Raw genomic sequence first — 113,580 nt, forward strand, 5'->3', positions numbered from 1 at the left:
GGCCATGAAAGGCGTTTTCGAAGGCGACCACCGCTTGCCGCCCCGTCGCGCGGCGCGCCACCTTGATGGCGTTTTCCACCGCTTCCGCGCCCGTCGTCTGCAACATGGCCTTCTTGGGCCAATTGCCCGGCACCAGGTCGATCAGCGCTTCGGCCAATTCGATGTATTCCGGGTACATGACGATGTTGAAGCAGGTGTGCAGATAGCGTTCGGCCTGCGCCTGGACCGCCGCGACCACCTCGGGATGGGCATGCCCCACGTTCAGGGTGCCGATGCCGCCGGCGAAGTCGATGAAGGTATTGCCGTCCAGGTCCGTCAGCGTCGCGCCCCCGGCGCGTTGCGCAAAGACTGGCGGGCCGTTGGCCACGCCCAGCGCCACGGCGGCATTGCGCCGCTGCAGATAGGCCTGGCAATGCGGGCCAGGAAGTTGAGATAACTGCACGGCGTCTTTCATTGCCCTGGGCTCCTTGGATGCGTGGGTAAGCCGACGAAGTGAGGCCACTATATTCTTGTGCGTTTTATTGTGTCAACGATGATTTACAATTTAGCATTCTTGATTGTGCACAATCTTGAGTTCAAAATAATGATATGCTTTGCCGCGAGTCAATCCAGGTGCCTACATGCCCACTAAACGCGCCAATCCCCCCTCGGACGCCGTCACGACTGAACAGCGCAAGGCGGCCTCGACCCACGAAGTCATTCTTGACCTGCGCGAACGCATCGCCTCGCAAGCCTTGCTGCCGGGTACCCGCGTACCCGAAGAGGATCTGGCGCGCGCCTACGACATTCCGCGCGCCAAGGCGCGCGAGGTGCTGGCCACGCTGGAAGACCGCGCGCTGGTGGAACGGGTGCCCAACAAAGGCGCGGTCGTCGCGCTGGTAGACATGGAGACCACGTACCGCCTCTACCAGGTGCGCGAGGCGCTGGACGGGCTGGCCGTGCGGCTGGCGATCGCCAATGCGACGCCCGCCGATTGGGAAGCCATGCAGGCCCTGCTGGGCGAGCCCTTCGAACAAAGCCTGAAAAATGGCGACATCGAAGCCCACGTGGCCGCCATCGAACAATTCCGCAATCACGTCAAAAACCTGGCGGGCAACCCCGTCCTCAGCGACATGATTGAACGCATCTACGACCGCACGCGCGTGTCGATGCGCCGGGTGGCGTTGCTGCCTGGCCGTTCAGAGATGGGAATCAAGCAGTACCGCGCCCTGCTGGACGCGATGGTGCGCGGCGATGCCGACGAAGCCGAGCGCTGCGTGCGCGAATTGAACGCCAGCGCCCGCGAATATATCGAGCGCTACAAGAACTACGTCATCTGAGCGGTGACGTGATCGGCGGCGTGGCGGGCCGGGCCAGCCCCGGCTAGCGGCCCCGCCGCGTCTGCGGACCTCAGGGCGAGGCCGGCGTGTCGTAATTATTCAGCCGCACACCCGACACGCCGCCCACGTTGGGGGCTGCCGACGGTGCTGCGGTTGCAGGTGCCGACGCTGCGGCCGGCGCAGGCTGCGCCTGGGGCGTTGCCACCGGGGCAGCGGCTTGTTCGGGCGCCGGCGCCGTTTCCGCGCCCTCGGGCGCCGGGTTGGCGGCGCGGCGGGCGCGCTTGGCGTCGTCCGCCTTCGCCACCATTGCCGTCAGTTCCGTCGCCAGCGACGCCGACTTGCCATTGCGGGCCCAGTCGGCCGCGCTTTGCCCTGTCAGGTCGCGCGTCGTCACATCGGCGCCCGCTTTCAGCAGCAGATCCACCATTTCCTTGCTGCCGCCCAGCGCCGCCATCATCAGCGGCGTCTCGCCGCCTGGCGCCGGGGCATTGACCATGGCCTTCTTGGACAACAGCAGGCGCGCCATTTCCATCTGCCCCTTGGAAGCCGCGTAGTGCAACGGCGTCCAACCCAGGCGGTTGACTTCGGCTCCACGCGCGATCAGCTTTTTCGCCCGCTCGGTCTGGCCGGCAATCGCCAGATACATCAGCGGCGTCTCGCCCGCCGGATTCTCGGCATTCACGTCTGTGCGCTTGTCTGCGGCGATCACGTCGAACACCTTCCAGGCGCCATCGACCACCGCGCGCATCAACGCAGGCTGGCCGTTCTTGTATCGCACATTGGGATCGGAGCCGTGAGCCAGCAGATCTTTGACGTCGTCGGGATAGTCATTGGCGACATAGACCCACCAGTCGCCCGGGTTGGCGGCGTGCGCCAGCGGCGCGGCCAATCCGACGGCAAGCGCCAGCAGCGCTCCCCGGCAATGCGACAACAGGACGTGACGGGCGGTCGATACGTGGGCGGTCATGGCTATCCTAGAAATCACATTAAATAATTGGGTTTAACTTATTTATTTATCTTATTGAAAAGACGGAAGAAATTATCCGTAGAGGCCTTCGCCACTTCCGCTACCGTGATGCCCCGCAGATCGGCGATCTTCTCGGCCACGTGGATCACCTTGGACGGATCGTTGAGCTTGCCGCGATACGGCACGGGCGCCAGATACGGCGAATCCGTTTCGATCAGCAGGCGGTCCAGCGGCACCTTGGCAGCGACTTCATGCACGATCTGGGCATTCTTGAACGTGACGATGCCCGACAGCGAAATATAGAAATTCTGGTCCAGCGCGGCCTGGGCCACTTCCCAGGTTTCGGTGAAACAGTGCATCACCCCGCCCACTTCAGCCGCCTTTTCTTCCTTCAGCATGCGCACGGTGTCCTCAGCGGACGAACGCGTGTGCACGATCAGCGGCAGGCCCGTATCGCGCGCGGCGCGGATATGGCGGCGAAAGCGTTCGCGCTGCCAATCCAGCGGCTCGGACAAACGGTAGTAATCCAGGCCCGTCTCGCCAATGGCGACCACCTTGGGATGCTGGGACAAACGCGCCAGCTCTTCGGGCGAGGGATCGGGGGTGTCTTCGTAATCGGGATGCACGCCCACCGATGCCCACAGGTTGGGCTGCGGTTCGACCAGCGACATCAGCCCCGGCCATTCGGGCATGTTGACGCTGACCACCAGCGCGTGGCTGACCTGGTTGGCGGCCATGCGCTCAAGAATGGCCGGCAGATCGGCGGCCAGTTCAGGAAAATTCAGATGACAGTGCGAATCGACGTACATGATGTGACTACATAAAGTGATTGCGGCGCTTGGCCTGCGACAGGCAAAACGCCGCTGAATCAGAGACTTACGCCTGGCAGGATAGCACCACGCGTTGCAGGGTGGCGTGCGCGAACAGCTTGGCGTTCAGGGGGTGGGTGGCCAGCGCCCGCTGCCGCGTCAGCCAGCGCGCCGCCTCGGCCACGCGGGCCGTGTTCATGCGCGCGGCCACCTGGGCTACGCCAGCTGCCAAGGCTGGAAAGTAGCGCACGGGCGCGCCGGCGCTGGCCAGCATCAGATCCGTGTACAGGCGCTGCAAGGCGTCGATCCACTCGGTGGCGGGCACTTTTTCCAGCGTTTCCGCCATCGTGCCCACATCGGGCGCCTGCCCTTGCGCCAAGGGGTTGATCAGCTGCGACAGCCACGGCGGGCAAGGCGTGTCGCCCGCCTGCGCCAGCCGCAACGCGGCCAATGGCGCGCCCCCGGCGGCGGCCAGCCATTCGCGCGCGGGCTCCACGTTTTGTGCGCGCAGCCACTGCAACGCGGTATCCGGGTCCGGCGCGGGCAGCGGCAAACGGCGGCAGCGTGACACCAGCGTGGGCAACAGGCGGTCGGGCGCGTCCGCCACCAGCAGGAAAACGGTATGCGGCGGGGGTTCTTCCAGCACCTTGAGCAAGGCGTTGGACGACACCACGTTCAGCGCGTGTGCCGGGTAAAGCAGCGCCACGCGCCATCCGCCCCGATGCGTGGCGGTGTTGAACCAGGATTCCAGCGCGCGGATCTGGTCGATGCGGATTTCCTTGGACGGCGCGCGTTTGGCCGCGCCGGAGGCGGGTTCCGCGTCGTCGGCGGCCTCGGCGGCGTCCGCCCCCTCTTCTACCGCGATGGCTTCGGGGCGGATCCGGCGCAGGTCGGGATGGTTACCGCTGGCGAACCAGGCGCAGGCCGCGCAATGCCCGCACGCCAGGCCGTTATCGGGCGTTTCGCAGAGCAGGCTGGCGGCGGCGGCAATCGCAAAATCCAGTTTGCCGATGCCGGCCAGCCCGTGCACCAGCCAGGCGTGCGCGAAGCGGTCGCGGTTGCCCAGCCAGGCACGCGCCGTTTCCATCTGCCAGGGCAGGAACTGGGGCGCGCTCATGACGCGTCGACCAGCAGCGCCCGCAAGCCGGCTTCGAGTTCCGTGCGGATCTGGGCGATGGATTGGGTGGAATCAATGATGTGGATGCGGCCCGGATCGGCCTTGGCCCGTGCGTGGTACGCGGTCCGGGTGCGTTCGAAGAAGGCGGCGCCTTCGCGCTCGAAGCGGTCGGGCTCGCGGGCGTCGGCAAGGCGGGCGCGCGCCACTTCCAGCGGCACGTCGAACAGCCAGGTGCGGTCGGGCTGCCCCGCGTGCATCCAGCGTTCAAGCACTGCCACCCTTTCCGCGCCCAGCTCGCGCCCGCCGCCCTGATATGCGTAGGTCGCATCGGTGTAGCGGTCGCACACGACCCAGGCGCCGCGCGCCAGGGCGGGCTCGATCACCTGCCGCACGTGTTCGCAGCGGGCCGCGAACATCAGCAGGGTTTCGGTATCCAGGCCCATCTGATCGGTCAGCACCAGCGCGCGCAGCTTTTCGCCCAGGGGCGTGCCGCCGGGTTCGCGGGTGGACACCACTTCGCGTCCGTTGCTGCGCAGGAAGTCCGCGATCCAGTCGGTATGCGTGCTTTTGCCGGCACCGTCCACGCCCTCAAGCGTAATGAAGCGTCCGCGTGAGGTCATTGGTCTTGTCCTTGTGGGGTGTCAGGTTCGGAATCCGGGTCTGCATCGGTCGTCACGCCGGGCGCGGTGACCGGCGCGGTGGCGGCCGGTGTAGCGGGTGTAGCGGGCGTCGGGGCGGGCGCGGGGCGCGCACTCTGGCCCAGGATGTAGCGCGACACGTTGCGATTATGCCCAGAGAGATTCTCGGCGAATTCGCTGGTGCCATTGCCGCGCGACACGAAGAACAGGTATTTGTGTTGTTCGGGCTGCACGGCCGCCAGCAGCGCCGCGCGCCCCGCCGCCGCGATGGGCGTGGGCGGCAAGCCGGGCCGCGTGTACGTGTTCCAGGGCGTGTCGGTTTGCAGGTCGCGCTTGCGGATGCGGCCTTGGTAGTTTTCACCCATGCCGTAGATCACGGTGGGGTCCGTTTGCAGCAGCATGCCGATCTTCAAGCGGTTCGTGAACACACCAGACACGCGACGGCGATCCGGCCCGTGCCCCGTTTCCTTTTCGATGATGGACGCCAGCACCAGCGCTTCGTAAGGCGTTGCGACGGGCAGGTCGGCCTGGCGCTTGGCCCAGGTGTCTTGCAGGATGCGCTGGCCTTCCTGATAGGCGCGGCGCAGCAGGTCGTAGTCGGTGCTGCCCGGCGTGAATATGTAGGTGTCCGGGAAGAACAGCCCTTCGGGATGCTTGATGTCGGAACCCAGGCGCTCCATCAGTTCTTCGTCGCTGACGTCGCCCAGCGTCTGCTTGACGTCGGGATTCTCGCGCAGCGCCTGGCGGATCTGGCGGAACGTCCAGCCCTCAAGAAAGGTGATCTGGCGCTGGGTCATATCGCCGCGCGCCATGCGTTCCAGCAGCTTCCACGGCGTATCGCCATTGATGGCCTGATATCCGCCAGCCTTGAGCAGCTTGTCCTGTTCGGACAGGCGCGCCATCCAGACGAACCCGGGCTCCCAGATGGGCACGCCAACCGCGTTCAGCGCGCGCGCGACGGTGCGCGGGCTGCTGCCCGGATCCACCACGAAATCGATCCTGTCCGCCGACAGATGCATAGGCCGATGCATCCAGCTCCAGGCGGCGCCCACCGCAGCGGCGGCGGCGATCACGATAAGCAGGAATGACCACAAGACGTAAAAACGGAGTCGCTTCTTCATAAGTCCCAGAAGTTTAATGGATCAGGCCGACCTGTCGCTGCAAAACGGGGGCCAGGGTACACGGCTCGGCCCTTTGCGCGGCGTGGGCAAGGGCCATACAGGGGATGAAGGCGGCTATCATCTGCACTTTGATGACGTGACCACACCGCCGCCATGCACGCTTTCTATTCTTCGATTCCTGTCCGCGCCGAAGGTTGCGCGCCATGCGCGCCGCTGGACGACTTTCTGGTGTTCAGCGCATCCGGCGCGGATGCTCTCACCTTTCTGCACGGCCAACTGACACAAGACGTCACCGGCCTGCCCGCCGACGCCGCCCGCCTGGCCGGCTATTGCACGGCCAAAGGCCGCCTGCTGGCGACCCTGGTCATGTGGCGCGCCGCCCCTGGCGCTGACGACGCCCCCCAACTGTATGGACTGGTCCGCCGGGACCTTTCCGAAGCGCTGCTCAAGCGCCTGTCCATGTTCGTGTTGCGCGCCAAGGTCAAGCTTGCCGCTACCGGCCTGAACGTGGCCGGCGTGCAAGCCTCCGCTCAAGAAGCCGCTGCGCTGGAAGCCGTCACCGGCGCCCTGCCACGCACGCCCTGGCAGCGCGTGGACCTGCCGTCTGGCACCTGGATCGCCGCGCCGTCGGCCGATGCCCGGCTGCGCTGGTGGTGGGTCGCGTCCGACGAGCAACTGCAACAGTCTTCCGCGTTGGCCGGCGTGCTCAGTCTTGCGCCCGCCGCCCATTGGCAGGTCGCCGATCTGGCGGCCGGGATCCCCTGGATCGCCACGGCCACCCAGGACGTTTTCATCCCGCAGACGGTCAACCTGGAACTGGTCGAGGGCGTGAGCTTCACCAAGGGCTGTTATCCGGGCCAGGAAGTGGTGGCGCGCAGCCACTACCGGGGCACGGTCAAGCGCCGCATGGCGTACGGCACGGTCGAGCAGCCCGGCGAACAAGGCGCGGCGCTGGCCGGCGTGGACGTGTTCGACGCCACGCAGCCGAGCGAACCGATCGGCCGTGTCGTGGATGCCGCCAGCGAGGCGGGCGTCGCCTCGGTGCTGTTTGAAACCACGCTCGCCGCCTTGCCCGAAGGCGATCTGCGATTGGGCGCGGTGGACGGCCCGCGCATCGCCGTCGCGCCGCTGCCCTACTCCATCACACCTTAAGCACCCTGCGGCGTGGCGTCAGACCGCCACGCCGAACAGCGCGCCCACGCCGGCCGTCGCCGCCATGGCCAACGCGCCCAACACCGTCACGCGCAGCGCGGCGGGCCCCTTCGGCGCTCCGCCCGCATGCGCGGCCAGCGCACCCAGTGCGGCCAGGCAAACCACCGACGCGCCAATCACCCATCCAATCAACTGCGGTCCGGGCACGGCCACGGCCACAGCCAGGGGCAGCGCCGCGCCGCCCGCAAACGACGCGGCGGACGCCACGGCGGCCTGCACCGGCCGCGCGCGGTTGTGGACGGAAATACCCAGTTCGTCACGCGCGTGCGCATCCAGCGCGTCATGGCGAGTCAGCTGTTGCGCCACCTGCGTGGCAAGCTGCCGCGTCAAGCCCCGGTCCACGTAGATATCGATCAGTTCGGCAAGCTCTTCTTCCGAGTTGCCCTTGAGCGACCGCTGCTCCATCCGCAGGTCCGCCGCTTCGGTGTCGGCCTGCGAGCGCACGGACACATACTCACCGGCCGCCATCGACAAGGCCCCGGCCACCAGCCCGGCCAGGCCCGAGGTCAGGATGGCCCCATGCGTGGCCTGTGCGGCGGCCACACCGGTGATCAGGCTGGCCGTGGAAACGATGCCATCGTTGGCGCCCAACACGGCGGCGCGCAGCCAGTTGCTACGAAAAATTCGATGATGTTCTTTTGCAGGCATTGCCCGATACCCATGCAACGCGTGATAAACGCGCCACGCGCCCGACCTTTCAAGAGGCCGGCCACGCAGCGCGCCGGATTCATCGCGGCGTCACGCGCACCGCGGTGAGCAAGCCTATCACGCAAAGTGTGGCTTGCTCACCTTCATAAGCATGCACTTCCACCTGGCAGATCGACAGGCGCTTGCCCGGCTTGACGACGCGGCCGCTGGCCACGTAGCGATCTCCCTTGGCCGGGGCCAGGAAGTTCATCTTGAATTCCGAGGTCAGCACGTCTTCGCCCGGGCCAAAAAGCGTGTAGGCGGCGTAACCGCCCGCGCTGTCGGCGATCGTGGTGGAAATGCCGGCATGCAGAAAGCCGTTCTGCTGGCAGAGGTCGGCCCGATAAGGCAGCCCGATGTCCACCCTGCCCGGCTCCACCACATCGAGCCGGGCGCCCAGCAGCCGCATGACGGTCTGCTGGTCAAAGCTGGCCTTGACCCGGCCAGCGGGGTCGGCCAACGCCTGTTGCGCGGCCATGTCAGTCTTGCTCGCGCTTGACCAGGTTCACGATGCTGGAGAAATCCAGCTTGCCGGAGCCACCCGCGCTATGCAGCGAATACAGGTTGCGCGCAAGCTCACCCAGCGGGATGGAGGCCCGGGCGGACAGCGCGGCCTCGGCGGCCAGGCCCAGGTCCTTGAGCATCAGGTCCACGCCAAAACCACCGGCATAGCCCTTGGACGCGGGCGCGTGGTCCATCACGCCCGGCCACGGGTTGTAGAGTTCGGTCGCCCAGTTGCGGCCCGAGCTCTTGGCGATGATGTCCGACAGCACCTTCGGGTCCAGGCCGTTGGCCACGCCCAGCGCCAGCGCTTCGGACGTGCCGGCCATCAGGATGCCCAACAGCATGTTGTTGCAGATCTTGGCCACCTGGCCGGCGCCCGCCGGGCCGGCGTGAAAGATGTTCTTGCCCATTTTTTCCAGCACGGGCCGGGCGCGTTCCAGCGCGGCGGCCTGGCCGCCCACGATGAACGTCAGCGTGCCCGCCGCCGCGCCGCCCGTGCCGCCCGAGACCGGCGCATCGATCATGGCGATGCCACGCACCTCGGCCGCCTGCGCCACCTTGCGCGCGGAATCCGGCGCGATGGTGCTGCATTCGATGACCAGCGCGCTGGACGAGATATGGCCCAGCAGGTCCTGGTCCAGGTACAGCCCTTCAACGTGCTTGCTGGCCGGCAGCATGGACACGACCACGTCCGCGCCCTTGACCGCCTCTGCCGCCGACGCCGCGGCGCGCGCGCCCGCATCGGTCAACAGCTTGACCGCCGCCGGAACCAGATCGAAAACCGTAAGGCTGTGGCCGGCCTTGACCAGATTCAATGCCATGGGCGCGCCCATGTTGCCCAAACCGATAAACGCGATACTGCTCATGATGTCTTGTCTCCTGGTGCTATTGCTTTAGGTATGGATTCATCGTGACCTGCATGACGGATCTGGCTTGCCGTTGAAACAGCGCCGGCTCGCACGAGCGAGCCGGCCGAGGCGTCAGCGCCCTTCCTGCCCCAGGTCGGCCAACGGATGCGGCTCGCCCTCGGGCCAGGGTTCCTCGAAAAACTTCTGGACCCAGGTGTCGCTTGCGACATCGATCACCGCGGGGTTCCAGCGCGGCTTCTTGTCCTTGTCGATCAACAAGGCGCGGATGCCCTCGGCGAAGTCGCCGTGGGCCGTACACGCCAGCGCCGCGATGTATTCCGCGCGGAACACGTCGTCCAATGAACGCAGGCGCGTGCGCTGCTGCAAGGCGAAGGCCAGCCGGACCGACCCGGGCGAGCCCGCCAACATGGTGGTTGCCGCGCGCGCCAGCCACGGGTCGGCGTGGTCTTTCAGCAGCGCCAGCTCTTCGTAGATCTCGTCCAGGCGATTGCCGTTGCACAGGTTGTTGATCAGGAAGGAATGCTGGCGCAGATGGCCGGGTTCGAGCGGCGTTTGCGGCTCCAGTGCAGTCAGCGCGCGGCGCAGCAGGCCGTCATTGATCGAGCGCGGCGCCATGGCCTCTTCCGAGGCACCGGCCGGTTTGCCTGCCCAGGGCTGCTCTTCCAGCGACGCCAGCAGGCGTGGCCAATCTTCGTGATTCAGTCGGAAGTCGGCCAAGCCCGCGAAGAACGCGTCGGCCGTATTCATCTGCGCGCCGGTCAGCGCCAGGAACAGGCCGATGCGGCCCGGCATGCGGTTCAGCAGCCAGCTGCCGCCCACGTCCGGAAACAGGCCGATCGACACTTCCGGCATCGCCAGCCTCGAACTTTCGCTGACCACGCGATGGCTCGCGCCCATCATCAGGCCGATGCCGCCGCCCATGACGATGCCGTGGCCCCAGCACAAAACGGGCTTCGGATAGGTGTGGATGCGGTAGTCCAGCCGGTATTCGTGCTCGAAGAAGCGGCGCGCGTACGCGTTGCTCCAGCCGCTCTTGCCCGTGTTCTCGCGCATGCTGCGGTACAGGCCGTGCAGGTCGCCGCCTGCACAGAACGCTTTTTCGCCCGCGCCTTGCAAGACCACCAGGGCCACGCCCGGATCGCGCGCCCACTCGTCAAGGCGAGCCGCCAGCAGGTCCACCATTTCCAGCGACAAGCCGTTCAAGGTCTGCGGCGCATTCAGCGTCGCAATCCCGAACCGCATTCCATTGGCCGCGCTTCTTTCTTCGAACAACACCGGTGCATTCATCTTATGTCGGCTCCTTTTTCCAACAATTGGCGGGCAATGATCACGCGCATGATCTCGTTGGTGCCCTCCAGAATCTGATGAACGCGAGTATCGCGCACCAGACGCTCCAAGGGATAGTCCTTCAAGTATCCGTAACCGCCGTGAATCTGTTGCGCGTCCAGGCAGATCTGGAACCCCATATCGGTGGCGAAGCGCTTGGCCATGGCGCAATAGGTGGCCGCGTCCGGCGCGCCGGCGTCCAGCTTGCAGGCAGCCAGGCGCACCATCTGGCGCGAAGCCACCAGATGGGTGGCCATGTCGGCCAGCTTGAATTGCAATGCCTGGAATTCCGCCAGCCGGCGGTTGAACTGCCGACGCTCGTCCATGTAACGGCGGGCGGCGTCCAGCGCACCTTGCGCCGCACCGACCGAGCACGTGCCGATATTGATGCGGCCGCCGTCCAGCCCCTTCATGGCGATCTTGAACCCTTCGCCCTCGACGCCAAGCAGGTTGACGGCGGGCACCCGCACGTTTTCGAACGTGATCGGGCGCGTGGACTGGCTGTTCCAGCCCATTTTTTCTTCCTTGCGGCCATAGCTGATGCCCGGGCTGTCGGCGGGCACGGCGAACGCGCTGATGCCGCCCGCCCCCTCGCCGCCCGTGCGCGCCATGACCACCAGCAGGTCCGTATCGCCCGCGCCCGAAATGAAGGCTTTGGCGCCATTGAGCACGTAGTCGTCGCCCTGGCGCTGCGCCCGCGTCGTGAGCGAGGCGGCGTCAGAACCCGCGCCCGGTTCGGTCAGGCAGTACGACGCCAATTTCTGGCCGCTGGCCAGCAGCGGCCCCCACGCCTCGCGCAGGGCGGGCTGGCCCCATTGGCCGACCATCCAGGTGGCCATATTGTGAATAGTGAGGAAAGCGGTGGTCGAGGGATCGACCGCCGCCATTTCCTCGAACACCAGCGTGGCGTCCAGGCGCGGCAGGCCCAGGCCGCCGATCTCTTCGCTGGCGTAGATCGCGCAGAAACCCATTTCGCCGGCGCGGGCGAACGCTACGCGCGGAAAGATGCCTTCGGCGTCCCAGCGCGCGGCGTGAGGGGCCAGTTCGCCCTCGGCGTAGTCGCGGGCGGCCTGCGCAAACGCGCGCTGCTCGTCGGTCAGTTCCAAGTCCACAGCCTGTCTCCTGATGTAGTCGGTGTTGTCTGTTGGCGTTGCGGGTCGTCTCGTGAACGCCCGCCCGTCGCGGTTGGCATGACGGATTCTGGCATGACGTTAACGTAAACGTAAATATGAAACCGCGTTTATGTTACGCCGGATGCCGGTCGGGATTTTGTCTTGTTGGTGACAATGTCCGGCGCCGCCGCCGTGGCCAGAAGGACTGCTTAGAGCAAGCCGGCCGGACGCACGCGGCCGTTCCTGGCCGTCTTCGCGCGACGATGCTCGGCGCGCCGACGGCGCGATTCCTTGGGATCGAAGCTCAGGCCACGGTAGATTTCAACGCGGTCCCCCTCGGCCAGCCGGGATTGCGGCTCGGCGGCGCGTCCAAACACGCCCACCCCGCGCTCCCAAGGCTGCACCACCGGGAAAGCCTGCGCGAAACCGCTGGCCGCCAGCGCATCGGCCACCGTCGCGCCAGCGGGCAGGCGCAGTTCGCGCAGCCACACGTGGCCGGGCAAGGCATAACAGACGCTGACGCTCAACTGCGCCGCGCCGGACGGCTCATTCGCCATATTTGGCCTGCGCGCGCTTGGTGAAGGAATCGATGAAGCTGGTGGCGATGCGATTGAAGACGGGCCCCACCACCATTTCCAGCGCGCGATTCGAAAACGCGTATTCCATGGTGAACAGGACCTTGCAGGCATCTTCGGCCAGCGGTTGAAATTCCCAGTGCCCGACCAGGCTGGAGAACGGGCCATCCACCAATTCCAGGTCGATCCGGTCGGGATAGACGTGGGTGTTGCGCGTGGTGAAGCGCTGCTTCATGCCCGCGAAACTGATCAGGATGGAGGCCTGCATGCCGTGTTCGTCGCGGCTTTGCACCTCGGCTCCGCCGCACCACGGCATGAACTCGGGGTACTTCTCCACGTCGGCAACCAGGTCGAACATCTGGGCGGCGCTGTAAGGCACCAGGACGGATCGTTGTACTTTGTGCATCGACTATCGCAAATGGCTAGAATGGCAAGATTTTACCGGCACCGCGCATCATGGGCCTAATGGGCCGATCAACACCATGATCGAGCGCCCGCAACGGCCTTCGGGACTGATAGCCCAATCTGTAGCCTGAATGAAGCCCGAACACCCCCGCCCTGCTGCCCAGGCAAAAAAGACATAATGGGCGAAAAGACGTAATGAGCAAAAAGGCGTTATGAGCATTATCGACAACCGCAAGGCCTCGCACGACTATTTCATCGAAGACCGCTATGAAGCCGGCCTTGTCCTGCAAGGCTGGGAAGTCAAGGCGATCCGCGATGGCCGCGTGCAGTTAAAGGAAAGCTACGTCATCGTACGCGATGGTGAACTTTACCTGCTGGGCATGCACGTCAGCCCGCTGCCCACGGCGTCCACCCACATACATCCCGACGCCATGCGCACGCGCAAGCTGCTGCTCAAGGCCGAAGAAATCAGCAAGCTCATCGGCAAGGTCGAGCAGCGCGGCTACACGCTGGTGCCGCTGAACCTGCACTACAAGAACGGGCGCATCAAGCTGGACTTCGCGCTGGGCCGCGGCAAAAAGCTTTTCGACAAGCGCGACACGGCGCGCGAAAAGGACTGGCAGCGCGAGAAGGAACGCATCATGAAGCACGACACCCGCGCGCCCCGCAAAGACAAAGACGACTGATTCACGCCGCGACCGGCACGGCCAGGCGCTCTGCCTGTTCGGCCGGTCCCACGATGCGGTTGCGCCCCGCCGCCTTCGCGGCATACAGCTTGCGATCGGCGCGCTCGAAGAACACTTGCAGGTTCTCTCCGGGCACCCATTCGGCCACCCCCGCGCTGAACGTATAGGAAATGGTGCTGCCGCCATGCGCACAGGGCGTGCGCCGTACGGAATCGAGCAGCCGCGCCGCCACTTCCATGACCGCGTCCCCGCGCATGTCGGGAAACAACACGCCAAATTCCTCGCCGCCCACGCGGCCGACATGGTCGCCGGTGCGCAAGGTGGCCGTGGCCAGCAAGCCGAAATGGCGCAGCACGGCGTCGCCCGCCACGTGGCCATGGGTATCGTTGATGCGCTTGAAATGGTCCACATCCAGCAGCAGCAAGGTCAGCGGCCGGCGCGTGCGCAGCGCCTGCGCGCAATAGCGCTCGGCCTGCAACCACCACGCCTTGCGCGACATCAGGCCCGTCAGGAAATCGGTGTTCGCCTCTTGCTCACGGTCGGCCAGCATGCGGTCGTGGATGATCATGATGGTGCCCAGCGTCAGGCACGGCATGGTCAGCACGCCGAGCGTCAGAAACGTGATGTTCCACACGCTGGGCTCCAGCATGGTGTGCGGCAAGGTGATGTCCAGCATGTAGACCACCGCCCGCACCAGGCACACCGTGGCGGACAGCAGCGTCACCGCCCACACGAAGCGATAGCTGTAGCGCGAACGATGCGCCGGCATATTGCGCTGGACCGTGACGGCCACGGCCAAGAGGAAGCCCATCTGCAAGAGCGACATCGCAACAATGCGCGGCCCGATCCGCCAGTCGACGTAGGTGTAGACCAGCAGGACCACCAGCGCCACGACGCAAGCGAGCGTCATCAGGTGCTTGGGCACGCTCAGGCCCAACAACCGGCGCACCCCGGAGTAATACGAGAACAGGGCCAGGCCGACGGCCGCGTTGGGCACCACGACCGAGATCAGCCATGGCGCTGAGGTGTTCTGTAGCGCAAACGTAAAAAACGCCAACAGCGTGAGCAAATTGGCGCATATGGTTTCGCGGATGCCGGCCATGCCGCTGCGAGCCAGGGACCCCAGCACGCAGAGCGAAAGCACTCCCGCCAGTGCTGCTATCAAAAGCAAATTAACGGGAGCGATCATGGGCGGCGCGCCGCGAAGCGCGGAATCAGGTGTTGCGCGTGGACTTCACGATGGTCATGGCCGAGGCGATCATCCCGCCCACGTCTGACATGTTGGCCGGCAGGATCAGCGTGTTGCCTTCCTTGGCCACGTTGGCGAACGCTTCGACGTAGCGCTCGGCCACCTTCAGGTTCACCGCTTCCATGCCGCCCGGCTGGCGCACCGCGTCGGCCACTTGCGTGATGGCCTTAGCCGTGGCTTCGGCGATGGCCAGCACGGCGGCGGCCTCGCCTTGCGCCTGGTTGATCTGGGCCTGCTTCTCGCCTTCGGAACGGGCGATGGCGGCTTCGCGTTCGCCCGTGGCGATGTTGATCTGTTCCTGGCGGCGGCCTTCGGAAGCCGCGATCAGCGCGCGCTTTTCACGTTCGGCGGTGATCTGCGCCTGCATCGAACGCAGGATCTCGTTGGGCGGCGTCAAGTCCTTGATCTCGTAGCGCAGCACCTTCACGCCCCAGTTCAGCGCGGCCTCGTCCAGCGACGCGACGATGTTGCTGTTGATCGAGTCGCGCTCTTCGAACGTGCGGTCCAGTTCCATCTTGCCGATGACCGAACGCAGCGTGGTCTGCGCCAGCTGCGTGATGGCCGAGATGTAGTTCGACGAACCATACGATGCGCGCATCGGGTCGGTGACCTGGAAGTACAGCACGCCGTCCACTTGCAGCTGCGTGTTGTCGCGCGTGATGCAAACCTGGCTGGGCACGTCCAGCGGAATTTCCTTGAGCGAATGCTTGTACGACACGCGTTCGATGAACGGGATGACAAAGCCCGCGCCCGGCGACAGGACCCGGTCGAACTTGCCCAGACGCTCGACCACCCAGGCGTGCTGTTGCGGCACGATGGCGATCGACTTGATGACGATCAGGATCGCCAGCGCGACGACGACGAGCAGGACGATAGTGGATGTATCGATCATGATTAGGACCTCTTGTGGAGTTGATGCGGTGGCGCCGGACATGAAGCCCGTGCGCCTGCTGCGGGCCGCGCTGGGCGCGAGCCGGTTTTACCTCGGCGCGGCGGCGGGCTTGAGCACCAGGGTCGAGCCGCGCAATTCGACGATGACGTGTTCACCGGCGTGCGGCGTTTGCCCGGAGGCCAGTTCCGCCTGCCAGTGCGCGCCGCGATACCAGACGCGAGCCGTGCGGTGCTCGGACCACGCTTCCACCGAAACCGTCTGGCCGATATCCAGATTCACATCCGCGTTACGCGCCGAATTGACCTCGCGCTTTTTCAGCACGCGCGTCTTGCGCAGCACCAGCAGGCCCAGAATCAGCACCACGCCGCATGCCACCAATTGCCATTCAAGCCCCATGCCGAACCAGGCAGAAGCGCCGGCCGCCGCCAGCCCCAAGGCCACCAGCAGCAGATAGAAGGTACCCGTCGCCAGTTCCCCGATAAGGGCCAGCGCGGCCAATCCCAGCCAGATCCACATAGTCTTAACGTCGCCTGAAAGGATGATTCGTGAGCGGATTGTACGTATTTCCGGGACGCAACGGGGGCCCCGGCCGCCATCGCGAACGTTTGCGCTGGATTATGATGTGCGCCTGACGCGCCGATCCCACCCGGATTGCCCGCGTCCGCCTTTTCCTAGCACATCCATCCATGACCGCTGCAACATCCCCTGTCCTGCCCGTCCTGATCCTGCATACCGGCGATCCGGAAGACACGCTAAAAAGCCAGTTCGGCGGCTATGCCGAACAACTGACACAGGCGGCAGGGCTGACCGCCGACGCGGTCCGTATCGTCGCCGTGCACGAAGGCCAGCGCCCCGAATCGCCCGCGCATTACCGCGCGGCCCTGATCACCGGTTCGCCCGCCATGGTCACGGACAAGGAACCCTGGAGCGAAGACACCGCCGCCTGGCTGCGCGAGGCCGCCGCCGCCCAATTGCCCATGTTCGGCGTGTGCTACGGCCACCAACTGCTGGCCCACGCGCTGGGCGGCAAGGTGGGCTACAACCCGGCCGGACGCGAAGTCGGTACGCAGACCGTCGAGTTGCTGCCGCCCGCCTCGGGCGACAAGCTGCTGGCCGGCCTGCCCGGCACCTTCCCCGCCCAGATGCTGCATGCCCAGACCGTGTTGCAACCGCCGCCCGGATCGGCCGTGCTGGCGCGTTCGGATCTGGACGAACACCAGATGATCCGGATCGGACGCAACGTGTTCTCCACCCAGTTCCACCCGGAATTCGGCCCCGATTTCATCCGCGCGCACCTGGATCGCTATAGCCGCCGTTACGCCGCCGAAAATTTGGACATTCCCGACCTGACCGCGAACGTGCGCGCAACGCCCGTGGCCGGGGGGCTGCTGCGCCGTTTCCTGGATACCTACGCGCCGGCCTGAGCCGCGCCGCGCAATATCCGGAGTGCGGCGGCCGGCGGGGTTTGAGAACATGGATCCCAAGCGCAACCCATCACGCGCCTACCAGGAGTCATTGATGAGCCCCGCCGCCGCACCCTTGAGCAAACAGCACGCCACCGCCGTCGAACGCGCCTGCCGCGCGCTGGAGGCCGATCAGCCGCCCGACCTCTCCACGCTGGCCGAACAGGCCGGCATGAGCCGCTTTCATTTTCATCGCGTCTTCAAGGCAGCTACCGGCATTACGCCCAAGGCCTACGCCAACGCGCTGCGCGCCGCCCGCGCGCGCCAGCAACTGGAAAGCAGCGCCAGCGTCACCGACGCCATGTATGACGCCGGCTTCAATTCCAGCGGACGCTTCTACGAAGCCGCCCCCGCCATCCTGGGCATGACGCCCACCACGTTTCGCAAAAACGGCGAAGGGCTGGACATCCGCTTCGCCGTCGCGCAGTGTTCGCTGGGCGCGCTGCTGGTGGCCGCCACCCCCACCGGCATCTGCGACATCTCGCTGGATGAAGATCCCGAACAACTGGTGCGCAACCTGCAAGACCGCTTCAAGGCCGCTCGCCTGATCGGCGCGGACGCCGAATTCGAAACCTGGGTGGCCGCCGTGGTGAGCTTCGTCGAAGACCCCTCGCGCGGACTGGACCTGCCTCTGGACGTGCGCGGCACCGCCTTCCAGCGCCGGGTATGGGAAGCGCTGCGCGACATTCCGGTGGGCACCACGACCACGTACACGCAGGTCGCCGAACGCATCGGCCTGCCGCGCGCCGTGCGTGCGGTGGCGCGCGCCTGCGCCACCAACAGCATCGCGCTGGCCATCCCCTGCCATCGTGTCGTGCGTACGGACGGATCGATGGCGGGTTACCGCTGGGGCATCGACCGCAAGCGCGAGCTGATCGCACGCGAATTGAAAGCGGCCTAGTTCCCGCGCGCTGGCCCCAAGAAAAAACCCCGCGTCCCTTCCAGGACGCGGGGTTTTTTATCTGAAACGCCAGCCGATTACTGCTTGGCCAGACGCTGCCAGGTGTCGACAACGGTATCCGGGTTGAGCGACATCGACAGAATGCCCTCGTCCTTGAGCCATTGCGCGAAGTCCGGGTGGTCGCTGGGGCCTTGGCCGCAGATACCGACGTACTTGTTGGCGGCCAGGCAAGCCTTGATCGCACGACGCAGCATGAACTTCACGGCTTCGTCGCGTTCGTCGAAGTCGGCGGCCAGCAGTTCCATGCCGGAATCGCGGTCCAGGCCCAGGGTCAGCTGGGTCATGTCGTTGGAACCGATCGAGAAGCCGTCGAAGTACTGCAGGAATTCGTCGGCCAGGATGGCGTTGGACGGCACTTCGCACATCATGATCAGCTTCAGGCCGTTTTCGCCGCGAGCCAGGCCATGCTTGGCCAGCAGGTTCACGACCTTCTCGGCCTGACCCACGGTGCGCACGAACGGCACCATGATTTCAACGTTGGTCAGGCCCATGTCGTCGCGGACCTTCTTGAGCGCTTCGCATTCCATGCGGAAGCACTCGGCGAAATCCTCGGCGATGTAGCGCGATGCGCCACGGAAGCCCAGCATGGGGTTCTCTTCCTCGGGCTCGTAGCGCGAACCGCCAACCAGCTTGCGGTATTCGTTGGACTTGAAGTCCGACATGCGCACGATGACCGGCTTGGGGTAGAACGCGGCGGCAATCGTCGCGACGCCTTCGGCCATTTTTTCGACGAAGAACGCGCGCGGGCTGGCGTGGCCACGGGCGGCCGATTCAACGGCCTTCTTCAGTTCGCCGTCCACGTTCGGGTAGTCCAGGACTGCCTTCGGGTGGATGCCGATGTTGTTGTTGATGATGAATTCCAGACGCGCCAGGCCCACGCCGCCGTTGGGGATCTGGGCGAAGTCGAACGCCAGTTGCGGGTTGCCCACGTTCATCATGATCTTCAGATCGATGGCGGGCATTTCACCACGGCGCACTTCTTCCACTTCGGTTTCGATCAGGCCGTCATAGATGCGGCCTTCGTCGCCTTCCGCGCAAGACACGGTCACGGCCTGGCCTTCCTTGAGCAGGTCGGTGGCGTTGCCGCAACCCACGACTGCCGGAATGCCGAGTTCGCGCGCGATGATCGCGGCATGGCACGTACGGCCGCCACGGTTCGTCACGATGGCCGAGGCGCGCTTCATCACGGGTTCCCAGTTGGGGTCCGTCATGTCGGTGACCAGCACATCACCCGGCTGAACCTTGTCCATGTCGGAGATGTCGCCCACCACGCGGACCGGGCCTGCGCCGATCTTCTGGCCGATGGCACGGCCGGTGATCAGGACCTGGCCGGTGGCCTTCAGGCGATAGCGCTGCTGCACGTCATTGGCGCCCTGCTGCGACTTCACCGTTTCCGGACGCGCTTGCAGGATGTAGATCTTGCCGTCGACGCCGTCACGGCCCCATTCGATGTCCATCGGACGCTGGTAGTGCTTTTCGATGATGACGGCGTAACGGGCCAGTTCGTTGACCTCGTCGTCGGTCAGCGAGTAGCGGTTGCGCTCGGACACGGGCACGTCAACGGTACGCACGGCGCGGCCTTCCGGACGCTCCGGGTCGAATTCCATCTTGATGAGCTTGGAGCCGATGCGGCGGCCGACGATGGGGAACTTGCCTTGGGCCAGCGTGGGCTTGAAGACATAGAACTCGTCGGGGTTGACCGCGCCTTGCACGACGGTTTCGCCCAGGCCGTAGGACGAGGTGATGAACACGACGTCTTCAAAACCAGATTCGGTGTCGATGGTGAACATGACGCCGGCGCTGCCCTTGTCGGAACGCACCATGCGCTGGATGCCGGCCGACAGTGCCACGTCAGCGTGGGCATAGCCCTTGTGCACGCGATAGGAGATGGCGCGGTCGTTGTACAGCGAGGCGAACACGTGGCGGATCTTGTCCAGCACGTCGTCGATGCCCACGACGTTCAGGAAGGTTTCCTGCTGGCCGGCGAACGAGGCGTCGGGCAGGTCTTCGGCCGTGGCGGAGGAGCGCACGGCAAACGAGCCCTTGCCGTCAGCGTCGAGCTTGGCGAAGGCTTCACGGATCTGCTTTTCGAATTCAGCCGAGAACGGCGCATCGACGATCCATTGGCGGATCTGCGCGCCGGCGGTGGCCAGCTCGCGCACGTCTTCGGGGTTCAGCGTGGTCAGGCGTTCAGCGATGCGCTGATCCAGGCCCGAGGCCTTCAGGAAATCGCGGAAGGCGTCGGCGGTCGTGGCAAAGCCGCCCGGCACGCGGACACCCGCGCCAGACAGCTGGCTGATCATTTCGCCTAGTGATGCGTTCTTGCCTCCTACCGAGTCCACGTCCGTCATGCGGAGCTGCTCGAACAAAACAACATACGACATTGAAGTCACCTTTTACAATGGAATGAAAGCGAGTTAGGTCAAAGCACGAAACAAGCCCGAAACCTGGCTTTTTCAGACGCTGACCAAACTGGCCTTGGACCGCCCTTGGGGTGACTTATAGGGGCCTGATTGTACTCGTTGGAGTACGCTCGGCCATCTGACTGGTTGGAATTTTTTACACATGACATCTACCCCGATCGCACGCACGGTATACATCGTTTCTGACAGTACCGGCATCACTGCCGAGACGTTCAGCCAATCGGTGCTGTCCCAATTCGAAGAGGTGGAATTCAAGCCGGTCCGCCTGCCGTTCGTGGACACCCTGGAAAAAGCCGCCGAAGTCGCCATGCGCATCGACCGCAGCGCCCTGGAAGCCGGTGTGCCCCCCATTGTGTTCAGCACGCTGGTCAACCCCGAGATCCTGGCCCGAGTTCGCCAGGCGAACGGCATTTTCATGGACCTGTTCGGCACCTTCGTCAGCCACATCGAGCAGGCGCTGGGCCTGAAGTCCAGCCATTCCATCGGCCGCTCGCACATGCAGGCCAATTCTGAAAAGTACCGCAATCGTATCGACGCCATCAACTTCAGCCTGGCGCATGACGACGGTCAGTTCGTCAACCAGCTGGATCAGGCCGACGTCATCCTGGTGGGCGTGTCCCGCTGCGGCAAGACGCCCACCAGCCTGTACCTGGCGATGCAATACGCCATCAAGGCCGCCAATTTCCCCCTGACGCCGGACGATTTCGAGCGCGGCACCCTGCCCTCGACCATCGCTCCGCACCGCGCCAAGCTGTTCGGCCTGTCGATCCAACCCGAACGCCTGGCCGAAGTGCGTAACGAACGCCGCCCGAACAGCGGCTATGCCAAGCTTGAGCAGTGCCGTTACGAAGTCGCCGAAGCCGAACGCATGATGCGGCGCGAAGGCATTTCCTGGCTGTCCAGCACCACCAAGTCCATCGAAGAGATCGCGACGACGGTGCTGCAGGAAGTGGGGCTGGATCGGGGCTGAAAAAAAACCTGGGCGCGCTATCGGCGTGCCCAGGTTTTTGGCTCGGTTCAAGCGCTTAGAGAAAGCGCTACAGGAAGGTCTTAGTAGCCGGACATTCTTTCGGGAGTGGCCGCGCCCCAATACCGCAGGCCGCGCATTTCGTTTTCGGCGACTTCCGCAGGGTCGACCAGTTGCATCGACAGCTTGCCGACCGCGCCCGTCGCACCGTACACCTCGGCCATGACGCGCACATATCGCGTCTGGCCCGGGTCCAGCATGAAGCTCACGCCGTCGCCCGTCCAGTACAGGTTGGTCACCACGTAGCTGCCAGCGGGCCGGTCGACGAAAAAGAAACTGCCCGGCTTGTTTCGGCCCACCACTTCATTGTTGACACGCAGCTTCTGCTGCGCGGCCGCCAGATTGGTGGGTTGCGGCTGATAGAAATAGATGCGGCCATTGCCTTGGGCAATCGGCGGCATCTGGCCATGCAGCGCGTCGAACTTTGGGCCTGCGCATCCGGCCAGCAGTACAGCCACGACGGCCCCTGCGACAAGCTTGAACCACGATTTCATTGACGCATCTCCACAGGCAAGGTGACGGGGCGGGCTAGCGGCATGTACGCGCTTTCGCCAGGCAGGTAAAAGCCAAGCAGTTTTCCAGAGGACGCCACCAGATAGGCTTCGCCCTGGCGTCGCGTCTGAATGGTGAACAGACCGCCCATCGAGCGGTAGACGTCACCCTGGGGCAAGGCGCCCACGCGCCGCCACTGCGAGGCGGCCGGCAAGGTCACGCTGCTGTCGTTCGGCAAGGGAGCGATGACCACGCGAGACAATTGGATGGTGTAGACCGGGTCTGCCGCCGCCACGGGCGTCATGCCGACTTTCTGCGTGCTGACCGACATGCAGGCGCTCAAGGCCAGCGCGCAGGCGCCGGCCAATAGCACTGCCCGGCTCGCGCGAACCACGCGGCCTTGCGAATCAAGACCCTTGAAAATGTGAATCGGCGATGCCGCCATAGCCACCCCTTGGGAAACTGAAAGCGTGAAGTATATGAGTGCGACCGAGTTTTACAAAACGTGCAGCCTCAATATCGCAACCGCTCCCGATCCCGCCAACCCGCGCCCCAGTACTTCAGATCAGCAAGCGCTTGGGTCGCCAACTCGGCCGACGGTTCGGGCCGCAGCACTTGCCTGCCCCCTTCGACCGCCACGCGTACGTAGAGGGTCTGCCCTGCTGACAACTCGGCCTTAAGCGCGACGGCATCCGGATTCTTGCGGTCGGTAGCGATGATTACAGTCTGGGTGCCGGCGGGGCGGTCAACAAAAAAGAACCGACCGGGTTTGGATCGGCCCACCTTGCGGCCGTCGACCATGATGGCGGGTTGCGCGGCATCGGCGCCGCTTGAGGCAGCAAGCTGATAAAAATAGATGCGGCCAAAACCCGGCTCAAGCTCGGGAATTCGGGACGACACCTCTGCATAGCGTGGGCCCGCGCACCCCGCCAACAGCAACAGCGCGCCCGTCGCGGCAAGCACCAACCTGAACAATGTCTTCATCATTCCCCCATTTGGAAAGCTGGCAAGGCGGTGACCGAAGCGATGGCCGGTGCCCGCGAAAGGCGCGAGTATAAACGGGGCCGGACTTCCTGGCTCGCTTGCAGCAGGAGGGAAATCGAAGAGTTAGAGGAGCGCGTTCGCCAGCGCTTGCCGCCGCTGCTCAAACAGGCAGATCGCAGCTGCCGCGCCGACATTCAGGGACTCCACCGCCGCCATGTCGTGCGGGATGCAGACCTTGTGGCTCGCCGCATCCAGCAAGACCGGATCGACGCCTTGGCCTTCGTGTCCAAAGACCCAGGCGCAGCGCGCCGGCAGTCGGCCTTCGTACAGATTCCGCGCGCCGTCCAGGGCGGTTGCCACGAGCGGCACGCGCAGTCGCGGCAGCAAGGCGGTCAGATCGATATGTTCGTGTATGGCCAGCGCGAAATGCGCGCCCTGGCCGCTGCGCAGGACCTTGGCCGACCAGGCGGCGGCCGTGCCCGTCGCCAGAAACACCCGCTTCACGCCCGCCGCCGCGCAGGTGCGCAACAGCGTGCCGACGTTGCCGGGGTCTTGGATGCGATCGAACAACACGCAGTTCTCATCCACCTCGACGGGCATTTCCGGCGACGGCGGCGTCACCAGAAAAGCCACGCCCTGCCCGCTTTCCACGCTGGCCAGGGACTGCATGAGACGCGAGTCCAGCGCCAGGCAATGCGCGTCGGGAACGGCGGCGGCAAGCGCCGCGATATCGGGTTGGGAAAGGCGCTCGACGTCGAAGATAGCCTGATCTGGCGCGCCGTGATGCTGCAACCAGGCCTGGCACAGATGCACGCCATCGAGCAGCACGGGCGAACCGCGTTTGCCGGCCGTGCCCGCAAGCTTGGCCAGCGCCTTGACCGCGGGATTGTCGCGGGAACTGATGTGCTTCATGGCGTCAGGCCGAACGCCTTGATCGGGGCGAAGCTGCGGCGGTGTTCGGCGCAAGGGCCGTGTTCACGCAGCATCTGCAAATGCAGCGCGGTGCCGTAGCCCTTGTGTTGGTCGAAGGCGTATTGCGGATACAAGCCGTGCAGCCGCACCAGATCGGCATCGCGCGCGGTCTTGGCCAGGATGGACGCAGCGGAGATCGCCGGCACCAGCGCGTCGCCCTTGATGACCGTCTGCACTGTGCAAGCCAGCTTGGGCGCCTGATTGCCGTCCACCAACGCAAGCTGCGCGGGCACGGACAAGCCCTGCACCGCGCGCTGCATCGCCAGCATGGTGGCGCGCAGGATATTCAAGGTGTCGATTTCCTGCACGCTGGCACTGGCGATGCACCAGGCCAGCGCGTGTTCCTGGATCTCCAGCGCCAAGGCTTCGCGCGTGGCGGCCTTGAGCACCTTGGAATCGGCCAGCCCGTCGATGGGCCGCGCCGGGTTCAGGATCACCGCCGCCGCGTAGACGGCGCCGGCCAGCGGGCCGCGGCCCGCCTCGTCGACGCCGGCCGTCACCAGGGCAGGCTGCGCGGGCGCGGCGAACAGGTCAGGCTGCTCCACCCGCCACCTCCAGAATCGCCTGGGCAGCCAGCGCCGGCGTATCGCGCAGCAATTCCTGGTGCATGGCGGTAAAGCGCGCTTCAACCCGCGCGATCAGCGCATCGTCGGTCAGCGACGCCCAGGTCGCCTCGGCCAGCTTGTCGGGCGTGGCGTCGTCTTGCAGAAGTTCGGGCACCGCGAAATCGCGCAGCAGCACGTTCGGCAGGCCCACCCACGGCAGGTACGGCCGCTGCTGCCCCGACTTCCACGACATGATGCGGCGCATCCAGGGCGACAACACGTACGAAATCACCATGGGACGCTTGTACAGCGCCGTTTCCAGCGTGGCCGTACCGCTGGCGACCAGAACCGCGTTGGCCGCTTCCATGACGGACCAGGCCACCGGCGCCTTGCGATCGCCGCCTGCGCCGTGCAGATCGTCGGCAGTGATGCAGCGCAGGCCGGGCACGGGGTGCTCGGCCAGAATGGCCTGAAATTCAGCGCGCCGCTGGTCATTGACCATCGGCACGACGCATTGCAGGGCCGGATCTTTTTTCATCAGCAACTGCGCGGCCTGCAAAAAGCGCGGCGCAAGCAGGCGGATTTCGGACGAGCGGCTACCCGGCAGAATCGCCAGCACCCGCGCGTTTTGATCGATACCCAGGCTCGCACGCGCTGCTGCACGATCCGGCTCCATGGGAATGGCGCCCGCCAACGGATGACCCACATAGGTCACCGGAATGTTCTCCTTGCGGTAGATCTCTTCCTCGAACGGGAAAAGCACCAGCATGTGAGACACGGATTCGCGGATCTTGTGGATGCGTTCGTAGCGCCAGGCCCAAATGGACGGGCCGACGAAATGCACCGTGGGCGTGCCGGCCAGCCGCAACTGGTGTTCAAGCCGCAGGTTGAAATCGGGAGCATCGATGCCCACGAAGACCTTGGGCGGCTCGGCCAGCCAGCGGCGCTTGACGTCGCGATACGTGGCCAAGAGGCTGGGCAGCCGCTTGAGCGCATCGACATAGCCGAACACGGTCAGCGCGTGCATGGGGTGCCAGGCGTCGAATTCGCGGGCCTGCATCTGCGGGCCGCCGATGCCTTCGCATCGCACGCTGCTGTCGCGCGCTTGCAGACCGGCAATGATCCGACCGGCCAGCAAGTCGCCCGAAGGCTCGCCGGCCACCATGCCGATCCGAGTGTTCATGGACGGATGATGCCGCGCGAGGCGACGTCCAGAAAGTCGAGCAGCGTTTGCAGATGCTCGGCGGCTTCCGGGATTTCCTGCTGGCGCTTGTGCAACTCAGCGCGCGCGGCGTCCAGTTGCAGGCCACGGCGGTAAATGATCTTGTAGGCTTCACGCAGCGCCGAAATCATCACCGGCGTGAAACCGCGCCGCTTCAAGCCTTCGACGTTGATACCGACTGGCCGGCACGGATTGCCCGCCGCCAGGACGAACGGCGGCGAATCCTGCATCAGCGAGCTGTTGCCGCCGGTCATGGTGTGCGCGCCCACCCGCGCGAACTGGTGCACGCCCGTCAGGCCGCCGATGATGGCCCAGTCGCCCACATGGACGTGGCCGCCCAGTTGCACCGAGTTGGCAAGAATGGTGTGGCTGCCGATGTGGCAGTCATGCGCAACGTGCACATAGGCCATGATCCAGTTGTCATTGCCCAGCGTCGTTTCGCCGCCATCTTGCACGGTGCCGGTGTTCAGCGTGACGAATTCGCGCACGGTGTTGCGGTCGCCGATCGTCAGACGTGTCTTTTCGCCCGCGTACTTCTTGTCTTGCGGCATGCCGCCGATCGAGCAGTAGCGGTAGAAGCGGTTGTCGCGCCCGATGGTGGTCACACCATCGACCATGCAATACGGGCCGATTTCGGTGCCCGCGCCGATGGTGACGTCGGGTCCCACCGTTGCGAACGGGCCGATCACGACGCTGGGGTCGATTTTCGCCGCCGGATCGACGACAGCGGTGGGATGGATGTTTCCTGCCATTTACTCTTCCAGGCTGCGAATCGCGCACATCAGCTTGGCGGACGCCACTTCCTGTCCGTCGACCGTCGCGCGCGCGGCGTACTTGCAGATGCTGCGGCTCAGGCGCTCGGCTTCGACTTCGATGCGCAGTTGATCACCCGGCACGACCGGGCGGCGGAAACGCGCGCCATCGACGCCGACCAGGTAGTAAGCGGTCTTGGAGCTGTCGCACTTGAGCCCGCCATTCTCGTCCGTGAACGAGAACAGCGCCGAGGCTTGCGCCATGGCTTCGACGATGAGCACGCCCGGCATCACCGGATGGTGGGGAAAGTGGCCGTTGAAAAACGGTTCATTGATCGAGACATTCTTGATGGCGACGATGGACTTGCCAGGCACCATTTCCACGACGCGATCAATCAGCAGCATCGGATAACGATGCGGCAGCCTCTCCATGATCCCCTTGATGTCGAGTTCCATTTTTCTATGCTTTCCTGCGAGATGAAATTATTTTGGCGCGTGCACGCCAGTGCGGCAATCGCGCGCTCTAGTCTTTTTCCAGCGTGCGCACGCGGCGGCGCAGTTGCGCCAACTGTTGTATCACGGCGGCGTTGCGCTGCCATTCGCCATGCTCGGCATACGGGAACACACCCGTATAACGGCCCGGTTTGTTGATGCTGGAGGTGACCGCCGTGCCACCCGAGATGTGCACGTCGTCGCCCAGGGTCAAGTGGCCCGACAACATCGCCGCGCCACCGATGGTGCAGCGTTCGCCGATGGTGGTGGACCCCGCGATGCCGACGCACGCCGCCACGGCGGTATGCGCGCCGATGCGGACGTTGTGCGCCACCATGATCTGGTTGTCCAGCTTGACGCCGTCCGACACCACGGTGTCGTCCAGTGCGCCCCGGTCGATCGTCGTGTTGGCCCCGATTTCGACGTCATTGCCCACGGACACGCCACCCAGCTGGGGAATCTTGCCCCAAGCGCCCTGCCCCAGCGTCGGGTCCGGCGCAAAGCCAAAACCGTCCGCGCCCAGCACGGCGCCGCTGTGAATGATGGCGCGTTCGCCCACTTTCACGCCTTCGTACAGCGTGACATGCGCATGCAAGCGGCTGCCTGCGCCGATGGATGAACCTGCTCCCACCACGCAACCCGGTCCCAGGATCGAGTCGCGGCCGATGCGAGCGCCCGCCTCGACCACGCAATTGGGGCCGATACGCACACCCTCTTCGAGGACGGCATCGGGCGCAATCACGGCTGACGGATGCGTGGAACCTGGCAACGCGGGCCGACGCGCGGCGTCGAACCATTGCGCCACACGGGCATAAAGCAGATAGGGATGTTTGCAGACGACCAGCGCAAAGGGCGGCCGAGCGGCGCCCTGGGCTTCCAGCGCCTCGGCCACGTCGGCCGAAACGATGACCGCCCCGGCTTGCGTGGTGGTCAGTTGGCTCTGGTAGCGGGGGTTGGCCAGGAAGGTGATTTCCTGGCTACCCGCCGAAGACAGCGTCCCGATGCCGCAGACCTTGAAAGGTTCTGCGCCCCGGGGCGCGCTGATACGCCAGTCCATTCCCTGGGTATTGGCGGCGCTCAACAGTGCTTCAAGAGTCGGCGCGCGAGCAAGATCCAGTAAAACCGGCATGGTGTGACGGGTGCTGCTTACTTGCCCAGGCTCTGAATCACCTTGTCGGTGATGTCGATGCGCGGGTTGACCGTCACTGCGTCCTGGATGATCAGGTCGTAGTTTTCTTGCTCGGCGATGCGCTTGATGGCCTCGTTGGCCTTCGTCACGATGCCCGAGAATTCTTCATTGCGGCGGCGGTTGAAGTCTTCCTGGAATTCACGACGCTTGCGTTGCAGGTCGGTATCCAGATTGGACAGTTCACGCTGGCGCTTGACGCGGTCCGACTCCGACAGAACCGGAGCGTCCTTGTCGAACTTCTCGGCTTGCGAACGCAGGCTGTTGTTCAGACGCTGGAGCTCATCGTCGCGCTTCTTGAATTCGGCTTCGATCTTGCTTTGCGCCGTCTTGGCCGGACCCGATTCACGCAGGATCCGCTCGGTGTTGACGAAGCCGATCTTGGTGTTTTGAGCCTGTGCGGGAATCGCAGCAGCCGAACCGAGAATGAGAGCACCCACCAGGGCAATGGAGCCGCCCAGCTTGCCACGGCGCTTGGCGCGCGGCGTATTCGATGATTTAAGTGCGAAATCAGACATCATGAAAATCTCACCTTCCAGTAAGGCAAAGCCAAAGTGTGTATTGTGCCACTAAACAGCAAGGGAGCCGGGCCAGGGGGCCCCTCCCTTGTTTTCAAGCGTAACGGCGCGCTTAGAAACCAGTACCGATCTGGAACTGGAAGCTCTGCTTGTCGTCGCCCTGCTTGGCGTTGAGCGGACGGGCGTAAGACAGCTGCAACGGCCCCATCGGCGACTGCCACGACAGGCCGATACCCGCCGAGTAACGCCAGCCGCAAGGATCCTCGACCTCGGTGTTGTTACGACCGGCGGTGCAATTCAAACCACTGCCGGCAGCCACCTGGCCCGCGTCGCCGAAGATGAACCAGCGCAGCGTGCGGTCCTTGGTAGCGCCCGGGAACGGCAGATACAACTGCGCGTTGGCCACGATACGGCGCGTACCGCCCAGATAGTCGCCCGTGAGCGTATCGCGCGGGCCCAGCGACGAACCTTCGTAGCCGCGAACGGTGCCGATACCGCCGGCATACACGTTCTTGATGACCGGGTAATCCTTGCTGCCATAGCTGCGGCCCCAATCGACCATGCCGTTCAAGGCCAGCGTGTACGAGCCGCCCAGCGGCACGAAGTACTGCTGCTGGCCCGTCAACATGGTGTATTGCAGGTCGACCGTGGACACGTCGGCCTTCAGGCGCGTATACGAACCCTTGGTCGGCGCCAGTGCGCTGTCACGGGTGTCTTTGGACCAGCCGGTGCTGAAGATGACCGAGTTGGTCGAATCGCCGTACTGATTCACGAAGTCGCGGTAAGCCTGCGGCGAATTCGTGAACAGGTCGATCTGGTTGTGTTCGAAGTTGGCGCCCAGGAAGATCCGGTCGTATTCCGAAATCGGAATGCCGAAGTTCATGCCCAGGCCGATAGCCTTGACGCGGTAGTCGCCGTCGTTGTTGTTCCAGGGCTCGGTCACGCGGTAGTACGCGGACGTGGTGCGGCTGATGCCTTCCTTGGTCCAGTACGGATCGGTGTGCGACAGCACGACCGCGCGGTTCGTCTTGCTGGTGTTCAACTGCAACGTCAGGTTCGTGCCGCTGCCAAAGACGTTGTCTTCGCTGATACCGGCCGACAGAATGGCCTTTTCGGACGAGCCGTAGCCCACGCCCAGGTTGATCATGCCGGTAGGCTTTTCCTTCACGTCGACGTTCACGTCGACCTGGTCGGGCGAACCCGGAACCGGATCGGTCTTGACGTTGACGTCGCTGAAATAGCCCAGGCGATCGACGCGATCGCGCGAGGTCTTGATGTCTTTCGCGTCGTACCAGGCGGCTTCCTGCTGGCGCATTTCGCGGCGCACGACTTCGTCGCGCGTGCGGGTATTGCCGCCGATCTGGATGCGGCGCACGTACACACGGCGGCTCGGGTCGACGTAGAACGTCAGGTCGGCCTCATGCTTGGCGCGGTCCAGCTGCGGGTTCGGGTTGACGTTGGCGAACGCGTAACCCAGCTCACCCAGGTAGTCGGTAATGGCCTTGGCCGAATCGTTGGCCTTGGCGGCCGAGAAGGTCTCGTCCGGCTTGACCTGCACCAGCGCGTTGATTTCCTTGTCCAGGCCCAGCAGGTTGCCGGCCAGCTTCACGCTACGCACCTTGTAGGGCTCGCCTTCGTGGACAGTGATCGTGATGCGGATGTCTTTGCGGTCCGGCGAAATGGTGACCTGGGGCGGCTCGACCTTGAACTCCAGGTAACCCTGGTCCAGGTAGAACGAGCGCAGGCGTTCGAGGTCGCCTTCAAGCTTTTCGCGCGAGTATTTGTCGGTGTCGGTGTACCAGGTCAGCCAACCGGGCGTCGTCAGCTTGAACTCGTCCAGCAGATCGCTTTCCGAGAAGGCCTTGTTGCCGACGAAGCGGATTTCCTGGATGCGGGCGACCGAACCTTCGAACACGTCGAAGCTCACACCCACGCGGTTACGCGGCAGCGGCGTCACGGTGGAGGTGACTTCAACGCCGTACTTGCCCTTGGACAGGTACTGTTGCTTGAGTTCGTATTCCGCGCGCTCAAGCATGGAGCGGTCGAAAATCCGGCCTTCGGCAAATCCGACCTGCCCCAGCGACGTGGTGATCGCCTTGGAGTCGAATTCGCGCATGCCGTTGAAGTTGACGGAGGCAATCGTCGGGCGTTCCTGCACCACGACCACCACGACGTTGTTGTCCGTCTGGATCTGCACGTCGGTGAAAAAGCCCGTGCCATAAAGGCGGCGGATAGCTTCGGTGGCTTCTTCTTCGGTGAACTTCTCGCCCACCTTGACGGGGAGATAACCGAACACGGTGCCGGCGTCAGTCCGTTGAATACCCTCTACGCGGATATCCCGCACGACAAAAGGGTCGAAGGCTTGGGCCATGGCCGGCAGCATTAATGCGGCGATGAGACCCGGCAGTACACCCTTTTTGTGATGAAACATCCGGCGAAAAGACATCCTTGAGTATCCTCGGTCGTGCAAATGGCGGGGGATTTTATGCTAAATCGCGTTTAAGTGAACAAACGCGTGAAATCGTTGAAGAGCGCAAGGCCCATCAGGCCTGCCAATAAACCTATGCCGGCGCGCTGTCCGATATCGATCCACCTCGCTGGCGGCGGGCTACCCCGCACAATTTCGACGAGATAGTACAGCAGATGGCCGCCATCCAGCATAGGAATGGGTAGCAAATTTAGTACGCCCAGGCTGATACTGATCAATGCGATATAGGCGATATACGCAACAATGCCGATTCGGGCAGTCTGGCCGGCGTAGTCGGCGATCGTGACGGGGCCGCTGACATTGCGCCACGACACATCGCCCGTCACCATGCGGCCCATCATGCGCAGCGAGAACCAGGCGGTATCCCAGGTACGGACCGCGCCGCGCCATACGCTTTCGACGAGGCCGTAGCGCACCGTGACCATCGGCACATCGCCGCCCAGTTGCACGCCAAGCCGGCCGATTTCCTGGCCATTGACCATCTCCGCGCGCGGCGTGACGTTCAGCGAAATATTGGCGCCGTCGCGCAGCAGGGTCAGCGTCAGCGGCTTGCCGGCGCTTTGTTGAATCTGTTTGATCACCGAGCCCGTTTCCGGGGTGGGCTGGCCGTCGATGGCCACGATGAGGTCGCCCGTGCGCATGCCGGCGGCTTGCCCTTCGCCGCCGTCGTTCACGGCGCGCACGCCCGGCTTGGGCTGGGCCAGACGGATGCCGGCAGCGGCGAGCGGATCGCCCGCGGACGGATCCATGGCGTTGGGAGGCAGATTGAGTTCGCGTTGCTGGACGGCGCCGGACGGGGTGCGGACTTCGACCTGCGCGCGGCCACCGGTGGACAGGACGTCCATCAGGCGCCAGCGGGCGTCCGACCAGGAGGCGATCTCCTGGCCATCGACAGCCAGGATGCGGTCGCCCGCAAGCAGGCCGGCCTGGGAGGCAGGCGTTTGGGCAGCGGGTTGGGCGATGATGGCTTGCGGCTCGTCCGTGCCCGCCATGTTCAGGCCGGCGTACAGGAAGACCGCAAGAATCAGATTGAAGATGGGGCCGGCCGCGACGATGGCGATGCGCTTGCCGACGGATTTGTTGTTGAACGCGCTGGCGGCCTCGGCCGGGCTGGCCCCGGCGGGCGCGTCGTCCTGCATTTTGACGTAGCCGCCCAGCGGCAAGGCGGAAACGGCCCATTCCGTGCCGTTTTTGTCGGTGCGGCGCAAGATGACCTTGCCAAAGCCCAACGAGAACCGCAGCACCTTCACGCCGCACAAGCGAGCCACCCAATAGTGCCCCAGCTCATGGAACGTGATCAGGGAGCCAAGCGCTACCGCAAAGGCCAGCAGGGTGAAAAGCATCGGGATCGGGATCTAGGGAATCAGAAGCAAGCGGGCCAGCCGTCAGGCCAGCCCAAGGTTACCTGCGAAGATGCGCGCATCGGCATCCAGCGCCAGCACTTCGTCAAGACTGTTGAGGGTAACAGATGCCTGCCCTGCTTGCCACTCCAGGGTGGCCTCGATCACGCGCGAGATCCAGGTATAGGGCAGCCGGCCATCCAGGAATGCCGCCACGGCGACTTCGTTGGCGGCGTTGAGCGCCACGCAAGCACCCTGCCCCGCCCGCAACGCGGCGAAGGACAGCGCCAGGCAGGGAAATCGGGCCAGATCGGGCTTCTCGAAATCCAGGCGGCCAAGCCGGGTCAGGTCCAGCGGACCGACGCCGCTTGCCAGGCGTTCCGGAAAGCCCAGGCCGTAGGCAATCGGCGTGCGCATGTCGGGCTGCCCCAATTGGGCCAGCACCGAGCCGTCGTCGTATTCGACCATCGAATGCACCACGCTTTGCGGATGCACCACGACCTCGATGCGGTCGGCCGGCATGGCGAACAGCCAATGCGCCTCGATCACTTCCAGGCCCTTGTTGAGCATGGTCGCCGAGTCCACCGAGATCTTGCGGCCCATGCTCCAGTTGGGATGGGCGCAGGCTTGCGCGGGCGTCACATCGTGCAGGTCTTCAAGGTCGCGGCCCCGGAACGGGCCGCCAGAGGCTGTCAGCAGCAGGCGGCGCACGCCCGGCGCGGGCGCATCGGGCGCATGGGCCCGCCCGCCATGGGGCAGGCATTGAAAAATTGCGTTGTGTTCGCTGTCGATCGGCAAGAGCTCGGCGCCGTGATCGCGAATGGCCTGCATGAACAGCGAACCGGCCGCAACCAGCGCTTCCTTGTTGGCCAGAAGCACGCGCTTGCCGCTGCGGGCCGCCGCCAGCGCGGCGGGCAAGCCAGCTGCGCCGACGATGGCCGCCATGACCGAATCGCATTCGGGATCCGCCGCCGTGTCCGCCAACGCCTGCGCGCCGACGCGAATCTGCGGCATGGGATCGGCACCCGCCCAGGCAGCCATGAATTGCTTGCGCGCCGCATCATCGGGCACCACCACGACGGCGGCGCGGCTGGCCTGGGCCTGCTCGGCCAGGCGTTCCATCCGGCTGTATGCGGACAGCGCGTAAACCGCCAGACGCTCGGGGTGGCGGGCAATCACATCCAGCGTGCTTTCACCGATCGACCCGGTCGACCCCAGCACGACGACGCGTTGAAAAGCCGTCAAAACAAGACTCCAGACAAAAGTAGCGCAAACGGCGCAACCGGAAGAATCGCATCGATGCGGTCATAAACCCCACCGTGACCCGGCAACAGCGTGCTGGAGTCCTTGCGGCCGGCCCGGCGCTTGAGCAGCGATTCGAACAGGTCGCCCACGATGGACACCACACCGAGCACGGCGGCGATAGGCAGCGCCAGCCAGAAGCTCCAGCGTTCGACCAGCGCATGGCCGAACGATCCCTCCCACAAACTGGACAGGCCGATCCAGACCACGGCGCCCAGCACGCCCGCGATGGCGCCTTCGATGGTCTTGCCCGGGCTGACCCGCGGAGCCAGTTTACGCTTGCCGAACGCCCGGCCGGCAAAATAGGCGGCGATGTCCGCCACCCAGACCAGCGCCAGCAACGACACCACGAATCCCGCGCCGCGCGCGACGAACATCTGCGCCAGCACCGCCCAGGCCGCGAAAGCGGCGGGCACCGAAAACACAGACCAGCCCAGACTGGCGGGCGGCGCGTCGGAGCGGCCGCGAACCACGGCCGTGAAGCCGCCCAGCAGCCAGACGGCCGCCACGGCCGGCACCACATAGCGCAGCACCCAGGCCGGATCGCGCCAACCGGTGCCGCCACCGGCCAACCAGGCCGAAGCCAGCACCAGCATGCCGGCGAACAGCAGCACGGCGACGCCGACGGAAATCAAGGGGGATGGGGGCTGAGGCAAGGTCAGGCGCAGCCATTCCCAGTTGGCGCACGCGGCGGCCAAGGCCAGCAAGGCGACAAACCACCAGGGGTTCGCGCTGATCATCGCGGCGGCCAGAATGGCCAACAGAATGACGGCGGTAACGATACGCTGGCCCAACATATGACGGTCTCCTCGTGTGCTGCTTTGGAAAAACGCGCTTGTCGCCGTCTGCTTACTTTGCGCCGCTTTCGCTGAGTTGCGCGCTGGTGCGGCCGAAGCGGCGTTCGCGGGTGCGATACCAGTCAAATGCCGCTTGCAACTCGGCGGCGCCGAAATCCGGCCAATAGCGGTCCGTGAAGTAGAACTCCGCGTAGGCCATCTGCCAGATCAGGAAATTGGAAATGCGCTGTTCACCGCCAGTGCGGATGAACAGGTCGGGCTCGGGCGCCCAGGACATCGACAGGTGCCGCGCCAGACGCTCTTCGTCGACGCGCTCGGGATGCGCCGCCAAGTCAGGTTCGGCGGCGAGCATTGCCCGGGTGGCTTGCAGGATATCCCAGCGGCCGCCGTAGTTGGCGGCGACCGTCAGGTGCAGGCGGTCGTTGTGGGCAGTGCGCGCCTGCGCGGCCTGGATCAGCTCTTGCAGACGGGGCTCGAACGCGCTCAGGTCGCCAATGACGTGCAAGCGCACGCCCTGCTCGTCGAGCTTGCCGATTTCGCGCTCAAGCGCCTGCACGAACAGGCGCATCAACAGCGACACTTCTTCGGCCGGCCGACGCCAGTTTTCGGAGCTGAACGCGAACAGCGTCAGGTAGCGCACGCCGGCACGGCCGCAGGCTTCGACCACACGGCGCACTGCCTGCACGCCCTTGGCGTGGCCAGCGGTGCGAGGCAGGAGCCGCCGCGTGGCCCAGCGTCCGTTGCCATCCATGATGATGGCCACGTGCTCGGGGATATCGCGAGTGTCGGGTACCGCCTGGGTCGAACTGGTTGCCATGGATGTGGGACTTAAGCGCGGCGTGCCGGGCAATATCGAAAAGACGGAAGAAAAACCTGCGCCGTCGTTCCATTGCTGCGTAAGGGTGCTGCGTAGCAATGGTAAGGACGGCGCATAGGCAAGAATATCCTGACGCCGGGGCGATGCGGCATGACCGCGCGCCCCGAGCCAATCGAGGATTATACGGTCATGATTTCCGCTTCTTTCTGGACGACCATCTTGTCGATGTCCGCAACAGAGCGATCGGTCAGCTTCTGGACGTCGTCCTGCGCACGACGTTCGTCGTCCTCGGAGATTTCCTTGTCCTTGACCAGCTTCTTCAACGCTTCGTTCGCTTCACGGCGCAGGTTGCGCACGGCGATCTTGGCGTCTTCGCCTTCGCTGCGCACGACCTTGGTCAGGTCGCGGCGGCGCTCTTCGGTCAGGGCGGGCATCGGCACGCGGATGGTGTCGCCCATCGAGATGGGGTTCAGACCCAGGTCCGATTCACGGATGGCCTTTTCGATCGGGCCGGCCATGTGCTTTTCGTAGGGCTGCACGCTGATGGTGCGCGCGTCCACGAGGTTGACGTTGGCGACTTGGCCCACCGGTACCGGCGAACCGTAGTACTCGACCTGCACGTGGTCCAGGATGCCGGTGTGGGCGCGGCCCGTCCGGATCTTGCCCAAGTTGATCTTGAGCGTATCAAGCGACTTGGCCATTCTGGCGTCGGCGGACTTGCGGATTTCTGCTGCGCTCATGGAATTTCCTTTTCTTTAAACGTGTACCAACGTGCCTTCGTCTTCGCCGCTGACCACTCGCTTGAGCGCGCCGGACTTATTGATCGAAAACACTTTGATCGGCAGTTTCTGGTCACGGCACAGCGCGAAGGCCGTGGCGTCCATGACTTCCAGACGGCGCACGATCGCTTCATCGAAGCTGATCCGCGCATAGCGCGTAGCGGTGGGATCCTTGTTGGGATCCGCGCTGTAGATGCCGTCCACTTTGGTGGCTTTCAACACGATCTCCGCGCCGATTTCCGCGCCACGCAAGGCGGCGGCGGTGTCGGTCGTGAAGAAGGGGTTGCCCGTACCCGCGGCGAAAATGACGACCTTGCCCTCTTCGAGGTAACGCAAAGCCTTCGGGCGGATGTAGGGTTCGACGACCTGATCGATGTTCAGGGCGGATTGTACGCGGGTGTCGATGCCCTTGTGCTTGAGTGCGTCCTGCAGCGCAAGCGCGTTCATGATGGTGGCCATCATGCCCATGTAGTCGGCGGTGGCGCGGTCCATGCCCTGCGCACCCGGGGCGACGCCACGGAAAATATTACCTCCGCCGATGACGATGGCCAGTTCGACGCCCGTGGCGGCGACTTCGGCGATCTCATCGGTCATGCGGACGATGGTGGAGCGGTTGATGCCAAAAGCATCCTCGCCCATCAGCGCCTCGCCGGAAAGTTTGAGAAGAACCCGTTTGTATGCTCTGCTGCTCATAGGTGATATCCCGAAGAACAATCCGACGAAAGTGTAAGACAAGAATGAGGGGAGCCCCTCAACGCCGCGGGCTTGGCGATGGCTCCAAGGGTGTGCCCTTGGGCGGCCCTGCGGCGAAAAAGGCCGGACTAGAATTTAATCTAGTGCCGGCCTTTAAGCACTACCCCGAGGTCAGGCGGCGCCAGCGGCGGCGGCGGCAACCTCAGCGGCGAAGTCGCTGGTCTTCTTCTCGATACCTTCGCCGACAACGAACAGCACGAACTTGCTGATCGAAGCGCCGTTAGCCTTCAGGTGTTGCTCGACCGTGGCCTTGTCGTTCTTGACGAACGGCTGCGACAGCAGGGTCACTTCCTTCAGGAACTTGGCGACCGAACCTTCAACCATCTTGGCGACGATGTCAGCCGGCTTGCCCGATTCGGCAGCCTTCTGCTCGGCAACCGAGCGCTCGGCGGCGATGTCGGCCGGGTTCACGCCGTCGGCGTTCAGGGCCTTGGGCTTGGTGGCGGCGATGTGCATCGCCAGGTCCTTGCCCACTTCTTCGGCGCCGGTGTATTCCACCAGCACGCCGATCTTGCCACCGTGCACGTAGCTGGCCAGCGCGTTCGGCGTCTCGATGCGCTCGAAGCGGCGGATCGAGATGTTTTCGCCGATCTTGCCGATCAGGGCGGTACGGGTCGTTTCAACGGTGCCTTCGCCGAACGGCAGGGCCGACAGAGCGGCCACGTCGGCCGGGTTCTGCGTGGCGACCAGTTCAGCCAGCTTGTTCACGAAACCGACGAAGTCGTCGTTCTTGGCGACGAAGTCGGTTTCGCAGTTGATTTCGACAACGGCGCCTTGCTTGGCATCGGCGGAGATGAACAGACCGATCAGGCCCTCGGCGGTGACGCGGGCAGCGGCCTTGCTGGCCTTGTTGCCCAGCTTGACGCGCAGGATTTCCTCGGCACGAGCCAGGTCGCCTTCGGCTTCCGTCAAGGCCTTCTTGCACTCCATCATGGGCGCGTCGGTCTTTTCGCGCAGTTCCTTGACCAGGGCAGCGGTAATTTCAGCCATGTTTGCTCCAAATTTTGCTAAGACACGCCCCGGCTCGCCGGGGCAGTGATTGATTCGATGAGACGCCCGCCAGTGGCGGGCCAGGAAGATGGGAGCCCACCTTCGCAGTGCCGGCGAGGCGGGAGCGGATCTGTTTCAAAGCCGCTCCCGACACTAACCGCCGGACATGACAGCCGGCTTAGGCCTGGTTGTCCTGCACTTCGACGAACTCTTCCTGACCTTCACCTTGCTCTTCGACCAGACCGTTCAGGTTCTGTTCGCGGCCTTCCAGCACAGCGTCGGCGATGCCCTTGGCGTACAGCGCGATGGCCTTGGCCGAGTCATCGTTACCCGGGATGACGTAGTCGATGCCGTCCGGCGAGTGGTTGGTGTCAACCACGGCGACGACGGGGATGCCCAGCGTCTTGGCTTCGGCGATGGCGATCTTGTGGTAGCCGACGTCGATGACGAACATGGCGTCAGGCAGACCGTTCATGTCCTTGATGCCGCCGATCGACTTGTTCAGCTTGTCCAGTTCGCGTTGGAACAGCAGGCCTTCCTTCTTGATCATGCGCTCGGCGCCGCCTTCGGCGACGACGACTTCCATGTCCTTCAGGCGCTTGACCGAGGTCTTGACCGTCTTGAAGTTGGTCAGCATGCCGCCGAGCCAGCGGGCGTCGACGAAGGGCATGCCGCAACGGGCGGCTTCGGAAGCGACCAGCTCGCGAGCAGCGCGCTTGGTGCCGACGAACAGGATGTTGCCGCCGCGAGCAGCCAGCTGCTTCACGAACTTGGTGGCTTCCTGGTACTTATCAACCGTCTTTTCCAGGTTGATGATGTGAATCTTGTTACGGTGACCGAAGATGTACGGAGCCATCTTGGGGTTCCAGTAACGGGTTTGGTGACCAAAGTGGACACCCGCTTCCAGCATTTCGCGCATCAAAGACATGTAATTCTCCAAGGGTTGATTTCTTGCGCCGCACCTGCATCAGCCTCTGGCTGACACCCTGGGTGGTACAACGCGCGATTTCCCGCAACACGCGGGATGGACAAAATTTTAACCGGGCCGACCGATCACTGTCGCAATAAAACTACTGCTTCCGCGATAAACCCAGACGACCGACACGACCAGAGCCTTGCACCAAGCACTTGTCCATGCCCTTTTACAGGCATGGCGCCGAACCAGACACTCCAGGAAATTCCTGGAAGTTTCCGGGATTCAGCGCACCCGGACTTGTTTTGTTGGCAGCGAAATCCAGTTCTTCGCAAGCGGGCTTGTCGCCATCCTGCGCATCAGACCATCGGGGCAGCTCTTACAAAAAAACGCCGAGCTTCGAAACAAAGCCTGCGTTTTCAAGAACTTAATCCGACGCCCATACCGAACCTGCATCGCCGCTCAAAAACATGACCGGGCTAACAAGCACGCCGTGCCCCAACTCGGGCAAGATTTCAGCCGCCCCCACCTTCATCAAGCCCCCAACCAGCCCGCCCGCCCCGCCTCGGAACCAGACAGCGCACCCGATTTCGCTCCACAACCTTCGCTTGCGGTGAAACTTCAGGGATTGCCGCCGATCTCACAACGCAGATCGTTCGGGCCAACAAGTGGCCCTCTGAGGTGAACGCAAACACTCCGTCCTACCTTTGCCGGGATCGGCTCTTGCCGTTACCCAGTTATTGCTGTTATCGGTAACAATCCGGCTTAGGGCTTTGCCCCGCCAGCTGCCGCACCGATATCAGCATGCTCCCCAAAATTTTAGGGAAGCCTATAATTCTACTATTCTTTCAAGCAGACATTCAAGCGAGAGATCGTCAAGTTACTCCATGGGCACAATTACCAATCCGGCCGACCTGGCCAAAATGCGCGCCGCCTGCCAGGACGCCGCCAAAGTCCTCGATTTCATCACCCCCTACGTCAAGCCGGGTGTCACGACTGGAGAGCTGGATCGCCTCTGCCTGGAATACCTGACCGATGAACTGAAAGTGAAGTCCGCCACGGTGGGCTACGCCCCGCCCGGCTACCCGCCCTTCACCGGCGCCATCTGCACGTCCGTCAACCACCAGGTGTGCCACGGCATTCCCGGCGACAAGGTGCTCAAGAACGGCGACTCGCTGAACATCGACGTCACCATCATTAAGGATGGCTGGTTTGGCGATACCAGCCGCATGTACGCGGTCGGCGAACAATCCATCCTGTCGCGCCGCCTGACCGAGATCACCTTCGAATGCATGTGGAAGGGTATCCAGCAGGTCAAGAATGGCGCCACCCTGGGCGACGTGGGCAACGCCATCCAGAAGCACGCCGAATCGAACGGGTTCTCGGTGGTGCGCGAATTCTGCGGCCACGGTATCGGCCAGCGTTTCCATGAAGATCCCCAGGTGCTGCATTACGGCAAGCCGGGCACGGGCGTGAAATTGGTGACGGGTATGCTTTTCACGATTGAACCCATGATCAACGCCGGCCGGCGCGAAATCCGCCAGCTTGCCGACGGCTGGACGGTGGTGACGCGCGATCACAGCCTGTCCGCCCAATGGGAACACGCGGTGTGCGTCACCGACACCGGCTACGAAGTGCTGACGCTGTCGCCGGGCATGCCGCCCCCGCCGGCCTTCATCACCGAGCCCATCGTCATCCCCGCCGTCTAAGCTTCCGCCGCCCACCCATGTCCGCCGAATTCCTCAGCTCCCTGCGTGAACGCATCCAGCAATCACGGCGCGCCGCGGTGGCCCAGTTTCGAGAGCACGAGCGCCCGGACACGCTGCTGTCCGAATTGCGCCGCATCGTGGACGCCGCGCTGCGCGATCTGGTCAAGCATTGCCCGCTGCCCCTGGGCGCCACGCTGGCGGCGGTGGGCGGATATGGGCGGGGCGAGCTTTATCCGCATTCCGATGTGGACCTGCTGATCCTGCTGCCGCACGCCCCCACGCGCGAGGAAGAGTCGGCCATTGAACGGCTGGTGGCGTCCCTGTGGGATCTGGGCCTGGAGCCCGGCCATAGCGTGCGCACCATTGAAGACTGCGAGCGCGAGGCCGATGCCGACATCACCGTGGAAACGGCGTTGCTGGAGTCGCGCTGGCTGGCGGGCAGCCGCATCCTGATGCGCAAGTTCGACGCCGCGACCAAGTCCCGGCTGGATCCGCGCGCCTTTTTCCGCGCCAAGCGGGTCGAAATGCAGCAGCGCCATGCGCGCTACCACGACACGCCCTACGCGCTGGAACCGAACTGCAAGGAGTCGCCCGGCGGCCTGCGCGACCTGCAAGTGATCTTGTGGATGGCGCGCGCGGCAGGCTTTGGCGACAGTTGGCGCTCGGTGGCGCAAGCGGGCCTGTTGACCTCGTCCGAAGCGCGCGACCTGCGCAAGGCCGAGCAGGCCTTCAAGCGGCTGCGGATTGAACTGCACCTGCTGTCGAATCGCCGCGAAGACCGAGTGCTGTTCGACCTGCAACCGGCGCTGGCCGAGGTCTACGGCATCCACGCCACCGCCACGCGACGCGGCAGCGAGCTGCTGATGCAGCGCTATTACTGGGCGGCGCGGCTGGTGACGCAGCTGAACGGCATCCTGGTGCAGAACATCGAAGAGCGTCTGTTTCCGCGCCCCGACAGCGACGCGCGCGACATCGACGATGATTTCCGCAACCTGCGCGACCGCCTGGACATCATTCGCGACGACGGTTTCGAACGCAATCCCACGCTGCTGCTGCGCGCCTTCCTGGTGATGCAGCAACACCCCGAGCTGACCGGCATGTCGGCGCGCACGCTGCGCGCCATCTGGCATTCGCGCCATCGCATCGATGCGCAGTTCCGCCGCAACCCGGTCAACCGCAAGCTGTTCCTGCAAATCCTGCAACAGCCGCGCGGCATCGTGCACGAGCTGCGGCGCATGACCATGCTGAACATCCTGCCGCGCTATCTGCCGGTGTTCCGCCGCATCGTCGGCCAGATGCAGCATGACCTATTCCACGCCTATACGGTGGACCAGCACACGCTGGCGGTGGTGCGCAACCTGCGCCGTTTCACCATGCCCGAGCACGCGCAGGAATATCCGCTGGCCAGCCAGTTGATCGCGGGCCTGGACCGGCACTGGTTGCTGTACGTGGCGGCGTTGTTTCACGACATCGCCAAGGGCCGGGGTGGCGACCATTCCGAACTGGGCGCGCGCGAAGTGCGCAAGTTCGCGCAAGACCACGGCATGGATCCCGACGACGCCAAGCTGGTGGAATTCCTGGTGCGCCAGCATCTGCTGATGTCCGCCGTGGCGCAAAAGCGCGACCTGTCCGACCCGGCGGTGGTGCAGGAATTCGCCGCCACGGTCAAAGACGAACGCCATCTGACCGCGCTGTACCTGCTGACCGTGGCCGACATCCGCGGCACCAGCCCCAAAGTCTGGAACGCCTGGAAGGGCAAGCTGCTTGAAGACCTGTACAAGCTGACGCTGGCGGCGCTGGGCGGCGCGCATGCCGACGCGCACACGGTGCTGACCGAACGCAGGGAAGAAGCCGCCCGCCTGACACGCCGTGCCGGACTGCGCGACGACGCACGCGAAGCCTTCTGGAACCAGCTCGACGTGGCCTACTTCCTGCGCCATGACGCGTCCGACATCGCCTGGCACACGCGCCACCTGTACCACCAGGTCGCACCGGCGCAAGCGGTGGTCAGGGCGCGCCCCACCGAGCAGGGCGAAGGCTTGCAGATCATGGTCTACACGCGCGACGCGCCCGATCTGTTCGTCGCCATCTGCGGATATTTCGACGCCAAGAACCTGTCCATTCAGGACGCGCGCATCCACACCACGCGGCACGGCTGGGCGCTGGACAGCTTTATCGTGCTGCTGCCCGAAGGCGCCAGCGACCTGCGCGCGCAGGCCACGCTGGTGGAACACGAACTTGCCGAACGCCTGAAAGACCCCCACGCCGCCGCGCAAGCGCAGCCCAGCCGGGGCGGCTATTACGGCCGGGGCCGGCAATCGCGCGCGTCGCGGGTGTTTCCCGTCATGCCGCAGGCCGAGCTGCAACCCGATGAACGCAGCACGTCCTGGCGCCTGTCGGTCACCGCGACCGACCGCCCCGGCCTCTTGCACGCGCTGGCGCGGGTGTTCGCCCGCCACGAAGTCAACCTGCTCATGGCCAAGATCATGACGCTGGGCGACCGCGTGGAAGACGTTTTCATCGTAGACGGGTCCGCACTGGCCCGCCCCCGCAGCCAGATGCAATTCGAGCGCGACATCCTGGATGCGCTGGCCGGAGACGAGGCGCAACAGCGCGTGGCCTGACGGCGGCGTTCGACCTGGGCGGCGGATTACTCTTCCCGCTGCCCGGACACCGCATCCCGCTCAAATGCGGCGACGCCATCGTCGTCGATACCTGACAGCCGCTCCCGCCCGATAAGCCCCGCGCCGCCCTCCCCGCATTGCGCCCACCCCACCGGCATCGCCAGCCTTACCCAGACCGCATACAATCCGGGTTTTCGGCCCGGCGATGCCCACTCTCATGCAGCTCAACGACTATCTGCGCGTCTTTGGTGGCAGCTTCTTCTTCGCGCTGGCCACGCTGCTCCCCTTCCTGAACCCGCCCGCGATCGCGCCGATCTTCCTGTCGCTGACCGAAGGCGCGTCCTCCGCCACGCGCGTGGTCCTGGCCAAGCGGGTTGCCGTCAACGTCTGCCTGATGCTGGCCGTGGCCATGGTCGCCGGCAACGTGCTGCTCAGTTTCTTTGGCATTTCCCTGTCGATCGTGCGGGTGGGCGGCGGCATGCTGGTGATCGCCAGCGCGTGGCGCCTGGTGAATTCGCCGGATGCGGACACCGAACGCGTGGCCCGCATGGCCGAATCGTTCACGCCCGAAATGGCCAAGGCGCGCGCGTTCTACCCGCTGACCTTTCCGATCAGTTGCGGCCCCGGCTCGATTGCCGCCGCCATCACCGTGGGCGTGTCGCTGCGCGACCAGAACCACGTATTGAGCCTGGTCCGTCTGGGCGGATCGATTCCCGGCATCATCGCCGTGTCGCTGACTCTGTATGTCTGCCTGCGCTTTGCCGCGCAGATGCTGCACCGCCTGGGCGACAACGGCACGGCCGTCTTCATGCGCCTGTCCGCCTTCATCATGTTGTGCCTGGGCGTACAGATCTTCTGGGAAGGCGCGCGCGAACTGATGCTGAGTTTGTTGACGCAAGTGATGCAACCAATTCCGGTTCCCAAAGCCTAAGCGTAGGCCGGACCGCGCACCCGCCTCGATCAACTTCAAACCAAGATAAAAATGACTACCCGCTCTGAACGCCTGCTACGCCTTATTGCCCTGTTTTGCTTTGGCGCCGTAGGCGTGGCCCTGGTTTCCCAGCACGTTTTCGACATGCCGCCCTGCGCCTGGTGCGTGCTGCAACGCCTGATCTACCTGGTCATCGGCGTCGTGGCGCTAATTGGCGGCTTTGGCGGCGGCCGGGCACTGACCCGCATCGCTGGCGCGCTGGCGGCACTGCTGTCGCTGTCGGGCGTCGTGGCCGCCTGGTATCAGTACACCGTTGCCGCCAACATGCTGTCGTGCGACCAGACCTTCGCCGACCGCTTCATGACCGGCATCGGCCTGGAAGGCAACGTGCCGTGGGTCTTCGGCATCTTCGCCACCTGCATGGACGCCAAGGTGCCGTTCCTGGGCATTGAATACGCCCTGTGGAGCCTGGCGCTGTTTGTCGTCCTGTTCTTCATGGCGCTGCCCGTCGTCTTCAGCCGCGCACGCGCCTGAACCCAACACGCCGGGCGCGCGATCCCATCCTGCCGTTGTGATTTCCTTGAAATTCCTGACCGGATACCCGGAACCCCTGCTCGTGCAGGCCCAGACGCTGCTTGATCGCGGCAAGCTGGGCGCTGCCCTGCTCTCGCGCTATCCCGATGGCCCGCACGATGTCCGCACCGACCGTGCGCTGTACCAGTACGTGACCGATCTGAAAAACACCTATCTGCGCAACGGCGATCAGATCAACAAGGTGGCGTACGACAGCAAGATTCATGTGATTCAGCATGCGCTGGGCCAGCACACGTATATCTCGCGGGTGCAGGGCGGGAAGCTACGCGCCAAACACGAGATCCGCGTGGCCACGCTGTTCAAGACCGTGCCCGCGGAGTTCCTGAAGATGATCACCGTGCATGAACTGGCGCACCTGAAAGAGAAGGACCACAACAAGGCCTTCTACAACCTGTGCCTGCGGATGGAACCGCACTACCACCAGTACGAATTCGATCTGCGTTTGTATTTGACGCATCTGGAAGCGACGCGCGAATCCTTATGGGCGCCGCAGAGCTGAGGCCCGGCGCGTAATTGGTCGTACCAATCTGGCATGACTATCTAAAAAAACGAAGAGCCACCAAGCCATTCCTGGGTATCATTGAGCCCGGCGCGTCATCCGCACGCGCCGCAATCATTCGATGATCGACCTATTGGTCGTACCAATTACCCTCCCATGCGCCTGTCCGACCAAGTCGCTGAAAAGCTGTTGTCCCTGATCCAGGCCCAAGACATCCCACCGGGCGGCCGGCTGCCCGCCGAACGTGGCCTGGCACAGAGCCTGGGCGTATCGCGCACCGCCTTGCGCGAGGCCATCCAGAAGCTATCCAGCCATGGCATCCTGACCAGCCGGGTGGGCGCGGGTACATTTCTAGCGGCCGACGCGCGCCCCTGGCCGCAGCAATCCATGTCGCCCTTGGGCGCGCTGATGCAGCAGGATCCGCAGTACCGCTACGACGTATTGGAATCGCGGTATGCGCTGGAAAGCAGCACCGCCAGCTACGCCGCGCAGCGCGCAACCGACGCGGATAAGGCGAAGATCCAGCGCTGCTTCGATCAGATGGTCGAACACCAGCAGCGGGGCAACGCCGAACTGTCGGCGCACGCCGATGCGCAGTTTCATCTGGCAATTGCCGAGGCCTCGCACAACCTGGTGCTGCTGCAGATCATGCGCGGGCTGTTCGATCTGATGCTGTCCACGGTGGCCCAGAACCGTCGCAACATGCTCATCCTGGACAGCCCGGCCTCGCAAGACAAGCTGACGCATCAACATCAGGCCCTGATGCAGAGCATTCTGGATGGCGACCCCGAGCAGGCGCGCGCGGTCATCGGCCAGCATCTGGACTACATCCGCGCCACGCTCATCAAGACGGACGAAGACGCCGCTCGTCACGACCGCTCCACCCGCCTGCCCTCCCCCACGCATCCATGAACCAACATTCTGCCAACGACGCCGCCGCCGCGCTGCTGACCCAATTGCGCGCCGTCGTCGGCAGCGCGCATGTGCTGACGGGCGACTCGGCCACGCGGCGCTTCCGGCGCGGCCATCGCACCGGCGAAGGCCGCGTCCTTGCCGTCGTGCGGCCGGGCACGCTGCTGGAACAATGGCGCGTGCTGCAAGCCGTGGTGCAATCCGGCCGCATCGTCATCATGCAGGCCGCCAACACCGGCTTGACCGGGGGCTCCACGCCGGACGGCGATCAATACGACCGCGAGATCGTCTTGATCAGCACGCTGCGCATACCGGACATCCAGGTGATACGCGACGGGCAGCAGGTGGTTTGCCTGCCGGGCGCCACGCTGGACCGGCTGGAACAAACGCTGGCGCCGCTGGGACGCGAGCCGCATTCGGTGATCGGGTCGTCCTGCATTGGCGCGTCGGTGCTGGGCGGGGTATGCAACAACTCGGGCGGCGCGTTGCTGCGGCGCGGCCCGGCCTATACCGAACTGGCGCTGTACGCGCGCGTGGCCTCGGATGGCTCGCTTGGCCTGGTCAACCATCTGGGCATCGACCTGGGCAAGACTCCCGAAGAGATCCTGACCCGCTTGCAGGCGGGCGATTATGGTCCGCGAGATATCCGCGACGACACGGGCGCGGCGTCCGATCCGCACTACGCGCGGCATGTGCGCCAGATTGACGAGCCCACGCCGGCGCGCTTCAACGCCGACCCCTCGCGCCTGTACGAAGCCTCGGGCTCGGCCGGTCGTGTGTGCCTGTTCGCGGTGCGCCTGGATACGTTCGCGCGCGAAGCCAGCACGGTGTTCTACATCGGCAGCAACCAGCCCGATGACCTGACCGCCGTGCGCCGCCAACTGCTGGCCGAACTTCCGCGCCTGCCCATCGCGGGCGAATACATACACCGCGACGCATTCGACATCGGTGCGCGCTACGGCAAAGACGTGTTTCTGCTGATCGACAAGCTGGGCACGGCGCGCGTGCCGCAGGCATTCGCCATCAAGAGCCGGCTGGACGGCATCGCGGAACGACTGGGCCTGCCAGGCTTGGTCGATCGCGCGATCCAGGCCGCCATGGCCCTGCTGCCCAATCACCTGCCACGCCGGATGCGGCAATATCGCGACCGCTACGAACATCATTTATTGCTGCGGGTGTCGGACGATACTGCCCCGGCGACGCGCGCCTTCCTCTCCCGGCTTTTCGAGGGGCGCGACGATGCGGCTTTCTTTGAATGCGATGCCGACGAAGGGCGCAAGGCGTTTCTGCATCGCTTCGCCATCGCCGGCGCGGCGATACGCTATCGCGATACGCATCGCTCATCGGTCGAAGACATCGTGCCGCTGGATATCGCGCTACGGCGCAATGACCGCGAATGGGTCGAGACGCTGCCCGCAGACATGGAACGCGATATCGTCCACAAGCTTTACTACGGGCATTTCTTCTGCCACGTGTTCCACCAGGATTACATCGTGCGCAAGGGAGTCGATCCGCTGGCGATGGAAAAGCGCATGTGGGGATTGCTGGACGCGCGGCAAGCCGAGTATCCGGCAGAACACAATGTGGGTCACCTGTATGTCGCCAAGCCGGCGCTGGCGGCGTTCTACCGCGAACTGGATCCCACCAATACGTTCAACCCGGGCATCGGGCACACGTCGAAACTGGCGAACTGGGGCGCCTGCTGCGGCCAGCAAAGCCTGCCGGCCGCTTACCGTGGCCAAGAGCTTGGCCACGGCGAGCAGGGGTAGATCAGGCGTCGTTGGCGGCGTAGCCCATGTTGAACTGCAGGCCGCTTGCGCCCTCGTCCTGGCCGGGTTCGGCGCGCGACTGACCCAGGCGGGCCAGGTATTCGGCGGTGATGTCGCCCGTGACGTATTCGCCGTCGAAGCACGAAGCCTCGAAGCGCTGCATCTTGGGGTTCAGGTCACGTACCGACTGCTGCATGTCGGACAGGTCCTGGTAGATCAGCGAATCCGCGCCGATCGCGCGGGCGATTTCCTCGTCGCTGCGGCCGGTGGCGATCAATTCCGATTGCGTGGGCATGTCGATGCCGTACACGTTCGGGAAACGCACCGGAGGCGCGGCGGACGCGAAGTACACCTTGTTGGCGCCGGCGGCGCGCGCCATGTCCACGATTTCGCGGCTGGTGGTGCCACGCACGATGGAGTCATCGACCAGCAGCACGTTCTTGCCCTTGAACTCCATGCCGATGGCATTGAGCTTCTGGCGCACGGACTTACGGCGCACGGCCTGGCCCGGCATGATGAACGTGCGGCCCACGTAGCGGTTCTTGATGAGCCCTTCGCGATAGTCCAGGTTCAGGCGCGCGGCCAGCTGCATGGCGGCGGGACGCGAGGAATCCGGAATCGGCATGACGACGTCGATGTCGCCCAGGCGCATGTTGCGCGCAACCTTGTCGGCCAGGTATTCACCCATGCGCAGGCGGGCGTCGTAAACCGACACGCCGTCGATCAGCGAATCCGGACGCGCAAAGTAAACGTATTCGAAAATGCACGGCACCAGTTGCGGGTTGTCGGCGCATTGACGGCTGACGAAGCGGCCGTCCAGGTCGACGAACACGGCTTCGCCCGGCTCGACGTCGCGCACGAAGACAAAACCGCTGCCTTCCAGCGCCACGGATTCCGAAGCCACCATCCACTCGACGCCTTCGTCGGTTTCCATGCGGCCGATACACAAGGGGCGGATGCCGTTGGGATCGCGGAACGCCAGCAAGCCATAACCGGAAATCTGCGCCACGACGGCGTAGGCGCCACGCACGCGCTTATGCACGGCCGACACGGCGCGGAAGATCGCGTCGTCGTCTAGCGACACACCGTTTGCCGACGATTGCAGTTCGTGCGCCAGCACGTTCAGCAGCACTTCGGAATCGGAGTTGGTGTTGATGTGGCGGCGGTCGACGCGGTACAGCGATTCACGCAGCTCGCGCCAGTTGGTCAGGTTGCCGTTGTGGGCAAACATGATGCCGAACGGGGCGTTGACGTAGAACGGCTGGGCCTCTTCCTCGCTGGCGCTGGAGCCCGCGGTGGGATAGCGGACCTGGCCGACGCCGGACGTACCGGGCAACGAACGCATGTTGCGCGTACGGAAGACGTCGCGCACCAGGCCGTGCGCCTTGTACATATTGAATTGGTTGCCTTGCGATGTCGCGATGCCCGCGGCGTCCTGCCCGCGATGCTGCAACAGCAGCAAGCTGTCATAGAGCAGCTGGTTGACCGGCCCGCGCCCGATGACCCCTACGATTCCACACATGGTGAGATTTCCTGGTTGATTTGAAGCTAATCAATACGGCAGCCATGTCGCCAAAGACGGCGGCAGCCACGTTTTGATATGTTTGACGGCCTCGATGGCCGAATGCGAAAACATGGCGTCCTTCCACCACGGCTCTTGGGGTAGCGGCGTATAGCCGGCAGCGGCGACCAGCGCCAGCACGATCAGCAGACCACGGGCCAGTCCGAACATCGCGCCCAGGCCGTGATCGGCGGGGCTCAGTCCGGTACTGCGGATCAAGGCGGCTAGCGTCATGTTGACCAAACCCACACCGAGCAGCACAAGGATGAACACCACGGCGTATGAGACTCCCATGCGCAGCAGCGTCGTTTCAATATAGGGCTCCAGCCACGTATACACCGTGGGGCCCCACCATATCGCGGCCACGAAGGCCAGCAGATAGGCGACCAGCGACAGCACCTCTTTGAGCAGGCCGCGCACCAGGCCCAGCACAGCCGAGACCGCCAGGATGGCCAGTACGACGAAGTCGAAACCGGTCACTATTGGGCGGCAATAAAACCATTGTCATAGCCCAGGGTGCGTAACCGCGCCTGGGCCGCCTGCGCCGCCTCGCGCGAGGGGAACGGCCCCACGCGCAGACGGTACTGCTGTTTGCCTCCGATGGAGGCCTGTTCGACAAATGCGTTGGTGACGCCCGCCTGATGCAACTTGGCGCGGCGCGATTGGGCGTCTTCCGACGTGGTGTAAGCGGCGATCTGGAGCACGAAATTGCCCTTGGCGGCAGGCTTGGGAGCGGGTGCGGCGGCGGCCGGCGCGGCGCGGCCTTCCAGCAGGGCCAGAGCGCGTGCGCCGTCATCGGAACGCGTATCGGGCTTGGGCTGCGCGGGCTTGGCTTCCGGCTTGGGCTCGGGCTTGGCTTCAGGTTTCGGCTTGGCCTCGGGCTTGGGCGCGACCAGCGGCGGCGTCACCTGCACGGTGGTGGCGGGCGTGGCCGTAGCGGGAGGCGTGGACGTGACGGGAGGCGGGGTCGGAACGGCGGGTTCGACGGACGCAGAACCCGAGGTAGTACCCGGCGTGCCATTGGCGGCGACGGCGGGGTTGGCGGCCTGCGGCTCGCTTACCTGGGGTTGAAAAGGCGTGTTGCGGTCCGGCACGCGGATGGGAATGTTGTCGGCAACCGGCACGGGCTGCGAATCAAGCACCATGGGCAGAATGATGACGGCCGCCAGCACCAGGGCAACGGCGCCCGCCAACCTGCGGCGCGCGCGGCCGCGCAACTGCGCAGCCTGAACCTCGCTAGGCACTGCCGCCCGTTTAGAGGACTGCGCCTGGTCGGCAGGATCTTTGCGATTGAAAAAACCCATGGAAGAGAATCCTTGCGGCGCCTTGCGGCAATATGGCGGCGGGCCGCCATGACCCGTTTTGCCTATGCCTTGCGACCCAGAGCCTGCAAAACCGAGGCCACGGTGAGAAACGACCCAAACACGACGATTCTATCATTCTCGACCGCCCGTTCGCGTGCTGCGGCGAAGGCCTGGGCGGGATCTTCGAAGGCGGCGATGCTGGGGCTTTCGGCCCCCGCGGGCGACGGCGGCAAGGCGGCGGCGACCTTGTCGGCCAGCGCCTGGCCCGACGTGCCGCGCGGCCCCGGCAGGCCGGCGCAATACCAGTGGTCGATGCGCGTGCCCAGCTTGGCGACGACGCCTTCCAGATCCTTGTCGTTCAGCATGCCGAACACCGCGTGGGTGTACGGATGGAAGCCCATGTTGTCCAGGTTCTGCGCCAGCACGGCGGCAGCGTGCGGGTTATGCGCCACGTCCAGGATCACCGAGGGCTGGCCCGGCAGGATCTGGAAGCGGCCCGGCAACGACGCCTGCAACAGACCCAGGCGAACGGCCTGCTGCTGCACCGGCAGCCGGTCGCGCACGGATTCCAGCGCGGCCAGCGCGGCCGAGGCATTGAGCAGCTGATTGGCCCCGCGCAACGCCGGATACGCCAGCGCGCTGCGGCGCTGTTCGCGGCCGCCGTACGCCCACTGCTGGCGGTCGCCGGAATAGTTGTAGTCGCGCCCGAACAGCCAGAGGTCCGCGCCGATTTTCTCGACGTGGTCCAGCAGGGATTGGGGCGGGACCGGGTCGCTGCAAATGGCCGGACGGCCGGGGCGGTAGATGTGGGCTTTTTCGAAACCGATCTTCTCGCGCGTGTCGCCCAGCCAGTCGGTGTGGTCAAGGTCGACGCTGGTGACGATGGAGCAATCGGCGTCGACGATATTGACGGCGTCCAGACGCCCGCCCAGGCCCACTTCCAGCACGATGGCATCCAGCCGCGACTGCGAGAACAGCCGCAGGATGGCCAGCGTGGTGAATTCAAAGTAGGTCAGAGAGACGTCGCCGCGCGCCGCCTCGACCGCCTGGAACTGCGCGATCAGGTCGGCGTCCGACGCGATCTGGCCGTTGACGCGGGCGCGCTCGTTGAAATCGATCAGGTGCGGAGAGGTGTACAGCCCGACCTTGTAGCCCGCCGCCAGCAGGATGGCTTCGAGCATCGCACAGGTGGAGCCCTTGCCGTTCGTGCCGCCGACGACGAACTTCACGCCGGACAGCTCAAGCCCCATGCGCGAGGCCACTTCGCGAACGCGATCCAGGCCCATGTCGATCGCGGTGGCGTGTATGGATTCCAGGTACTGGAGCCATTCGGACAGGGTGGCGGAAGCGGCGGGCGAAGAAGCGGGGGACATGGCGGAGCCGTGAGAGAAAGACAGTCCAGGATTTTAGCAGTCCGTGCCCGGTGTTTTCCCTAATCCCCTAGGGCGCGCCACGGTATCCGGCGTGAAAAAGCGCTTGCCGATGTTTTTCTCATACGTGAAAATGAATTCACGTATGAAAATTTAGACGGACAAACATGACGCAATCCTCAACCCCCCGCTGGCTGGTCCGCGAAGCCGACATCCCCGGCTATCACCCCGCCAATCACACCGGCACTTTGAACCGCCGGCTGATCAGCCCCGACACGGTCGGCGCGCGCGGCGTGGAAGTGCTGCTGGGCACGATCGAAAAAGGCCAAGGCGCGCTGCCTCACGCGCACCCGGGTATCGAACAGGTCTGTTATCTGCTGTCCGGCACCGCGCGCGCGCAGGTCGCCGATGAAACGGCCGACATGGTGGCGGGCGACTGCTGCTACTTCCCGCCCGACATCCCCCACGTATTTACCGTAACCAGCGATCAGCCCGCCAGGCTGCTGGTGATCTACACCCCTCCGTACGAGGAATCCCCCGATCGCGTGATCCGGGACTTTCCGGCGCCACCGCCCGCCGCCTGAACGGCGCGGCACCCAGGCAGCGGACGCAGAGCCGCGCTTGAATTTCCGATAAAAACTGGAGACAACCCATGCACCCCCTACGTCTGTTCGGCGCCGCCCTGCTCGGCGGCGCAGCCTTGATGGCCGCCCCCGTGGCCCAGGCCGCTGACTATCCCAACAAGCCCATCACCCTGATCGTGCCCTTCCCCGCCGGCTCGGGCACCGATGCGGTCGGCCGGATCTTCGGCCAGGAACTGTCCACCATTCTTGGCCAGCAGATCGTGGTCGAGAACAAGCCGGGCGCCAACGCGACCATCGCGGCCAGCTACGTGGCACGCGCCAAGCCGGACGGCTACACGCTGTTCGTCACCACCAACACGTCGCACTCGGCCGCCCCCTGGCTGATGAAGAACGTGCCCTACGACCCTGTGAAGGATTTCACCCCCATCGCGCGCGGCGGCAACCTGCCGTTCATCCTGGTGGTCAATCCCAAGCGCCCGTGGAAGACGGTCGCCGATCTGGTGACGGACGCGAAAAAGAACCCGGGCCGCATCACCTATGCCAGCGGCAACAGCACCGGCATCGTCGCCGGCGCGACGCTGGCCGATCGCGCCAAGATCGACATCCTGCACGTGCCGTACAAGGGCACGCCGCAAGGGCTGACCGATGTCGTGGGCGGCCAGGTCGATTTCATGTTCACGGATCTGGCGTCCGGCCTGCCCTTCGTGCAGTCGGGCCAGTTGCGCGCGTTGGCGGTATCGACGGCCGAACGCAGCAGCATCGTGCCCGAGCTGCCCTCGATGGCCGAGGCGGGCGTGAAAGACTTCGACCTGAATTCCTGGAACGGCTATTTCGGCCCGGCCGGCCTGCCGCCTGAAGTGGTCGCCAAATTGAACGCCGCCATCAACCAGGTCGTGGCCAAGCCCGACGTCAAGAAGCGGCTGGCGGGCCTGGGCTTTGACGCGTTCTCCAGCACGCCGGACGCGTTCGCCACCTTCGTGAGCGAGCAGCGCGACCTGTGGGGCAAGCTGATCAAAGACGCGGGGATCGAACAGCAATGACGCAAGCCACGCCTCACCCGGCGACTGACGCCGCGCCCGCCGGCCCGTTGTCCGGCGTGCGCATCCTGGACCTGAGCTCGGTCGTGATGGGGCCCTACGCCACGCAGATCCTGGCGGACCTGGGCGCCGACGTCATCAAGGTCGAGTCGCCGGCCGGCGACAACATGCGGGCCGTCGGCCCCATGCGCAACCCTGGCATGGGCCATCTGTACCTGCACCTGAACCGCAACAAGCGTTCGATCGTGCTGGACCTGAAAACGCCCGAGGGACGCGAAGCCTGCCTGCAACTGGCCGAGTCCTGCGACGCCCTGCTCTACAACATCCGGCCGCAGGCCATGGCCCGGCTGGGGCTGTCTTATGACGAGGTCGCCGCGCGCAATCCCCGCATCGTCTACCTGGGCGCCTACGGGTTTGGCGAGGCCGGCCCCTATGCCGGCCGGCCCGCCTACGACGACCTGATCCAGGGGCAGACCGGCATCGCCGCGTTGTCCGCCGAGCAAAGCGGCGATGTGCCGCGCTATGCGCCCTTGACCCTGGCGGACCGCGCGGTCGGCTTGCACGTCGGCATCGCCCTGGTGTCGGCGGTGTTGCACGCCAAGGCTACTGGCCACGGCCAGCAGGTCGAAATCCCCATGTTTGAAGGCATGGCCCATCTGGTGCTGGGCGACCATCTGGGCGGCGCCACCTTCGAGCCGCCGATGGGGCCGACGGGCTACGCGCGGCTGCTGGCCCCGCACCGCCGCCCCTATGCCACCGCCGACGGCTACCTGTGCCTGCTGATCTACAACGACAAGCACTGGCGCAACTTCTTCAATCTGATCGGCCAGCCCGAGCTGGGGCAGGACCCGCGCTTTTGCACGCATGGCGCGCGCGCGGCGCATATCAGCGAGGTCTATGCCTTCGTCGCCGATGTGATCCGCACGCGCCCCACCCAGGAATGGCTGGACGCGCTGACACAGGCCGATATCCCGGCTTCGCAGCTGTACACGGTCGACGACCTGCTGCAGGACGAGCACCTGAGCGCGACCGGATTCATCCGCCAGATGGATCACCCCACGGAAGGCCGGATCCGCACCCCCGCGCCGCTGGGGCAATTTCAAGGCACGCCGACTTCCCTGCGCCTGCCCGCGCCCCGGCTGGGCGAACACAGCCGCGAGGTGCTGGCGCAGGCGGGCTACGACGACGCCCGGATCGACGCCCTGGTCGCCCGGGGCATTACCCAGGATGGAAACCACTGATGGACTTTGCTTTCACCCCCGACCAATTGGCGCTGCGCGACGCGGTCTCGCGCATCTGCGACCGCTATCCCGACGAATACTGGCTGGAACGCGACCGCGAAGGCGGTTTTCCCGAGCCCCTGCACGCCGATCTGGCGCGCGACGGCTGGCTGGGCATCGCCATGCCGCAGGAATATGGCGGCGCGGGCCTGGGCATGACCGAAGCGGCGCTGATGATGCAGACCATCGCCGCTTCCGGCGCGGGCTTTACCGGCGCGTCCGCCGTGCACATGAACATCTTCGGGCTGAACCCCGTGGTGGTGTTCGGCAGCGACGAGCAGCGCGCGCGCTGGCTGGAACCGCTGATCGCCGGCCGCGAAAAGGCCTGCTTCGCCGTGACCGAGCCCGACGCCGGCCTGGATACCACCAAGCTGTCGACCCGGGCCGTGCGCCAGGGCGACGAGTACATCGTGCACGGCCGCAAGATCTGGATCTCGACGGCGCAGGTGGCCACCAAGATGCTGCTGCTGGCGCGCACCACCCCGCTGGCGGAAGTGGACAAGCCTACGCAGGGCCTGTCGCTCTTTTATACGGACCTGGACCGCGAAAAGATCGAAGTGCGTGAAATCGAGAAGATGGGGCGCAAGGCCGTGGACTCGAACATGCTGTTCATCGACGGGCTGCGCATCCCGGTGGCCGACCGCATCGGCGAGGAAGGCCGGGGCTTCGAATACATCCTGCACGGCCTGAACCCGGAACGCATCCTGATCGCCGCGGAAGCCGTGGGCATCGGCCGCGCGGCGCTGGATCGCGCGGTGAAATACGCGGGCGAACGAACGGTATTCGGACGCCCCATCGGCCAGAATCAGGGCATTCAGCACCCGCTGGCGCAAGCCTGGATGCAGCTGGAGGCCGCCGACCTCATGGTCTTCAAGGCCGCCAGCCTGTACGACGCCGGCCAGCCTTGCGGTCCGTATGCCAACACGGCCAAATACCTGGCGGCCGAAGCGGGCTACAACGCCTGCCAGACGGCGGTGATGACCTTGGGCGGCATGGGCTACGCCAAGGAATATCACGTGGAACGGCTATTGCGCGAAAGCTTCATCCCGCGCATCGCACCCGTCAGCCCGCAGCTGATCATGTGCTTCATCGCCGAAAAGGTGCTGGGCCTGCCCAAGTCGTATTGACGCGGGCGACGGGCGCCCGCCCCGGGCGCTCAGGCCTGCTGTTCCAGGGCGGTGCAGGCCGCCCGCAGGATGCGCGCATACGCCTCCTGCTGCGGCTCGATCCGGTAGATCGGGCCGCCCACCGAAATCGCGTAATGTTCGCCCGACAGCGTGACGGGCCACGCGATGGCGCCCACGTCGGCGATCGATTCGCCGCTGTTCATGAACCACCCGCGCTGCCGCGAACGCGCAAGATCGTCTTCCAGCGCCTGCGGCGTGACGAGCGTGCGTTCGTTGTAGCGCGTCATCGGCGTGCCTTCCAGGAAGGCCTGGCGCCCCGCCGCATCCATCAGCGACAGCAACGCCTTGCCGAGCGAATTGGCGTGTACGTCCTTGAACTCGCCGGCAACAGGCGCGTATCGGATGGTATGTGGCGAATCCAGCACGTCCAGATACACCACCCGGCTGTCCTGCGTAAGCTTGGCGAACACCACGGTTTCGCGGGTCGCGTCACGCAGTTCAGCCAGGCTGGGATAGACCCGGTCCAGCACCGGATCGGCGCGGGCGATGCGCTGCGCCATGGCAAGCAGTCGGCCCGTGGGGTAGTAACCCTGGCGACGGCCGGTTTCGTACAGATAACCCAGGCCGGTCAGGGTGCGGATCAGCGCCAGGCAGCTGGAGACGGGGACGTCCAGCAGGCGGGCCAGCTCCGACAGTGGCAGCGCGCGTTTCTCGCGGGCAAAGGTTTCGATGATTTCGATGACTCGCAGCGCCGTCTTGACACTCATTGCCCGATCCAAACTGATTAGCACGTGAAACATCAGGCCTCGCCGGGGGCTAAAGTTCCCTGCGAGGGTGCCGTTATCGTAGCTGAGAATTCCCTGAAAACAGCGCGTTCCTCCGAGACGCCCACATCGCCGCTGGAGTGATCATGGCCGTAACCCCCCTAGCCCCCGCTACGTTCGCACCCGCTGCGGTCGTGCCCGCGCCCATCGCCGCCGAACCGGCTGTGAGCGTGACGCCCGCCGCCGCCGCGACGAACAGCGGCGCCTCCGACAGTGCTACGTCGGACCAATCTGATTCGCAGAAGCTGCCTTTGGATAAGGCGCTGGACGAAATCAACGACCAGATGAAGGCGTGGTCGACGCAGCTGCAGTTCGAAATAGACCCGAACGTGCATCAGGTGGTGGTGTCGGTAGTGGACGCGGAATCAGGCGATGTCATCCGCACGATCCCCAGCGAAACCGTGCTGAAGATCGCCAAAATGATCGTGAACATGCAAGGCAATGGCATCAAGACCTCTGCGTGAGTGACCCTTAAAACAGTGTTTTTCATGCAAGTTGGCGCCTGTACGTGAGGGAAACCCCGAATTAGGCCCGCCTTATGCCCTTACCCGGCCAATCGCCGGCACCGTATTTTTGACAGAATCGCATCGCTAGGAAGGAATTTCACATGGCTTCTATTACCAACCTTGGGTCCGTGTCCGGCTTGCCGCTGGAAAAGATCCTGTCGGACCTGCAAGACGCCGAGACGAAAAAGCTGTCGGTCTACACGACCCGTGCCGAAAGCTATCAGACCCGTATCGACGCTTACTCGCAGCTGCAAAGCGCGTTGGAAGCCCTTCAATCGTCGGCCGCCGTGCTCGGCAAGACGGAAACGATGGCTGCCATCAAGGGCAGCGTGACTGGCGGTTCCGCCTTGACGGCCACCGTGGCCGCTGAAGGCGCCGTTGCCGGTCAGTACACCATTGAAGTGAAAAACCTGGCCCGCGCACAAAGCCTGCAATCCTCGGCCGTCGCCGACCGCACCGCCAAGAACGGCGCCACCGGCACGTTTGAAATCGAGCTGTCCGACGGCACCAAGCGCACCGTCGACCTGAAGGACGACACGTCGCTGAACGGTATCGTCAAAGCCATCAATGCCGACGACAAGACCGGCCTGCGCGCCACCGTCATCAACGACGGCAACGGCAACAACTTCCTGATGCTGACCGCGCGCGACACGGGCGAGAAGGCATCGGTCAAGTCCATCACCGTCAATGGCGACCAGTCGCTCAAGGACATCCTGACCTTCAGCACCGATGCCGGCGGCAACACCAGCGGCATGACGGCCACCAAGGGGCAGGACGCCGAAGTCATCATCAACGGCATCACGGTCAAGAGCGGCTCGAACAATATTTCGACCGCCATCGACGGCATCACGCTGAATCTGGCCGAGAAAACCGAGACCGACAAGCCGATCACGCTGAAGCTGGAAGCGGACACCTCCGTGGCCAGCAAGGCAGTGCAGGACTTCGTCACCAAGTACAAGACGCTGCAGACGACCATCAAGAACCTGACGGCGTTCGATTCAAAGGCGGCCACCAACCAGCCGCTGACGGGCGACGGCACGACGCGGTCGATCCAATCGGCCTTGTCCGGCGCGCTGCAATCGGTGCTGGGCGATGGCACGCTGCGCTCGCTGGCGGACCTGGGCATCACCACCGACGCCACCGCGCGTGAATTGAAGCTGGACACCACCAAGCTGACCAAGGCGCTGACCGAAAATCCCGCCGACGTCACCAAGTTGCTGACCGGCGAGAACGGCCTGGCCAAGAATATCGACAAGGCCCTCAAGGACGTCCTGGGTTCGACGGGTTCGCTCAAGACGCGCCAGGACGGCCTGGCCAAGACCATCAGCGCGCTGGATGCGCAAAAGGCACGTGCCAAGGCGTCGAGCGACGCCGAAATCGAACGGATGCGCGCGCAGTTTGTTGCGCTGGACACCTTCTATATGAAGATGCAAAGCACGGGCAACTACCTGACCCAGCAGTTTGAGGCAATGAATAAGTCCAACAAGTAACTTATAGAAGATGCATTAAATGACGTATGCCGCCCGACGGCCCTCAGGGTCTTATTCTGTTCGTTCCTACGCCGATATCGGCCTGGAAACGCAAGTCCTGGGCGCAAGCCCGGAGCGGCTGATCACCCTGCTCTACCTGGGTGCGCGGGCGGCCATCGGGCAGGCGCGCATCCACTTGAACGAAGGCCGGATCGCCGAACGTGGCGCCGCGATCTCGAAAGCCATCAAGATCGTCGATGAAGGCCTGAAGACGGGGCTGAACATGGAGGCGGGCGGCGACATCGCCGCCAACCTCGCCCTGCTCTACGACTACATCATCCGTACCCTGCTGACAGCGAACCTGAAGGCGGACGTCGAGCAGCTGGATATTGCCGACCGGCTGCTGGCCGACCTGGCCGAAGCCTGGCAGACTTCCATCGACCGGCCGGCTGGCGGATTGGAGCCGTAATGGCCCGACCCATGCCCCTAGCCAGCCTGCGAACGCCCGAGATTTCCATGACGTCCCTCACCCAGTCCCTTCCCTCCATCCTGGAAAACTACCAGGAAATTGCGTCCATCACGGGGGAAATGCTGAACGCCGCCAAGGCGGGTGACTGGGATCTGGCCATGGTTCACGGCCAGCAATACTGTGAACGCGTCGAGCTCTTGCGCCAGACCGAACAGAAAGCCCCGCTGGACGACGCGGCTCGCGCCATGAAATACGACCTGCTCGTGCGCATTCTGGAAAACGATGCAGAGACGCGCGACCTGGCCATTCCTCAACTGGCGCGCCTGGGCGAGCTGCTGGGCCGCATGAAGCGCCAGCAGACGCTGCTGTCGGCCTACGGATATCAGGCGCCTGAAGAATGAGCGTCGGTCCCGCCGCACTCGGTAACGTCCTGGTGCAGCGGTTGGACGCCGTGCTTGGCACGACGATGTCCGCCGCGAACGCCAACCAGGTTTCAGGCGCGCGGCCGGATGCCGTCAGCCAACCTGGCGGCCCGGAAAAGCCCGGGTCCTCGGACGCCTCCACCCGCGATCCCCGGCAAGGCATACAAACTGGCGGCGCCCGAGGCGACCGCCAGAATGCCGTCGTGGACGCCAAGACCGCCGCCGCGCTGGCGCTGGCCGCGCGCGGCCTGGTCACCAGCAGCGACACGACCGCCTCGGCTCCGACGACGCTGGGCACCACTGCCCGCACGATCCTCGCCTTGCTGGCCCAGTTCCCCGAAGCCGCGCCCGCCGTCCAGGGGCGAGCGCCGCTATGGAGCGGCAGCGGCGAGGCCGCGCCCGGCCAAGCCCCCGCGCAGGCAACGCCGCAACCCGCCCCGGGCAACGCGGCCGCAGCGCCCGCGCAAACCGCGACCCCACAACCGGGGACCCCGCCTTCCGCTTCCCTCGCGCTCCCGGCTGGCGCGGATGCAGCGGCTGCCGCCAAGACCACGCGCCCCGCAGGCTCGGCCGACGCCCATGCGGCGCGCGGCGCGGACGCGGCGGCGCATGCCTCGCTGGCCGCCGGCGGACCGTCCGCCCGCCTGCTGGGCCAGGCCTTGCGCCAGGCGTTGCAGACCAGCGGCCTGTTCTACGAATCGCACCTGACCGACATGGTGTTCGGCCGGACCAATCCGGACGCGCTGAAAAAAGAGCCGCAGGCCAATCTACCCAAGGACAGCGCGCAGCAGACGGCCAACGCAGCCCGCAGCCGCGCCGAAGCCCCCGCCGCCAACCGCACGGCGGGTGGCGCCGATGCGCCCTCGGGCGCGGGGACGTCCTCGACCCCCGCGCCGAGTACGCCCGTCGCCGGCATCCACCAGGACCTCACCGTGCTGGTCCGCCAACAGCTGGACGTGCTGGCCAACCAATCCCTGACCTGGCAAGGCGAGGCCTGGCCCGGTACGCCGATGGAATGGGAAGTGGAACGCGACCCCTACGGCGGCGATCCCGATTCGGCCACGCCCACCTGGGCCACGCGCCTGAAGCTGGACCTGCCCCGTCTTGGCCTGGTCGACGCCCGGCTGAACCTGGCGGGCGACCAGATCGTGCTGCAACTGGTCGCGCCGCTTGCCGCCGGTGAAATCAATAACGCCTCCGACCAGCTGCGCTCGCGCCTGCTGGCTGCCGGCCTGACCCTGAGCAATCTGGCGGTCAGCGTGACGGACCCGCGCCCAGTCATCCCGACCGACTTCTGATGAGCAACACCCCCTATACCGAGGACGGCGGCCCCAACGCCAACCGCAATGCGGCCGTCGCCATTTCCTACGACGACAAGGACGGCGCCCCGCGCGTCGTCGCCAAGGGCTACGGCCAGCTTGCCGACACCATCGTGCGCGCCGCCGAAGAAAATGGCCTGTATGTGCATGAATCGCGTGAATTGGTCGGCCTGCTCATGCAGGTGGACCTGGATGCACATATTCCTCCCCAACTGTACGTGGCAGTGGCAGAATTGCTGGCTTGGCTCTATCGCCTGGAATCGCGCGAGCTTCCCCAAGCGGCGCCGCCCGCCTGACCTCATTCTCTAAGGACCACCAACGTGTTGGAAGCCAGCGACCCGGAATTCCTGCTGACCCGGCCGGAAGACATGCGCTCCGCTCTGTTCGAGCTGACGCACCCCGACAGCCACATCCTTGTGCGCGACGCCGCCGACCGTGAAATGGCGGTGCTGGTGCTGGGCGCGGACAAACAGACTCGCCAATTCTTCTGGCGACCGCGCGACTACGCGGGCGCTGACTTCGAGCAGTCCGACAGCATGGGGCTGCTCAGTGGCACCACCTTCCATTTCCATGCCACCGCCTATGGCGGCGTACAGATCCGCTTTCGCGTGCAGCGCCCCGAAGTGATCCACTTCGACGACGGCAGCGCGGCGCTGATGTCGCCGTTTCCCGATCGACTGGCCCGCATCCAGCGACGCAAGATGTTCCGCGCCTCGCTGGCCACTGGCGCCGGCCAGTACCAGGCCATCTGGCAGCCCGAGCCCAAGGTCAAGCCCTTGAGCTTCACGGTGCGCGACATCTCGGTTGACGGCGTGGGCCTGCGCGCCGGCCTGGCGGTGCCCGCCCTGCCCGAGCGCGGCACGATCATGGAAGACGTGCAACTCGATTTTGGCGATCTCGGCAAACTCAGCGCCCACCTGGAAGTGCGCAACGTCTACCCGATTTCCGGCCAGCCCATGATCCAGCCGGACAGCCCGGAAGAAGAAGCGCCCCGGCACGTATCCCTGACCGGCGAACCGCCGATGAGCCACGTCGGCGCCGTGTTCCTGAACCTGGATGCACGCCAGGAAAACTGGCTGCAAAAAGTGGTGTGGCGGCTGGAAAAAGGCGCGCAGCGCAACTGAGCGCAAGCCTCGCACAAAAAAAAGGCCTTTCCGATTGAACCGGAAAGGCCTTTTTTCAGATCGACGCCATCACACGGCCATCGACGAGATTTCCTTGTAGGCCGCAACCAGCTTGTTGCGCACCTGCACCGCGGTCTGAAAGCCAAGGCTGGCTTTCTGCATGTCGATGATCACGTCGTTCAGCGAGATGTCCGGCGCGCCCATTTCAAACGCCTTGGCCTGCGCCGACGACGCGTTCTGGGCCGAGGTGACGCGGCGGATCGAGCGTTGCAGCTCGGCGGCGAAACCGTCGGGCTGGCCGACCGATTCCCCGGCGGCCAGATTGCCGGTTTCCGCCTTGCTCACGACGGTGCGCATCTGCTGGAGCATGCTTTCGATGCCGTTCAAGCCTGATACAGCCATTACCTGATTCCTTGCTGGTGGGGCGATTACGCCAATGTTGCCGCAAAGCGTAACGCCGATCGCGCGCGCCCATAGCCGTTAAAAACCGCCAAAAACCCCGACATTTCCCCGAATGCCGAACGTCGGGGCCGGATCTGTCGTGCGCGCCATGACATAGAGGATAAGTAACGCCAAAAACCGGCTGTTTTCATCGATTGGGATTGTCGACCCAAGGGCAATAATCCAGGCTCTCCCCAGACCAGAAGCACGTTGCATGTGTAATCTGCCCTACCCAGACATGAAGTCCTTTTCCTTGCGCCGCGCAGCCAGCGGGAGCCGTCGATGAATCAGCAGGCCACTCTGAGTTCGTCGCTGCTGGCGAAGTTCCCTGTGCTGGAAAAGGTCCGCGCACTGCCCAAGCCTATCTTGCTGGGCGCGGCTGCCGCCGTCGTCGCGCTGATCGTCGCCGCCGTGATGTGGACGAGCGAGCCCAAGTACAAGGTCCTGTTCTCGAACCTGGACGACCGCGACGGCGGCGCCATCGTGACGGCCCTGGGCACCATGAACGTGCCCTACCGCTACAACGAGACAGGCACCGCCCTGCTGGTGCCGGCCGATCGCGTCTATGACGCGCGCCTGCAACTGGCCTCGCAAGGCTTGCCGCGCGGCGGTTCCGTGGGCTTCGAGCTGATGGACAACGCCCGCTTCGGCGCCAGCCAGTTCGCCGAGCAGATCAACTATCAGCGTGGCCTGGAAGGCGAGCTGGCGCGTTCGATCGAAGCCATGCACACCGTGCAACACGCCCGCGTCCACCTGGCCATGCCGCGCCAGTCGCTGTTCGTGCGCGAGCGCCAGGCTCCTACCGCTTCGGTGCTGCTCAATGTGTACCCCGGCCGCAGCATGAGCGATGCGCAAGTGTCGGCGATTTCGTGGCTGGTGGCCTCCAGCGTGCCCGAGCTGACCGCCGAAAACGTGTCGATCGTCGACCAGAACGGCCGCCTGCTGTCGGCGCCGCTGGGCGAAGGCCGTGGCATGGACGCCGACCAGATGCGCTTCGTGCGCGAAATGGAACAGCGCACCGTTGAACGCATCCTGACCATCCTGAATCCGCTGGTGGGCCCGGGCAACGTACACGCCCAGGCCAGCGCCGACGTCGACTTCGCCCGCCGCGAAGAAACGTCCGAGATCTACCGTCCCAACCAGGAACCTGGCCAGGCCGCTGTGCGCAGCCAGCAGACCAGCGATTCCACCCAACGCGGCGTCAACCCCGCCCAGGGCGTGCCCGGCGCGCTGTCCAATCAGGCGCCTCCCAATGCGCAGGCTCCGCTGGCCAATCCCCCAGCGCAACAACCCCCGCGCCCCGGCCAGCCGCCTGCCGCCGCCAACGCGCAGCAGCAGCAACAACAGCAGCAGACCGGCACCCAGGCGGCGACCGCCAACCTGAACGAGCGCCGCGACGCCACCACCAACTATGAAGTGGACCGCACGATCAGCCACATCAAGCAGCCGGTGGGCAACCTGAAGCGCCTGTCCGTTGCCGTGGTCGTGAACTACATCCGCGACAAGGACGGCGAGCCGCAAGCCCTGCCGCCCGAAGAACTGAACAAGCTGACCAACCTGGTCCGCGAAGCCATGGGCTATTCCGAAACGCGTGGCGACTCGCTGAATCTGGTCAACAGCCAGTTCAACGATGGCCCGCCGCCGCTGCCGATGTGGCGCGATCCGGAAATGATTGCCCTGTTCAAGACCATCCTGGCATGGCTCGTGGGTCTGGTGCTGGCCTTCTGGCTGTACCGCAAGATCCGCCGCTCGGTCACCGAGTACCTGTACCCGCCGGTGGATCCTGAAATGGCCGAAGCCGAGCGTCAGGAAGCCGCTCGCGAGGCCCAGGACGCGGCGCGCACCAAGGAACTCAGCCGTTACGAAGACAACCTGGAACGCGCCCGCACGATGGCCAACAAGGATCCGCGCGCCGTCGCGATGGTTCTGCGCACCTGGATGAGCAAAGATGAAAAATGATTCCACTCCGATGGACGGCATGACGCGCAGCGCCGTCCTGATGATGTCGCTGGGCGAGGACGCCGCAGCCGAAGTCTTCAAGTACCTGAGCGCCCGTGAAGTGCAGCAGGTGGGCGCGGCGATGGCCAGCCTGAAGCAGGTCACGCGCAACGACGTGGCCGTGGTGCTGGAAGAATTCCGCCAGGAAGCCGACCAGTTCATGGCCGTCACGCTGGGCTCGGACGATTACATCCGCAGCGTGCTGACCAAGGCGCTGGGCAGCGACCGCGCCGCCGGCCTGATCGAAGACATCCTGGAAGCCGGCGACGGCGGCAGCGGCATCGACGCGCTGAACTGGCTGGACCCGAACACCGTGGCCGAGCTGATCGGCGACGAACACCCGCAGATCATTGCAACGATCCTGGTCCACCTGGAACGCGACCGCGCGGCCGGCGTGCTGGCGTTGCTGACCGACCGCCTGCGCAACGACGTCATGCTGCGCATCGCCACCTTCGGCGGCGTGCAGCCGGCAGCCTTGTCCGAACTGACCGAAGTGCTGAACTCCGTGCTGGCTGGTCAGGGCGCCAAGCGCAGCAAGATGGGCGGCGTGCGCACCGCGGCCGAGATCCTGAACATGATGAATTCCTCGGACGAGGAAACCGTCGTGGCCAGCCTGCGCGAGCGCGACAACGATCTGGCGCAGAAGATCATCGACGAGATGTTCGTGTTCGACAACCTGCTCGACGTCGAAGACCGCGCCATCCAGCTCATCCTCAAGGAAATCGACAACGACACGCTCATGGTCGCGCTCAAGGGCGCCCAGGAAGAGTTGCGCGCCAAGTTCCTGCGCAACATGTCCAGCCGTGCCGCCGAAATGCTGCGCGAGGACCTGGAAGCGCAAGGTCCGATCCGCATGTCGAAGGTGGAAGGCGAGCAGAAGAAGATCCTGCAGATCGCCCGCCGCCTGGCCGAGAGCGGCCAGATCGTGCTGGGCAATTCCGGAGACGACGCGTATGTCTGAAGCGGACAACGGCACGACGACGCTCATCTCGCGCAGCGCCGCATGGCGGCGCTGGCAGATGCTGTCGTTCGACGAGCCGGCGACCGTCGAAGTGGCGCCCGAACCGGAACCCGATCCGGGCCCGGACCCCGCCGTCGTGATGGCGCAGCTGCGTGCCCAGGCCATGGCCGAAGGGCGCGACGAAGGCTACGCGCAAGGCCATGCAGCGGGCGTCGAAGCCGGCCAGCAGGCGGGCCACGAGGCTGGCTATGCCGCAGGCCGCGAAGCCGGTTATGCCGAGGGCCTGGCGCAAGCCCGCGAACAGGGTGCAGAGGAAGCACAACGCCTGCATGCGCTGGTGCAGGCCTGCGCCGCCTCCGTGGGCGCGCTGGAAGAAAAAATGGGCCAGAGCCTGCTGACGCTGGCGCTGGACATCGCGCAGCAGGTCGTGCGCACCACGCTGTCGGAACAACCCGAAACCGTGGCCGCCGCCGTGCGCGACGTGCTGCACATCAATCCGTCCGCGGGCGGCCAGATGCGCTTGTGGGCCAACCCCGAAGACATCGAGCTGATCCGCCTGCATCTGGCGGACGAACTGAAGGAAGGCCACTGGCGCGTGCTGGCCGATGAGTCCATCGCGCGCGGCGGTTGCCGCGCCGAAACGCCGTTTGGCGATATCGACGCCACCTTGCAGACGCGCTGGCGCCGCGTCGCGGCCTCGCTGGGTCGCAACGTGTCCTGGGAGGATCCGGCGTGAACGGCGATCAGGCCCCGGCGCAGACCAGCCACTCCACCCTGCCCGTGGCGTCCGCGTCCACCGTGCCGGTGCTGGACCGCTGGAAGACCCAGCTGGAAATCGGCTCGATCCGCGCGGCCTCCACCGACCCGTGGCTGGTCAGCGGCAAGATCACCCGCGCGACCGGCCTGGTGCTGCACGCCACCGGACTGCGCCTGCCCGTCGGCGCGGCCGCCCGCATCGAAATCGCGCGCGGCCATGACCATTGGGCCGACGCCGAAGTCGTGGGCTTCGACGGCCACACCCTGTACCTGATGCCGCAGGCCGACATTTCCGGCCTGCCGCCCGGCGCGCGCGTCGTGCCCGGCGAACCGCCCGTGCAACGCGCGATTCCGCTGCCGCGCAAGGCGGAACTGAACGGCAACGCCAAGCCGCAACTGGGCCGCCACCTGCCCGTGGGCAACGCCCTGCTGGGCCGCGTGCTCGATGGCGCCGGCCGCCCGCTGGACGGACTGGGTCCGTTGACGGGCGCCGAGCTGGCGCCCTTGTCCGCACAGCCCATCAACCCCTTGTCGCGCGCACCGATCGACACCGTGCTGGACACGGGCGTGCGCGCGATCAATGGCCTGCTGACGGTCGGACGCGGCCAGCGCATGGGCCTGTTCGCCGGCTCCGGCGTGGGTAAATCCGTGCTGCTGGGCATGATGGCGCGCTACACCAAGGCCGACGTCATCGTGGTGGGCCTGATCGGCGAACGGGGCCGCGAAGTCAAGGAATTCATCGAACACAACCTGGGCCCCGAGGGCCTGGCCCGCTCGGTCGTCGTGGCCGCGCCCGCCGACGTGTCGGCGCTGCTGCGCCTGCAAGGCGCGGCCTACGCCACACGGCTGGCCGAACACTTCCGCGATCAGGGGCTGGACGTCCTGCTGATCATGGATTCGCTGACGCGCTACGCCATGGCCCAACGCGAAATCGCGCTGGCCATCGGCGAACCGCCCGCCACCAAGGGCTACCCGCCGTCCGTGTTCGCCAAGCTGCCGATGCTGGTCGAACGCGCCGGCATGGGCGCGCCCGGCCCGTCCGGCAAGGCCGGATCGATCACCGCGTTCTATACAGTGCTGGCCGAGGGCGACGACCAGCAGGATCCGATCGCCGATTCGGCGCGCGCCATCCTGGACGGCCACGTGGTGCTCTCGCGCCATCTGGCCGAAGCCGGGCACTACCCCGCCATCGATATCGAAGCGTCGATCTCGCGCGCCATGACCTCGCTGATCACGCCGCAGCAGTTCGCTATCGTGCGCCGCTTCAAGCAGAACCTGTCGCGCTACCAACGCAACCGCGACCTGATCGCCGTCGGCGCCTACGCGGCCGGCAACGACCCCCAGCTGGACGAAGCCATCGCGCGCTATCCGCGCCTTGAAGCCTTCTTGCAGCAGGACATCGGCGAGAACATCGGCTACGACGAAGCCGTCAACCAGTTGCGCGCCAGTTTCGAGTTAAGGGACACCTATGCCTAGCCAATTGCCCTTGGACATGTTGATCAACCTGGCCAAGGAAAGCACGGACGAAGCCGCGCGCCTCCTGGGCCGCCTCAGCGCCGAACGCACCAACGCCGAGCGCCAGCTGGGCATGTTGAGCGACTACCGCCAGGACTACCTGGAGCGTTTGCAGCAGGCGATGACGACGGGCATGTCGGCCAGCGATTGCCATAACTACCAGCGCTTTATCGGCACCCTGGACGACGCCATCGGCCAGCAGCAGGCCGTGTTGCGCCAGGCGGACGACAACCTGGCCAAGGGCCGCCTGTACTGGCAGCAGGAAAAGCGCAAGCTCAGTTCCTACGACGCCCTGGCGCAGCGCGAAATGCGCGCGCAGGCCGTCGTGGAATCCCGCCGCGAACAACGCGCCAACGACGAATATTCCGCCCGCCTGGTCCAGCGCCAGGCTGGCATGCATTAAGCAATACCTAACAGGAAGCCCCAGATGACCGCTCCCCTGCCCTTGCCCACGGTCTCGCCCGTTGCGCCGACTTCCATCGCCGACGCGATGGGCGCCAAGTCCGCACCCGCGAACAAGAAAGGCCCCAGCTTTTCCGACGTGCTGGCCCAGCAACGCCCGAAGCCGTCCGCCGATTCGCGGCCCGCGAACAACGGCGCGAAGACGCCCGCCAAGAACGCCGGCACGAGCAATGACCCCGCCAGCAAGGCCGAGTCCGCCGCCGCCGGCGCCATCGACGAAGCCGTGAAGACGGCCACGTCGGCCGAAGCCGGCGCATTGGCCGTGGCCGCCGCGCAGCAGCCGGTCGTCGTCCTGCCGCAGCAGACGCTGGACCTGGCCGCGCAGGCCGCCGAACAGGTGCAGCTGGCACGCGGCACGGCCGAATCCGCCGCCGCCGCGATGAGCAACGGCGCGGCCGTCCTGACTGCCGCGCTGACCCCCGCCACCGCGCCCGTCGCTGCGGGCACGCCGGTTGCCGCCACGGCCGCAGAGGCCGACGCCGCCCTGGCGCTTGCCGCGCGCAACGCGCAAGCCGCGCAGCCGGTCCTGACCGCCGCGGTCAAGCCGGGCAATGCCGTGCCCCCGGTTGCCGAAGCCGCGCCTGCCGCCAAGCCCGTCGTCGCCAAGGCGGATGCGCCGCGCCTGGCGCCCGAGATCCCGCTGCCGCGCGTCGCGCGCGACACGCAGCCTGCCGGCGAGCACACCACGACGCTGCCGGCCCACACCGAAGAAGAGCTGACGGCCGCCCTGACCAGCACCGCGCAGCAGTTCCAGGCGCCGCAGCATGGCGCTACGCCGCAGGACAACCTGGCGCAAGCGCTTGCCGCCGCCACTCAGCGCCAGGCCGCGCCCGTCGTGAACCAGGCCGCCATCGCCGCGCCCTCGGTGCCGCTGGTCATGCAGGTCGCCACCCCGGTGGGCGGCACGCACTGGGGCACCGAACTGGGCCAGCAGGTCGTCATGATGAGCACCAACGCGCGTCAAGGCATGCAGACCGCCGAGCTGCGCCTGGACCCGCCCGACCTGGGCCCGCTGCGCGTCAGCCTGAACCTGTCGGACGGCGTGGCCAGCGCCTCGTTCGTGTCGGCCCATGCGTCCGTGCGCCAGGCCATCGAAACCGCCATCCCGCAACTGCAACAGGCCCTGGCGCAAGCCGGCATCTCGCTGGGCCAGACCAGCGTGGGTGAGCAGGCCGCGCAGCAGGAATTCGCGCAGCAACAAGGCAACGGCGGATCGCAGCGCCAGTCGGGCAATGGAGCGGCGCTTGCCGATGCATCGACCGACATCGCCGCGCCCACCGTGACCGTGTCGCGCAACGCCAACGCACTGGTCGACACCTTTGCGTGACAAACACGTCGCCCGCATCCGGCAACGGACGCGGGCGGTGCAGCAATAGCTTGAGATACGCGGCTTTCGCCCTGTTTTTCGCCTCCAAGGCGAGACGCACTTTGGGGCAGAATGCTTTCATCCACTAAGAATCCGTTTTCACCAGCGGCTCAATACGCATCGAAACCGAGATGGCGACTACCAAACCCATAACCGCGCCGTCGGGCGCCAAGAAATCCGGCGGCATCGGCGTTCTTCGCCTCCTGCTGGGCCTTCTGGTCCTGCTCATTGTCGCGGGCGCCAGCGCCGGCGCAACCTGGTTCATCACGCAGCGCATGCAGCAACCGCCCGCTGGCGCTGCCGTGCAGTTGGGCGTGGGCCAGGTGCCTGGCGGCCAGCCCGGTCAAGCCGGCCAACCCGGTCAGCCGGGTCAGCCGGGCCAGGGCCCGCAAGCCACGCCGACCACGTTCGTCGCGCCGCCCGCCGGCCCGATCGCCGTGCCCGCGCCGATCTTCGTGCCGATCGAAGCCTTCACTGTCACGCTGCAAAATGCCGACACCGAACGCATCATGCACGTCGGCCTGACCCTGCGCGTCAGCGACGAGCAGACCCGCACGCGGCTTGAGAAATACATGCCTGAAGTGCGCAGCCGCATCCTGATGGTGCTGTCCTCGCAATCGCCCACCGGCGTGCAGACGCAGCAAGGCAAGACCGACATGGCCAACGCGATCAAGGTCGCGGTCAATCGTCCGTTCTCGCCGTTGCCGGACGGCCAGTATGTCACCGACGTACTGTTCACGGCGTTCGTGGTGCAATAAGCATGGCCTACGAGGCATTTCTTTCGCAGGACGAAGTCGATGCGCTGCTTGCCGGCGTCACCGGCGAGAGCGATAGCAAGTCGGCGGCTGCGAACGCAAACGACGGCGCGCGCGCCTACGACCTGAGCTCGCCCGAGCGCGTCGTGCGCCGCCGGATGCAGACGCTGGAGCTCATCAACGAGCGTTTTGCGCGCCACATGCGCAACGTGCTGTTGAACTTCATGCGCCGCAGCGCCGACATCACCGTCGGCTCGATCAAGATCCAGAAGTACGCGGACTTTGAACGCAACCTGCCCGTGCCCAGCAATCTGAACATGATTCAGATGAAGCCGCTGCGTGGCACGGCGCTGTTCACCTATGACCCGAACCTGGTGTTCCTGGTCATCGACAGCCTGTTCGGCGGCGATGGCCGCTACCACACGCGCGTCGAAGGCCGGGACTTCACTACGACCGAACAGCGCATCATCCGACGCCTGCTCAACCTGACCCTGGAAAGCTACGGCAAGTCCTGGGACCCCGTCTATCCCATCGAATTCGAGTACGTGCGCTCGGAGATGCACACCAAGTTCGCCAGCATCACCGGCAACAATGAAGTGGTGGTCGTCACCTCGTTCCACATCGAATTCGGCGCGACCGGCGGCGACCTGAACATCTGCCTGCCCTATTCCATGATCGAGCCGGTGCGCGATCTGCTGACGCGGCCGCTGCAGGAAACCACGCTGGAAGAAGTTGACCAGCGCTGGTCGCAGCAGTTGTCGCGCCAGGTGCGCAGCGCCGATATCGACGTGGTGGCGGAATTCGCGCGCATCCCGTCGTCGATCCGCGAACTGATGCATTTGAAGGTGGGCGACGTTCTTCCCGTGGACGTGCCCGAAACCATTATTGCCAACGTCGATGGCGTACCGCTGATGGAATGCGGCTACGGCGTCTTCAACGGCCAGTACGCATTGCGCGTACAGAACATGTTTACCTACGATACCGATTCAAACGAGGCCCCCGACCATGACTGACAAGAACGAGCCTGGCTCCGGCTCGTCCCCGGCCGACGACTGGGCCGACGCGCTCGCCGAACAATCCCGCGCCAACCCGCCCACCCAGGCCGATGGCCTGAAGCCGCAGGACGACTGGGCAGCCGCGATGGCTGAACAGACCGCCGCAGCGCCGGCGCCCGCCCCGGCCCCGGCGGCTCCGGCTCCGGCCGCTGCACCCGCAGCACCTGCCGCGCCTGCCGCACAATCGGCAGCGCAGTCGGTGTTCAAGCCCCTGGCTGGCGCCACGGCCGGCTCGGGCACCGACATCGACCTGATCATGGACGTTCCCGTCCAGCTCACGGTCGAACTGGGACGCACCCGCCTGACCATCAAGAACCTGCTCCAGCTGGGCCAGGGTTCCGTGGTCGAGCTCGATGGCCTGGCCGGCGAGCCGATGGACATCTTCGTCAACGGCTACCTGATCGCCCAAGGCGAAGTCGTGGTTGTCGAAGACAAGTACGGCATCCGCCTGACCGACATCATCACCCCGTCCGAGCGGATCAACCGCTTGAACAACCGCCGCTAGCAGTCTGGCGCCATGACTGAATCTGCCCTGCTGCGCGTCATCATCGGCCTGGTGCTGGTGGTGGCCGCCATCCTGGTGTCGGCCTGGCTGGCGCGGCGGGCCGGATTGACCCAGCGCGGCGGCGGCAACCTGCTCAAGCAGGTCGCCAGCCTGCCCGTTGGTGCGCGCCAAAGCATCGTCGTCGTCGAAATCGACAATACCTGGCTGGTGGTGGGCGTCGGCCCGAACCAGCTCACTACGCTGCATACCCTGCCCGCCGGCCAGATGCCGGAGGGTTCGCCCTTGCCCGCCGCGGCCTTCGCGACCAAGCTGGGCCAGGCGCTCAAGCGCCGCTAGCGCGACCCGCGCATCTTTGCGACACCCATGAGCTTTCTCTCCAGCACGACACTCCTGCCTGCCCGTCAGCGCGCCCTGCCCATGCTGGCCGCCGCCGCCGTGCTGGGCCTGGCCTTCTTTCCCGCCGGAGTCGTCGCCCAGGCCACCCTGCCCGCGCTGACCGCAACGCCCGGCCCGAACGGCTCCGAGACGTACTCCCTCAGCATGCAGACCATGCTGCTGATGACCTCGTTGTCGTTCCTGCCGGCCGCCTTGCTGATGATGACGGGCTTTACGCGCATCATCATCGTGCTGGGCCTCTTGCGCAGCGCCATGGGCACGGCGATGTCGCCGCCCAACCACGTGCTGATCGGGCTGGCGCTGTTCCTGACCTTCTATACGATGTCGCCGGTGTTCGACAAGATCTACGCCGACGCCTACAAGCCGCTATCCGAAGGGTCGATCCAGTTCGAAACAGCGGTCGAGCGCGCCGCCGGCCCGCTGCGCACGTTCATGCTGCACCAGACCCGCGAGAACGATCTGTCGCTGTTCGCCAACCTGGCCAAGCAGCCCGCGCTGGAAGACCCTTCGCAAGTGCCGCTGCGCATCCTGGTCCCGGCCTTCATCACCAGCGAATTGAAGACGGCGTTCCAGATCGGCTTCACCATCTTCATCCCGTTCCTCATCATCGACCTGGTCGTGGCCAGCGTGCTGATGGCGCTGGGCATGATGATGGTGCCGCCCGTCACCGTGGCGCTGCCGTTCAAGCTGATGCTGTTCGTGCTGGCCGATGGCTGGAACCTGCTCATGGGCTCGCTCGCCCAGAGCTTCTACCAATAACGCCGGAGCACTCGCCATGACCGCAGAAACCGTCATGACCATGGCCTACCAGGCGATGAAGATCGTCCTGGCGATGGCCGGCCCGCTGTTGCTGGTGGTGCTGGTGGTGGGCCTGGTCATCAGCATCTTCCAGGCCGCCACGCAGATCAACGAAATGACGCTGTCGTTCATTCCGAAACTGCTGGCCATGTGCGGCGTGCTGGTGCTGCTGGGCCCTTGGCTCATCGGCGTCATGGTCGACTACATCCGCCAACTGATCGGCCAGATCCCCATGCTGGTGTCCTGAGCGGCCCGCGCCGCCCGGCCCCGGACGTTTTCCCATGATCGCCTTCACGCTCGAACAGCTCAACGGCTGGATCGGCCAGTTTCTCTGGCCGTTCGTGCGTATTCTGGCGCTGGTCGGCACGGCCCCGCTGTTCTCGGAATCCGCCATTCCCGTCAAGGTCAAGGTGGGCCTGTCGTTCGTGCTGGCCGTCGCGGTCAGCCCCGCGCTGGACCCCATGCCGCCGATCGCGCCCGGTTCCTACGCCGGCCTGTGGATGGTGATGCAACAGGTGCTGATCGGCATCGCCATGGGCTTCACCATGCGGATCGTGTTCGCCGCCGTGCAGACGGCCGGCGAATTCGTCGGCCTGCAAATGGGCCTGTCGTTCGCCTCGTTCTTCGATCCCAGCTCGGGCGCGAACACCGCCGTGCTGTCGCGCCTGTTCAACATGGTCGCGATGCTGACCTTCCTGGCGCTGGACGGCCACCTGCTGGTGCTGGCCGCGCTGGTGCGTTCATTCGACACGCTGCCCGTTGCCGCGATCCAGCTGCATCAGAATGGCTGGGGCGTGGTGGTGGAATGGGGCAAGACCGTGTTCGTGTCGGGCCTGCTGCTTGCCCTGCCTCTCATCTGCGCGCTGCTGACCATCAACCTGGCCATGGGCATCCTGAACCGCGCCGCGCAGCAACTGTCCGTGTTCTCGGTGGGCTTTCCCGTCACGCTCATCATCGGCGTCACCGTGCTGACGGTGGTGCTGCCCCACGCGGGCCCCTTCCTGGAGACGCTGTTCGAATCGGGCCTGGGCGCGATGAGCCGCGTTGTGGACGCGCTGGCGGGACGGTAGCGCAGGTTCGCAGGGTTTGGCGTAGCAGGATTCGCCGCGCCTTTAGGCTGGCCGGCGAGCGAGGTCTACGACGCGCCGCTGGCGGGCATGAACGTCAAACGATGAATATCCGCGTGCAAAAGCACTGGCCCCTCCCGAACGTATCTAAGGGAGGGGCCAGTGTGCGTAACCGAAGCGCGTCGCGTCTATACGACGCTTATGAGTTACCTAGGCGTGGCCCGTCAGGCGGAATACGCGGATCGTCTCGCGCAATGCGCCGGATTGGCTGCCCAACTGCATCACCGCGCCGCCCAGTTCCTGCACCAGCGCGGTATTCTGAACCGTCATCACGTCCATTTGCGACACGGCGCTATCGACCTGCTCGATTCCGCTGGACTGTTCCTGCGAGGCTTGCGAGATCTCGCCGATGATGTCCGTCACGCGATGCACGGCCGCCACGATTTCTTCCATCGTCGCGCCCGCCTGCTCCGCTTGCGCCGAGCCTTCCGATACGCGGTCCACGGAGTCTTCGATCAGGCCCTTGATCTCTTTCGCCGCCTGCGCGCTCTTCTGCGCCAGGCTGCGCACTTCGCCCGCGACCACGGCGAAGCCCTTGCCCGTTTCTCCGGCGCGGGCCGCTTCCACGGCGGCGTTCAGCGCCAGGATGTTGGTCTGGAACGCGATGCCCTCAATGATGCTGACGATGTCCGCAATCTTGCGCGAGCTGGCCGAAATGCCATGCATGGTGTTCACGACCTGGCCCACGGCAACGCCGCCGCGCCGCGCCACGTCCATGCTGCTGGCGGCCAGCTGGTTCGCCTGGCGCGCATTGTCGGCGTTCTGGCGCACCGTGGAAGTCAGCTGCTCCATGCTGGCAGCCGTCTGCTGCAAGGACGACGCCTGGCCTTCCGTGCGGCCGGCCAGTTCCTGGTTGCCGCGCGCGATGTGCACGGCCGCGTGGGTCGTGCCTTCGATACCGCGATAGACGTCCTGCGCAATGCCGATCAGGCTCTTGCGCATCACTTCCAGCGAGAACTTCAGGCTGCCGACTTCATCATCCGATTCGGCGATGATCTGCGTGGTGAGGTTGCCGGCGGCCACCTGGCGCGCCATGTTGGCCGCATCCAGCATCGGTTCCAGCAGGGATTTCGACAGGCTCCAGCCCATGCCGAAGATGGCCAGCACGGCCAGCGCGATCGCACCGCATCCCAGGCCCGCGCCCCAGGTGCTCAGGCTTTCCCAGTTGGCGTTGAGACCATAGGCGCCCGCGCCCACGACGATGGCGGAAGACACTAGCGCGTGGCGGAACATGCGGCTGCGCACGCTGCGTCGAAACGGGAATGCCAGCACGTCCAGGCCGCGCCGCCAGCCGGCGCGCACCGGGCGTCCGCGCTTGATGCGGATACCGCGCGCCGAGCCTTCACGCATGCGCGCGTAGAGTTCTTCGGCCATCTCGATCTGCTCGTCGGAAGGACACACGCGGACCGAGGAATACGCCACCACTTCGTCGTTCTCGACGATGGGCGTGGCGTTGGCCAGCACCCAGTAGTAGCCGCCGTCCTTGCGACGGTTCTTGACCAGGCCCAGCCACGACTCGCCGGCTTGCAGCGTTGCCCACAGATCTTCGTAGGCTTCGGGCGGCATGTCGGGATGGCGCACAAGATTGTGCGGCTTGCCGATCAGTTCTTCGAGCGTAAAGCCGCTGACTTCGACAAAAGCCGGGTTCGCGTAAACGATGCGGCCCTTAGTGTCGGTGCGCGAGATCAGATACTGATCCTCGCGCAGCTTGGTTTCCACATCAGTGATGGGTAGGTTCACGCGCACAGCTAGTCTCCAGTGACATCGATAGAGCAGCGAATGATTAGCAGCGAGCAAACCGGCCTACACGCCCCGGATCCACCTGTCCCCGCCTGGTCTGTATGGAGGGTGCGCCGCGAGCGCCGTCCTCCGCCAAACACTGTTCACCGCCCTTCCCCAAGGCGTTATTTTTATTAACGGTAATTTTTACAAAAACTTAACGTGCTTATGAGTCCGCGCACGCGCACTGCGGCGCGCGGACAGGCAGCATTGCCGCCGGGTGCTGCCCCGGCGGCAATGCCGGGCGATCAACCCTGCGTCAACGTCGGCGACGCGTAGCCGCTCAGTTGATGCGCCGGCACTTCGATCACTTCGCCCGCGTTGATCTTGAACACCGCAACGGCTTCGGCCAGGCGATGCGCCTGATCCTGCAACGAGCCCGCCGCAGCCGCCGCTTCTTCCACCAGCGCCGCGTTCTGCTGCGTCACTTCGTCCATCTGCGAGACCGCGCGGTTGACCTGGTCGATACCGCTGGACTGCTCTTCCGACGCTGCCGAGATCTCGCCCATGATGTCCGTCACGCGCTTGACCGAGGCCACGATCTCTTGCATCGTCGCGCCGGCGCGTTCCACCTGCTGCGAACCCGCGCCAACCTTGTGGACCGAGTCTTCGATCAGGCCCTTGATTTCCTTGGCGGCCTGCGCGCTGCGCTGCGCCAACGAGCGCACTTCGCCTGCCACGACGGCAAAGCCCTTGCCCTGTTCACCGGCACGCGCCGCTTCCACGGCGGCGTTCAGCGCCAGGATGTTGGTCTGGAAAGCAATGCCGTCGATGACGGACACGATTTCCGAGATCTTGCGCGAGCTGGCGGAGATGCCCTGCATCGTGCTCACCACTTCCGACACCGCCGAACCGCCACGCTCGGCCACGTCCGACGCGCTGGCGGCCAACTGGTTGGCCTGGCGCGCGTTGTCGGCGTTCTGCTTCACGGTAGAGGCCAGCTCTTCCATCGAAGCGGCGGTTTCTTCCAGCGAGGCGGCCTGCTCTTCCGTGCGGCTGGACAGGTCCGTGTTGCCCGCCGCGATTTCGCGCGAGCCCACCGTGATCTCGTCCACGCCACGGCGCACCGTCGCCACCGTGCGAGACAGGCTTTCCTGCATGCGCTTGACGGCTGCCATCAACTGGCCGATTTCGTTGTGCGATTTGACTTCCACGCGGCTCGTCAGGTCGCCAGCGGCGATCTTGTCGAAATGCTGGCCGGCTTCCACCAAGGGGCGAACGACGAGACGGCCGAAGAGGACGCGGCAGAACACCATCAACAGCAGGGCCAGGCCCACCGCGACGCCCACGGCAACCATGGCGCGGTTGAAGTTGGCTTCAGCCTGATCGATGGTCGCTTGCTGCTGGTCGCCGATGTACTTGCTGAAGTCGCTGATCGCCTCGATGAAGGCGGCGCTGCGCGGCGTGCCGTATTCGTTGTTCACCATGTAGAACGTCGAATAGTCTTCGCTGCGCAAGGCTTCGACCATCGTGTCCACGCCGTCGTCGATATACGAACGATAGCGGCGCACGAGGTTCATCGACAGCTGACGACCCGTGTCGTCCTGGAGCATGTTTTTCTGGAAGTCCGAGAAGCGGCTGCGCACGCCCGTCAGCAAGTCCGTGGCGCCCTTGAGCGCCGCGGCCGCGTCGCGGGCCGAATTCTCGCCGCTGCCCCAACCCGATTCCTGCAAGTGGCGCGCGGCCACCATCAGGCTGACGCGGGCGCGCAGCATGTCGCTGTTGATCACTTCGACTTGCTTGGCACGCTCGGTCAACGCGTTGACTTCGCGGATGGATTCGTAATTGTGCTGCAAGAAGAATGCGGCCAGGCCGCCAACCGCCGCGATCAGGATCGCGAAGAACGCCATGACCCACAACAGCATCGTACCGACGCGGGCGTCGCGCAACCTCAGCTTGCGTTTCACCTTGGGTGCGCGCGCGGCCTTTTTCTTGCCGCCTTTGCCGGCCTTTGCGCCGGATTCGAGACTCGCTTCCATATTATTTCCCCATCCCTCAGGACCTGCTCTGACCAAATGAAAAACCACCTTGTGGACACGCCCTGTTACATGACGTGTACATTCAAGGCGACGGTCACAGCGGCGCACGCCGCCATGCTCTCTACCGGACTACCTGCACTACTTGCCTTGCGGCGCCAACCCGGCCGGTTCGCCCGGACCAGGTATGTAGATGGTTTGCACCTCGGGTTCCGCCACGGGCTGCGTCCATTCCTGACGCGTGTCAGGCATAGGCGCGGGGCCCAGCAGTTTCTGGCGTTCCCAGGGTTCCAGCAGAATATTGGTGCTGTCGACGAGCCGCACCAGGCGGCCATCCGGGCCGAACTGAAGCAGCGCTTCCTTGCGGCTGTACAGTCCGTCGGCGACAAACGTGATCTTGAAGGACCAGAGGGCCAGCAGCGTGCCGTCGGTCTGTCTGTAAAGCTTGTCAGGCGGCGCGGTGAGCGCGCGCGAGGCTTCTTCCAGCGTCGTCTGGCCAGGAGTCAGCGTGCTCAGTTTGCCCGGATCGAAGTTATGACCCGTGGCTGCACAGGCGCACAGCAACAACGCGATGGCGGCGCCCGCCAGAAGATTTCTATAGCCTCGCATACCCTACCTGTTCGCTGGCTGCGCCAGCATCAAAAAGATTCCCAATCGTCGTCGGACGGCGCGCTGCGGCGGCTCGGCGCGGACGCCGGCTTGGCCTCGCCTGCGGGGGCCGCCGCACGCGGCGCCGGACGGCGCAACGGCCGCGTCGCCGTGGCGCCTTCAGCGCCGACGGCTGCCGGCTTGGAGCGCGCCGCGTGCGTCAAACGCACGGCGGGCGTCGCGCGAGCCGGAGCTTCCGCGGGCGATTCAGACGGAGCCTTCGGCGCGGCGACGCGCGGAGCAGGACGCTGCGCGGGTTGATGCGCGGGTTGCTGCGTCAACTGGCGCGCCGGCACTTCGATCACTTCGCCCGCATGGATCTTGAACACCGCCACGGCCTGGACCAGGCGCTCGGCCTGCTCCTGCAACGAACCGGCGGCAGCGGCGGCTTCTTCCACCAGCGCCGCGTTCTGCTGCGTCACTTCATCCATCTGCGAGACCGCGCGATTGACCTGGTCGATACCGCTGGACTGCTCTTCCGACGCTGCCGAGATCTCGCCCATGATGTCGGTCACGCGTTTGACCGACGCCACGATCTCCTGCATGGTCGCGCCGGCGCGTTCCACCTGCTGCGAACCCGCGCCCACCTTGGACACCGAGTCTTCGATCAAGCCCTTGATTTCCTTGGCGGCCTGCGCGCTGCGCTGCGCCAGCGAGCGCACTTCGCCTGCCACGACCGCAAAGCCCTTGCCCTGTTCGCCCGCGCGCGCCGCTTCCACGGCCGCGTTCAGCGCCAGGATGTTGGTCTGGAACGCGATGCCGTCGATGACGGACACGATTTCCGAGATCTTGCGCGAGCTGGCCGAGATGTCGTGCATGGTGTTGACCACTTCCGACACCGCCGAACCGCCGCGCTCGGCGACATCCGACGCGCTGGCCGCCAGCTGATTGGCCTGGCGCGCGTTGTCGGCGTTCTGCTTGACGGTAGAGGCCAGCTGTTCCATCGACGCGGCCGTTTCCTGCAACGACGCCGCCTGCTGTTCGGTACGGCTGGACAGGTCCGTGTTGCCCGCGGAAATTTCACGCGAGCCCACGTTGATCTCGTCCACGCCTCGACGCACCGCCGAGACGGTGCGCGTCAGGCTTTCCTGCATGCGCTTGACGGCGGCCATCAGATGGCCGATTTCATTGGTGGACGTGGCTTCCACGCGCACGGTCAGATCTCCGCCGGCAATCTTGTCGAAGCTGTCGCTGACGGCGCGCAAGGGGCGCAGGATGACGCGGTTCATGAACAGGAACGCACCCAGCGCCACGGCCAGGATCAGCGCGGCCAGGCCCAGGTACACAAACGTCATCATCGACGCCTGGCTGCGAGCGGCCTGCACTTCGTGTTCGCTGAACGTGTTGATATTGCCTGCAAAATCGCTCAACTGCTTGAAGAATGCCGCGCTGGCGGCGCCTGCCTGGGTATTCTTCAAGCTCAGGTAGGTCGCGGCGTCGCCCTTGTCCAGCGCACCCATCATGGAACGCAACGCGTTCGAGAAGGCGTTGAATGTCGTTATGAGCTCGCCTTCAGCGGCCTGGCCCACGCTCGTCACTTTCGGAACGGCCTTGAAGGCTTCCATTTTCTTGTTGGCGTCGCCGATCAATTGCTGCACGGTGCGCGAGTTCTCGGCAGCACCGTTCGTGTCACCCGTAGCGCGCTGCGCGGCGGCGATGTCCGCGCGGATCGTCGCGCGCAGCATCTGCGTGTAGGCGTCCTTGATCAGATTGCTTTGCTGCACGCTCAGGGAATCCAGAGCGTTGATCGTGACGGCGCTGGCACGCATGCTGTTCCAGCCCAAACCAATTGCAACCAGTGCGGCCAGGGCAACTGCCAACTGAGCGAGCATCAAGCCCGTGCGCACCTTCAGATTGCTGAACATGTTCCAAGAGTTCCGGTAGTCGTCCCGACGGCACGCTGTGGCCGCCGGTCCGTAAAGGGGGGGTACTGTTTTTAATAGACTGCCTGTTCAATGCCCTGACGCGGGATTCGTCAGAAGGACTCCCAATCATCATCCGCGGGCGCGGGTCGACGGCTGGCCGTCGACGCGGCCGAGGGCGCGGCGGGTTTGGCTGCCGCGCTGTCCGCGCGCGAGGCCGGACGACGCAACGGGCGTACCACCGTCGCTGCGGACGCGGCCGGCTTCGGACGCGCCACCTGAGTCTTGCGGGGAGCGGCGGCAGGCGCCGCGGGCGCGGCGGCCGGTTGGGCCTCGGGCTCGTCGTCCTCCTGCTCCGGCGCTGCCGGCTCGGCCACCGCCGCAGCCGGCTTGGCCAGGCGCGCAGCCGATGCGCGCGCAGCGCTCGGCGCCGGGCTGGATGCCTGCGGCGGCGACATGCGTTTCGCGCTCTGCTGGCCGGCGAGCTGGCGCGCCGGCACTTCGATCACTTCACCTGCATTGATCTTGAACACCGCCACGGCTTCCGCCAGGCGTTGGGCCTGTTCCTGCAACGAACCGGCAGCGGCGGCGGCTTCTTCCACCAGCGCGGCGTTCTGCTGCGTCACTTCGTCCATCTGTGAGACGGCGCGGTTGACCTGATCGATACCGCTGGACTGTTCATCCGAGGCGGCCGAGATTTCGCCCATGATGTCCGTCACGCGTTTGACTGAGGACACGATCTCCTGCATGGTCGCGCCGGCGCGTTCCACCTGCTGCGAACCCGCGCCCACCTTGGACACCGAGTCTTCAATCAGGCCCTTGATTTCTTTAGCTGCCTGCGCGCTGCGCTGCGCCAGCGAGCGCACTTCGCCCGCCACGACCGCAAAGCCCTTGCCCTGCTCTCCGGCACGGGCCGCTTCCACGGCGGCGTTCAGCGCCAGGATGTTCGTCTGGAACGCAATGCCGTCAATGACGGACACGATTTCCGAGATCTTGCGCGAGCTGGCCGAAATGCCCTGCATCGTGCTGACCACTTCGGACACCGCTGCACCGCCACGCTCGGCCACGTCCGACGCGCTGGCGGCCAACTGGTTGGCCTGGCGTGCGTTGTCGGCGTTCTGCTTGACGGTGGAAGCCAGTTGCTCCATCGACGCGGCGGTTTCTTCCAGCGAAGCCGCCTGCTGTTCCGTGCGGCTGGACAGATCGGTATTGCCTGCGGAAATTTCACGCGAGCCTACGTTGATCTCTTCCACGCCACGGCGCACGGTCGCCACCGTGCGCGTCAGGCTTTCCTGCATGCGCTTGATGGCGGCGAACAGCGACCCGATTTCGTTGGTGCTGCGCACGTCGATGCGGCCCGTGAAGTCGCCGCCGGAAATCTTGTCGAAGTGCTCGCCCGCCTGATGCAGCGGACGCAACACGGTGCGGTTGATGAAGATCCAGCAACCCAGCGCCAGCGCCAGCGACACCGCCAGCAGCGCAATCGTCACGGTGCGCGAGATGTTGTGGTCGACTTCGGCCCGCGCCACGAGTTCATCGGCGCGGGTATCCACGAACTGCAAGACGCCATACACGGCTTCACGGAAGGCGGTGTTGGCCGCGCCGCCCGCGTCGTTCAGGTCCAGATAGTCCTGGATGGCCAGTTTGGACAATGCGCTGGCCTGGCGCTTGTAGACATCGTCGAATTGCCGATAGGCGGCTTCCAGCTTTTGCACCGCCGCTTCGGAGCCCGGCATGGGCGGCGACTTGCGGAACGCTTCCAGCAGCTGATTGCCTTCCTGCATCAACGCGTCGGCGCGCTTGGCCTGCGAGGAGGCCTGCTCCGTCTTGCCCTGCTGCATGTCCATCAGCGAGTTGGCCAGCAACAAGCGACCGCGCAGGTAGGCGATGTAGGCGCGATTGAGCTGCGTCGCCTGATTGGAATAGATGGCGTTGACCCGTTCCAGCTTTTCATTGCTGGAATTCAGGCCCATCCACGCCACACCGTTCGACGCGAACATGGCGCCCGTGAAGAGCAACAGCACCAGCACGATGCAGGTGCGGACTTTCAAATTGACAAGCATGAATTACCCGAGCGTTAAGCAACGTGAAACGACACAACCCACCCTGAACGCAACCACGGACGCCCCGGTTCATGACCGGTAGCGTCCGAGAATGGCGCCGTAGGCCGGACCTTGAGCGGCACGGCCTGAAAATCTGCCGCTTACTTACCGCGGCTGAACAAACTGGAGCCCTGAATCGTCATGAACGCGGAGGAAGCCGCTTCCAGCGCGACCTTGCGCATGGCAAGCTGGCTGGCGCCGGCGAAATAATCCAGGTCTTCCAGGTCCGACAAGGTCTTGGAATACGTCAGGCCCTTCTTCGTGCCGGTCGCGTCCAGCGCTTCCAGCTCGTTCATCCGGGCGCCGACCGAAGCGGCCACGGTCAAGACGTTGTCGTAGTTGTTCGACAATTTCTTGTTGGCGGTCGCCAATTCGTTGTTCAGCTTGGCCAGGGCGACTTCGTCGCCGGCGATCGGCGAATCCAGCACCTTGATCAGGCTGTCCAGCGTGGTGAACATGTCCAGGTCAGCCGTCTGCACGCTCTGGACGTCGATCACGTCGCCGTTGGCGGGCGTACCCTTGACAACGACCGACACGCCGCCGAAGTCGATGGCCGCGCCCTCGGTGTACGGGGTGGCCGCAGCGGGCGGCGTCGGGGTGACGACGGGCGGGACCGGCGGGTTGGCGTTGGGATCCGTCGTCGTGACGCGATAGCCCATGTTGCCCGTGGCCGGGTCCGCCTCGAACTGAATCTGGAAATTCTTGCCGATGTTGGCCGAGCCCGGCGTCACCGACACGGTGCTGAACTGGGCGGTGCCGGTGTTGGCGTTGGCGGCGGTGCTGACGTAGGCTTGCGAACCCGGGTTGGCGCGGCTGAACACGTCGATACCCAGATCGCTGGTGGACAGCTGGCGCGACTGGTCGACCTGGATCGTGCGCTCGCCGGTGGCGCCGCTGTAGACGATCTTGCCGTTGGTGTCCTGCGAATAAGGCACCACGCCGCCCTGGTAACCAGAGAACAGGTACTGGCCGTTGCCGTCCGTGCTGTTCGCCAGGCCCAGCAGCGCGTCGCGGGCGCTCTTCAATGCGGTCGACAGGGCTTGGCGATCGCTGTCGGCAAAGGTGCCGTTGCCTGCCTGGATGACGCGGGTACGAACGTCCTGCAATGCCGTGGTGATCGAATCCAGCACGTTGCTTTCCTGACCCAGATTGGTCATGGCCGTATCGCGGTTCAGGCCATACGTGCTGTTCATGCTCTTGGTCTGCGCCACGCCGATCGACAACGAGGCCGACAGGGGATCATCCGCGGGCGTCAGGAACTTGCGACCGCTGCCGACCTGTTCGACCAGGCGGTTCATGTCCGATTCCTGAGAGAGAACGCCGCTCAGGCCGTTCGAGTACATCATCGTGGTGCTCAGGCGCATGGTGCGGCTCCGAATTGCTTTGTAGTCATCACAGTAAAGATCGTCTTAGCCACGCAGGCCCAGCAGCGTGTCGAACACGGTGCTTGCCACATCGATGATGCGAGCGCTTGCCTGGTACTGCTCTTGGTAAATCGACAGGCTGACGTACTCTTCGTTCAGGTTCACGCCCGACACCGATTGCTGGGCGGCGGTCGTCTGCTTGATCAGATTGGCCTGCGCGGTGGCGGCCGTCTTCACCTGGGCGGTCTGCACGCCCACGGTGTTCACGACCTGCGCGAACATGTCGGTGGTGCTCATCGTGCCGTGGCCCAAGACCTTGGCGCTTTGCAGTTGCGCCAGCTTCAAGGCGTTCTTGCCGTTGGCGTCGCCGCCGTCGGCGTCGGCTGCGGCGATCTTTTCGGGATCGCTGATCAGCACGTTGATGTCACGCGCGGCATCGCGCGTGGGCGACAGCGACCACTTGTCGCCGGCTTGCGGCGGCGCGTTGATCGTCAGCGTCACGCCCGCCTCGGCGTCCAGGTTCAGCGTTGCGTTGGGCGGCGTGCCGGTCGCGGGGCCGTTGTAGACGCGCGCGCCTTCCGGCATGCGCAGCACCTGGTAGTTGGTGCCGTCGAACGAGATCTCGTAGTCCTTGGCGTTGACGTTGTTCAACGTCGTGAACTGGCCAGTGATCTGCGCGTTGCTCTTGTTGGCGGTGTTGGGCACGCCCGTGGGCGAACCGATGCTGAAGAAATCCGTGCCCGGGTTGCCGTTCTGGTCCAGGCCCTGCTTGTGCTGTTCGTTGAACGACAGCGCCAGGCCCACGGCCATCTGGCCCAGCTGGTTCTGCAAGGTGTCCAGCGAGGTCGCGCGAAATTGCAGCAGGCCGCCCAGGCTGCCGCCCGTGACGTCGCTGTCAGGCATTTCGACGGCAACCGTCTTGCCCGAACCCGCCGGCAAGGTGTAGGCCACGACCGTGCGGCTCGCGTCCTTGGACGAAGGCACCGCTTGCAGCGGGTACAGCGTCGTGCCCGACAACAGCGACTGGCCGCCCTTGGTCAGCGAGATGTTGATCTTGTTGCCCTGCTCGTAGGTCGTGATGCCGACGAGCTGGTTCAGTTCCATCACCGCCTGGTCGCGCTGGTCGAGCAGGTCGTTCGGGGGGCTGCCGTTGGCCTTGCCGGCCGCCAGCGAGATCTGCGTGTTCAGGTCGTCGATACGGCCCAGGTAGCTGTTGACCTGTTCGACCGTGGTGGAGATCTGCGTGTTCAAGCCTTCACGCAGGTTCTGCATTTCGGAGTAAGCCGAGCGGATCTGCGTGGTCAGGCTGTTGGCCTTGCCCAGCAGGTCGGCGCGCGCGGCCGGATCGGCCGGCTTGCTGGCGACCGTGTTCATGCTGGTGAAGAAGTCGGTCAGCCCCGGGGCGATGCCCACGGTGCGATCGGCGAACAGGTTGTTGATCTGCGACACCTGGGCGAATTGCGTCTGCAATTGCGCACCGCTGCCCTGCGCGCCGACCAACTGCTTGTACAAGAAGCTGTCGTAGCTGCGCTCGATCGTGTCAACCTGCACGCCACGGCCGATATAGCCGTTGGCGGTCGCCTGGGCGCCGGCCGTCGAGGTCAGGACGCGCTGACGGTTGTAGCCCACCGTGGTGGCATTGTTGATGTTGTGGCTGGTGGTTGCCAGGCCGGCCTGGGCGGCGTTCAGCCCGCCCAGCGCTGTTTTGTACAAGTTCATGCTGACAATGCCCCGTATGTAACCGCAGCTGATATCTCTGGATACTCCAATAACGGCAGGAGATCGTCCAAATTTAGAGTCCTTCCAACATCTGGCGAGAAATTTCCACGTTATTGGCTGCGCCTCGCAGCTGACCCATGATGCCGATCAGTTTTTGCGCATAGCGCGGGTCGGTCGCGTAGCCTGCGTCCTGGATCTTGCGCGCCGCGTCGATCTCGTTGCGGGCCTGCGTCACGGCTTCGTAGCGTGGGCTGTTGCCGATCAGGCGCGCGTAGTCCGAGAACGATTCTTCGTAGGACGCATAGGCGCGGAAAGGTTGCGTCACCTTTTTGGCGACGCCGCCTTCGTATTCGGTGGTGAGCACGTTGACGACCTTGCCCTTCCAGCTGGAACCGGCCTTGATGCCGAACAGGTTGTAGCTGGTGCTGCCGTCCGGGTGCTTGATCTCGCGCTGGCCCCAGCCCGATTCCAGCGCTGCCTGGCCCATGATGAGCCGGGCCGGCACGCCGCTTTGCTGCGAGGCCAGGTTGGCCGCGCGCGACATCTTCGACACGAAGTCCACCACGTGATCGGGCGCGCCCTCGGCGGCGGCCAAGGCGCGGTCGCTGGCGCGGTTGTTGCGCATGACGTTCAGCAGCGCCGACACTTCGCGCGAACCGCCCGTGCGGAAGTCCAGGTCACCGCCCTGCCCGATCGCGCGCACCGCGTCATCGGACATGTCGGCCGGCTTGCCCTGCTGCATCTGCGCCAGGATGGACTGCGTCAGCCCGATGCCGGGCGAGGCCAGGTGCAGCGCCAGCTGCTCGTCGGCCATGGATTGCAGCATTTGCGTCTGCTGCGAGTCGAACAGCCCTTCCTTGGGCGTGGCCTCGCGCATGCGCTTGACCATCATTTGCAGGAACAAGGCCTCGAACTGCTTGGCCACCTGCTTTTGCTGGTCGGTGCCTTCGGGGTCTTTCTTGACGTCGCGCTTCAGGTCCGACAAGCGGCCCATGTCGAAGACCGAATCCTGTCGGGCAGCGCCGCGCGCCGCGTCTTGAGTGATCGCCATGGCCGTCAGATGATTTCCAGTTCGGCGCGCAGCGCGCCGGCGGTTTTCATGGCCTGCAGGATGGCCAGCAGGTCTTGCGGCGTGGCGCCCAGGGCGTTCAGGCCCTTGACGACGTCAGCCAGGTTGGCGCTGGTGCTCACGCGCTGCAACGAGCCGTTGTCCTGGCGCACTTCGATCTGCGTGTTGGGCACCACCACCGTCTGCCCTTCGGTGAACGGCGTGTCCGGTTGCGAGACCTGGTTCTGACGGTTGATGATGACCGACAGATTGCCGTGCGCCACGGCCGCCTCTTCGATCATGACCGTGCGGTTCATGACGACCGAGCCGGTGCGGGCATTGATGATGACCTTGGCCACCGTGGGCGCGCGCGCCACTTGCAGGTCTTCGACCTGCGACAGGAAGCGCGCCTGCGAGGCCTGCTCCATCGGCGTGCGCACCTGCACCACGCGGCCATCCAGCGCCGTGGCCGTGCCTTGGCCGAACTTGCGGTTCAGCGCCTGCGCCACGTTTTGCGCCGTGCCGAAATCGGTGTTGTTCAGTTCCACATGGATATAACCGTCGCGCGAGAACGTGGTGGGCACGCCGCGTTCGACGATGGCGCCCGCGCTGATGCGGCCGCCGTTCAACTGATTGATCTGCACGCTGGAGCCGCCGGCCGACGCGCCCGCGCCGCCCACCAGGATGTTGCCCTGGGCAATCGCATAGACCTGGCTGTCGGCGCCCTTGAGCGGCGTCATCAGCAAGGTGCCGCCGCGCAGGCTCTTGGCGTTACCCATGGACGAGACCACCACGTCCAGCGTCTGGCCAGGCCGCGCGAAGGCGGGCAAGGTGGTGGTGACCATGACGGCCGCCACGTTCTTCAACTGCATGTTGCTGCCGGCCGGCACGGTGATGCCCAGCTGCGACAGCATGTTGGTCAGGCTCTGCTGGGTGAACGGGGTCTGGCGCACCTGGTCGCCGCTGCCGTCCAGGCCCACGACCAGGCCATAGCCGATCAGCTGGTTGCCGCGCACGCCCTGGATCGAGGCCAGGTCCTTGAGCCGCTCGGCATACGCCGCGCCGGCGCCGGCCGCGAGCCCCACCACCACGCACACGCGGGCGAACAAGGACAGCATGGCGGATATCGGAGTGGGTGTTGTCATAGTCAGAACGGCGATGCGAGCAGGAAGAAGCGTTGCAGCCAGCCCATGGTCTGAACTTCGTCCATGACGCCCTTGCTGCGGTATTCGATGCGGGCGTCGGCCACTTGCGTGGACGACACGGTATTCGTGCCGGTAATCGAGCGCGGATCGACCACCCCGGCGAAGCGAACGTATTCGCTGCCTCGGTTGATTGCGATCTGCTTCTCGCCCGCCACCTGCAGGTTGCCGTTGGACATCACGCCCACGACCGTCGTGGTGATGGTGCCGGTGAAGGCGTTGTTGGCGGTGCTGTCGCCCTTGCCCTGCGCCACGTTGCCGCCTTTGGCGTCGGTGTTCAGGTTGGCGCCCGCCCAGCTGTCCATGAAGGACGGCGCGGCGGCGATGCCCAGCGTGGCCGATCCGGTGCGGTTGGTGTTCGTCGCCACGTTCTTCGAGGCATTGGTGCGCTCGTTCAGGACGATGGTGACGATATCGCCCACGTTGCGCGGCCGACGATCCTCGAACAACGGATAGTTGCCGTACGTGGTGGGCTGATAGATCGAGCCCGTCGGCTGCGCCATCGGCATGGGCGGCGGCGGCGGCGCGGCCGTGGTCGGCCCGGTCACAATGGGCTCGGGCGGAATCATGGCGCAACCGGCCGCCAGCAGAGCCAGCGCCGCAACGAATACCAGACGCAGGACAGACATGGGCATCACAGTTGGGTCAGGCGGGCCAGCATCTCGTCAGAGGTCTTGACGGCCTTGCTGTTCATTTCGTAGGCGCGCTGGGTCGTGATCATGTTGACCAGTTCTTCAGCCACGTTCACGTTCGAGGTTTCGACGTAGTTCTGCATGATCGAGCCTGCGCCATCCACGCCCGGTTGCAGCAGGTTGGCGGGGCCCGAGGCATCCGTTTCCAGATACAGGTTTTCGCCGATGCTTTGCAGGCCTGTGGGGTTGATGAAGGTGGCGATCTGCAATTGGCCGATCTGCACGTTCACGCCGGCGGCGCCCGGCTGCGTCACCGAGACGATGCCGTCCTTGCCGATCGAGATGGACAAGGCGTTGTCCGGCACGTTCATGGGCGGCTGGATGACATAGCCGCTGACCGTGGTCAGCTGGCCGTTCTGGTCGCGTTGCAGCGCGCCGTCGCGGGTATAGCCCTGGGTGCCGTCGGGCAGCTCGACTTGCAGGAAGCCGCGGCCATTGATGGCGATGTCCATTTCGCCGCCCGTGTTGTTCAGGTTGCCGGCGGTGTGGATGCGCTCGGTGGCGGCCACGCGCGCGCCCGTGCCCAATTGCAGGCCGGACGGCAACTGCGTGGCGTCGCCAACCTGGGCGCCCGGCTGGCGCAGCGTCTGGTACATCAGGTCCTGGAACACGGCGCGGCCGCGCTTGAACCCGTTGGTGGAGACGTTGGCCAAGTTGTTCGAGATTACGTCCATGGAGGTCTGTTGACCTTCCAGGCCCGTTTTGGCAATCCACAACGAACGCATCATGATGAAGTACTCCTGGTGCGGCGGACTGGCCGCGCGCGAAATTGGTTTGAATCTGCGACCGGAATCAGCTGACGGACAAAATGCCGTTGGCGCGTTCGGCGTTGCGATCGGACTGCTGGATCACCTGCATCTGCTGCTCGAAACGGCGGGCGTTTTCGATCATGCCCACCATCGCTTTCATCGGATTGGTGTTGCTGCCTTCCAGCACGCCGGACAGCACGCGCAGGCTGGGATCAGCCGGCGCGGGCGGCGCGGGCTGGCCATTGACAGGCGCCAGGCGGAACACGCCGTCGTCGCCATGCACCAGTTGCGCATTGTTCGGGTTGGCCAGCTTGATACGGCCCAGGTTCAGGATGTTGTTCGGGCCGTCGCCAGCACCGATGGCCGTGATCGTGCCGTCGGACGTAATCGTCAGCGCGGCCTGGTCGGGCACATCGATGGGGCCGCCCTGGTCGGACAGCACCGGCTGGCCCAGCGACGTTTGCAGCAGGCCGTTGATGCCGACCTGCAAACTGCCGCCGCGCGTATAGGCTTCGCCTTGCGGCGTCTGCACGGCGATCCAGCCTCTTTCGCTGGACAGCGCCACGTCCAGATCGCGGCCAGTGGTCTGCATGTTGCCCATTTCAAAGCTGTTGCCCGGGGTCGAGGCCACCGTCGAAACACGCGTGGGCAGACTCACTCCGTCCGTCACGGGAACCGAGCGGTACAGCGCGATCTGCTCGCGAAAGCCCGTCGTGTTCACGTTGGCCATGTTGTTCGAAATCGCGGCCTGCTGCTCAGTGATACGCGCCGCGCCATTCATGGCGGTGTAGATGATTCTGTCCATTGCCTATTCCGTCGGTGTCGTCGCAAGCATTACTTCAGGTTCATCAGGACTTGCATGATTTCGTCCTGGGTCTTGATGGTTTGCGAGTTGGCCTGGTAGGTGCGCTGGGCGATGATCATGTTGACCAGCTCCTTGCTCATGTCGACGTTGGATGCTTCCGTCGCCTGACCCACCACGCGGGACATGCCGTTGGTGCCCGGCTGGCCCAGGATCGGCTGGCCCGAAGCGGACGTTTCCGTCCACGCGTTGTTGCCCACCGGTTGCAGGCCTTGCAGGTTCGAGAAGTCGGCTAGCACGATGTTGCCGACCACCTGGGTTTCGCCGTTGGTGTAGCTGGCGACCAGGCTGCCGTCGCCGCCGATGTTGATGCCGCTGAATTCACCGGAGGTGTAGCCGTCGGGCTTGGCAACCAGCTTGTAGTTGCTGCCGTATTGCGTGGTGCCGGTGTAGTTCATGGCGATGCTCAACGGATCGGCGGGCGTCGTGGCGCCACCGGGCTGGGCGAAGCTCAGGGTCACGACCGGGGCGCTGGTCAGCGCGCCGGCCTTGTTGAACGTGAACTGCTGCGCATTGCCCCAGACGCCGCCCGCTTCCGTGGTGGGCGCCATGGCCTGGCCGTCCATCGTGTAGTACACGTCGTACACGCTGTTGCCGGCGGCGTCCGCCGGGCGCTTGACGAAGTACTGCATCACCTGGTGCGAGTTGCCCAGCGAATCGAACACCGTCATGGGCGACGCGTTGGTGTAGCTGTTGGACACCGAGGGATCGAACGGACGGCCGATTTCAGTGACCGCGGCGGTGTAGTTGACGTAGCCCGGAACCTGGGTGATGTCGCCCGCCGTGATGGCGCCCGTGGCGTCAACCGTGACGACGTTCGGCGCGGCGCCGTAGTTGCCGGCAGGCGGCGTGGCGCCCGACCACACCAGCGCGCCCAGCGCATCGCGGGTGAAGGTGTAGGGCGTGCCGCCCAGGGTGACGCTGCCGTCCACGGCCGGAGCCGTGACGGTGTCGGTCGGGTAGACCACCTTGGCGTTGGCGTCCAGGTTGGCGACCGTCGTGCCGGTGGCCGTGGCCTTGGGCGCCACGTTGGCCGTGGGCAATTGCAGTTCGACCGGGTTCGCGCCGATCGCGCCGGCCGGGTAGCCGGTCAGGCGATAGCCTTGCGCGTTCACGATGAAGTTGTTCTTGTCGACCAGGAATTCGCCATTGCGCGAATACATCACCGCGCCGCTTTGGTCGGTCAGGCGGAACATGCCCTTGGCGCCGTCGATGGCGATGTCGTATTCGCCACCGCCGCCCTGCACCGTACCGACGGTGAAGCGCTGGTTGATGGCGGCGACCTTGACACCCAGACCCACGCGCGAGCTGGCGTACACGTCAGCGAACGAGGCGGTGGCCGACTTGAAGCCGACGGTGCCCGAGTTGGCGATGTTGTTGCCGATCACGTCCAGGTTCTGCGCTGCGGCGTTCAAGCCGCTTAGTCCTTGTCCGAAGCCCATGTTTTCTCTCGCTAATTAATGATGAGGAGCCGCCGCCCGTGCGCCGGCATCGATTCAAATCCGCCCGATTCAGGCGCCGATGACCTTGCGCACGTCCAACATGCTGGTCTGGCCTTCCAGGCCCAGGTCCAGACGCAGTCCGTTCGTGGAGTAGGCCACGCTCTTGACCTGGCCGTAGCTCAGGACTTCTGCATTCACCTTCTTGCCGTCGCCGTCCGTGGCCAGCACGGACGCGGTGTACGCACCCGGTTCCAGGGGCACGCCGTTGTCGTTCTTGCCGTCCCAGTCGAGCGTGTACACGCCCGTCTTCTGTTCGCCCATTTCGATCGTGCGCACGACCGCGCCGTTCGCGTCGGCGATGCGGATCTGAACCTTCTGCGCGTCGCTTTGCAGGTCCAGGCCGTAGGGGGTGGCCACGCGCTCGGCGGCGTTGTCGCCGTCCACGCCCAGCTTGATCTTGTTGCCCGGGATCAGGACGCCCTTGCCGATCATCGACACGGCGTTCATCGATTGGGACACGTCGATCTGGCCGCTGATGGCCTGGATGGTGCTCTTCAGGTTGCTGATGCCCTCAACCGTCGCGATCTGCGCCAGTTGCGAGGTCAGCTCGGCGTTTTGCATCGGGTTCAGCGGGTCCTGGTTCTGCAACTGCGTCGTCAGCAGCTTCAGGAACTGATCTTGCAAACCTTGCGAGGTGACGGAATTGTTGGCGTTGGACTGGGCCTGCGCCAAGCCCGCGGCGCTGGTGTTTTGATCGACGGTGGTCATGGATACACTCCGGGCGAAAATTAGGATTGACCGATGGTCAACGTCTTTTGCATCAGGGACTTGGCTGTGTTCAGCACTTCGACGTTCGCCTGGTAGGACCGCGACGCGGCGATCATGTTGACCGTTTCGGCCACCGGATCGACGTTGGGCATGCTGATGTAGCCCTGCGCATCGGCCAGCGGATGCTTGGGGTCATAGATCTGCTTGAGCGGCGACGGATCCTGGATCACGCCGGCAACGCGCACGCCGCCGATCTCCTGGCCCATTGCCTGGCCAGCGGCCGGGTTCACCTGGAACACGACCTGGCGGGCGCGGTACGGCTGGCCATCAGGACCGACGACGCTGTCGGCGTTGGCCAGGTTGCTGGCCGTGACGTTCATGCGCTGCGACTGCGCGCTGAGCGCCGAACCGGCGATATCGAAAATGCTCAACAAGGACATTGCCTGTTGCTCCCTTTATGGATCAATCCTGAATGGCGGTCTGCATGGTCCGGATGCGGCCGGAGATCATCTGCATCGTGCTTTGGTAGTGCAAGGTGTTGTCGGCGAACTGCACGCGCTCGATGTCCATGTCCACCGTGTTGCCGTCCATGCTGGGCTGGTAGGGCAAGCGGAACAGCAGGTCGGTCGGTCCTTGCGAGACCGCCTTGGCCGGGATGTGGCGCGCCGAGGTCAGCGTCAGCGAGGTGTCGGCCAGGCGCTTGGAATCTTCCATGGCGTTCTGCATCGCGGTCTTGAAATCAAAATCGCGGGCCTTGTAGTTCGGCGTGTCGGCGTTGGCGATGTTGGACGACAGCACTTCCTGGCGCTGCGCGCGCAGTCCCAAAGCCTGCTGGTAGAACCGGAAATCTTCGTTAAGCCTGTCTAGCATCGTGGCGCCTTCGTGCGTTGCAATACGGATAGAGCACGGGACATCGGGCACGCCGCTATCCCATTGGATGACGGAATCATAGGGGCCGGCGATGAAACACAATCAGCCAAATAACCCGCCATTTCTCATCCAATTCACGTATTGCCAAGCGCGCCGGACTCTTACAATTCAGTCATCATGAAAATCTCTGCTCGACTTCTCCTCGCGCGCGCAAGCGGCCTGCTAGCCCTGGCCTTGGCAGGCAGCGCAACCGCGCTGGCGCAAGACGCCGCCAGCCAGCCGTCCGAGGCGATCGTGAGCACCGCGCACGACTATCTGGTGGAACAACTGGCCGCCCTGCCCGGCCAGCCATCCGTGACGATCGACCCGCCGCGCGTCGAGCGGCTGGCGCCTTGCGATGCCATGTCCCCGTTTATGCCTTCGGGCATGAAGCTGCGTTCGCGCATGACGGTCGGCGTGCGCTGCAATGCGCCCAAGCCCTGGACCACTTATGTGCAGGCGACGGTCAGCGTGCCCGGGTACTATTACGTCGCTTCGCGCATGATCTCGGCGGGCCAGGCGCTGACGCCGGATGATCTTGCACCGCGCGACGGCGACCTGGTGTCGCTGCCGCCCGGCGCAATCACGGATCCGCAGGCGGTGGTGGGCATGTCGGCCGCCTTCCGCATCAACGCCGGCCAACCGGTGCGGAGCTCGTCGCTGCGCAACGCGCAGTCGGTGATGCGTGGGGCCAACGTCCGCATCAACGCGCGCGGCAATGGATTTGTCGTCAGCAGTGAAGGTCAGGCGCTGGATAATGCGGCGCCCGGGGCCGTGGTGCAGGTTCGCACCGCCAGCGGCCAAGTGGTCAGCGGGGTGGTACGCAACGCGGGCTTGGTGGAAATACAACTGTAGGGTCTGTTACAAATCGCGCCACACCATTGGACAAGCTGCCCTAAAGTTCCTTCCTGCCCTGTCGTTACACAGACATAAGTAGGCGGATCCGTCGCAAACCGACCCAGGACGCCCTGCGGAGAAAACCTTGAAAATCAATTCGACCACCAACCGGCCCCTGTCGGCCGACGCCGTGAGCCAACGTCCGGATTCCGCCGTGGCGCAGGCGTATGGCGCAAGCAACAACGCTTCGGGCTCGAGCAGCTCGCAAGTGGCGTTGAGTTCGGCGTCGCGCAAGATGCTGGCCCTGCAAGACGGTTCGAACGACATCAACGTCGAGCGCGTGGCCGCCATCCGCGCCGCCATCGCTTCCGGCCAGTTGAAGATCGACACCGGTCGCATCGCCGACAGCCTCATCGCCAGCGCGCGCGATCTGCTGAAGTAATCCTTTTCACCGCCCTATCGCCTTCGAAGCCTGACCATGAACCCCGTCGATTCGCTCCAGTCCTGCATGCGTCAGGAAGACGCGCTGATTACCGAGTTTTCAGCCATCCTGGAAGAAGAGACCGAGGTGCTGGTCGGTCCGGGCAATGTCGGCGCGTTGCAGGCGATCACCGAACGCAAGGCCCGCGTGGCCCAGCAGCTGGTTGATCTGAGCGAAACGCGCGACGGCCTGCTGGGCGAAATCGGCCTGCCTGCCGGCCACGCCGGCACCGAGCAGGCCGCCGTGCTGCATCCGCAGCTGTCCGGCATCTGGCAGGCGCTGTTGAGCAAGTCGGCCTCGGCCAATGAAATCAATCTGCGCAATGGCGCACTGATCGACGTGCACCTGCGCTACACCCAGCAATCGCTGGACGCCCTGCGCGACCTCAACGGCGCGCGCGGCAACAACGCCACCTACGACGCCTACGGCCGTGGCACTCGCGGCGCCCCGAGCCGCAAGCCGATCGTCGCCGGCTGAGGCCGGCCCATCGGGCTGGCGTGGCCGCGCCGCTTCCGGCGCGCCACCCCCGGCTTGCAATCAAGCAGCCATTTCCAGCATCGCGAACATTTTCAGGATCGCCACGGGCAGCATGCGGCCCGATAGCTTGCGTTCCGATCCCATGATGCCCGACAGCGGACCGCGCACGACAGCGGCCGACGGCGAGTGCGCCATCTGCCAGCAGGCCGCGCCCAACTGCCCTGCCATCAGCGCCTGACGCGCCAGCGTGTGAGCGCCGTCGACGGAAGGCAGCGCCTGCCAGGCATTGGCCATGTAACGGAAGCCGGCGCGGGCTTCGTCCTGCAACACCAGCCAGCGCGCCACGGTGGCGGCGTCGGCCTGGGAGGCAGGCAGGTTGGTCAGGCCGAACAACTGCGCGGCGATTTCGCCGCTGACCGTATCAATCAAGCGCGCGCAGACCAGCCGCATGGACGTGGTTTCGCCCCGGCCGGGCAAGGTGATTTCCGTGCCCGATGCCCATAGCGCCAACGGCACCGACTTGCCGGCCTGTTCGATGGTCAGGCCGGGCATGTCGCCGGGCTGGCCCACAGGCAGATAGCCCACGCTTTTGCCGACTGCATTCAGATTGGTCGGGCATTCGTCCTGCACGACGCGCATGCCGCCGGCGCAGCGCGCCACCCACGAAGCGCCCTGCCCGTTCAACGATTGCCAGGACGCCGAGGTGCCCGATTCCAGCAGATGCACCAGCGGCAGGCGCGGCAACTGCTCGCCCAGCCAGCGCACACGCGCCTCCAGCGCCTGGCCGGCATCGGCCAGGCCGGTGGCGCCCGGCGCGAACGAGGTCAGCATGCCGTGGGCCAGCGCCAATTGCTGCGCGGGCGCGGCCATGGCCACGCCGCGATCGCTCATCAGCAGCGCGCCCATCAGCACGCCGCCCGGCAAGCCGTCGCCCTTCATGCTGGTCTTGCCGTGCATGGCCAGCAGATGGCGATTGCAGGTGGCCGAGAATTCGCGGCGCACCATGCCCAGCGGCTCGTCGCCCAGCGCGGCCAGGCTGGCGCCCGCACCGTCGCCGACGTAGTCGCGCCAGGACGCGCGCGCCTGCGCGCAGGCCGGATCGCTGTCCAGCATGGCGATCGTGTCGTCCAGATTCTGCGCGGCCGCGATCGAGGCGGGACCGCCTTGCGGGCGCAGGATCGCGGAGGCCAGCAACTGGCGGCGACGCGCCGGATCGACGGCATCGGCCTCGCGTGCCGAGGGGACGAGCGAGGCCAGATCCGCTTCGCTGGGCGTGTACAAGGCGCGGGCGCGTTCGACCATGCCGAAGGCGCGGTCGATCAAGGTGTCGGCGCGCGCCAGTTCCATGTGCTCAGGCACCTTCTGCCCGACCGACATGTAATGGATCGGCAGGCGATGGCGGATGGCCGTGTCCAGCGCCGCGCCCAGGCGAGTGGCTTCGTCCAGCTTGGTGATGATGCAGCCGGCCACGTCCTCGCCCACGCCATTGCGATAGGCATGAGCCACCTCGTCCAGCGTGTCGCCCTGGCTGGCCGCGTTCAGCACCAGCAGGCGGCGCACCGGCTTGCCCGCGTTGCACAGCATCGCGGCCTGCTCGGCCACCAGTCGGTCACGCTGGCTGATGCCGGTGGTGTCGATCAGCACGATCTTGCGGTTACCCAGCTCGGCAAGAATGCGGCGCAGTTCAGCGGCGTCGCGCACGGAATGCGCGGGCACGCCCATCAGGCGGCCATAGATCTGCAATTGTTCAAGCGCGCCGATCCGGAACAGGTCGGTGGTCAGCATCGCCACCTGATCGCGCCCTTCGCGCGCCACGCAACGGGCGGCCAGCTTGGCCAGCGTGGTCGTCTTGCCTACGCCGGTCGGGCCGACCAGCGCATACACGCCGCCCGCCAGGAATTCGTCTTCCGAGGCCACCACCGGCAGGTGCGTGACCAGTTCGTTACGGGCCCACGCCTGCGCGGCGTCGGCGGACAGCCCTGGCGGCAGGCGGTCGACCAGCGCGCGCACCAGCTTCGTGCTGAAACCGGCGTCCAGCAGGCTGCGGAACAGCGCGGCGGCGGCAGCCTCGCGGGTCGTACCGGGACGACCGCCCCAGAGCAGCCCGTCCATGCGGGTTTCCAGCGCGCCGCGCAACGCGCTGATGGCGTCCTGCAAGCCGGCCGTGGTGTCGGGCGGCAGCGAGGGCGGCGCCTGACGCAAGGGCGCGTCGGGCATACGAGCCATCGAAGGCGCGGGCGCGGCGGAAGCATACGCGGCGGGTGCGGCCGGAGCCGATGCGGCGCTGGATGCATACGCAGCCGGCGCAGCGGCAGCGGACGATGCGTGCGAAGCCGATCCGGCCGTGGATGCGTATGCAGCCGGCGTAGCGGCAGCGGACGATGCATGCGAAGCCGATTCGGCCGTGGATGCGTAGGCAGCCGGCGTAGCGGCAGCGGACGATGCATGCGAAGCCGATCCGGCCGTGGATGCGTAGGCAGCCGGCGTAGCGGCAGCGGTAGAAGCCGCCGGCGCATGCGAAACCGGCGCGGCGGGAGTCGACGAAGCGGCCGATGCATACGCCGTCGGCATAGCGGCAACTGACGATGCGGCCGGCGCAGCGGGAATCGCCGTTGCTGCCGGCGCATACGCGGCCGGCGTGGGCGCGGCCGGCATTGCGGGGCGGCTTGGCGGCAAAGGCGGCAGCTGTACACGGGTGGCCGCGCCCGTCAGCGGCGTGGCCGGCTGCTGGGAAAGAGGCTGGGCCGCGCCCTGCTCTATCGGCGGCCGGGCGATGGCTGGCTGCGAATGGGCTGGCTGCGAATGGGCTGGCTGCGAATGGGCCGGCTGCGAGTGGGCCGGCTGCGAGTGGGCCGGCTGCGAATGGGCCGGTTGAGACGACGTGGAATATCCAGACGGGGGCATCGCGCCCGCGCCGGCCGGAGCCACTGGTGCATCGTCTTCCGGCTGGGCCGACGACGCAAATGCGGATTGGTACGCAGCGATCGAACGCGAAGGCGTCGTATAGCCCGTCTGCGGCGCGGCGGGCCTGACGGCCGTAGCGGCGCGCGGATCGGAGGCGGGCACCGATGCCGAGGGATAGGCCGGCGCGAAGCCGGGCATCGGTGCGGCCGGCGCGCGTGCGGGTACGGTTCCCGCTGCGATTCCAGGCGCAACGCCCGGTGTGAATCCGGACGCAAACCCCGGCGCAATCCCGGGCGTGAACCCAGGCGTCGACGCCGGCGCGAACCCGGGCGACGCGCCTGCCCCAAATCCGGGCGCGGGTGCGGATACGGGCGCGCCTGCGTTCGCCGGAACTGGCGCAGCACCCGACGCCGGCGCATGCACCGGCGCTTGCCGCTGCGGCGTGTCGGAAGCGTCGTCCTCGAACGCGCCATCCAGCGTCGCCAGCACTTCCACGCCACCATCCACGCTGCGATTCGACACGATCAACGCATCCGGACCCAGCGCCAGGCGCACCTGGCGCATCACGTCACGGCTGTTGGCGCCCACAAAGCGGCTTATCTTCATTACCCATTACTCCCGCCGATCAGCGCGGTCACGCGGACCATGCGCTCATCCGGTATTTCCGTATTCGACAACACGCCGAGCTGCGGCAGATGGTGCCGCAGGAAGCGCGACAACGGCGCGCGCAAGACCGGCGAAACCAGCAGCACCGGCGCATTGCCCTGCGCTTCCTGGCGTTCGACGGCGGCCTGCGTTTCGCGCAGCAAGGTATCGGCCAGGCCGGGCTCCAGCCCGCCGCTGGTGGTCATCGCCTGCGACAGCACGCGCTCCAGCTTCACGTCCAGGCCAATCACCCGCAACTCGCCTTCGCCGGGGAACCACTGCTGCGTGATCGCGCGGCCCAGCGAACGGCGCGTCAGCATGATCAATTCGTTGATGTCCGGCTGCCCGCCCGTGGCGGCCGCTTGCGCCGCCAGGCGCGGGCCGTGTTCGGACAGCGTGTCGATGATGGTGCGCATGTCGCGGATCGGCACTTCTTCGGACAACAGGCCCTGCAACACCTTCTGCAAGGCGGTCAGAGACAGCGTCTTGGGCACCAGGTCCTCGACCAGCTTGGGCGCATCGCGGCCAATGCGGTCCAGCAGTTGCTGCACTTCCTGGCGGCCCAGCAGGTTGGAACCGTGGCGGTGCATCAGGTGGTTCAGGTGCGTGGCCACCACCGTGCCCGCGTCCACCACCGTGTAGCCAGCCACCTGGGCCTGGTCGCGCAGGCCGCCGTCGATCCACAGCGCCGGCAAACCGAAAGCCGGGTCGGTGGTGGGCGTGCCCTTGATCTGTATGGTCACGCCGCCCGGATCGATCGCCAGCCATTGGCCCGGCATCGCCACGCCGTGGCCCACTTCCACCCCCGACAGCAGGATGCGGTAATCGTTGGGCTTGAGCTCCAGGTTGTCGCGGATGTGCACGACCGGCGGCAAAAAGCCCACGTCCTGCGCGAACTTCTTGCGCAGGCTGCGGATGCGATGCAAAAGCTCGCCGTTCTGCGCGTGGTCCACCAGCGGAATCAGGCGATAGCCCACCTCCAGCCCCAATTGGTCGACCATCGATACGTCGTCCCAACTGGCTTCGGCGGCGGCGGCCTGCGCCTGCGTGATCGCCTGTGGTGGAACCACCTCGGCGGCTTGCGCGGCGGCCTTGCGCCGCTTGTGCAGCGCCCAGCCGCCCCAGCCCAGCGCGCCGGCCAGCGTCAGGAATGCAACGTGCGGCATGTTGGGAATCAGGCCCATGATGCCGATGATGCCCGCCGTCAGGAACAGCACGGCCGGGTTCGAGAACAGCTGGCTGATGATCTGCTGGCCGATGTCCTGGTCGGTGGACACGCGCGAGACGACCACGCCGGCCGCCGTCGAGATGACCAGCGCCGGAATCTGCGCGACCAGGCCGTCACCGATGGTCAGCAGCGTGTACACGCGGCCCGCGTCGCCCATCGACATATCGTGCTGGGCCATACCGACGATCAGGCCGCCGATGACGTTGATCACCATGATCAGCAGGCCGGCGATGGCGTCACCGCGCACGAACTTGCTGGCGCCGTCCATCGAACCGAAGAAGTCGGATTCCTGGGAGACTTCGGCGCGGCGCTTGCGCGCTTCGTCTTCGCCGATCAGGCCGGCGTTCAGGTCGGCGTCGATCGCCATCTGCTTGCCGGGCATCGCGTCCAGGGTGAAGCGCGCGCCCACTTCGGCGATACGGCCCGCACCCTTGGTGATGACGATGAAGTTGATGATGGTCAGGATCACGAACACGATGATGCCGACCGCGAAGTTGCCACCCACCAGGAAGTGGCCGAACGCTTCAATCACCTTGCCCGCGGCGTCCGGACCCGTGTGGCCGTGCAGCAGCACGACGCGGGTCGAGGCCACGTTCAGCGACAGGCGCAGCAAGGTCGCGAACAGCAGCACGGCCGGAAAGGCGGCGAAGTCCAGCGGCTTGCGCGTGAACATGGCCACCAGCAGGATCATCACCGACAGCGCGATGTTGAACGTGAACAGCAGGTCCAGCAGGAACGTGGGCAGGGGCAGCACCATCATGCCCAGCACCATCACGATCAGGATGGGCCCTGCCAGAAGCCGCGCATGGCCGGCCCCGCTATTCTTGAACATGGTGAGCAAAGCGCTCATTCCTCAGACTCCTTGTGCTGCGGGTTTTGCCTGCGGGTCCAGGTCTGCCGGCACGGCCAGTTTGGTCGGGGCCGTCGGTTCGACCCCCCATCCCGACCGCCACGAACGCAGCTGAAAGACCCACGCCAGCACTTCCGCCACGGCGGTATATAGCTCGGCCGGGATTTCTTTACCCAGCTCGACGTGTTGATGCAATGCGCGCGCCAACGGCGGCGCTTCCAATGTGGGAATGCGGTTCTCGGCGGCCAGCTCGCGGATCTTGGCCGCAATCAGGCCGGTGCCTTTGGCGATCACGCGCGGGGCCCCGCTCTTGTCCTCGTCGTACTTGAGCGCCACCGCGTAGTGGGTCGGGTTGGTCACCACGACGTCCGCGCGGGGCACTTCCGACATCATCCGACGCCGCGCCGCCTGGCGCTGCTGCTGCCGGATACGCGCCTTCACGTGCGGATCGCCTTCGCTTTCCTTGTGTTCCTGGCGCACGTCTTCCTTGGACATGCGCAGCTTCTTCAAGTGGCTCCAGATCTGCCACGGCACGTCCAGCAGCACGATCACCAGCAGCGACGCCACGATCAGGGCGCAGCAGATCGCCACCAGCGACAGCGCCTTGATCAGCGCCGCCGAGGGGGCCACGTGCATCAGGCCCAGCATGTCGTCGTGGTAGCGCCAGATGACCCAGACCGCCACGCCGCCCACCAGCAGCGCCTTGGCCAGCGCCTTGATCAGTTCCACCACCGTCTGCGACGAGAACATCCGCTTCAGGCCGGCGAAGAGGCTCAGTTTCGAGAAGTTGGCTTGCAGCGGCTTGCCGGAAATCACGATGCCGCCCAGCAACACGCTGGACAGGACCGCCACCACCGCCAGCACGCCGAACACCGGCAGCAACGCCAGCAAGGCGTGGCCAAAGCCGATCACCGCCTGCTCGACCATCACGCCGGGGTCCGTCACGATGCGCTGGTCGAACGCCAGGCCATTGTGCAGAACGCCGCTCAAGCCTCGATACAGCGAACCGCCGCCGGCCCAGATCACGCCGACACCGGCGGCCAGCATCATGAACGTTCCCAGTTCGCGGGAACGCGCAATCTGCCCCTCCTCGCGCGCCTTTTCCAGGCGCCTGGGAGAGGCTGCTTCTGACTTTTCGAGGTCGCTTTCTTCAGCCATGCTCTGCGGTTCTGTTGCGGCTCGCGGATTTTCCGATTACGAGCCGCCCGCCGAGATTCTAGGATTGCCCGGGGTTGGGCGATAAGCCAAGAAACGGGAAGAAAGCGGTGCTATTCGCCGTTGCGCGCCGACCCGGCCGGGCCCGCGCCGTCCAGCGCGGCCTGAAAGCGCACGTAGTCCAGCCCGATACGCACCGCGCCCCAATGTTCCGACCCCAAATAAAGCGGCATCGAAATATCGTTGATGATCTCGCCGGTGTCGCGCGAATAGGTCTGAAACAACATCGCGCCCGTGTTGGCCGCCAGGCGGGCGCCCACGGGATCGTCGAAGATGCGCTTGTGCCGCGACCGCGCGATATCATGCTGCGGGTCGCCGGTGGGCGGATGGGAAAAGCGGCCGTTGTGGGCCGGCGCATAGCCGCGCGCATCGACGGCCAGCGTGTAGATGCCGCCCGGCATCGCGTCCAGCACCTCATCGAGCAAGCGGGTCAGCGCCTCGTCGATGCTGCGGTCGTAGCGCGTGTGATAACGCGGCGGCTCGCTGCCGGCAATGCGCTGGTACTGGCGATCGAATACGTCCAGGCCCTGACGCCTGGCGTCGTCCAGCAGCCGCTCGACCGCCCGCGCGAACTGCTCCAGCGCCCCGCACAGCTGATCGAACGCCGTGCGGCCGGTGCGCACGTCGGCCAGCACCTCCTGCACGCTTTCCGTCTGGCGGCGAATACGGTCGATTTCGTCCGACATGCTGCCCACGCGCTTGAGCACGTCGGCGCTCAACGCCGCGATCCTGCCCACTTCCTGGCTCATGCCATGGTTGGTCGCGTCCACGTCGTTGATCGCCTGCACCACTTCGCCAACCTGTAGATTCATGCTGCCGAAGTCGCGCACGAAGCGTTCGAAGTCCGCGCAGGTGCGGTCCAGCACGGCGCCGGACGCGTCCACGTCTTCGCGCAGGGTGCCGGTCTGCCGCTGCGTCGTGTCCACCAGGTCCAGCATCTGGACCGTATGCCGGCCGATGTCGTTGGTGGCGGCATTGACGCGTTCGGCCAGCCGGCCCACTTCGCTGGCGACCACGGCAAAGCCCCTGCCCGCGTCCCCTGCCCTGGCCGCCTCGACGCCCGCGTTCAGCGCCAGCAACTGGGTCTGCAATGCAATGTCCTTGATCAGCTTGCTGATGTCGGCAACCGAACGCGCCCGCAAGGTCAATTGCCCCACGACTTCGGTGAACGAGGCCATCTCGCGGGTCATGCGATCCACCCGCGCCTTGACGTCGGACAGCTCGGCCAGCGCCTGCTGCGCCGCGCCCAGGTTCTGGCCCGACACGTCTGCGATCTGGCGCGCGTGTTCGGACGTGGACGTAGACAAGGCGGCGATCTGCGCGCCGCTGTCGGCCAGCGCGCCCGCCGCGCGCGCCTGTTCCTGCGCCAGTGCGGAACAGCGGCCCGCCTGATATTGCGTGCGCGCCGCGTTCAGCGCGATTTCAATGCTGGATTGCCGGACGGTGACGACGCGGCCTCGCATGCGCGCAAGGAACCGGTGCAGGGGGAAAACAGCGGGACTTAAGGAAAGGGTGCGTTCCGACAACGTGCCGTCGCCCCGGTTCAAGCGGCGTAACAGTGCCCACATGCCGCCAAGGCGGAATACGGATCTGGCCATGATGGACCTCCTTGTGCTGGCCCGGACCGCCTTCTGTGGGCGTCCGTTGCCTGGCGCGCGGCGCGCGCCTTGTCTCTTACTGCAAGGCCCCCCTGCTTATTCTTCTATGCACGCGCCGCCGGCGGCCAGGCCGGACGGCGCGATGGGTCGATCAGAACCCCAGGCTGGCCAGCAGGTCATCGACCTGATCCTGGCTGGTGACCACGTCGGTCTTGCCTTGCGGACTGATCTGCGGTCCGTTCAGCAAGCTGTTGGCCTCGTCGCGCCGTTCCTGCGGCACGTTGTCCAGCAGCACTTGCAGCAGCTCGCGTTCAATCGCGCCGACCACGTCCATCATGCGCATGATGACCTGGCCCGTGAGGTCCTGGAAATCCTGCGCCATGATGATTTCCATCAGCTTCGATTGCGTCTGCTGCGTCTGCTTGGGCACGTCCGCCAGGAAGGCGCGCGTATCCTTGACGAGTTCGCGCGCTTCCGGCATTTCCAGCGGCTGGTCGTACCATTGCTGCCAGCGGCTATCGAGCGCCTGGGCCGAGCGCGACATGCCGTCCTGGATGGGGCCGGCCTGCTCGGTCGCGTTCAGCACGCGGTTGGCGGCCTGCTCGGTCATCTGCGCGACGTAGCGCAGGCGGTCGCGCGCATCGGGAATGGCGTTGGCGGCGTCTTTGATGGCCTGATCCAGACCCAGCTCGCGCATGCTGTCGCGCAGCATGCGCGTCAGCGAGGCGATCCGATGGATCAGGTCAGGATTTTCCCCAGCGGGTTCTACATGTTCTGTTGTGCTCATTGCACACCTCAGCCCGCAATTTTCTCGAAGATCTTGGTGAGCTTTTCTTCCAGCGTCGCCGCGGTGAAAGGCTTGACCACGTAACCGTTGGCGCCGGCCTGGGCCGCCGCAACGATGTTTTCTTTCTTGGCTTCAGCCGTCACCATCAGCACCGGCAGCGAAGCCAGCGAGGCGTCGGCGCGGATCTGCTTGAGCATTTCCAGGCCGTCCAGGTTGGGCATGTTCCAGTCGGACACGACGAATTGGAAGCCGCCATTGCGCAGCTTTTCCAGCCCGATCGCGCCGTCTTCGGCCTCGTCGACGTTCTCGAAACCCAGCTCCTTGAGCAGGTTGCGGATGATCCGTCGCATGGTGGGGAAGTCATCCACCACCAGAATCTTTATGCCCTTGTCTACCATCTTTCACTCCAGAAGAAATTTGCTTGAGATCGATCGTGGTTGCTGACGCGTCAAACGCGGTGCCCACGGTCGCCCAGGCGAGTCAGAATGCGTTCGCTAATCGCCGACAGCGCAACCACTTCATCCGCGGCGCCAATGGCGATGGCCTCGCGCGGCATGCCGAACACCACGCAGCTGGCTTCGTCCTGCGCGATGGTGTGCGCGCCCGCGCGGTGCATGGCCAGCATGCCGGCCGCGCCATCCTTGCCCATGCCGGTCAGGATGACGCCGATGGCGTTCTTGCCCGCGGCCACGGCGGCGGAATTGAACAACACATCCACCGACGGGCGATGGCGGTTGACGGGTTCGCTGGCTTCCAGTTCGATCACGTAGTTGGCGCCGCTGCGGCCCAGGCGCATGTGCGTGTCGCCGCCCGGGGCCAGGTACACGTGGCCCGGCAGCACGCGGTCGCCATGGACCGCTTCGCGCACGGTCACCGCGCACAAGGCATCCAGCCGCTGCGCGAACGAGCGCGTGAAGCCAGCCGGCATGTGCTGCGTGATCAGGATGGCCGGGCTGTCCGGCGGCAAGGGTTGCAGTACTTCGCGGATGGCTTCGGTGCCGCCCGTGGACGCGCCCACGATCACCAGCTTTTCCGAGCTGGACAGCGGCCGGCGCAACATCGGCGCAGCCGCGGCCTGCGCCGCGTGCGGGGTCGGTGCGCGCAACTTGGCGCGCGAGGCCGCGCGGATCTTGTCGGCAATGATCTCGGTGTATTCGAGCAGGCCGTCGCGGATGCCCAGCTTGGGCTTGGTCACGAAGTCGATCGCGCCCAGTTCCAGCGCGCGCAGCGTGATTTCACCACCGCGCTCGGTCAGCGACGACACCATCACCACCGGCATCGGCCGCAGGCGCATCAGCTTTTCAAGAAAATCCAGCCCGTCCATGCGGGGCATTTCGACGTCCAGCGTCAGCACGTCGGGATTGTGGCGCTTGATCAGGTCGCGCGCGACCAACGGGTCCGGCGCGGTCGCAACCACTTCCATGTCCGGCTGGCTGTTGATGATTTCAGTCATCAGGCCGCGCACCAGCGCGGAGTCGTCCACACACAAAACGCTTATTTTTTTCATTGCTTGCTGCCTCGACCCGTTCAGGCCTTACTCGCACATTCGTAGACGGTCTGCCCGCGCAGACGAAAATCCCGGCTGATGTAGGTGAAGTTCTCGGAGTGTCCGGCAAACAGCAGGCCGCCCGGCTTGAGCAGCGGCGCGAAACGCTCCAGGATCTTCGCCTGCGTCGGCTTGTCGAAATAAATCATGACGTTGCGGCAGAAAATCACGTCGAACTTTTCGTTGATCGGCCACGAGGGCGCCAACAGGTTCAACGTTTCGTACCGCACCATGTCGGCGATCTCGGGGCGCACACGCACCTGACCCGCGTTGGCGCCACGGCCCTTGAGGAAGAAGCGGCGCAGGCGCTCGTCTTCCATCTTGGCCACGCGTTCGGCCGGATAGACGGCGGCGCGCGCCCGGTTCAGCACATTGGTGTCGATGTCGGTGGCCAGCACCGTCGAGGACGCCGCGCGCGGACCCAGCGCTTCAACCAGCGTCATCGCAATCGAATAAGGCTCTTCGCCCGTGGAGGCCGCACAACACCATACCGACACCGGACCGCCGCGCTTCTGCGCGAATTCGGCCAGGATGGGAAAGTGATGCGACTCGCGGAAAAAGGCGGTCAGGTTGGTCGTCAGCGCGTTGACGAACTCTTCCCACTCGTGCGAGTCGGGCTGGTCTTCCAACTGGTCCAGATAGCTGCCGAAGTCATGGCGGCCCAGCGCGCGCAGGCGGCGCGCCAGACGGCTGTAGACCATTTCACGCTTGTGCGTGCCCAGCGAAATGCCGGCGCGCGCATGAATCATCTTGCGGACGCGGGAGAAGTCCGCGTCACGAAAATCGAATTGGCGGTCCACCGAGATGGACGGCGCCGGGTTTGCCGCAGTTGCCACGCGATTCCTCAGTGCTCAAGCGCAAACGCGTCAGGCGCTTGCAAACGAGAGTCTTCATCCGACGGGCGCTTCGAAGACAGGCGATGCGCCGGCACTTCGATGACTTCGCCCGCATTGATCTTGAACACCGCCACGGCTTGCGCCAGATGCTGGGCCTGCTCTTGCAACGAGCCGGCGGCGGCGGCGGCTTCTTCCACCAGCGCCGCGTTCTGCTGCGTCACTTCGTCCATCTGCGAGACGGCGCGATTGACCTGGTCGATACCGCTGGACTGCTCTTCCGACGCTGCCGAGATCTCACCCATGATGTCGGTCACGCGTTTGACCGACGCCACGATCTCCTGCATGGTCGCGCCGGCACGTTCCACCTGCTGCGAGCCCGCGCCCACCTTGGACACCGAGTCTTCGATCAAGCCCTTGATTTCCTTGGCGGCCTGCGCGCTGCGCTGCGCCAGCGAGCGCACTTCGCCTGCCACGACGGCAAAGCCCTTGCCCTGCTCGCCGGCACGCGCCGCTTCCACAGCCGCGTTCAGCGCCAGGATGTTGGTCTGGAATGCAATGCCGTCGATGACGGACACGATTTCCGAGATCTTGCGCGAGCTGGCCGAGATGTCGTGCATGGTGTTGACCACTTCCGACACCGCCGAACCGCCGCGCTCGGCCACATCCGATGCACTCGCCGCCAGCTGATTGGCCTGGCGCGCGTTGTCCGCGTTCTGCTTGACGGTAGAGGCCAGCTCTTCCATCGACGCCGCAGTTTCTTCCAGCGACGCCGCCTGTTGTTCGGTACGGCTGGACAGGTCCGTGTTGCCGGCCGCGATTTCATGCGAGCCGACGTTGATCTCGTCCACGCCACGGCGCACGGTCGCCACCGTGCGCGTCAGGCTTTCCTGCATGCGCTTGAGGGCGGCAAACAGTTGGCCGATTTCATTGGTATTGCGCACATCGACGCGCGCGGTCAGGTCGCCGCCCGCGATGCGGTCGAAGTGATGGCCGGCTTCTTTAAGCGGCAGCAGCACGCGACGGCGCAGGAAAACATAGGTGGCGAACACCAGCAGCGCGGCGATCACGCCGCCCGCGCCCACGGCGATCAGCACGAATTGATAGCGCACCTGCGCCACTTCATGCGCGTCCAGCATCTTGCTGGCACGCCAGAAATCAAAGCCCTCGACGGCACGCGCAAAGCGCCCTTCCAGCGCGTCCTGCACGGTCTGAACCTGCTTCTGAAAGGCCGGCATGTCGGCCTTTTCCAGCGCGGCGACCAGCGGCGTCAGCCCTTGCTGCACCAGCATGGCGTAGGACGCTTCGATCTCTTTGAGCGCCTCGGCCGCATCGGCCGGCCGCGGCAGGCTCTTGTAGTATTCGAATTCTGCCTGGCCCTTGTTCATCGACGCCTTGGCGCGTTCGAGCAGGCCGGTGGCTTCCGAGGACAAGCCCTGCGTCAGCAAGGTAGCCTGCCCCACGCTGCCCACGATGTCCGCGTAATTGGCGGACGCAGCACGGCCCAGGCCGTTCATCGTGTCCTTGTAGCTGGACACGACGCGACCCACCGCGTCGTCCAGTTCCTGCGATTGCTTGATCTCGGCCAGGGTCCCATTGCTGATGCGCAGGGACAGCACGCCCAGCGCGGCCCCGATCACCAACATGAATGAGAAGAACGCCAGCACCCACAACAGGCTGCTGCGTATCGTCATGTTCGCGAAAAACTTGCGCATCACAAGAACCACCCCTTGACTGCAATCGTTAAAGGAAAGCGCCACATCGGATTGTTGTGGCGCCTCTACCCCGCGTTACGGCCAGTCTCCGATCAGGAGGCGACCTTCTCGACCAGCGCCATTTCGTCGCTGGTCATCATCTTTTCGATATCGACCAGGATCAGCATGCGTTCATCAACGGTGCCCAGGCCCGTCAGGTATTCGGTGGACAGCGTCGCGCCGAATTCCGGCGCCGGACGGATCTGGCCGGCGTTGAGCATCAGCACGTCCGACACGCCGTCAACCACGATGCCGACGACGCGGCGATCCAGGTTGAGGATGATGACGACGGTCTGCTCGTTGTAGTCGACGCGGCCCAGGTTGAACTTGATGCGCAGGTCGACGATCGGAACGATGATGCCGCGCAGGTTCGTCACGCCCTTGATGAACGTGGGCACGTTGGCGATACGGGTGACCGTGTCGGCGTCGTAGCCGCGAATTTCCTGAACCTTCAGGATATCGATGCCGTACTCTTCATCGCCCAGCGTGAAGACCAGGAATTCGCTGCCGACATCTTCATTGCGCGCGGATTGCGCTTGCGGTTTGGCTGCCATGATTTTTTATTGCTCCATCAATTCAGAATGGCTTCGGGCTGCGACCAACGTTCACGGTTGGCGCGCGCAAGCGCAAATACGTCAACAATCAGGGCCACGCTGCCATCACCCAGGATGGTGGCGGCCGAGATGCCGGGAACCTTGCGGTAGTTCGATTCGAGGTTCTTCACCACCACCTGATGCTGGCCGATCAGGTGATCCACCAGCAACGCAAAGCGGCGGTCTTCGGCCTGCATGATGACCGCGATGGCCTGCGTGGGATCGGTCTGCGCCTCGCCAACCGAGAACACGCGGTGCATCTCGACCAGCGGCAGGTATTCGCCGCGCACGTGCATCACACGCTCGTTGCCCGCCACCGAATAGATCTGGTCGTTGGTCGGTTGCAGCGATTCGGTGACGTGGTTCAGCGGCAGGATGAAGGTTTCTTCGCCCACGCGCACCGACATGCCGTCCAGGATCGCCAGCGTCAGCGGCAGCACGATACGCGTCGTGGTGCCGTTACCGGGCTCGCACGACAGCTGCACGTGACCGCCCATGTCCTGGATGTTCCGGCGCACGACGTCCATGCCGACGCCACGGCCGGAAATGTCCGTGACCTTCTCGGCGGTCGAGAAACCCGGCGCAAAAATCAGCTGCCAGATTTCGTCGTCGGGCGAGTTCTCGTTGACGGCCAGGCCTTGAGCCATGGCCTTCTTCAAGATCTTTTCCCGGTTCAGGCCGCCGCCGTCATCGCTGACTTCGATCACGATGTTGCCGCCGTTATGCTGCGCGGACAACACCAGTTGACCGACCGGATCCTTGCCGGCGGCGATACGCTTTTCGGGCGTCTCGATGCCGTGGTCCAGGCTGTTGCGCACCAAGTGCGTCAGCGGGTCGATGATGCGTTCGATCAGGCTCTTGTCCAGCTCGGTGGCGCGGCCGTAGGTCTGCAATTCAATCTGCTTGCCCATCTTGCCGGCGATATCGCGCACCAGGCGGGGGAAGCGGCTGAACACGTAGTCCATCGGCATCATGCGGATCGACATCACCGCTTCCTGCAAGTCGCGGGCGTTGCGTTCCAGCTGTTCCATGCCGTTGAGCAGACGATCGTGCAGGACGGGGTCCAGCGTCGAAGCGGTCTGCGCCAGCATGGCTTGCGTGATGACCAGTTCGCCCACCAGGTTGATGACCTGGTCCACCTTTTCAACGCCCACGCGGATCGACGTGGATTCTTTGTCGGCATGCGCGGGCGCGGCCGGACGCGAAGCGCGCGCGGCGGCTTGCGTGATGGCTTCGGCGGCGGCGGCGGTGTCGGCCACCGTCGGCACGGGCTCGGAGGCGACGGGCGCTGCCGGCGCGGGGGCCGCAGCAACCGGTGTCGCCACGGGCTCGGCTGCCGGCGCGCTGGCCTGGCTGGCCGGGGCCGCTTCGCGGCTGATGGATAGCTGGTCGCCGTCGACAATGAAGCAGCACACGGCTTCGATGTCGTCCGGCGTGCAGGTGCTGTCCATCCACACGGTCAGCGCGCCATCGGCGCGTTCGCTGGCGCGCACGTTGCCCAGGTTGCCCATTTCTTCGAGCAGCGAGGCGGCGTCCTTGTCCGAGACCTTGGTGATCCTGACCTTGAGCGGCAAGTTGCCGCTATCGGCTGCGGGCTGCACGGGTTCGGGCGCGGCGACCGGCGCGGGCGGCGGAACCGGAGCAGCCACGACAGGCGCGGGGGCCGGCGTCGCGGCGACGGCCGCGGCGGGGTCCTTATGCTCCAGCGCCAGCTGCCTCAATACGGCGCAGATACGCTCAAACACGGCTTCATCGGGCTCTTCGGAGGCCCGATAGGCATCCAGTTGGCTTTTGAGCACGTCTTTCGTTTCCAAGAAAATATCAATCATGTCCGTGCGCAGCGCCATTTCGCCGCGACGGATTGCGTCAAGAAGGTTTTCGAGCAGGTGGGTGGTGCCCGCCAGCTGCGTAAAGCAGCCGAATGTCGCCGCGCCGCCCTTGATCGAATGGGCCGCGCGGAAGATGGCATTGAGCTGTTCGATGTCGGGAGACCCCACGTCGAGTTCCAGCAGCAGCTGCTCCATCTGCGCGAGCAGCTCATCCGCCTCGTCGAAAAAGGTCTCGTAAAACTGACTGAGGTCCAAACCAGAACTCATGACCCGTACGCCTTCATAAATGAACCTGCTTTACGCGCCGGCCTGCTCGTCGAGCAGTTCGGTCGCCAATTCCACCAGCACATCGGGGTCGACCGGCTTGGACAGCCAGCCACAAACGCCCAGATCCCGAGCGGCCATCTTGCTGTCCACGTCGTCTTCGGTGGTCAGCACCAGCACCGGTACATCCAGGTACTGGTCCAGTTCACGCAGGCCTTGAATCAGTTCAAGCCCACCCTTGACGGGCATGTTCCAGTCGCTGACCACGAGGTCCACCGGGTGGCTCTTGGCCACTTCCAGCGCTTCCTGGCCGTTGCCGGCCGTCAACACCTTCCATCCCGCGCCCGTCAGCGTCGCCTGGACGATCATCCGCATCGTCGCCGAGTCGTCCGCCACCAGAATCGTTGCCGCCATTGCTATCGAACCCCCTGAACCGGCGGCGCGTTCGCCGCTTCGCCTTGTTTGGTTGCCGTCGCGGCCTGGGCGGCGGCTTGCACCGCCTCCACGGCCGTCCCCACCTCGCGCGCATCCTTGGCGCTTACGTCCGCAGCAGCGGCGTTCTCGTTTTCGATGCGCTTCTGGGTGTTCATATTGAGCACCACGAGGCTGATACGTCTATTAACGGCTGCATACGGATCATCTTTAACCAGGCTCATGCTGGAAGACAGACCCTGGATGCGCATGACCTTGCTTTCGTTCATGCCGCCGGCCACCAATTCCTGGCGCGAGGCATTGGCGCGGTCGGCCGACAACTCCCAGTTGCTGTAGGCGCGCTCGCCGCGCGCGTACTGCGACGCGTCGGTGTGGCCCGAGATGCTGACCTTGTTGGGCAGCTCGTTCAGCACGGGGCCCAGCTCGCGCAGGATGTCGCGCATGCAGGGCTGCACTTCGGCGCGGCCCGTCGCGAACATCGGGCGGTTCTGGTTGTCGATGATCTGGATACGCAGGCCTTCGGTCGTCAGGTCGATCAGCATCTGCGGCCTGAAGCTTTTCAGGACGGGGCTGGTTTCGATGACGTTCTCAAGGCGCTTCTTGAGGTTTTCCAGGCGATGCTGCTCGCGCCGCTCGGCGTCGCCCATGGGCTGGGACTCGACCCGGTTGCCCTGGCCACGGCGCACGTCGCCCTCGCTGCGCAAGGGATCGCGGCCGCCGCCGGGCACGGCGCTGGTTTCGGCCGAGCTGCTGGGCCCGCCCGTGATCGCCACGCGCAGCGGCATGCGGAAGTATTCCGCGATACCCTTGAGTTCTTCGCGCGGCACGATGCTGATCAGCCACATCACCAGAAAGAACGCCATCATCGCCGTGATGAAGTCGGCGTAGGCGATCTTCCAGCTGCCGCCGTGGTGCCCGCCGCCTTTGACCTTCTTGCGGCGGATCACCACGCGGTGGTTGTTTACGGTACTCATCGACCGCTCCGTCAGGCCTTGCCGGTCGACTTGGTTTGCCGGACGTGTTCTTCCAGTTCACCAAAGGTCGGACGCACGGACGAGAACAGCACCTTGCGGCCGAATTCCACCGCCAGCTGGGGCGGGTAACCGTTCATGCTGGCCAGCAGCGTGGTCTTGATGCATTCCAGCACTTTCATGGCTTCGTCGTTGCGACGTTCCACGCGCGAGGCCAGCGGCCCCACAAAGCCGTATGCCAGCAAAATCCCCAGGAACGTGCCGACCATGGCCTTGGAGATCAGGTCGCCCAGAATCGCGGGCGGCTGGTCCACGGCGGCCAGCGCCTTGATCACGCCCAGCACCGCGGCCACGATACCGAAGGCCGGCAGGCCGTCGGCCATCTGCTGCAACGCATGGGCGGGCACTTCCCGTTCATGGCGGTAGGTCTCGATTTCCTCGTCCATGAGCGTTTCGATTTCAAACGAGCTCATGTTGCCGCTGATCATGATGCGCAGGTAGTCCGTAATGAACTCCATGAGCTTCGCGTCTTTGGCAATGCGCGGATATTCGCCGAAGATCGGGCTGGAAGCCGGGTCCTCGATGTGCGATTCGATGGCCATCAGGCCTTCACGGCGCGCTTTGTTCAGCAACACATACAGGAGCGCCATCAGCTCCATGTACACGTCCTTGCTGTAGCGCGAGCTTTTCAGCGCGTCGGGCAACGCCTTCTTGACGAGCATCAGCGACTTTTTGCTGTTGCCGGCCAGAAAAGCCCCAAAGGCCGCACCAAAGATCAGTGTCAGCTCGAAGGGCTGGTAAAGCGCGCCCAAATGGCCGCCCAGCGCTATGAAGCTGCCGACGACCGACACGATCACCACGAGAAAACCGATAACAATCAACACATCAGGCCCCTGCCAACGAAGTCTAAAACTGGCGTCAATGATCCCCTGTTCCCCCCG

At 65.1% G+C, this 113,580-nt stretch carries 111 protein-coding genes and 1 pseudogene (1 of these 112 running past the window's edge); 40 read left to right on the plus strand and 72 right to left on the minus strand.

Translation table 11 applies throughout. The features are described from left to right. Positions 1-454 carry the start of a 4-aminobutyrate--2-oxoglutarate transaminase gene (gene gabT, locus API01S_RS20575; RefSeq protein WP_061306029.1) on the minus strand. The gene continues 905 nt to the left of window position 1, outside the view, so 454 of the gene's 1,359 nt are visible here — the first part of the coding sequence; its start codon is at positions 452-454; the stop codon falls past the left edge of the window. Between the two features lie 166 nt (positions 455-620). Here gabT and API01S_RS20580 point away from each other — a divergent pair, with 166 nt between their 5' ends. After that, positions 621-1,319, plus strand: coding sequence for a GntR family transcriptional regulator (locus API01S_RS20580; protein WP_006219138.1), 699 nt, complete (start codon positions 621-623; stop codon positions 1,317-1,319). 70 nt (positions 1,320-1,389) lie between these two features. On the opposite strand, the gene API01S_RS20585 is transcribed toward API01S_RS20580, so the two are convergent. The 5 genes from API01S_RS20585 to mltG form a co-directional block, all read right to left on the minus strand. Beyond that, positions 1,390-2,286, minus strand: coding sequence for an ankyrin repeat domain-containing protein (locus API01S_RS20585; protein ID WP_061306030.1), 897 nt, complete (start codon positions 2,284-2,286; stop codon positions 1,390-1,392). 38 nt (positions 2,287-2,324) lie between these two features. Continuing rightward, positions 2,325-3,095 carry a TatD family hydrolase gene (locus API01S_RS20590; protein WP_061306031.1) on the minus strand — a complete coding sequence of 257 codons (771 nt, stop codon included), beginning with the start codon at positions 3,093-3,095 and terminating at the stop codon, positions 2,325-2,327. A 67-nt stretch (positions 3,096-3,162) separates the two neighbouring features. Beyond that, on the minus strand, positions 3,163-4,212 hold the full coding sequence (gene holB / locus API01S_RS20595; protein ID WP_061306032.1) for a DNA polymerase III subunit delta': 1,050 nt from the start codon (positions 4,210-4,212) through the stop codon (positions 3,163-3,165). Next, a complete protein-coding gene (tmk, locus tag API01S_RS20600; RefSeq protein ID WP_061306033.1) occupies positions 4,209-4,832 on the minus strand; it encodes a dTMP kinase in 624 nt (207 codons plus the stop codon). Before tmk ends, holB begins: the two co-directional genes overlap by 4 nt. Continuing rightward, on the minus strand, positions 4,829-5,971 hold the full coding sequence (gene mltG, locus API01S_RS20605; protein WP_061306034.1) for an endolytic transglycosylase MltG: 1,143 nt from the start codon (positions 5,969-5,971) through the stop codon (positions 4,829-4,831). The genes tmk and mltG overlap by 4 nt, the downstream gene beginning before the upstream one ends. Positions 5,972-6,124: 153 nt before the next feature. Here mltG and ygfZ point away from each other — a divergent pair, with 153 nt between their 5' ends. Next, the gene (gene ygfZ, locus API01S_RS20610) at positions 6,125-7,123 is read left to right on the plus strand and encodes a CAF17-like 4Fe-4S cluster assembly/insertion protein YgfZ (RefSeq protein WP_061306035.1); all 999 of its coding nucleotides are present in this window, start codon (positions 6,125-6,127) and stop codon (positions 7,121-7,123) included. Positions 7,124-7,141: 18 nt separating this feature from the next. Here ygfZ and API01S_RS20615 read toward each other — a convergent pair whose 3' ends face one another. The 7 genes from API01S_RS20615 to API01S_RS20645 all read right to left on the minus strand — a co-directional run bounded on the left by API01S_RS20615 (position 7,142) and on the right by API01S_RS20645 (position 12,662). Then, on the minus strand, positions 7,142-7,831 hold the full coding sequence (locus API01S_RS20615; RefSeq protein ID WP_050729003.1) for a VIT1/CCC1 transporter family protein: 690 nt from the start codon (positions 7,829-7,831) through the stop codon (positions 7,142-7,144). Positions 7,832-7,910: 79 nt separating this feature from the next. Further along, entirely contained in the window at positions 7,911-8,348 is a 438-nt protein-coding gene (locus tag API01S_RS20620; RefSeq protein WP_006219130.1) for a PaaI family thioesterase, read from the minus strand. Position 8,349: 1 nt separating this feature from the next. Then, entirely contained in the window at positions 8,350-9,240 is an 891-nt protein-coding gene (gene mmsB / locus API01S_RS20625; protein WP_006219129.1) for a 3-hydroxyisobutyrate dehydrogenase, read from the minus strand. A gap of 114 nt (positions 9,241-9,354) precedes the next feature. Continuing rightward, positions 9,355-10,530, minus strand: coding sequence for an enoyl-CoA hydratase/isomerase family protein (locus API01S_RS20630; RefSeq protein ID WP_050729006.1), 1,176 nt, complete (start codon positions 10,528-10,530; stop codon positions 9,355-9,357). Then, positions 10,527-11,681 carry an acyl-CoA dehydrogenase family protein gene (locus API01S_RS20635; RefSeq protein WP_061306036.1) on the minus strand — a complete coding sequence of 385 codons (1,155 nt, stop codon included), beginning with the start codon at positions 11,679-11,681 and terminating at the stop codon, positions 10,527-10,529. The genes API01S_RS20630 and API01S_RS20635 overlap by 4 nt, the downstream gene beginning before the upstream one ends. A gap of 209 nt (positions 11,682-11,890) precedes the next feature. Next, positions 11,891-12,238, minus strand: coding sequence for an RnfH family protein (locus API01S_RS20640; RefSeq protein WP_006219126.1), 348 nt, complete (start codon positions 12,236-12,238; stop codon positions 11,891-11,893). Then, positions 12,228-12,662, minus strand: a complete 435-nt coding sequence (locus API01S_RS20645) for a type II toxin-antitoxin system RatA family toxin (protein ID WP_006219125.1) — start codon at positions 12,660-12,662, stop codon at positions 12,228-12,230. The genes API01S_RS20640 and API01S_RS20645 overlap by 11 nt, the downstream gene beginning before the upstream one ends. A gap of 202 nt (positions 12,663-12,864) precedes the next feature. Here API01S_RS20645 and smpB point away from each other — a divergent pair. After that, positions 12,865-13,347, plus strand: a pseudogene (gene smpB, locus API01S_RS20650) (SsrA-binding protein SmpB); the annotation flags it as partial. A gap of 1 nt (position 13,348) precedes the next feature. Here smpB and API01S_RS20655 read toward each other — a convergent pair. The 3 genes from API01S_RS20655 to API01S_RS20665 all read right to left on the minus strand — a co-directional run bounded on the left by API01S_RS20655 (position 13,349) and on the right by API01S_RS20665 (position 16,004). Continuing rightward, entirely contained in the window at positions 13,349-14,536 is a 1,188-nt protein-coding gene (locus API01S_RS20655) for a GGDEF domain-containing protein (RefSeq protein ID WP_039883181.1), read from the minus strand. Positions 14,537-14,561: 25 nt separating this feature from the next. Beyond that, positions 14,562-15,488, minus strand: coding sequence for an SPFH domain-containing protein (locus API01S_RS20660; RefSeq protein WP_039883180.1), 927 nt, complete (start codon positions 15,486-15,488; stop codon positions 14,562-14,564). A gap of 87 nt (positions 15,489-15,575) precedes the next feature. Then, a complete protein-coding gene (locus tag API01S_RS20665) occupies positions 15,576-16,004 on the minus strand; it encodes an NfeD family protein (RefSeq protein ID WP_006219120.1) in 429 nt (142 codons plus the stop codon). A 170-nt stretch (positions 16,005-16,174) separates the two neighbouring features. Between API01S_RS20665 and API01S_RS20670 the strand changes: the two genes are divergently transcribed. Continuing rightward, the gene (locus API01S_RS20670) at positions 16,175-16,912 is read left to right on the plus strand and encodes a glutamine amidotransferase (protein WP_006219119.1); all 738 of its coding nucleotides are present in this window, start codon (positions 16,175-16,177) and stop codon (positions 16,910-16,912) included. Positions 16,913-17,006: 94 nt separating this feature from the next. After that, a complete protein-coding gene (locus API01S_RS20675; protein ID WP_050729007.1) occupies positions 17,007-17,852 on the plus strand; it encodes a bifunctional transcriptional activator/DNA repair enzyme AdaA in 846 nt (281 codons plus the stop codon). Positions 17,853-17,929: 77 nt separating this feature from the next. On the opposite strand, the gene ppsA is transcribed toward API01S_RS20675, so the two are convergent. Continuing rightward, complete coding sequence (ppsA, locus tag API01S_RS20680) at positions 17,930-20,296, minus strand: phosphoenolpyruvate synthase (protein WP_050729008.1); 2,367 nt, start codon at positions 20,294-20,296, stop codon at positions 17,930-17,932. 181 nt (positions 20,297-20,477) lie between these two features. Between ppsA and ppsR the strand changes: the two genes are divergently transcribed. Further along, positions 20,478-21,305 carry a posphoenolpyruvate synthetase regulatory kinase/phosphorylase PpsR gene (ppsR, locus tag API01S_RS20685; protein ID WP_006219116.1) on the plus strand — a complete coding sequence of 276 codons (828 nt, stop codon included), beginning with the start codon at positions 20,478-20,480 and terminating at the stop codon, positions 21,303-21,305. Between the two features lie 80 nt (positions 21,306-21,385). Here the strand turns inward: ppsR and API01S_RS20690 are convergent, their stop codons facing one another. The 19 genes from API01S_RS20690 to rpsB all read right to left on the minus strand — a co-directional run bounded on the left by API01S_RS20690 (position 21,386) and on the right by rpsB (position 38,719). Continuing rightward, the gene (locus API01S_RS20690) at positions 21,386-21,856 is read right to left on the minus strand and encodes a DUF2846 domain-containing protein (protein ID WP_061306037.1); all 471 of its coding nucleotides are present in this window, start codon (positions 21,854-21,856) and stop codon (positions 21,386-21,388) included. After that, positions 21,853-22,299 (minus strand): hypothetical protein, encoded by a 447-nt coding sequence (locus tag API01S_RS20695; RefSeq protein WP_254598577.1) that lies wholly within the window; start codon positions 22,297-22,299, stop codon positions 21,853-21,855. Before API01S_RS20695 ends, API01S_RS20690 begins: the two co-directional genes overlap by 4 nt. Positions 22,300-22,367: 68 nt before the next feature. Next, a complete protein-coding gene (locus tag API01S_RS20700; protein ID WP_254598578.1) occupies positions 22,368-22,817 on the minus strand; it encodes a DUF2846 domain-containing protein in 450 nt (149 codons plus the stop codon). Positions 22,818-22,961: 144 nt separating this feature from the next. Then, entirely contained in the window at positions 22,962-23,750 is a 789-nt protein-coding gene (locus tag API01S_RS20705; RefSeq protein ID WP_061306040.1) for a TrmH family RNA methyltransferase, read from the minus strand. Beyond that, positions 23,747-24,355, minus strand: coding sequence for a ribonuclease HII (gene rnhB, locus API01S_RS20710; protein WP_050729012.1), 609 nt, complete (start codon positions 24,353-24,355; stop codon positions 23,747-23,749). Before rnhB ends, API01S_RS20705 begins: the two co-directional genes overlap by 4 nt. After that, a complete protein-coding gene (lpxB, locus tag API01S_RS20715) occupies positions 24,342-25,538 on the minus strand; it encodes a lipid-A-disaccharide synthase (RefSeq protein WP_061306041.1) in 1,197 nt (398 codons plus the stop codon). Before lpxB ends, rnhB begins: the two co-directional genes overlap by 14 nt. Further along, positions 25,535-26,329 (minus strand): acyl-ACP--UDP-N-acetylglucosamine O-acyltransferase, encoded by a 795-nt coding sequence (lpxA, locus tag API01S_RS20720; RefSeq protein WP_006219109.1) that lies wholly within the window; start codon positions 26,327-26,329, stop codon positions 25,535-25,537. Before lpxA ends, lpxB begins: the two co-directional genes overlap by 4 nt. Next, positions 26,330-26,785, minus strand: coding sequence for a 3-hydroxyacyl-ACP dehydratase FabZ (gene fabZ, locus API01S_RS20725; RefSeq protein ID WP_006219108.1), 456 nt, complete (start codon positions 26,783-26,785; stop codon positions 26,330-26,332). It lies immediately after the preceding gene. A 67-nt stretch (positions 26,786-26,852) separates the two neighbouring features. After that, positions 26,853-27,950 carry a UDP-3-O-(3-hydroxymyristoyl)glucosamine N-acyltransferase gene (gene lpxD / locus API01S_RS20730; RefSeq protein WP_061306042.1) on the minus strand — a complete coding sequence of 366 codons (1,098 nt, stop codon included), beginning with the start codon at positions 27,948-27,950 and terminating at the stop codon, positions 26,853-26,855. A gap of 17 nt (positions 27,951-27,967) precedes the next feature. Then, positions 27,968-28,528: an OmpH/Skp family outer membrane protein gene (locus API01S_RS20735; RefSeq protein WP_006219105.1), complete on the minus strand. Its 561-nt coding sequence runs from the start codon at positions 28,526-28,528 to the stop codon at positions 27,968-27,970. A 109-nt stretch (positions 28,529-28,637) separates the two neighbouring features. Then, positions 28,638-30,971 carry an outer membrane protein assembly factor BamA gene (gene bamA / locus API01S_RS20740; protein WP_006219104.1) on the minus strand — a complete coding sequence of 778 codons (2,334 nt, stop codon included), beginning with the start codon at positions 30,969-30,971 and terminating at the stop codon, positions 28,638-28,640. A 53-nt stretch (positions 30,972-31,024) separates the two neighbouring features. Next, positions 31,025-32,356: an RIP metalloprotease RseP gene (rseP, locus tag API01S_RS20745; protein ID WP_006219103.1), complete on the minus strand. Its 1,332-nt coding sequence runs from the start codon at positions 32,354-32,356 to the stop codon at positions 31,025-31,027. Positions 32,357-32,398: 42 nt separating this feature from the next. Further along, entirely contained in the window at positions 32,399-33,598 is a 1,200-nt protein-coding gene (locus API01S_RS20750; protein WP_061306043.1) for a 1-deoxy-D-xylulose-5-phosphate reductoisomerase, read from the minus strand. Next, entirely contained in the window at positions 33,595-34,452 is an 858-nt protein-coding gene (locus API01S_RS20755) for a phosphatidate cytidylyltransferase (protein ID WP_061306044.1), read from the minus strand. The genes API01S_RS20750 and API01S_RS20755 overlap by 4 nt, the downstream gene beginning before the upstream one ends. Before the next feature lie 52 nt (positions 34,453-34,504). After that, positions 34,505-35,269, minus strand: coding sequence for a polyprenyl diphosphate synthase (uppS, locus tag API01S_RS20760; protein WP_006219100.1), 765 nt, complete (start codon positions 35,267-35,269; stop codon positions 34,505-34,507). Between the two features lie 179 nt (positions 35,270-35,448). Then, positions 35,449-36,009, minus strand: a complete 561-nt coding sequence (gene frr, locus API01S_RS20765) for a ribosome recycling factor (protein ID WP_006219098.1) — start codon at positions 36,007-36,009, stop codon at positions 35,449-35,451. Positions 36,010-36,024: 15 nt separating this feature from the next. After that, on the minus strand, positions 36,025-36,741 hold the full coding sequence (gene pyrH, locus API01S_RS20770; protein WP_006219097.1) for a UMP kinase: 717 nt from the start codon (positions 36,739-36,741) through the stop codon (positions 36,025-36,027). Positions 36,742-36,912: 171 nt separating this feature from the next. Continuing rightward, on the minus strand, positions 36,913-37,791 hold the full coding sequence (gene tsf, locus API01S_RS20775) for a translation elongation factor Ts (RefSeq protein ID WP_006219096.1): 879 nt from the start codon (positions 37,789-37,791) through the stop codon (positions 36,913-36,915). A gap of 178 nt (positions 37,792-37,969) precedes the next feature. Then, positions 37,970-38,719 carry a 30S ribosomal protein S2 gene (rpsB, locus tag API01S_RS20780; protein WP_006219095.1) on the minus strand — a complete coding sequence of 250 codons (750 nt, stop codon included), beginning with the start codon at positions 38,717-38,719 and terminating at the stop codon, positions 37,970-37,972. 872 nt (positions 38,720-39,591) lie between these two features. Here rpsB and map point away from each other — a divergent pair. The 7 genes from map (at position 39,592) to dld (ending at position 47,742) form a co-directional block, all read left to right on the plus strand. Next, positions 39,592-40,413 (plus strand): type I methionyl aminopeptidase, encoded by an 822-nt coding sequence (gene map / locus API01S_RS20785; protein WP_006219094.1) that lies wholly within the window; start codon positions 39,592-39,594, stop codon positions 40,411-40,413. A gap of 17 nt (positions 40,414-40,430) precedes the next feature. Then, positions 40,431-43,037, plus strand: coding sequence for a [protein-PII] uridylyltransferase (locus API01S_RS20790; RefSeq protein ID WP_050729018.1), 2,607 nt, complete (start codon positions 40,431-40,433; stop codon positions 43,035-43,037). 217 nt (positions 43,038-43,254) lie between these two features. After that, positions 43,255-43,968, plus strand: coding sequence for a MarC family protein (locus tag API01S_RS20795; protein WP_039883178.1), 714 nt, complete (start codon positions 43,255-43,257; stop codon positions 43,966-43,968). Between the two features lie 51 nt (positions 43,969-44,019). After that, positions 44,020-44,502: a disulfide bond formation protein B gene (locus tag API01S_RS20800; RefSeq protein WP_050729019.1), complete on the plus strand. Its 483-nt coding sequence runs from the start codon at positions 44,020-44,022 to the stop codon at positions 44,500-44,502. A 37-nt stretch (positions 44,503-44,539) separates the two neighbouring features. Continuing rightward, entirely contained in the window at positions 44,540-45,061 is a 522-nt protein-coding gene (locus tag API01S_RS20805; protein WP_050729020.1) for a M48 metallopeptidase family protein, read from the plus strand. Positions 45,062-45,217: 156 nt separating this feature from the next. Then, positions 45,218-45,973, plus strand: coding sequence for a transcriptional regulator LldR (gene lldR / locus API01S_RS20810; RefSeq protein ID WP_061306045.1), 756 nt, complete (start codon positions 45,218-45,220; stop codon positions 45,971-45,973). Beyond that, positions 45,970-47,742 (plus strand): D-lactate dehydrogenase, encoded by a 1,773-nt coding sequence (dld, locus tag API01S_RS20815; RefSeq protein WP_061306046.1) that lies wholly within the window; start codon positions 45,970-45,972, stop codon positions 47,740-47,742. Before lldR ends, dld begins: the two co-directional genes overlap by 4 nt. A gap of 1 nt (position 47,743) precedes the next feature. Here dld and purF read toward each other — a convergent pair whose 3' ends face one another. The 4 genes from purF to folC all read right to left on the minus strand — a co-directional run bounded on the left by purF (position 47,744) and on the right by folC (position 51,980). Further along, complete coding sequence (gene purF, locus API01S_RS20820; RefSeq protein ID WP_006219086.1) at positions 47,744-49,264, minus strand: amidophosphoribosyltransferase; 1,521 nt, start codon at positions 49,262-49,264, stop codon at positions 47,744-47,746. Positions 49,265-49,294: 30 nt separating this feature from the next. Continuing rightward, a complete protein-coding gene (locus tag API01S_RS20825) occupies positions 49,295-49,783 on the minus strand; it encodes a CvpA family protein (RefSeq protein ID WP_006219085.1) in 489 nt (162 codons plus the stop codon). Next, positions 49,783-50,607: an SPOR domain-containing protein gene (locus tag API01S_RS20830; RefSeq protein ID WP_061306047.1), complete on the minus strand. Its 825-nt coding sequence runs from the start codon at positions 50,605-50,607 to the stop codon at positions 49,783-49,785. Before API01S_RS20830 ends, API01S_RS20825 begins: the two co-directional genes overlap by 1 nt. Before the next feature lie 62 nt (positions 50,608-50,669). Beyond that, positions 50,670-51,980: a bifunctional tetrahydrofolate synthase/dihydrofolate synthase gene (gene folC / locus API01S_RS20835; protein WP_061306048.1), complete on the minus strand. Its 1,311-nt coding sequence runs from the start codon at positions 51,978-51,980 to the stop codon at positions 50,670-50,672. A gap of 164 nt (positions 51,981-52,144) precedes the next feature. On the opposite strand from folC, the gene API01S_RS20840 reads away from it, so the two are divergent. From API01S_RS20840 to API01S_RS20855, 4 genes are all read left to right on the plus strand, one after another. Further along, positions 52,145-52,561 carry a cupin domain-containing protein gene (locus tag API01S_RS20840; RefSeq protein WP_006219081.1) on the plus strand — a complete coding sequence of 139 codons (417 nt, stop codon included), beginning with the start codon at positions 52,145-52,147 and terminating at the stop codon, positions 52,559-52,561. 68 nt (positions 52,562-52,629) lie between these two features. Continuing rightward, the gene (locus tag API01S_RS20845; RefSeq protein WP_061306049.1) at positions 52,630-53,601 is read left to right on the plus strand and encodes a Bug family tripartite tricarboxylate transporter substrate binding protein; all 972 of its coding nucleotides are present in this window, start codon (positions 52,630-52,632) and stop codon (positions 53,599-53,601) included. Further along, entirely contained in the window at positions 53,598-54,839 is a 1,242-nt protein-coding gene (locus tag API01S_RS20850; RefSeq protein ID WP_061306050.1) for a CaiB/BaiF CoA transferase family protein, read from the plus strand. The genes API01S_RS20845 and API01S_RS20850 overlap by 4 nt, the downstream gene beginning before the upstream one ends. Next, the gene (locus API01S_RS20855) at positions 54,839-56,005 is read left to right on the plus strand and encodes an acyl-CoA dehydrogenase family protein (RefSeq protein ID WP_061306051.1); all 1,167 of its coding nucleotides are present in this window, start codon (positions 54,839-54,841) and stop codon (positions 56,003-56,005) included. Before API01S_RS20850 ends, API01S_RS20855 begins: the two co-directional genes overlap by 1 nt. Before the next feature lie 29 nt (positions 56,006-56,034). On the opposite strand, the gene API01S_RS20860 is transcribed toward API01S_RS20855, so the two are convergent. Beyond that, a complete protein-coding gene (locus API01S_RS20860) occupies positions 56,035-56,772 on the minus strand; it encodes an IclR family transcriptional regulator (RefSeq protein ID WP_039883175.1) in 738 nt (245 codons plus the stop codon). A 143-nt stretch (positions 56,773-56,915) separates the two neighbouring features. Here API01S_RS20860 and API01S_RS20865 point away from each other — a divergent pair, with 143 nt between their 5' ends. The 7 genes from API01S_RS20865 to API01S_RS20895 all read left to right on the plus strand — a co-directional run bounded on the left by API01S_RS20865 (position 56,916) and on the right by API01S_RS20895 (position 62,138). Further along, the gene (locus API01S_RS20865) at positions 56,916-57,293 is read left to right on the plus strand and encodes a flagellar protein FlaG (protein ID WP_006219076.1); all 378 of its coding nucleotides are present in this window, start codon (positions 56,916-56,918) and stop codon (positions 57,291-57,293) included. A gap of 143 nt (positions 57,294-57,436) precedes the next feature. Continuing rightward, complete coding sequence (gene fliD, locus API01S_RS20870) at positions 57,437-58,825, plus strand: flagellar filament capping protein FliD (protein ID WP_006219075.1); 1,389 nt, start codon at positions 57,437-57,439, stop codon at positions 58,823-58,825. A gap of 19 nt (positions 58,826-58,844) precedes the next feature. Continuing rightward, positions 58,845-59,273, plus strand: a complete 429-nt coding sequence (fliS, locus tag API01S_RS20875) for a flagellar export chaperone FliS (protein ID WP_006219074.1) — start codon at positions 58,845-58,847, stop codon at positions 59,271-59,273. Positions 59,274-59,320: 47 nt separating this feature from the next. Further along, on the plus strand, positions 59,321-59,674 hold the full coding sequence (locus tag API01S_RS20880) for a flagellar protein FliT (RefSeq protein WP_050729289.1): 354 nt from the start codon (positions 59,321-59,323) through the stop codon (positions 59,672-59,674). Further along, the gene (gene fliK, locus API01S_RS20885) at positions 59,671-60,993 is read left to right on the plus strand and encodes a flagellar hook-length control protein FliK (protein ID WP_061306052.1); all 1,323 of its coding nucleotides are present in this window, start codon (positions 59,671-59,673) and stop codon (positions 60,991-60,993) included. Before API01S_RS20880 ends, fliK begins: the two co-directional genes overlap by 4 nt. After that, complete coding sequence (locus tag API01S_RS20890; RefSeq protein WP_006219070.1) at positions 60,993-61,310, plus strand: EscU/YscU/HrcU family type III secretion system export apparatus switch protein; 318 nt, start codon at positions 60,993-60,995, stop codon at positions 61,308-61,310. Before fliK ends, API01S_RS20890 begins: the two co-directional genes overlap by 1 nt. A 24-nt stretch (positions 61,311-61,334) precedes the next feature. Next, positions 61,335-62,138 (plus strand): flagellar brake protein, encoded by an 804-nt coding sequence (locus API01S_RS20895; protein WP_006219069.1) that lies wholly within the window; start codon positions 61,335-61,337, stop codon positions 62,136-62,138. Positions 62,139-62,207: 69 nt separating this feature from the next. Here API01S_RS20895 and fliE read toward each other — a convergent pair whose 3' ends face one another. Continuing rightward, positions 62,208-62,540: a flagellar hook-basal body complex protein FliE gene (fliE, locus tag API01S_RS20900; RefSeq protein ID WP_046807469.1), complete on the minus strand. Its 333-nt coding sequence runs from the start codon at positions 62,538-62,540 to the stop codon at positions 62,208-62,210. 321 nt (positions 62,541-62,861) lie between these two features. On the opposite strand from fliE, the gene fliF reads away from it, so the two are divergent. The 13 genes from fliF to fliR all read left to right on the plus strand — a co-directional run bounded on the left by fliF (position 62,862) and on the right by fliR (position 74,216). Then, a complete protein-coding gene (gene fliF / locus API01S_RS20905) occupies positions 62,862-64,538 on the plus strand; it encodes a flagellar basal-body MS-ring/collar protein FliF (RefSeq protein ID WP_061306053.1) in 1,677 nt (558 codons plus the stop codon). Beyond that, complete coding sequence (gene fliG, locus API01S_RS20910; RefSeq protein WP_039883173.1) at positions 64,528-65,538, plus strand: flagellar motor switch protein FliG; 1,011 nt, start codon at positions 64,528-64,530, stop codon at positions 65,536-65,538. The genes fliF and fliG overlap by 11 nt, the downstream gene beginning before the upstream one ends. Further along, entirely contained in the window at positions 65,531-66,274 is a 744-nt protein-coding gene (fliH, locus tag API01S_RS20915) for a flagellar assembly protein FliH (protein WP_050729030.1), read from the plus strand. Before fliG ends, fliH begins: the two co-directional genes overlap by 8 nt. 62 nt (positions 66,275-66,336) lie before the next feature. Beyond that, complete coding sequence (gene fliI, locus API01S_RS20920; protein ID WP_050729290.1) at positions 66,337-67,770, plus strand: flagellar protein export ATPase FliI; 1,434 nt, start codon at positions 66,337-66,339, stop codon at positions 67,768-67,770. Next, positions 67,763-68,212 carry a flagellar export protein FliJ gene (gene fliJ / locus API01S_RS20925; RefSeq protein ID WP_006219063.1) on the plus strand — a complete coding sequence of 150 codons (450 nt, stop codon included), beginning with the start codon at positions 67,763-67,765 and terminating at the stop codon, positions 68,210-68,212. Before fliI ends, fliJ begins: the two co-directional genes overlap by 8 nt. A 24-nt stretch (positions 68,213-68,236) precedes the next feature. Next, positions 68,237-69,598, plus strand: coding sequence for a flagellar hook-length control protein FliK (locus tag API01S_RS20930; RefSeq protein ID WP_061306054.1), 1,362 nt, complete (start codon positions 68,237-68,239; stop codon positions 69,596-69,598). 170 nt (positions 69,599-69,768) lie between these two features. Next, positions 69,769-70,395, plus strand: a complete 627-nt coding sequence (locus API01S_RS20935; RefSeq protein WP_006221878.1) for a flagellar basal body-associated FliL family protein — start codon at positions 69,769-69,771, stop codon at positions 70,393-70,395. Between the two features lie 2 nt (positions 70,396-70,397). After that, entirely contained in the window at positions 70,398-71,405 is a 1,008-nt protein-coding gene (gene fliM, locus API01S_RS20940) for a flagellar motor switch protein FliM (protein ID WP_006221879.1), read from the plus strand. Next, positions 71,398-71,952: a flagellar motor switch protein FliN gene (gene fliN, locus API01S_RS20945; RefSeq protein ID WP_061306055.1), complete on the plus strand. Its 555-nt coding sequence runs from the start codon at positions 71,398-71,400 to the stop codon at positions 71,950-71,952. Before fliM ends, fliN begins: the two co-directional genes overlap by 8 nt. A gap of 12 nt (positions 71,953-71,964) precedes the next feature. Continuing rightward, positions 71,965-72,288: a flagellar biosynthetic protein FliO gene (gene fliO / locus API01S_RS20950; RefSeq protein ID WP_061306056.1), complete on the plus strand. Its 324-nt coding sequence runs from the start codon at positions 71,965-71,967 to the stop codon at positions 72,286-72,288. 27 nt (positions 72,289-72,315) lie between these two features. Beyond that, complete coding sequence (fliP, locus tag API01S_RS20955; protein ID WP_006219059.1) at positions 72,316-73,107, plus strand: flagellar type III secretion system pore protein FliP; 792 nt, start codon at positions 72,316-72,318, stop codon at positions 73,105-73,107. 16 nt (positions 73,108-73,123) lie between these two features. Continuing rightward, positions 73,124-73,393 carry a flagellar biosynthesis protein FliQ gene (fliQ, locus tag API01S_RS20960; protein ID WP_006219058.1) on the plus strand — a complete coding sequence of 90 codons (270 nt, stop codon included), beginning with the start codon at positions 73,124-73,126 and terminating at the stop codon, positions 73,391-73,393. A 34-nt stretch (positions 73,394-73,427) separates the two neighbouring features. Beyond that, positions 73,428-74,216: a flagellar biosynthetic protein FliR gene (gene fliR, locus API01S_RS20965; protein ID WP_050729033.1), complete on the plus strand. Its 789-nt coding sequence runs from the start codon at positions 73,428-73,430 to the stop codon at positions 74,214-74,216. Positions 74,217-74,423: 207 nt separating this feature from the next. Here the strand turns inward: fliR and API01S_RS20970 are convergent, their stop codons facing one another. The 16 genes from API01S_RS20970 to flgB form a co-directional block, all read right to left on the minus strand. Further along, positions 74,424-76,019: a methyl-accepting chemotaxis protein gene (locus API01S_RS20970; protein WP_061306057.1), complete on the minus strand. Its 1,596-nt coding sequence runs from the start codon at positions 76,017-76,019 to the stop codon at positions 74,424-74,426. 281 nt (positions 76,020-76,300) lie between these two features. Further along, entirely contained in the window at positions 76,301-78,031 is a 1,731-nt protein-coding gene (locus tag API01S_RS20975; protein ID WP_006219055.1) for a methyl-accepting chemotaxis protein, read from the minus strand. Between the two features lie 138 nt (positions 78,032-78,169). After that, positions 78,170-78,637 (minus strand): hypothetical protein, encoded by a 468-nt coding sequence (locus API01S_RS20980; RefSeq protein ID WP_061306058.1) that lies wholly within the window; start codon positions 78,635-78,637, stop codon positions 78,170-78,172. A 29-nt stretch (positions 78,638-78,666) separates the two neighbouring features. Continuing rightward, positions 78,667-80,541 carry a methyl-accepting chemotaxis protein gene (locus API01S_RS20985; protein ID WP_061306059.1) on the minus strand — a complete coding sequence of 625 codons (1,875 nt, stop codon included), beginning with the start codon at positions 80,539-80,541 and terminating at the stop codon, positions 78,667-78,669. Positions 80,542-80,651: 110 nt separating this feature from the next. Beyond that, entirely contained in the window at positions 80,652-82,601 is a 1,950-nt protein-coding gene (locus API01S_RS20990; protein ID WP_061306060.1) for a methyl-accepting chemotaxis protein, read from the minus strand. Positions 82,602-82,741: 140 nt separating this feature from the next. Continuing rightward, complete coding sequence (flgL, locus tag API01S_RS20995) at positions 82,742-84,004, minus strand: flagellar hook-associated protein FlgL (protein ID WP_061306061.1); 1,263 nt, start codon at positions 84,002-84,004, stop codon at positions 82,742-82,744. Between the two features lie 45 nt (positions 84,005-84,049). Next, positions 84,050-85,723, minus strand: a complete 1,674-nt coding sequence (gene flgK / locus API01S_RS21000; RefSeq protein WP_006219051.1) for a flagellar hook-associated protein FlgK — start codon at positions 85,721-85,723, stop codon at positions 84,050-84,052. Between the two features lie 73 nt (positions 85,724-85,796). Next, positions 85,797-86,774 (minus strand): flagellar assembly peptidoglycan hydrolase FlgJ, encoded by a 978-nt coding sequence (gene flgJ, locus API01S_RS21005; protein WP_006219050.1) that lies wholly within the window; start codon positions 86,772-86,774, stop codon positions 85,797-85,799. A 5-nt stretch (positions 86,775-86,779) separates the two neighbouring features. After that, on the minus strand, positions 86,780-87,916 hold the full coding sequence (locus API01S_RS21010) for a flagellar basal body P-ring protein FlgI (protein WP_061306062.1): 1,137 nt from the start codon (positions 87,914-87,916) through the stop codon (positions 86,780-86,782). 2 nt (positions 87,917-87,918) lie between these two features. Next, on the minus strand, positions 87,919-88,608 hold the full coding sequence (locus tag API01S_RS21015) for a flagellar basal body L-ring protein FlgH (RefSeq protein WP_006219048.1): 690 nt from the start codon (positions 88,606-88,608) through the stop codon (positions 87,919-87,921). Next, a complete protein-coding gene (flgG, locus tag API01S_RS21020) occupies positions 88,608-89,393 on the minus strand; it encodes a flagellar basal-body rod protein FlgG (protein WP_006219047.1) in 786 nt (261 codons plus the stop codon). Before flgG ends, API01S_RS21015 begins: the two co-directional genes overlap by 1 nt. Positions 89,394-89,457: 64 nt before the next feature. Further along, positions 89,458-90,219 carry a flagellar basal body rod protein FlgF gene (locus API01S_RS21025; RefSeq protein ID WP_006219046.1) on the minus strand — a complete coding sequence of 254 codons (762 nt, stop codon included), beginning with the start codon at positions 90,217-90,219 and terminating at the stop codon, positions 89,458-89,460. Between the two features lie 29 nt (positions 90,220-90,248). Continuing rightward, positions 90,249-91,718 (minus strand): flagellar hook-basal body complex protein, encoded by a 1,470-nt coding sequence (locus tag API01S_RS21030; protein ID WP_006219045.1) that lies wholly within the window; start codon positions 91,716-91,718, stop codon positions 90,249-90,251. 69 nt (positions 91,719-91,787) lie between these two features. Next, entirely contained in the window at positions 91,788-92,486 is a 699-nt protein-coding gene (locus API01S_RS21035) for a flagellar hook capping FlgD N-terminal domain-containing protein (RefSeq protein ID WP_006219044.1), read from the minus strand. A 20-nt stretch (positions 92,487-92,506) separates the two neighbouring features. Then, a complete protein-coding gene (flgC, locus tag API01S_RS21040; protein ID WP_006219043.1) occupies positions 92,507-92,926 on the minus strand; it encodes a flagellar basal body rod protein FlgC in 420 nt (139 codons plus the stop codon). Between the two features lie 22 nt (positions 92,927-92,948). Continuing rightward, complete coding sequence (gene flgB, locus API01S_RS21045) at positions 92,949-93,356, minus strand: flagellar basal body rod protein FlgB (RefSeq protein WP_006219042.1); 408 nt, start codon at positions 93,354-93,356, stop codon at positions 92,949-92,951. 177 nt (positions 93,357-93,533) lie between these two features. On the opposite strand from flgB, the gene flgA reads away from it, so the two are divergent. The 3 genes from flgA (at position 93,534) to API01S_RS21060 (ending at position 95,190) form a co-directional block, all read left to right on the plus strand. Next, positions 93,534-94,250 (plus strand): flagellar basal body P-ring formation chaperone FlgA, encoded by a 717-nt coding sequence (gene flgA, locus API01S_RS21050; RefSeq protein ID WP_006219041.1) that lies wholly within the window; start codon positions 93,534-93,536, stop codon positions 94,248-94,250. Between the two features lie 127 nt (positions 94,251-94,377). Further along, the gene (flgM, locus tag API01S_RS21055) at positions 94,378-94,674 is read left to right on the plus strand and encodes a flagellar biosynthesis anti-sigma factor FlgM (protein WP_006219040.1); all 297 of its coding nucleotides are present in this window, start codon (positions 94,378-94,380) and stop codon (positions 94,672-94,674) included. Between the two features lie 36 nt (positions 94,675-94,710). Beyond that, positions 94,711-95,190, plus strand: coding sequence for a flagella synthesis protein FlgN (locus tag API01S_RS21060; protein ID WP_006219039.1), 480 nt, complete (start codon positions 94,711-94,713; stop codon positions 95,188-95,190). Between the two features lie 60 nt (positions 95,191-95,250). Here API01S_RS21060 and flhF read toward each other — a convergent pair whose 3' ends face one another. From flhF to motA, 14 genes are all read right to left on the minus strand, one after another. Beyond that, the gene (gene flhF, locus API01S_RS21065; RefSeq protein WP_061306063.1) at positions 95,251-98,700 is read right to left on the minus strand and encodes a flagellar biosynthesis protein FlhF; all 3,450 of its coding nucleotides are present in this window, start codon (positions 98,698-98,700) and stop codon (positions 95,251-95,253) included. After that, a complete protein-coding gene (gene flhA, locus API01S_RS21070) occupies positions 98,700-100,817 on the minus strand; it encodes a flagellar biosynthesis protein FlhA (RefSeq protein WP_006219037.1) in 2,118 nt (705 codons plus the stop codon). Before flhA ends, flhF begins: the two co-directional genes overlap by 1 nt. 3 nt (positions 100,818-100,820) lie before the next feature. Beyond that, a complete protein-coding gene (gene flhB / locus API01S_RS21075; RefSeq protein WP_050729040.1) occupies positions 100,821-101,975 on the minus strand; it encodes a flagellar biosynthesis protein FlhB in 1,155 nt (384 codons plus the stop codon). A gap of 110 nt (positions 101,976-102,085) precedes the next feature. After that, positions 102,086-103,630, minus strand: a complete 1,545-nt coding sequence (locus API01S_RS21080; RefSeq protein ID WP_409360614.1) for a methyl-accepting chemotaxis protein — start codon at positions 103,628-103,630, stop codon at positions 102,086-102,088. A 151-nt stretch (positions 103,631-103,781) separates the two neighbouring features. Beyond that, positions 103,782-104,417, minus strand: coding sequence for a protein phosphatase CheZ (gene cheZ, locus API01S_RS21085; RefSeq protein WP_006219034.1), 636 nt, complete (start codon positions 104,415-104,417; stop codon positions 103,782-103,784). Between the two features lie 8 nt (positions 104,418-104,425). Beyond that, a complete protein-coding gene (cheY, locus tag API01S_RS21090) occupies positions 104,426-104,815 on the minus strand; it encodes a chemotaxis response regulator CheY (protein ID WP_006219033.1) in 390 nt (129 codons plus the stop codon). Between the two features lie 50 nt (positions 104,816-104,865). Then, positions 104,866-105,924 carry a protein-glutamate methylesterase/protein-glutamine glutaminase gene (locus API01S_RS21095; protein WP_050729041.1) on the minus strand — a complete coding sequence of 353 codons (1,059 nt, stop codon included), beginning with the start codon at positions 105,922-105,924 and terminating at the stop codon, positions 104,866-104,868. Positions 105,925-105,944: 20 nt separating this feature from the next. Then, entirely contained in the window at positions 105,945-106,799 is an 855-nt protein-coding gene (locus tag API01S_RS21100) for a CheR family methyltransferase (protein ID WP_050729042.1), read from the minus strand. Between the two features lie 8 nt (positions 106,800-106,807). Then, positions 106,808-108,511: a methyl-accepting chemotaxis protein gene (locus tag API01S_RS21105; RefSeq protein WP_006219030.1), complete on the minus strand. Its 1,704-nt coding sequence runs from the start codon at positions 108,509-108,511 to the stop codon at positions 106,808-106,810. 92 nt (positions 108,512-108,603) lie between these two features. Further along, positions 108,604-109,104: a chemotaxis protein CheW gene (gene cheW, locus API01S_RS21110; protein ID WP_006219029.1), complete on the minus strand. Its 501-nt coding sequence runs from the start codon at positions 109,102-109,104 to the stop codon at positions 108,604-108,606. Between the two features lie 17 nt (positions 109,105-109,121). Then, entirely contained in the window at positions 109,122-111,239 is a 2,118-nt protein-coding gene (cheA, locus tag API01S_RS21115; RefSeq protein WP_061306064.1) for a chemotaxis protein CheA, read from the minus strand. 30 nt (positions 111,240-111,269) lie between these two features. After that, positions 111,270-111,650: a response regulator gene (locus API01S_RS21120; RefSeq protein ID WP_006221890.1), complete on the minus strand. Its 381-nt coding sequence runs from the start codon at positions 111,648-111,650 to the stop codon at positions 111,270-111,272. Positions 111,651-111,652: 2 nt separating this feature from the next. Further along, positions 111,653-112,642, minus strand: a complete 990-nt coding sequence (motB, locus tag API01S_RS21125; protein WP_061306065.1) for a flagellar motor protein MotB — start codon at positions 112,640-112,642, stop codon at positions 111,653-111,655. Between the two features lie 11 nt (positions 112,643-112,653). Next, positions 112,654-113,523 (minus strand): flagellar motor stator protein MotA, encoded by an 870-nt coding sequence (gene motA / locus API01S_RS21130; RefSeq protein WP_050729045.1) that lies wholly within the window; start codon positions 113,521-113,523, stop codon positions 112,654-112,656. Between the last annotated feature and the right edge of the window lie 57 nt (positions 113,524-113,580).

Origin of the sequence: Achromobacter piechaudii NBRC 102461 (genome assembly GCF_001571245.1) — a bacterium.
Taxonomy (GTDB): Bacteria; Pseudomonadota; Gammaproteobacteria; order Burkholderiales; family Burkholderiaceae_B; genus Achromobacter; species Achromobacter piechaudii.

Coding starts and splice junctions, on each gene's coding strand:
- API01S_RS20580 (WP_006219138.1), top strand. CDS start 621: ATGCCCACTAAACGCGCCAATCCCCCCTCGGACGCCGTCACGACTGAA.
- API01S_RS20585 (WP_061306030.1), bottom strand. CDS start 2,286: ATGACCGCCCACGTATCGACCGCCCGTCACGTCCTGTTGTCGCATTGC.
- API01S_RS20590 (WP_061306031.1), bottom strand. CDS start 3,095: ATGTACGTCGATTCGCACTGTCATCTGAATTTTCCTGAACTGGCCGCC.
- holB (WP_061306032.1), bottom strand. CDS start 4,212: ATGAGCGCGCCCCAGTTCCTGCCCTGGCAGATGGAAACGGCGCGTGCC.
- tmk (WP_061306033.1), bottom strand. CDS start 4,832: ATGACCTCACGCGGACGCTTCATTACGCTTGAGGGCGTGGACGGTGCC.
- mltG (WP_061306034.1), bottom strand. CDS start 5,971: ATGAAGAAGCGACTCCGTTTTTACGTCTTGTGGTCATTCCTGCTTATC.
- ygfZ (WP_061306035.1), top strand. CDS start 6,125: ATGCACGCTTTCTATTCTTCGATTCCTGTCCGCGCCGAAGGTTGCGCG.
- API01S_RS20615 (WP_050729003.1), bottom strand. CDS start 7,831: ATGCCTGCAAAAGAACATCATCGAATTTTTCGTAGCAACTGGCTGCGC.
- API01S_RS20620 (WP_006219130.1), bottom strand. CDS start 8,348: ATGGCCGCGCAACAGGCGTTGGCCGACCCCGCTGGCCGGGTCAAGGCC.
- mmsB (WP_006219129.1), bottom strand. CDS start 9,240: ATGAGCAGTATCGCGTTTATCGGTTTGGGCAACATGGGCGCGCCCATG.
- API01S_RS20630 (WP_050729006.1), bottom strand. CDS start 10,530: ATGAATGCACCGGTGTTGTTCGAAGAAAGAAGCGCGGCCAATGGAATG.
- API01S_RS20640 (WP_006219126.1), bottom strand. CDS start 12,238: ATGGCGAATGAGCCGTCCGGCGCGGCGCAGTTGAGCGTCAGCGTCTGT.
- API01S_RS20645 (WP_006219125.1), bottom strand. CDS start 12,662: ATGCACAAAGTACAACGATCCGTCCTGGTGCCTTACAGCGCCGCCCAG.
- API01S_RS20655 (WP_039883181.1), bottom strand. CDS start 14,536: ATGATCGCTCCCGTTAATTTGCTTTTGATAGCAGCACTGGCGGGAGTG.
- API01S_RS20660 (WP_039883180.1), bottom strand. CDS start 15,488: ATGATCGATACATCCACTATCGTCCTGCTCGTCGTCGTCGCGCTGGCG.
- API01S_RS20665 (WP_006219120.1), bottom strand. CDS start 16,004: ATGTGGATCTGGCTGGGATTGGCCGCGCTGGCCCTTATCGGGGAACTG.
- API01S_RS20670 (WP_006219119.1), top strand. CDS start 16,175: ATGACCGCTGCAACATCCCCTGTCCTGCCCGTCCTGATCCTGCATACC.
- API01S_RS20675 (WP_050729007.1), top strand. CDS start 17,007: ATGAGCCCCGCCGCCGCACCCTTGAGCAAACAGCACGCCACCGCCGTC.
- ppsA (WP_050729008.1), bottom strand. CDS start 20,296: ATGTCGTATGTTGTTTTGTTCGAGCAGCTCCGCATGACGGACGTGGAC.
- ppsR (WP_006219116.1), top strand. CDS start 20,478: ATGACATCTACCCCGATCGCACGCACGGTATACATCGTTTCTGACAGT.
- API01S_RS20690 (WP_061306037.1), bottom strand. CDS start 21,856: ATGAAATCGTGGTTCAAGCTTGTCGCAGGGGCCGTCGTGGCTGTACTG.
- API01S_RS20695 (WP_254598577.1), bottom strand. CDS start 22,299: ATGGCGGCATCGCCGATTCACATTTTCAAGGGTCTTGATTCGCAAGGC.
- API01S_RS20705 (WP_061306040.1), bottom strand. CDS start 23,750: ATGAAGCACATCAGTTCCCGCGACAATCCCGCGGTCAAGGCGCTGGCC.
- lpxB (WP_061306041.1), bottom strand. CDS start 25,538: ATGAACACTCGGATCGGCATGGTGGCCGGCGAGCCTTCGGGCGACTTG.
- lpxA (WP_006219109.1), bottom strand. CDS start 26,329: ATGGCAGGAAACATCCATCCCACCGCTGTCGTCGATCCGGCGGCGAAA.
- fabZ (WP_006219108.1), bottom strand. CDS start 26,785: ATGGAACTCGACATCAAGGGGATCATGGAGAGGCTGCCGCATCGTTAT.
- lpxD (WP_061306042.1), bottom strand. CDS start 27,950: ATGCCGGTTTTACTGGATCTTGCTCGCGCGCCGACTCTTGAAGCACTG.
- API01S_RS20735 (WP_006219105.1), bottom strand. CDS start 28,528: ATGATGTCTGATTTCGCACTTAAATCATCGAATACGCCGCGCGCCAAG.
- bamA (WP_006219104.1), bottom strand. CDS start 30,971: ATGTCTTTTCGCCGGATGTTTCATCACAAAAAGGGTGTACTGCCGGGT.
- rseP (WP_006219103.1), bottom strand. CDS start 32,356: ATGCTTTTCACCCTGCTGGCCTTTGCGGTAGCGCTTGGCTCCCTGATC.
- API01S_RS20755 (WP_061306044.1), bottom strand. CDS start 34,452: ATGTTGGGCCAGCGTATCGTTACCGCCGTCATTCTGTTGGCCATTCTG.
- uppS (WP_006219100.1), bottom strand. CDS start 35,269: ATGGCAACCAGTTCGACCCAGGCGGTACCCGACACTCGCGATATCCCC.
- frr (WP_006219098.1), bottom strand. CDS start 36,009: ATGAGCGCAGCAGAAATCCGCAAGTCCGCCGACGCCAGAATGGCCAAG.
- pyrH (WP_006219097.1), bottom strand. CDS start 36,741: ATGAGCAGCAGAGCATACAAACGGGTTCTTCTCAAACTTTCCGGCGAG.
- tsf (WP_006219096.1), bottom strand. CDS start 37,791: ATGGCTGAAATTACCGCTGCCCTGGTCAAGGAACTGCGCGAAAAGACC.
- rpsB (WP_006219095.1), bottom strand. CDS start 38,719: ATGTCTTTGATGCGCGAAATGCTGGAAGCGGGTGTCCACTTTGGTCAC.
- map (WP_006219094.1), top strand. CDS start 39,592: ATGGGCACAATTACCAATCCGGCCGACCTGGCCAAAATGCGCGCCGCC.
- API01S_RS20790 (WP_050729018.1), top strand. CDS start 40,431: ATGTCCGCCGAATTCCTCAGCTCCCTGCGTGAACGCATCCAGCAATCA.
- API01S_RS20795 (WP_039883178.1), top strand. CDS start 43,255: ATGCAGCTCAACGACTATCTGCGCGTCTTTGGTGGCAGCTTCTTCTTC.
- API01S_RS20800 (WP_050729019.1), top strand. CDS start 44,020: ATGACTACCCGCTCTGAACGCCTGCTACGCCTTATTGCCCTGTTTTGC.
- lldR (WP_061306045.1), top strand. CDS start 45,218: ATGCGCCTGTCCGACCAAGTCGCTGAAAAGCTGTTGTCCCTGATCCAG.
- dld (WP_061306046.1), top strand. CDS start 45,970: ATGAACCAACATTCTGCCAACGACGCCGCCGCCGCGCTGCTGACCCAA.
- purF (WP_006219086.1), bottom strand. CDS start 49,264: ATGTGTGGAATCGTAGGGGTCATCGGGCGCGGGCCGGTCAACCAGCTG.
- API01S_RS20830 (WP_061306047.1), bottom strand. CDS start 50,607: ATGGGTTTTTTCAATCGCAAAGATCCTGCCGACCAGGCGCAGTCCTCT.
- folC (WP_061306048.1), bottom strand. CDS start 51,980: ATGTCCCCCGCTTCTTCGCCCGCCGCTTCCGCCACCCTGTCCGAATGG.
- API01S_RS20840 (WP_006219081.1), top strand. CDS start 52,145: ATGACGCAATCCTCAACCCCCCGCTGGCTGGTCCGCGAAGCCGACATC.
- API01S_RS20845 (WP_061306049.1), top strand. CDS start 52,630: ATGCACCCCCTACGTCTGTTCGGCGCCGCCCTGCTCGGCGGCGCAGCC.
- API01S_RS20850 (WP_061306050.1), top strand. CDS start 53,598: ATGACGCAAGCCACGCCTCACCCGGCGACTGACGCCGCGCCCGCCGGC.
- API01S_RS20855 (WP_061306051.1), top strand. CDS start 54,839: ATGGACTTTGCTTTCACCCCCGACCAATTGGCGCTGCGCGACGCGGTC.
- API01S_RS20860 (WP_039883175.1), bottom strand. CDS start 56,772: ATGAGTGTCAAGACGGCGCTGCGAGTCATCGAAATCATCGAAACCTTT.
- API01S_RS20865 (WP_006219076.1), top strand. CDS start 56,916: ATGGCCGTAACCCCCCTAGCCCCCGCTACGTTCGCACCCGCTGCGGTC.
- fliD (WP_006219075.1), top strand. CDS start 57,437: ATGGCTTCTATTACCAACCTTGGGTCCGTGTCCGGCTTGCCGCTGGAA.
- fliS (WP_006219074.1), top strand. CDS start 58,845: ATGACGTATGCCGCCCGACGGCCCTCAGGGTCTTATTCTGTTCGTTCC.
- API01S_RS20880 (WP_050729289.1), top strand. CDS start 59,321: ATGACGTCCCTCACCCAGTCCCTTCCCTCCATCCTGGAAAACTACCAG.
- fliK (WP_061306052.1), top strand. CDS start 59,671: ATGAGCGTCGGTCCCGCCGCACTCGGTAACGTCCTGGTGCAGCGGTTG.
- API01S_RS20890 (WP_006219070.1), top strand. CDS start 60,993: ATGAGCAACACCCCCTATACCGAGGACGGCGGCCCCAACGCCAACCGC.
- fliE (WP_046807469.1), bottom strand. CDS start 62,540: ATGGCTGTATCAGGCTTGAACGGCATCGAAAGCATGCTCCAGCAGATG.
- fliF (WP_061306053.1), top strand. CDS start 62,862: ATGAATCAGCAGGCCACTCTGAGTTCGTCGCTGCTGGCGAAGTTCCCT.
- fliG (WP_039883173.1), top strand. CDS start 64,528: ATGAAAAATGATTCCACTCCGATGGACGGCATGACGCGCAGCGCCGTC.
- fliH (WP_050729030.1), top strand. CDS start 65,531: ATGTCTGAAGCGGACAACGGCACGACGACGCTCATCTCGCGCAGCGCC.
- fliJ (WP_006219063.1), top strand. CDS start 67,763: ATGCCTAGCCAATTGCCCTTGGACATGTTGATCAACCTGGCCAAGGAA.
- API01S_RS20930 (WP_061306054.1), top strand. CDS start 68,237: ATGACCGCTCCCCTGCCCTTGCCCACGGTCTCGCCCGTTGCGCCGACT.
- API01S_RS20935 (WP_006221878.1), top strand. CDS start 69,769: ATGGCGACTACCAAACCCATAACCGCGCCGTCGGGCGCCAAGAAATCC.
- fliM (WP_006221879.1), top strand. CDS start 70,398: ATGGCCTACGAGGCATTTCTTTCGCAGGACGAAGTCGATGCGCTGCTT.
- fliN (WP_061306055.1), top strand. CDS start 71,398: ATGACTGACAAGAACGAGCCTGGCTCCGGCTCGTCCCCGGCCGACGAC.
- fliO (WP_061306056.1), top strand. CDS start 71,965: ATGACTGAATCTGCCCTGCTGCGCGTCATCATCGGCCTGGTGCTGGTG.
- fliP (WP_006219059.1), top strand. CDS start 72,316: ATGAGCTTTCTCTCCAGCACGACACTCCTGCCTGCCCGTCAGCGCGCC.
- fliQ (WP_006219058.1), top strand. CDS start 73,124: ATGACCGCAGAAACCGTCATGACCATGGCCTACCAGGCGATGAAGATC.
- fliR (WP_050729033.1), top strand. CDS start 73,428: ATGATCGCCTTCACGCTCGAACAGCTCAACGGCTGGATCGGCCAGTTT.
- API01S_RS20975 (WP_006219055.1), bottom strand. CDS start 78,031: ATGGAAGCGAGTCTCGAATCCGGCGCAAAGGCCGGCAAAGGCGGCAAG.
- API01S_RS20980 (WP_061306058.1), bottom strand. CDS start 78,637: ATGCGAGGCTATAGAAATCTTCTGGCGGGCGCCGCCATCGCGTTGTTG.
- API01S_RS20985 (WP_061306059.1), bottom strand. CDS start 80,541: ATGTTCAGCAATCTGAAGGTGCGCACGGGCTTGATGCTCGCTCAGTTG.
- API01S_RS20990 (WP_061306060.1), bottom strand. CDS start 82,601: ATGCTTGTCAATTTGAAAGTCCGCACCTGCATCGTGCTGGTGCTGTTG.
- flgL (WP_061306061.1), bottom strand. CDS start 84,004: ATGCGCCTGAGCACCACGATGATGTACTCGAACGGCCTGAGCGGCGTT.
- flgK (WP_006219051.1), bottom strand. CDS start 85,723: ATGAACTTGTACAAAACAGCGCTGGGCGGGCTGAACGCCGCCCAGGCC.
- flgJ (WP_006219050.1), bottom strand. CDS start 86,774: ATGGCGATCACTCAAGACGCGGCGCGCGGCGCTGCCCGACAGGATTCG.
- API01S_RS21010 (WP_061306062.1), bottom strand. CDS start 87,916: ATGACAACACCCACTCCGATATCCGCCATGCTGTCCTTGTTCGCCCGC.
- API01S_RS21015 (WP_006219048.1), bottom strand. CDS start 88,608: ATGCCCATGTCTGTCCTGCGTCTGGTATTCGTTGCGGCGCTGGCTCTG.
- flgG (WP_006219047.1), bottom strand. CDS start 89,393: ATGATGCGTTCGTTGTGGATTGCCAAAACGGGCCTGGAAGGTCAACAG.
- API01S_RS21025 (WP_006219046.1), bottom strand. CDS start 90,219: ATGGACAGAATCATCTACACCGCCATGAATGGCGCGGCGCGTATCACT.
- API01S_RS21030 (WP_006219045.1), bottom strand. CDS start 91,718: ATGGGCTTCGGACAAGGACTAAGCGGCTTGAACGCCGCAGCGCAGAAC.
- API01S_RS21035 (WP_006219044.1), bottom strand. CDS start 92,486: ATGACCACCGTCGATCAAAACACCAGCGCCGCGGGCTTGGCGCAGGCC.
- flgC (WP_006219043.1), bottom strand. CDS start 92,926: ATGTCCTTGTTGAGCATTTTCGATATCGCCGGTTCGGCGCTCAGCGCG.
- flgB (WP_006219042.1), bottom strand. CDS start 93,356: ATGCTAGACAGGCTTAACGAAGATTTCCGGTTCTACCAGCAGGCTTTG.
- flgA (WP_006219041.1), top strand. CDS start 93,534: ATGAAAATCTCTGCTCGACTTCTCCTCGCGCGCGCAAGCGGCCTGCTA.
- API01S_RS21060 (WP_006219039.1), top strand. CDS start 94,711: ATGAACCCCGTCGATTCGCTCCAGTCCTGCATGCGTCAGGAAGACGCG.
- flhF (WP_061306063.1), bottom strand. CDS start 98,700: ATGAAGATAAGCCGCTTTGTGGGCGCCAACAGCCGTGACGTGATGCGC.
- flhA (WP_006219037.1), bottom strand. CDS start 100,817: ATGAGCGCTTTGCTCACCATGTTCAAGAATAGCGGGGCCGGCCATGCG.
- flhB (WP_050729040.1), bottom strand. CDS start 101,975: ATGGCTGAAGAAAGCGACCTCGAAAAGTCAGAAGCAGCCTCTCCCAGG.
- API01S_RS21080 (WP_409360614.1), bottom strand. CDS start 103,630: ATGGCCAGATCCGTATTCCGCCTTGGCGGCATGTGGGCACTGTTACGC.
- cheZ (WP_006219034.1), bottom strand. CDS start 104,417: ATGAGCACAACAGAACATGTAGAACCCGCTGGGGAAAATCCTGACCTG.
- cheY (WP_006219033.1), bottom strand. CDS start 104,815: ATGGTAGACAAGGGCATAAAGATTCTGGTGGTGGATGACTTCCCCACC.
- API01S_RS21095 (WP_050729041.1), bottom strand. CDS start 105,924: ATGAAAAAAATAAGCGTTTTGTGTGTGGACGACTCCGCGCTGGTGCGC.
- API01S_RS21105 (WP_006219030.1), bottom strand. CDS start 108,511: ATGCGCAAGTTTTTCGCGAACATGACGATACGCAGCAGCCTGTTGTGG.
- cheW (WP_006219029.1), bottom strand. CDS start 109,104: ATGGCAGCCAAACCGCAAGCGCAATCCGCGCGCAATGAAGATGTCGGC.
- cheA (WP_061306064.1), bottom strand. CDS start 111,239: ATGAGTTCTGGTTTGGACCTCAGTCAGTTTTACGAGACCTTTTTCGAC.
- API01S_RS21120 (WP_006221890.1), bottom strand. CDS start 111,650: ATGGCGGCAACGATTCTGGTGGCGGACGACTCGGCGACGATGCGGATG.
- motB (WP_061306065.1), bottom strand. CDS start 112,642: ATGAGTACCGTAAACAACCACCGCGTGGTGATCCGCCGCAAGAAGGTC.